Source organism: Sphingosinicella sp. CPCC 101087 (assembly GCF_004151485.1).
Taxonomy (GTDB): domain Bacteria; phylum Pseudomonadota; class Alphaproteobacteria; order Sphingomonadales; family Sphingomonadaceae; genus Allosphingosinicella.
In genome coordinates, this window is record NZ_SBFF01000007.1 from 168,446 (window position 1) to 283,788 (window position 115,343).

The 115,343-nt window shown below is 67.5% G+C and carries 98 protein-coding genes (2 of these 98 running past the window's edge); 52 read left to right on the top strand and 46 right to left on the bottom strand.

The features are described from left to right. On the top strand, window positions 1–239 hold the 3' portion of the coding sequence (gene xrtA / locus EKM57_RS12595) for an exosortase A (RefSeq protein WP_129792845.1). Its footprint begins 1,285 nt before the window's first position; the window shows 239 of its 1,524 coding nt (coding positions 1,286–1,524); its start codon lies off the left edge, out of view; its stop codon occupies window positions 237–239. A gap of 3 nt (window positions 240–242) precedes the next feature. Further along, window positions 243–2,198, top strand: a complete 1,956-nt coding sequence (locus EKM57_RS12600) for an XrtA/PEP-CTERM system amidotransferase (protein WP_129792846.1) — start codon at window positions 243–245, stop codon at window positions 2,196–2,198. On the opposite strand, the gene truA is transcribed toward EKM57_RS12600, so the two are convergent. Then, a complete protein-coding gene (gene truA / locus EKM57_RS12605) occupies window positions 2,143–2,889 on the bottom strand; it encodes a tRNA pseudouridine(38-40) synthase TruA (RefSeq protein ID WP_129792847.1) in 747 nt (248 codons plus the stop codon). The genes EKM57_RS12600 and truA overlap by 56 nt on opposite strands. Continuing rightward, window positions 2,886–3,800 carry a methionyl-tRNA formyltransferase gene (fmt, locus tag EKM57_RS12610; RefSeq protein WP_129792848.1) on the bottom strand — a complete coding sequence of 305 codons (915 nt, stop codon included), beginning with the start codon at window positions 3,798–3,800 and terminating at the stop codon, window positions 2,886–2,888. The genes truA and fmt overlap by 4 nt, the downstream gene beginning before the upstream one ends. A gap of 586 nt (window positions 3,801–4,386) precedes the next feature. Between fmt and EKM57_RS12615 the strand changes: the two genes are divergently transcribed. The 4 genes from EKM57_RS12615 (at window position 4,387) to EKM57_RS12625 (ending at window position 8,481) form a co-directional block, all read left to right on the top strand. After that, the gene (locus EKM57_RS12615; RefSeq protein ID WP_129792849.1) at window positions 4,387–6,513 is read left to right on the top strand and encodes a TonB-dependent siderophore receptor; all 2,127 of its coding nucleotides are present in this window, start codon (window positions 4,387–4,389) and stop codon (window positions 6,511–6,513) included. Between the two features lie 125 nt (window positions 6,514–6,638). Then, window positions 6,639–7,790 (top strand): PepSY domain-containing protein, encoded by a 1,152-nt coding sequence (locus EKM57_RS12620; RefSeq protein WP_129792850.1) that lies wholly within the window; start codon window positions 6,639–6,641, stop codon window positions 7,788–7,790. Beyond that, window positions 7,787–7,960 (top strand): hypothetical protein, encoded by a 174-nt coding sequence (locus EKM57_RS21915; protein ID WP_165357381.1) that lies wholly within the window; start codon window positions 7,787–7,789, stop codon window positions 7,958–7,960. Before EKM57_RS12620 ends, EKM57_RS21915 begins: the two co-directional genes overlap by 4 nt. Window positions 7,961–8,121: 161 nt before the next feature. Beyond that, entirely contained in the window at window positions 8,122–8,481 is a 360-nt protein-coding gene (locus tag EKM57_RS12625; RefSeq protein ID WP_129792851.1) for a VOC family protein, read from the top strand. Window positions 8,482–8,787: 306 nt separating this feature from the next. Here EKM57_RS12625 and EKM57_RS12630 read toward each other — a convergent pair whose 3' ends face one another. The 6 genes from EKM57_RS12630 to EKM57_RS22795 all read right to left on the bottom strand — a co-directional run bounded on the left by EKM57_RS12630 (window position 8,788) and on the right by EKM57_RS22795 (window position 15,612). Next, the gene (locus EKM57_RS12630) at window positions 8,788–10,206 is read right to left on the bottom strand and encodes an ATP-binding protein (RefSeq protein WP_243451020.1); all 1,419 of its coding nucleotides are present in this window, start codon (window positions 10,204–10,206) and stop codon (window positions 8,788–8,790) included. 360 nt (window positions 10,207–10,566) lie between these two features. After that, window positions 10,567–11,727 carry an FIST signal transduction protein gene (locus EKM57_RS12635; RefSeq protein ID WP_129792852.1) on the bottom strand — a complete coding sequence of 387 codons (1,161 nt, stop codon included), beginning with the start codon at window positions 11,725–11,727 and terminating at the stop codon, window positions 10,567–10,569. A 223-nt stretch (window positions 11,728–11,950) separates the two neighbouring features. After that, a complete protein-coding gene (locus tag EKM57_RS12640) occupies window positions 11,951–12,490 on the bottom strand; it encodes a hypothetical protein (RefSeq protein WP_129792853.1) in 540 nt (179 codons plus the stop codon). Window positions 12,491–12,603: 113 nt separating this feature from the next. Then, on the bottom strand, window positions 12,604–13,611 hold the full coding sequence (locus EKM57_RS12645) for an alpha/beta fold hydrolase (RefSeq protein ID WP_129792854.1): 1,008 nt from the start codon (window positions 13,609–13,611) through the stop codon (window positions 12,604–12,606). 299 nt (window positions 13,612–13,910) lie between these two features. Further along, complete coding sequence (locus EKM57_RS12650; protein WP_129792855.1) at window positions 13,911–14,918, bottom strand: sensor histidine kinase; 1,008 nt, start codon at window positions 14,916–14,918, stop codon at window positions 13,911–13,913. A gap of 109 nt (window positions 14,919–15,027) precedes the next feature. Then, complete coding sequence (locus EKM57_RS22795; RefSeq protein WP_371414141.1) at window positions 15,028–15,612, bottom strand: hypothetical protein; 585 nt, start codon at window positions 15,610–15,612, stop codon at window positions 15,028–15,030. On the opposite strand from EKM57_RS22795, the gene EKM57_RS22500 reads away from it, so the two are divergent. Next, entirely contained in the window at window positions 15,591–19,499 is a 3,909-nt protein-coding gene (locus EKM57_RS22500; RefSeq protein ID WP_129792856.1) for a PAS domain-containing protein, read from the top strand. The genes EKM57_RS22795 and EKM57_RS22500 overlap by 22 nt on opposite strands. 134 nt (window positions 19,500–19,633) lie before the next feature. Further along, window positions 19,634–21,094: a sensor histidine kinase gene (locus EKM57_RS12660; RefSeq protein ID WP_206185414.1), complete on the top strand. Its 1,461-nt coding sequence runs from the start codon at window positions 19,634–19,636 to the stop codon at window positions 21,092–21,094. Between the two features lie 272 nt (window positions 21,095–21,366). Here EKM57_RS12660 and EKM57_RS12665 read toward each other — a convergent pair whose 3' ends face one another. The 3 genes from EKM57_RS12665 to EKM57_RS12675 form a co-directional block, all read right to left on the bottom strand. Continuing rightward, window positions 21,367–23,355: a TonB-dependent siderophore receptor gene (locus tag EKM57_RS12665; RefSeq protein WP_129792858.1), complete on the bottom strand. Its 1,989-nt coding sequence runs from the start codon at window positions 23,353–23,355 to the stop codon at window positions 21,367–21,369. 432 nt (window positions 23,356–23,787) lie between these two features. After that, window positions 23,788–25,623, bottom strand: a complete 1,836-nt coding sequence (locus tag EKM57_RS12670) for a DUF885 family protein (protein WP_129792859.1) — start codon at window positions 25,621–25,623, stop codon at window positions 23,788–23,790. 183 nt (window positions 25,624–25,806) lie between these two features. After that, complete coding sequence (locus EKM57_RS12675; RefSeq protein WP_129792860.1) at window positions 25,807–27,144, bottom strand: PLP-dependent aminotransferase family protein; 1,338 nt, start codon at window positions 27,142–27,144, stop codon at window positions 25,807–25,809. A gap of 141 nt (window positions 27,145–27,285) precedes the next feature. Between EKM57_RS12675 and EKM57_RS12680 the strand changes: the two genes are divergently transcribed. The 7 genes from EKM57_RS12680 to EKM57_RS12710 all read left to right on the top strand — a co-directional run bounded on the left by EKM57_RS12680 (window position 27,286) and on the right by EKM57_RS12710 (window position 32,444). Continuing rightward, window positions 27,286–27,786 (top strand): DinB family protein, encoded by a 501-nt coding sequence (locus tag EKM57_RS12680; protein WP_206185415.1) that lies wholly within the window; start codon window positions 27,286–27,288, stop codon window positions 27,784–27,786. After that, entirely contained in the window at window positions 27,783–28,538 is a 756-nt protein-coding gene (locus EKM57_RS12685; protein ID WP_129792862.1) for an SDR family NAD(P)-dependent oxidoreductase, read from the top strand. The genes EKM57_RS12680 and EKM57_RS12685 overlap by 4 nt, the downstream gene beginning before the upstream one ends. A 272-nt stretch (window positions 28,539–28,810) precedes the next feature. Beyond that, on the top strand, window positions 28,811–29,107 hold the full coding sequence (locus tag EKM57_RS12690; protein ID WP_129792863.1) for an autorepressor SdpR family transcription factor: 297 nt from the start codon (window positions 28,811–28,813) through the stop codon (window positions 29,105–29,107). Next, window positions 29,104–29,496 (top strand): ammonium transporter, encoded by a 393-nt coding sequence (locus tag EKM57_RS12695; RefSeq protein WP_243451021.1) that lies wholly within the window; start codon window positions 29,104–29,106, stop codon window positions 29,494–29,496. Before EKM57_RS12690 ends, EKM57_RS12695 begins: the two co-directional genes overlap by 4 nt. A gap of 132 nt (window positions 29,497–29,628) precedes the next feature. Continuing rightward, a complete protein-coding gene (locus tag EKM57_RS12700; protein ID WP_129792864.1) occupies window positions 29,629–30,558 on the top strand; it encodes an oxygenase MpaB family protein in 930 nt (309 codons plus the stop codon). Window positions 30,559–30,598: 40 nt separating this feature from the next. Beyond that, window positions 30,599–31,453 (top strand): Clp1/GlmU family protein, encoded by an 855-nt coding sequence (locus EKM57_RS12705; protein WP_129792865.1) that lies wholly within the window; start codon window positions 30,599–30,601, stop codon window positions 31,451–31,453. 1 nt (window position 31,454) lies between these two features. Further along, window positions 31,455–32,444, top strand: a complete 990-nt coding sequence (locus EKM57_RS12710) for an MBL fold metallo-hydrolase (RefSeq protein WP_129792866.1) — start codon at window positions 31,455–31,457, stop codon at window positions 32,442–32,444. A 78-nt stretch (window positions 32,445–32,522) separates the two neighbouring features. Here the strand turns inward: EKM57_RS12710 and EKM57_RS12715 are convergent, their stop codons facing one another. Then, window positions 32,523–32,942: a DUF6491 family protein gene (locus EKM57_RS12715; protein WP_129792867.1), complete on the bottom strand. Its 420-nt coding sequence runs from the start codon at window positions 32,940–32,942 to the stop codon at window positions 32,523–32,525. Between the two features lie 110 nt (window positions 32,943–33,052). Continuing rightward, a complete protein-coding gene (locus EKM57_RS12720; RefSeq protein WP_129792868.1) occupies window positions 33,053–33,742 on the bottom strand; it encodes an outer membrane protein in 690 nt (229 codons plus the stop codon). A gap of 270 nt (window positions 33,743–34,012) precedes the next feature. On the opposite strand from EKM57_RS12720, the gene EKM57_RS12725 reads away from it, so the two are divergent. The 7 genes from EKM57_RS12725 (at window position 34,013) to def (ending at window position 43,725) form a co-directional block, all read left to right on the top strand. Continuing rightward, window positions 34,013–34,543 carry an RNA polymerase sigma factor gene (locus tag EKM57_RS12725; RefSeq protein WP_243451022.1) on the top strand — a complete coding sequence of 177 codons (531 nt, stop codon included), beginning with the start codon at window positions 34,013–34,015 and terminating at the stop codon, window positions 34,541–34,543. 36 nt (window positions 34,544–34,579) lie between these two features. Continuing rightward, a complete protein-coding gene (locus EKM57_RS12730; protein WP_243451023.1) occupies window positions 34,580–35,518 on the top strand; it encodes a FecR domain-containing protein in 939 nt (312 codons plus the stop codon). 8 nt (window positions 35,519–35,526) lie between these two features. Further along, window positions 35,527–37,896: a TonB-dependent receptor gene (locus EKM57_RS12735; protein ID WP_243451024.1), complete on the top strand. Its 2,370-nt coding sequence runs from the start codon at window positions 35,527–35,529 to the stop codon at window positions 37,894–37,896. A gap of 152 nt (window positions 37,897–38,048) precedes the next feature. Further along, entirely contained in the window at window positions 38,049–41,267 is a 3,219-nt protein-coding gene (locus tag EKM57_RS12740; RefSeq protein WP_129792869.1) for an autotransporter domain-containing protein, read from the top strand. A gap of 417 nt (window positions 41,268–41,684) precedes the next feature. Beyond that, window positions 41,685–42,170, top strand: coding sequence for an EF-hand domain-containing protein (locus EKM57_RS12745; RefSeq protein WP_129792870.1), 486 nt, complete (start codon window positions 41,685–41,687; stop codon window positions 42,168–42,170). 157 nt (window positions 42,171–42,327) lie between these two features. Further along, complete coding sequence (gene recR, locus EKM57_RS12750; RefSeq protein ID WP_129792871.1) at window positions 42,328–42,924, top strand: recombination mediator RecR; 597 nt, start codon at window positions 42,328–42,330, stop codon at window positions 42,922–42,924. Between the two features lie 258 nt (window positions 42,925–43,182). Beyond that, a complete protein-coding gene (gene def, locus EKM57_RS12755) occupies window positions 43,183–43,725 on the top strand; it encodes a peptide deformylase (protein WP_129792872.1) in 543 nt (180 codons plus the stop codon). Window positions 43,726–43,864: 139 nt separating this feature from the next. On the opposite strand, the gene EKM57_RS12760 is transcribed toward def, so the two are convergent. Then, window positions 43,865–44,314, bottom strand: a complete 450-nt coding sequence (locus EKM57_RS12760) for a hypothetical protein (protein ID WP_129792873.1) — start codon at window positions 44,312–44,314, stop codon at window positions 43,865–43,867. Window positions 44,315–44,446: 132 nt separating this feature from the next. On the opposite strand from EKM57_RS12760, the gene rmuC reads away from it, so the two are divergent. Beyond that, window positions 44,447–45,772 (top strand): DNA recombination protein RmuC, encoded by a 1,326-nt coding sequence (gene rmuC / locus EKM57_RS12765; RefSeq protein ID WP_129792874.1) that lies wholly within the window; start codon window positions 44,447–44,449, stop codon window positions 45,770–45,772. A gap of 3 nt (window positions 45,773–45,775) precedes the next feature. On the opposite strand, the gene EKM57_RS12770 is transcribed toward rmuC, so the two are convergent. The 9 genes from EKM57_RS12770 to EKM57_RS12810 form a co-directional block, all read right to left on the bottom strand. Further along, window positions 45,776–47,446, bottom strand: coding sequence for a formate--tetrahydrofolate ligase (locus tag EKM57_RS12770; RefSeq protein ID WP_129792875.1), 1,671 nt, complete (start codon window positions 47,444–47,446; stop codon window positions 45,776–45,778). A 127-nt stretch (window positions 47,447–47,573) separates the two neighbouring features. Then, a complete protein-coding gene (locus EKM57_RS22505) occupies window positions 47,574–48,257 on the bottom strand; it encodes an META domain-containing protein (protein ID WP_165357404.1) in 684 nt (227 codons plus the stop codon). A gap of 191 nt (window positions 48,258–48,448) precedes the next feature. Continuing rightward, a complete protein-coding gene (locus EKM57_RS12780; RefSeq protein WP_129792877.1) occupies window positions 48,449–49,252 on the bottom strand; it encodes an RNA methyltransferase in 804 nt (267 codons plus the stop codon). Window positions 49,253–49,396: 144 nt separating this feature from the next. After that, on the bottom strand, window positions 49,397–49,672 hold the full coding sequence (locus EKM57_RS12785) for an HPr family phosphocarrier protein (protein WP_129792965.1): 276 nt from the start codon (window positions 49,670–49,672) through the stop codon (window positions 49,397–49,399). 181 nt (window positions 49,673–49,853) lie between these two features. Then, the gene (locus EKM57_RS12790; RefSeq protein WP_129792878.1) at window positions 49,854–50,258 is read right to left on the bottom strand and encodes a PTS sugar transporter subunit IIA; all 405 of its coding nucleotides are present in this window, start codon (window positions 50,256–50,258) and stop codon (window positions 49,854–49,856) included. Next, entirely contained in the window at window positions 50,259–51,221 is a 963-nt protein-coding gene (gene rapZ / locus EKM57_RS12795; RefSeq protein ID WP_129792879.1) for an RNase adapter RapZ, read from the bottom strand. Between the two features lie 3 nt (window positions 51,222–51,224). Then, a complete protein-coding gene (locus tag EKM57_RS12800) occupies window positions 51,225–51,665 on the bottom strand; it encodes an HPr kinase/phosphorylase (protein WP_129792880.1) in 441 nt (146 codons plus the stop codon). Then, on the bottom strand, window positions 51,662–53,227 hold the full coding sequence (locus tag EKM57_RS12805) for an ATP-binding protein (protein WP_129792881.1): 1,566 nt from the start codon (window positions 53,225–53,227) through the stop codon (window positions 51,662–51,664). Before EKM57_RS12805 ends, EKM57_RS12800 begins: the two co-directional genes overlap by 4 nt. Continuing rightward, window positions 53,199–53,906 (bottom strand): response regulator transcription factor, encoded by a 708-nt coding sequence (locus EKM57_RS12810; RefSeq protein WP_129792882.1) that lies wholly within the window; start codon window positions 53,904–53,906, stop codon window positions 53,199–53,201. The genes EKM57_RS12805 and EKM57_RS12810 overlap by 29 nt, the downstream gene beginning before the upstream one ends. Before the next feature lie 153 nt (window positions 53,907–54,059). Here EKM57_RS12810 and EKM57_RS12815 point away from each other — a divergent pair, with 153 nt between their 5' ends. Together EKM57_RS12815 and EKM57_RS12820 are read left to right on the top strand one after the other, a co-directional pair. Then, on the top strand, window positions 54,060–55,703 hold the full coding sequence (locus tag EKM57_RS12815) for a phosphoenolpyruvate carboxykinase (RefSeq protein WP_129792883.1): 1,644 nt from the start codon (window positions 54,060–54,062) through the stop codon (window positions 55,701–55,703). A 77-nt stretch (window positions 55,704–55,780) separates the two neighbouring features. Continuing rightward, window positions 55,781–56,239, top strand: coding sequence for a hypothetical protein (locus EKM57_RS12820; protein WP_206185416.1), 459 nt, complete (start codon window positions 55,781–55,783; stop codon window positions 56,237–56,239). A gap of 70 nt (window positions 56,240–56,309) precedes the next feature. Here EKM57_RS12820 and EKM57_RS12825 read toward each other — a convergent pair whose 3' ends face one another. After that, the gene (locus EKM57_RS12825) at window positions 56,310–56,786 is read right to left on the bottom strand and encodes an NfeD family protein (protein WP_371414142.1); all 477 of its coding nucleotides are present in this window, start codon (window positions 56,784–56,786) and stop codon (window positions 56,310–56,312) included. Further along, on the bottom strand, window positions 56,783–57,757 hold the full coding sequence (locus EKM57_RS12830) for an SPFH domain-containing protein (protein ID WP_129792968.1): 975 nt from the start codon (window positions 57,755–57,757) through the stop codon (window positions 56,783–56,785). The genes EKM57_RS12825 and EKM57_RS12830 overlap by 4 nt, the downstream gene beginning before the upstream one ends. Before the next feature lie 76 nt (window positions 57,758–57,833). Between EKM57_RS12830 and EKM57_RS12835 the strand changes: the two genes are divergently transcribed. From EKM57_RS12835 to EKM57_RS12855, 5 genes are read left to right on the top strand one after another with little or no spacing between them, the layout of a single operon-like run. Beyond that, on the top strand, window positions 57,834–58,640 hold the full coding sequence (locus EKM57_RS12835) for a CoA ester lyase (RefSeq protein WP_129792884.1): 807 nt from the start codon (window positions 57,834–57,836) through the stop codon (window positions 58,638–58,640). Window positions 58,641–58,699: 59 nt separating this feature from the next. Then, window positions 58,700–60,208: a M28 family peptidase gene (locus tag EKM57_RS12840; protein WP_129792885.1), complete on the top strand. Its 1,509-nt coding sequence runs from the start codon at window positions 58,700–58,702 to the stop codon at window positions 60,206–60,208. A 17-nt stretch (window positions 60,209–60,225) separates the two neighbouring features. Beyond that, window positions 60,226–61,680, top strand: a complete 1,455-nt coding sequence (gene guaB, locus EKM57_RS12845) for an IMP dehydrogenase (RefSeq protein WP_129792886.1) — start codon at window positions 60,226–60,228, stop codon at window positions 61,678–61,680. 12 nt (window positions 61,681–61,692) lie between these two features. Beyond that, window positions 61,693–62,874, top strand: coding sequence for an RsmB/NOP family class I SAM-dependent RNA methyltransferase (locus EKM57_RS12850; protein WP_129792887.1), 1,182 nt, complete (start codon window positions 61,693–61,695; stop codon window positions 62,872–62,874). A gap of 26 nt (window positions 62,875–62,900) precedes the next feature. Further along, window positions 62,901–63,425 carry a tetratricopeptide repeat protein gene (locus tag EKM57_RS12855; RefSeq protein ID WP_129792888.1) on the top strand — a complete coding sequence of 175 codons (525 nt, stop codon included), beginning with the start codon at window positions 62,901–62,903 and terminating at the stop codon, window positions 63,423–63,425. An 86-nt stretch (window positions 63,426–63,511) separates the two neighbouring features. Here the strand turns inward: EKM57_RS12855 and rsmA are convergent, their stop codons facing one another. From rsmA to EKM57_RS12875, 4 genes are all read right to left on the bottom strand, one after another. Further along, complete coding sequence (gene rsmA / locus EKM57_RS12860; RefSeq protein WP_129792889.1) at window positions 63,512–64,369, bottom strand: 16S rRNA (adenine(1518)-N(6)/adenine(1519)-N(6))-dimethyltransferase RsmA; 858 nt, start codon at window positions 64,367–64,369, stop codon at window positions 63,512–63,514. Beyond that, window positions 64,366–65,370: a 4-hydroxythreonine-4-phosphate dehydrogenase PdxA gene (gene pdxA / locus EKM57_RS12865; RefSeq protein ID WP_129792890.1), complete on the bottom strand. Its 1,005-nt coding sequence runs from the start codon at window positions 65,368–65,370 to the stop codon at window positions 64,366–64,368. The genes rsmA and pdxA overlap by 4 nt, the downstream gene beginning before the upstream one ends. 1 nt (window position 65,371) lies before the next feature. Beyond that, window positions 65,372–66,667: a peptidylprolyl isomerase gene (locus tag EKM57_RS12870; protein WP_243451025.1), complete on the bottom strand. Its 1,296-nt coding sequence runs from the start codon at window positions 66,665–66,667 to the stop codon at window positions 65,372–65,374. A 165-nt stretch (window positions 66,668–66,832) separates the two neighbouring features. After that, on the bottom strand, window positions 66,833–69,043 hold the full coding sequence (locus tag EKM57_RS12875; RefSeq protein ID WP_243451026.1) for an LPS assembly protein LptD: 2,211 nt from the start codon (window positions 69,041–69,043) through the stop codon (window positions 66,833–66,835). Between the two features lie 110 nt (window positions 69,044–69,153). Here EKM57_RS12875 and EKM57_RS12880 point away from each other — a divergent pair, with 110 nt between their 5' ends. Beyond that, window positions 69,154–70,626 carry a leucyl aminopeptidase gene (locus tag EKM57_RS12880; RefSeq protein WP_129792970.1) on the top strand — a complete coding sequence of 491 codons (1,473 nt, stop codon included), beginning with the start codon at window positions 69,154–69,156 and terminating at the stop codon, window positions 70,624–70,626. A gap of 139 nt (window positions 70,627–70,765) precedes the next feature. Here EKM57_RS12880 and EKM57_RS12885 read toward each other — a convergent pair whose 3' ends face one another. Beyond that, window positions 70,766–72,001 carry an NAD(P)/FAD-dependent oxidoreductase gene (locus EKM57_RS12885; RefSeq protein ID WP_129792892.1) on the bottom strand — a complete coding sequence of 412 codons (1,236 nt, stop codon included), beginning with the start codon at window positions 71,999–72,001 and terminating at the stop codon, window positions 70,766–70,768. A 180-nt stretch (window positions 72,002–72,181) separates the two neighbouring features. Here EKM57_RS12885 and ndk point away from each other — a divergent pair, with 180 nt between their 5' ends. Beyond that, window positions 72,182–72,604, top strand: a complete 423-nt coding sequence (gene ndk, locus EKM57_RS12890) for a nucleoside-diphosphate kinase (RefSeq protein ID WP_129792893.1) — start codon at window positions 72,182–72,184, stop codon at window positions 72,602–72,604. 104 nt (window positions 72,605–72,708) lie between these two features. Here ndk and EKM57_RS12895 read toward each other — a convergent pair whose 3' ends face one another. Genes EKM57_RS12895 through purM form a run of 3 tightly spaced genes read right to left on the bottom strand, consistent with a single transcriptional unit; the run spans window position 72,709 to window position 75,056 of the window. After that, the gene (locus EKM57_RS12895; protein ID WP_129792894.1) at window positions 72,709–73,356 is read right to left on the bottom strand and encodes a hypothetical protein; all 648 of its coding nucleotides are present in this window, start codon (window positions 73,354–73,356) and stop codon (window positions 72,709–72,711) included. Further along, window positions 73,349–73,969, bottom strand: coding sequence for a phosphoribosylglycinamide formyltransferase (gene purN, locus EKM57_RS12900; RefSeq protein ID WP_129792895.1), 621 nt, complete (start codon window positions 73,967–73,969; stop codon window positions 73,349–73,351). The genes EKM57_RS12895 and purN overlap by 8 nt, the downstream gene beginning before the upstream one ends. Continuing rightward, the gene (gene purM / locus EKM57_RS12905) at window positions 73,962–75,056 is read right to left on the bottom strand and encodes a phosphoribosylformylglycinamidine cyclo-ligase (protein ID WP_129792896.1); all 1,095 of its coding nucleotides are present in this window, start codon (window positions 75,054–75,056) and stop codon (window positions 73,962–73,964) included. The genes purN and purM overlap by 8 nt, the downstream gene beginning before the upstream one ends. 115 nt (window positions 75,057–75,171) lie before the next feature. On the opposite strand from purM, the gene EKM57_RS12910 reads away from it, so the two are divergent. Genes EKM57_RS12910 through EKM57_RS12925 form a run of 4 tightly spaced genes read left to right on the top strand, consistent with a single transcriptional unit; the run spans window position 75,172 to window position 80,740 of the window. Then, window positions 75,172–76,392: a heavy-metal-associated domain-containing protein gene (locus EKM57_RS12910; RefSeq protein ID WP_243451027.1), complete on the top strand. Its 1,221-nt coding sequence runs from the start codon at window positions 75,172–75,174 to the stop codon at window positions 76,390–76,392. A gap of 58 nt (window positions 76,393–76,450) precedes the next feature. Beyond that, a complete protein-coding gene (locus EKM57_RS12915; RefSeq protein ID WP_129792971.1) occupies window positions 76,451–77,077 on the top strand; it encodes a chromosomal replication initiator DnaA in 627 nt (208 codons plus the stop codon). Window positions 77,078–77,081: 4 nt separating this feature from the next. Continuing rightward, window positions 77,082–79,265: an RNA degradosome polyphosphate kinase gene (locus tag EKM57_RS12920; RefSeq protein ID WP_129792898.1), complete on the top strand. Its 2,184-nt coding sequence runs from the start codon at window positions 77,082–77,084 to the stop codon at window positions 79,263–79,265. 14 nt (window positions 79,266–79,279) lie between these two features. Further along, window positions 79,280–80,740: a Ppx/GppA family phosphatase gene (locus EKM57_RS12925; RefSeq protein WP_129792899.1), complete on the top strand. Its 1,461-nt coding sequence runs from the start codon at window positions 79,280–79,282 to the stop codon at window positions 80,738–80,740. A 97-nt stretch (window positions 80,741–80,837) separates the two neighbouring features. Here the strand turns inward: EKM57_RS12925 and EKM57_RS12930 are convergent, their stop codons facing one another. Continuing rightward, complete coding sequence (locus EKM57_RS12930; RefSeq protein ID WP_129792900.1) at window positions 80,838–81,146, bottom strand: I78 family peptidase inhibitor; 309 nt, start codon at window positions 81,144–81,146, stop codon at window positions 80,838–80,840. Continuing rightward, on the bottom strand, window positions 81,143–82,324 hold the full coding sequence (rnd, locus tag EKM57_RS12935) for a ribonuclease D (RefSeq protein WP_129792901.1): 1,182 nt from the start codon (window positions 82,322–82,324) through the stop codon (window positions 81,143–81,145). Before rnd ends, EKM57_RS12930 begins: the two co-directional genes overlap by 4 nt. A 178-nt stretch (window positions 82,325–82,502) precedes the next feature. Between rnd and aspS the strand changes: the two genes are divergently transcribed. The 3 genes from aspS (at window position 82,503) to EKM57_RS12950 (ending at window position 85,667) form a co-directional block, all read left to right on the top strand. Beyond that, on the top strand, window positions 82,503–84,317 hold the full coding sequence (gene aspS / locus EKM57_RS12940; protein ID WP_129792902.1) for an aspartate--tRNA ligase: 1,815 nt from the start codon (window positions 82,503–82,505) through the stop codon (window positions 84,315–84,317). A gap of 21 nt (window positions 84,318–84,338) precedes the next feature. Then, window positions 84,339–85,118, top strand: a complete 780-nt coding sequence (locus EKM57_RS12945) for a polyphosphate kinase 2 family protein (protein WP_129792972.1) — start codon at window positions 84,339–84,341, stop codon at window positions 85,116–85,118. A 150-nt stretch (window positions 85,119–85,268) separates the two neighbouring features. Further along, entirely contained in the window at window positions 85,269–85,667 is a 399-nt protein-coding gene (locus EKM57_RS12950; protein ID WP_129792903.1) for a hypothetical protein, read from the top strand. On the opposite strand, the gene EKM57_RS12955 is transcribed toward EKM57_RS12950, so the two are convergent. Further along, window positions 85,664–86,383: a DUF2306 domain-containing protein gene (locus EKM57_RS12955; protein ID WP_129792904.1), complete on the bottom strand. Its 720-nt coding sequence runs from the start codon at window positions 86,381–86,383 to the stop codon at window positions 85,664–85,666. The genes EKM57_RS12950 and EKM57_RS12955 overlap by 4 nt on opposite strands. Window positions 86,384–86,444: 61 nt before the next feature. On the opposite strand from EKM57_RS12955, the gene EKM57_RS12960 reads away from it, so the two are divergent. Continuing rightward, window positions 86,445–87,002, top strand: a complete 558-nt coding sequence (locus tag EKM57_RS12960) for an AraC family transcriptional regulator (RefSeq protein WP_129792905.1) — start codon at window positions 86,445–86,447, stop codon at window positions 87,000–87,002. Here the strand turns inward: EKM57_RS12960 and greB are convergent. Continuing rightward, window positions 86,990–87,472, bottom strand: a complete 483-nt coding sequence (greB, locus tag EKM57_RS22275) for a transcription elongation factor GreB (protein ID WP_206185417.1) — start codon at window positions 87,470–87,472, stop codon at window positions 86,990–86,992. The genes EKM57_RS12960 and greB overlap by 13 nt on opposite strands. Before the next feature lie 50 nt (window positions 87,473–87,522). After that, a complete protein-coding gene (locus EKM57_RS12970; RefSeq protein ID WP_243451028.1) occupies window positions 87,523–89,424 on the bottom strand; it encodes a lytic transglycosylase domain-containing protein in 1,902 nt (633 codons plus the stop codon). Between the two features lie 217 nt (window positions 89,425–89,641). On the opposite strand from EKM57_RS12970, the gene dapA reads away from it, so the two are divergent. The 8 genes from dapA (at window position 89,642) to recA (ending at window position 98,682) form a co-directional block, all read left to right on the top strand. Continuing rightward, on the top strand, window positions 89,642–90,517 hold the full coding sequence (dapA, locus tag EKM57_RS12975) for a 4-hydroxy-tetrahydrodipicolinate synthase (RefSeq protein ID WP_129792908.1): 876 nt from the start codon (window positions 89,642–89,644) through the stop codon (window positions 90,515–90,517). Next, window positions 90,517–90,999: an SsrA-binding protein SmpB gene (gene smpB / locus EKM57_RS12980; protein WP_129792909.1), complete on the top strand. Its 483-nt coding sequence runs from the start codon at window positions 90,517–90,519 to the stop codon at window positions 90,997–90,999. Before dapA ends, smpB begins: the two co-directional genes overlap by 1 nt. A gap of 141 nt (window positions 91,000–91,140) precedes the next feature. Next, window positions 91,141–91,701 (top strand): DUF2062 domain-containing protein, encoded by a 561-nt coding sequence (locus EKM57_RS12985; protein ID WP_129792910.1) that lies wholly within the window; start codon window positions 91,141–91,143, stop codon window positions 91,699–91,701. Between the two features lie 79 nt (window positions 91,702–91,780). Then, a complete protein-coding gene (locus EKM57_RS12990; RefSeq protein WP_129792911.1) occupies window positions 91,781–93,835 on the top strand; it encodes a M13 family metallopeptidase in 2,055 nt (684 codons plus the stop codon). A 2-nt stretch (window positions 93,836–93,837) separates the two neighbouring features. After that, window positions 93,838–96,246, top strand: a complete 2,409-nt coding sequence (locus EKM57_RS12995; protein WP_129792912.1) for a response regulator — start codon at window positions 93,838–93,840, stop codon at window positions 96,244–96,246. An 81-nt stretch (window positions 96,247–96,327) separates the two neighbouring features. After that, window positions 96,328–96,687 carry a response regulator gene (locus EKM57_RS13000; protein ID WP_129792913.1) on the top strand — a complete coding sequence of 120 codons (360 nt, stop codon included), beginning with the start codon at window positions 96,328–96,330 and terminating at the stop codon, window positions 96,685–96,687. A gap of 13 nt (window positions 96,688–96,700) precedes the next feature. After that, window positions 96,701–97,522 carry an alpha/beta hydrolase gene (locus EKM57_RS13005; RefSeq protein ID WP_129792914.1) on the top strand — a complete coding sequence of 274 codons (822 nt, stop codon included), beginning with the start codon at window positions 96,701–96,703 and terminating at the stop codon, window positions 97,520–97,522. An 89-nt stretch (window positions 97,523–97,611) separates the two neighbouring features. Then, window positions 97,612–98,682: a recombinase RecA gene (gene recA / locus EKM57_RS13010; protein ID WP_129792915.1), complete on the top strand. Its 1,071-nt coding sequence runs from the start codon at window positions 97,612–97,614 to the stop codon at window positions 98,680–98,682. A gap of 103 nt (window positions 98,683–98,785) precedes the next feature. Here recA and EKM57_RS13015 read toward each other — a convergent pair whose 3' ends face one another. Beyond that, window positions 98,786–100,006: a multidrug effflux MFS transporter gene (locus EKM57_RS13015; RefSeq protein WP_243451030.1), complete on the bottom strand. Its 1,221-nt coding sequence runs from the start codon at window positions 100,004–100,006 to the stop codon at window positions 98,786–98,788. Between the two features lie 103 nt (window positions 100,007–100,109). On the opposite strand from EKM57_RS13015, the gene EKM57_RS13020 reads away from it, so the two are divergent. Continuing rightward, window positions 100,110–100,781, top strand: coding sequence for a glutathione S-transferase family protein (locus EKM57_RS13020; protein WP_129792917.1), 672 nt, complete (start codon window positions 100,110–100,112; stop codon window positions 100,779–100,781). Between the two features lie 6 nt (window positions 100,782–100,787). Here EKM57_RS13020 and EKM57_RS13025 read toward each other — a convergent pair whose 3' ends face one another. Beyond that, entirely contained in the window at window positions 100,788–101,444 is a 657-nt protein-coding gene (locus EKM57_RS13025; protein ID WP_129792918.1) for a LysE family translocator, read from the bottom strand. A gap of 113 nt (window positions 101,445–101,557) precedes the next feature. On the opposite strand from EKM57_RS13025, the gene EKM57_RS13030 reads away from it, so the two are divergent. Then, the gene (locus tag EKM57_RS13030; RefSeq protein WP_129792919.1) at window positions 101,558–102,793 is read left to right on the top strand and encodes a dicarboxylate/amino acid:cation symporter; all 1,236 of its coding nucleotides are present in this window, start codon (window positions 101,558–101,560) and stop codon (window positions 102,791–102,793) included. A gap of 113 nt (window positions 102,794–102,906) precedes the next feature. After that, window positions 102,907–104,250, top strand: a complete 1,344-nt coding sequence (locus EKM57_RS13035; RefSeq protein WP_243451031.1) for a dicarboxylate/amino acid:cation symporter — start codon at window positions 102,907–102,909, stop codon at window positions 104,248–104,250. 42 nt (window positions 104,251–104,292) lie between these two features. Here the strand turns inward: EKM57_RS13035 and EKM57_RS13040 are convergent, their stop codons facing one another. From EKM57_RS13040 to EKM57_RS13065, 6 genes are all read right to left on the bottom strand, one after another. Further along, window positions 104,293–106,317 (bottom strand): elongation factor G, encoded by a 2,025-nt coding sequence (locus tag EKM57_RS13040; RefSeq protein WP_129792920.1) that lies wholly within the window; start codon window positions 106,315–106,317, stop codon window positions 104,293–104,295. A 144-nt stretch (window positions 106,318–106,461) separates the two neighbouring features. Next, window positions 106,462–106,890, bottom strand: a complete 429-nt coding sequence (locus tag EKM57_RS13045; protein WP_129792921.1) for a YciI family protein — start codon at window positions 106,888–106,890, stop codon at window positions 106,462–106,464. Window positions 106,891–107,026: 136 nt separating this feature from the next. Further along, window positions 107,027–108,658: an alkaline phosphatase gene (locus EKM57_RS13050; protein ID WP_129792922.1), complete on the bottom strand. Its 1,632-nt coding sequence runs from the start codon at window positions 108,656–108,658 to the stop codon at window positions 107,027–107,029. Then, window positions 108,658–111,186, bottom strand: coding sequence for a TonB-dependent receptor (locus tag EKM57_RS13055; RefSeq protein WP_129792923.1), 2,529 nt, complete (start codon window positions 111,184–111,186; stop codon window positions 108,658–108,660). Before EKM57_RS13055 ends, EKM57_RS13050 begins: the two co-directional genes overlap by 1 nt. 76 nt (window positions 111,187–111,262) lie before the next feature. Then, window positions 111,263–111,661, bottom strand: a complete 399-nt coding sequence (locus EKM57_RS13060; RefSeq protein WP_206185419.1) for a cytochrome c family protein — start codon at window positions 111,659–111,661, stop codon at window positions 111,263–111,265. After that, window positions 111,658–112,662, bottom strand: coding sequence for a lyase (locus tag EKM57_RS13065; protein WP_243451032.1), 1,005 nt, complete (start codon window positions 112,660–112,662; stop codon window positions 111,658–111,660). The genes EKM57_RS13060 and EKM57_RS13065 overlap by 4 nt, the downstream gene beginning before the upstream one ends. A 153-nt stretch (window positions 112,663–112,815) precedes the next feature. On the opposite strand from EKM57_RS13065, the gene alaS reads away from it, so the two are divergent. Further along, window positions 112,816–115,343 carry the 5' portion of an alanine--tRNA ligase gene (gene alaS, locus EKM57_RS13070; protein WP_129792925.1) on the top strand. Its footprint extends 133 nt past the window's final position, so 2,528 of the gene's 2,661 nt are visible here — the first part of the coding sequence; it begins with the start codon at window positions 112,816–112,818; its stop codon lies beyond the right edge, outside the window.

Sequence of the window (115,343 nt, forward strand, 5' to 3'; positions counted from 1 at the left end):
TGGTGCGCGAGGTCGTCAGCTTCTACCGGGTCGGCGATATCCTCACTGGGAGCGGCATGGGGGTGAAGGTGGAGACGATGAAGACGCGGCTGCTGGGCGGACCGCAGCGCGCAGTCGCGGTGCTCGTCTCTGCGCGGGCACCGGCGACCGGCGTCAGCCCGCGTCCGGCGATCGACGCCTTCCTCGCCGACCTGGGACCGGTCGACCGGCTCGCCGACCGCGCCGCCGGCCTGGACTGAGCCATGTGCGGGATCGCCGGCATCTTCCATCCCGACGTGCCCAAGCCGGTCGATCCGGCGCGGGTGGAGGCGATGATCTCCGTGCTCGAGCATCGCGGACCGGACGGCGGCGGCGTGTGGACCGCGCCCGGTATCGGCCTCGGCCATCGCCGGCTCTCGATCATCGACCTGAGCGAGGCGGCGGCGCAGCCGATGCTCACCGCCGACCGGCGCGTCGCGGTCAGCTACAATGGCGAGATCTACAATTTCCGCGAGGTCCGCGCCGAGCTGGAGGGGCAGGGCCACGTCTTCGCCACCCAGAGCGACACCGAGGTGATCCTCGCCGCCTGGCGGCAATGGGGACCGCAATGCCTCGACAGCTTCAACGGCATGTTCGCCTTCGCCCTCTACGATGCCGATTCGGACAGCCTGTTCCTCGCCCGCGACCGGCTCGGCGTGAAGCCGCTACACTATAGCGTTCTGGCGGACGGGGCGCTCATCTTCGCTTCGGAGCTGAAGGGCCTGCTCGCCCATCCGGGCATGCGCAGGAGCCCGAGCCTGACCGCGGTCGAGGATTATCTCGCCTTCGGCTACGTCCCGGACGACGCTTCGATCGTCGAGGGCGTGAGCAAGCTGCCTGCGGGCCATTATCTGCTGGTCCGGCGCGGCCGCACGGTGCCGAGGCCGGCCCAATGGTGGGACATCGACTTCACGCCCGGCGACTCGCGCGGCGCGAAGGCGCTCGAGGCGGAGATGGTCGAGCGGCTGCGGGAAGCCGTGCGCTCGCGAATGGTCGCCGACGTTCCGCTCGGCGCCTTCCTCTCGGGCGGCGTCGACAGCTCGGCGGTGGTCGCCTTCATGGCGGAGATGAGCCGCAACGCGGTCGAGACCTGCTCGATCGGCTTCGACGCCGTCGACCATGACGAGACGCGCTACGCCGCCATGGTGGCCGAGGGCTTCGCGACCCATCATCGCAGCCGCATCGTCATGGCGGCCGACTTCGCCTTGCTCGACACGCTGGCCGGCGCGTTCGACGAGCCTTTCGCCGACGCTTCGGCGCTCGCCACCTACCGCGTCTGCGAGCTGGCGCGCGAGAAGGTGAAGGTCTCCCTCTCGGGCGACGGCGCCGACGAGGCGATGGCCGGTTATCGCCGCTACCGGATGTTCGCCGCCGAGGAGCGAGCCCGCCGGTTCCTTCCGGGGCCGCTGTCCAGCGTCGCCGGGGCGCTTGGCCAAGTCTATCCGAAACTGGACTGGGCGCCGCAATATCTGCGCGCCAAGACGACCCTCCAGGCGCTCGGCCGGAGCAGCGGCGAAGCCTATGCGGCCGCGGTCGGAGTCACGCCGCCGGCGCATCGCGCGGCCCTCTACAGCGCCAGCTTCGCCCGCGGCCTGCAGGGCCATCGCGCCGAGGACCGCTACGTGCGCGCCTTCGAGGGGGCGCCGGCGCGCGACTCGCTGTCACGGGCGCAATATGCCGATCTCAAGATCTGGCTGCCCGGCGACATCCTCACCAAGGTCGACCGCACCAGCATGGCGGTCGGGCTCGAGGCGCGCGAGCCCTTGCTGGACCACCGGTTCGTCGAGTTTGCGGCGCGGCTTCCGGCGCGGATGCGGCTTCGCGGCGGCAGCGGCAAATGGCTGATGAAGCGCGCGCTGCAGGGCCGGCTTCCCGACGAGATTCTCCACCGCCGCAAGATGGGCTTCGTGACTCCGGTCGCCGCCTGGTTTCGCGGTCCGCTCGCCGCCGAGGCCGCCGCCATCGCCCGCGGCTCGGCGCTGGGGGAGACGGGATGGTTCGACCCGGCGGCGATCACCCGCTTCGCCGAGGATCATCGCCGCGGCCGCGCCGACCATGGCCGGCTGCTCTGGCAGCTGCTGATGCTGGAAAAGTCGCTCCAGAATCTGTTCGGCCTCGGAAGCTTCAGTCTTCCGGATACAGAGCCTCGACAAAATAAAGCCCGTCGGGCGGCGCGTTGAAGCCCAATGCGGCGCGGTCGCGAGCCTCGAGCGCGGCCTTGAGATCCGCCGCCGTCCATTTGCCGCGTCCGACAAGTTCGAGGCAGCCGACCATCGAACGGACCTGGTGATGGAGGAAGGAGCGCGCCGCAGCTTCGATCTCGATCTCCTCGCCCATGCGACGCACGGTCAGGCGGTCGAGCGTCTTGACGGGGCTCTCCGCCTGGCAATGCGCCGACCGGAAGGTGGTGAAGTCATGGCGGCCGACCAGGAGCTGGGCCGCACGATTCATCTCGTCGGCGTGAAGCACGACCGGCACCCGCCAGGCGCGGCCGGCGTCGAGTGCGAGCGGCGCGCGCCGGTTGGCGATCCGGTAGAGATAGCGCCGGCCGATGCAGCTGAAGCGGGCGTGGAAATCCTCGCTCACCTCGCGCGCGGCGAGGATCGCAACCGGCAGCGGCCGCAGCTTGGCGTTGATTCCGTCGGCGAGCCGGAAGGGCGTGATCGGCCGGGCGATATCGACATGGGCGGTCATCGCCAGCGCATGCACCCCGGCATCGGTGCGCCCGGCCGCATGGAGGGTCACGGACTCGTGCGTGATGGCGCGGATGGCTTCCTCGATCGCCTGCTGAACCGAGGGGCCGTGTGCCTGCCGCTGCCATCCCATGAACGGCCCGCCATCATATTCGACCGTCAGCCGAAAGCGCGTCACGCAGCCGGTCCGAGGGCGGCGCCGACCGGGATGACGAAGCCGCGCAGCAGCTCGTCGGGGCGCATCGGCGCGCGTCCGGCCCGCTGCACGAGAGTCGGCACGATCGAGCCTTCGCCGCAGGCGATGGTCAGTCCATGGTCGAGCACGGTTCCCGGAGACCCGCCCAGATCGGACAGCTCGGCGGCGAGTATCCTGATCCGCTCCCCCGCATGTTCGAACCAGGCGCCCGGCGCGGGGTTGAAGGCGCGGACCTGCCGCTCGACCGCCTCGGCGCCTTGCGAGAAATCGAGCCGAGCCTCGCTCTTGTCGATCTTTGAGGCATAAGTGACTCCGTCCTCCGGCTGGGGCTCGGGCACGATCGTTCCCAGCCTTTCGAGCACCTGCACCATCAACGCCCCGCCCATGGCGGCGAGCTCGGCGGTGAGCTCGCCGGCCGTCTTTCGATCGATGACGGTCTCGCGACGCGCAAAGACGGGACCGGTATCGAGCCCACGCTCCATCGCCATGATGCACACGCCGGTCGTCTCGTCGCCGGCCAGGACGGCGCGCTGGATCGGGGCGGCGCCGCGCCAGCGCGGCAGCAGCGAGGCATGGACGTTGAGGCAGCCGTGGCGCGGCGCGGAAAGGATCGGCTCGGGCAGGATCAGCCCGTAGGCCGCCACGATCGCCGCATCGAGGCCGAGCGCCGCGAAAGCGGCCTGCTCGGCCGGGTCGCGCAAGCTTGCCGGCGTGCGCACGGCGATGCCGCCTCGCTCGGCCCGGCGATGGACGGGGGAGGGGCTGAGCGCCTTGCCGCGGCCGGCGCGACGCGGCGGCTGCGTATAGACGGCGGCGATCTCGTGGCCGGCGGCGGCGAGGGCGTCGAGCGTCGGCACCGCGAAGTCCGGCGTTCCCATGAATGCGAGGCGCATGGCGCGGCTTTAGTCGATCATGCGCGGGTGGGGGAGGGGTAGCGGCGGCAAGGCCCGTGCGCCTGCATCAACTCCGCATCTGCTCGATCATCGTCTCGAGCCCGTGCTGCAGCGGGCAGAGCCTCAGCCGCTCCCATTCGCCGGGATGGACCGCGCGGAATCGCCGGGCCAGTTCGGCTAACACGCGACCTTCTTCCGACCGAAGACATGTTTCTCCGGAGCCGGTTAGAAGCCAGCGAGGCAAAGCTGATGTTCGTTCAGGTTCCACGTCGTAATCCTGAATAACTTGACGAAATTGACACTTGCTACGCGCGCGCGAGTCTCCTCAGCGGATCGGAACGCTGGCCGGATCGAAATTCAGCAAAGCCGCATGGCGCCGCCGCATCGAAAGGACGACCGCGCACGCGCACGAAGTCACATCCGGGGGATCAGCCATTGGCCTCGCTTCCAGGAACCGGTTTCTCAGGAGTCCCCTTCACTAGAACAAAGGAAGAACTTTGTCAAGACAGAGCAACTTCTACTATTGCAAACGATTCTCAACAGCGTTAGCTTGCGAACAATTCGCAATAGCAGATGGGGTGGGTTCATGGTCCGGGTCTTGTCGTATGGCGTGAGCGTGCTCGCCTTGCTGTCTTTTCCAGGCGCAGCGCGGGCCGCCATTCAAACCGAGGGCCAAGAAGCAGCAATAGGCGCGTCTGACCGGGCCGAGGTGGAGAATAACGAGATATTCGTCACCGCCAGCGCAGTCACGGCAACCAAGACGGAGACGCCGCTGATCGAGACGCCACAGGCGATCAGCGTTGTCCCGAGCGAGCTCTTCCTCGAGCGCGGCGCCCGCAACGTCCAGGAGACCCTGCGCTACTCGGCCGGCGTCACGGCCGAGGCTTATGGGCTCGACTCCCGCGGCGACACGAGCTCGGTCCGCGGCCTCAGCCCGGTCGAATATCTCGACGGGATGCGGCGGCTATTCAACTATTCGGTGCTCCCGCGCGTCGCCGTCGAGACGCTCGACCGAGTCGAGATCCTGCGCGGCCCCGCGTCGGTCCTCTACGGCCAAGGCGCCAATGGCGGCATCGTCAACATGGTGAGCAAGCGCCCGCAACATGGCGTTCCGTCCGGCGAGGTCGCGGTCCAATATGGCAGTTTCGACCGCCTTCAGGGTCAGGTCGACCTGACCGGCAGCCTCGATGCGGCAGGCACCCTGGCCGGTCGCCTGGTGGCGGTGGTCCGCGACGCGGAGACGCAGACCGACTTCGTCAAGGACGACCGGGTCGTGCTCGCGCCGTCGCTGAGCTGGCGACCGGGACCGGACACCTCGATCGTCCTGATCGGCACCTACCAACGCGACCGCGGTGCCTCGACCCAGCAATTCCTTCCCATCGTCGCCACCATTCTCGCCGAAGAGGGCTGGCGGCTCGACACGTCGACCTTCCTCGGCGATCCCGAGCAGGACCGGCTGCGCGCGACGCAATATGTCGGGACGCTGCTGGCCGAACACCGCTTCTCCGACGCGGCGACCCTGCGCACCAGCCTGCGCTATCTCGACGGCGAGTCCTTCTTCCAGGAAATCTATCCAGACACCTATGCCAACCCGCTCGATCCGTTCATCGATGCGGACGACCGCGTGGTGAACCGTTTCATCTACGGTTCGCGGGCGGACATCCGCACCTTCACCTCGGACACGAACCTGGAGCTGCGCTTCGCGACCGGACCGTTCGAGCATCTGCTGCTCGCCGGAATCGACTATTCCGACTATCGCCAGCGCTCGCAGAGCGGCAGCGGCGTCACCACGCCGATCGACATTTACGATCCCGTCTCGACCGGAGTCACGCCGGTGCCGCTCGTCGACGACCCCAACCAGCGCAACAGCCAGCTCGGCTTCTACGTGCAGGACCAGATCCGCTATGCCGACCGCGTCAGTCTCGTCGTCGGGGCCCGGCGGGACCGGGCGCGGTCGAAGACCGAGGGGCTGGATGCGCAGATCGACGAGGCGACGACGTTCCGCGCCGGCCTGATCGGCGAGCTCGGCGGCGGCCTCGCGCCTTATGTCAGCTATTCGGAAGCGTTCCTGCCGGTCGCCGGCCTGGATTTCGGCGGGGTGGCCTTCGAGCCCCAGCGCGGGCGCCAATATGAGGCAGGCCTGAAGTGGCAGCCGCGCCGCACCGTTCTCGTCACCTTGAGCGCCTACGATATCGAGGAGACGAACCGGCCGATCAACGATCCCGAGAATCCGGTCAACGTGATCCAGACCGGACGGGTCAAGTCGCGCGGATTCGAGATCGAGGGGAGTTACATCCTGCCCGGCGATCTCACCCTCACCGCCGCCTACAGCTATAACGAGGCGACCGTCGAGGAGAGCAGCTATCCGGAAGAAATCGGCGAGCAACTGAACGATACGCCCAGGCATCTCGCCTCCGCCTGGGTTGCGAAGACCTTCGCGCTGACAGCGGAGACGAGCCTCAGGCTCGGTGGCGGCGTGCGCCATGTCGGCCCGACGCGGTCGATCGGCGTCTTCGGTGCACCGACCGTGCGCACCCCCGGCTACACCCTGGCCGATGCGCTGGTCGAGCTCGACTATCGCGAACGCTGGCGGCTGTCGGTCAGCGCGACCAACCTGTTCGACAAGGATTATTACGCACCCTGCCGTTCCTTCGGCGACTGTTTCACCGGCAACGGCCGGTCGGTGATCGCCACGCTCGGCTACCGGTTCTAGACGGCCTTCGGGCGGCCCGGAATGTCACCACGGACGGGAAACGGTCTGGATACAATGTTCTATCGCGCTCCCTTACGCAGAATCGGGATCCGTTTTTTTCGGGAGCGCTCTGGGAGGAGGCCCCGATGACACGCGGCAAGATCAAGGCATGGTATCTCGTCCACAAGTGGACGAGCCTCGTCTGCACGCTCTTCCTGCTCATCCTGTGCGTTACCGGCCTGCCGTTGATCTTCTGGGAGGAGATCGACCAGGCGACGCGCGACATGCGCGAGCCGGCGCCGGTCGCCGAAGGGGCTCGGCCGGCAAGCCTCGACGCGATCATGGCGCGGGCCATTGAGCGAAGCGGCGGCGACGTGCCCCTGTTCCTCGGCTGGGACGATCACGAGCCGGTCGTCTACGTCAATACGGGGGCGCGGCCGGATGTGCCGGTGGAGGAGATGAAGGTCTTCCTGTTCGATGCCTATTCCGGCGCCGAGCTCGGCAACCAGTCGCTCGATTCGGGCGTGATGATGTTCATCTATCGCCTCCACACCGACCTGTTCCTAGGCCTCGGCATGACCCTGTTCCTGGGCGTGATGACCCTGCTGTTCGCCGCTGCCTTGATCTCGGGGATCGTCCTGTACGGGCCGTTCATGCGCAAGCTCGACTTCGGCACGGTGCGACGGGACGGCAGCCGCCGGCTCAAATGGCTGGACATGCACAATCTGATCGGCGCGGTGACGCTCGCCTGGGCGCTGGTGGTGGGGCTCACCGGCGCGGTGAACACGCTGGCGCGGCCGCTTCAATTCGCCTGGCAGGCGCAAGCCGTTGCCGAGTTCAGCGCGCGTTATGCCGGCCAGCCGCGCCCCGGCCAGTTCGCGTCGCTCGATACGTCGGTGGCGGCGGCGCGGGCGCGGGCGCCGGACATGGCGCCGGCCTTCGTGAGCTACCCGGGCACCGGCTATAGCGGGGACCATCATTTCGGCGTGTTCATGCACGGCGACACGCCGCTGACGGAGCGGCTGGTGAAGCCGGTGCTGGTCGACGCGGCCACCGGCGAAGTGACCGCGGAGCCGGCGGTGCCCTGGTACATCACGACCCTGCTCCTGTCTCAGCCGCTCCACTTCGGCGACTATGGCGGGCTTCCGCTGAAGCTGCTCTGGGCGCTGCTCGACCTCGCCACGATCGTCGTGCTCGGCAGCGGCCTCTATCTGTGGCTGCGCCGTTCGCGCGGCTCCACCGAGGCGCGAGTCACCGAGATCATGGAGGCAGGCCTGCGCGCCCGGGCAGCGGCGTGAGCAAGGCCCGCCGCGGCCTGTGGCCTGCCTATAGAATGCCGGCCCTGCTCGCCGCGATCAGCCTGATCGGCCTGGTCAGCGCCCTGCTGGAGGACGGGCTGTTCGACGTCGTCTCCTGGGTGCTGCTCGGCGCGATCGTGGTCGCGATGCGGCCGGCGCTGAGGCGCTGACGCGGCGTCGGTTCGGGTCCGCTCTTCACCTGTCGAAGAGTGGGCCCGGAAGCTATGCCTCCAAAGCTTGATGGACAAAGTCGTCGTGCGATGACATCCAGATTTTGCCGGGAACTCGCCTGCCAAGCAGCCGCAAACAACGAGCCGGGCGGAGGAAAGCAATGAACCTGCGGAAGATCTATCCCTCATTGCTCGCCGCGGACCTTGCGGCGGCCGAAGCCTGGTACACGAAGCTGCTCGGACGTGGGCCGGATCACCGCCCGATGGACACGCTGCTACACTGGGAGCTGTTCGATCAGGGCGGGCTCATGCTTTCAAGCAGCGAAGAGATCGCCAGACAAGGCACGATGTTCCTGTATGTCGACGATCTCAAGGCCGAACGTCGCCGGCTGCAGGGCCTCGGGATCATGCTCGGGGACGACAACGAAGGCGACTATTCCACTTTGGCGCAGGTGCGCGATCCCGACGGCAACCTCATCACGCTGGCGTCGCCCCCCAGACGGCCGTTTCCGCCAGCTTGATCGCGCCGAGGGCCAGTTACGCGCGTCGGTCGCGCATCCAGCACCTCATCGAGCCTTGACGATCGTCCATGGTCCTTGGACGGCCGCTTCTGGCCGGTGCGAGAACTTCCGCTTGGGAGCGGTGCAGCAAGAAAGCAGACCTTGGCAGCGCGGGGGGCGCCTACTCCGGATGGACCCATGTCCGACGCGGGGCGACGCTTACTACCGATAGGGCGCACGGATCACCCGACTGCTGGACCTCTCTGCCGCGCCTCACCGCCGACCCTGGAAATCCGGGATATCGGCTGCTCTCGATCTCGCTCGCGGCTAGCGATCGAGAACCTGGCGCACCTTCGCCGCGAGGGCGGCGAAGGTGAACGGCTTGCTGATGAGATCCACGCCATGATCCAGCCGTCCATTGTGGACGATGGCATTTCGCGTGTAGCCGGTCGTGAAGAGCACCTTGAGATCGGGGCGAACCCGCAGGGCTTCATCCGCGAGTTGCCGTCCATTCAGCCCCGGCAGGACGACGTCGGTGAACAACAATTGCACATCCTGCCGCGTCTTCAGCAGTTCCAATGCCTGGCCGCCCTCGGGCGCTTCCAGAACCTGGTAACCGAGCTCGCGCAGAACCGAGGTTGAAAATTCGCGCAGTCCATCATGGTCCTCGACCACCAGTATGGTCTCGGACCCGACGTCCGGAGCGATCTCGGGCCGCGGCTGCGAGGCCTTGGCCAGCGGGTCGACTTCCCGGGGGAGATACAGCTTGATCGTGGTCCCCGCTCCGGGCTCGCTGTAGATCCGGACATGTCCTCCTGACTGCCTCACGAATCCGTACACCTGGCTCAGCCCCAGCCCGGTACCCTTGTCGACCCCCTTGGTCGTGAAGAACGGCTCGAAGACGCGATCCAGGGTCTGCCGGTCCATGCCGTGACCGGTGTCCGCCACCGCGAGCATCACATATTGACCGGGTGGCACCGGCTCGGTGAGGGCCCTGACATACTGCTCGTCAAGCCACACGTTCGCCGTCTCGATCGTCAGCTTCCCGCCGTTCGGCATCGCGTCACGGGCATTGATCGCGACGTTCACCAGCGCGCTTTCGAGCTCCGCGGGGTCGGCCTTGGCCAGCCACAGCCCAGGCGTGGATACCGGCTCCAGTGAGATCCTCTCGCCCAATGTTCTCTGCAGCAGATCGGTCAGGCCGGTGGCCAGCCTGTTCACGTCGACCGGCTCTGGCTTCAGAGGTTTACGGCGGGCGAAGGCGAGCAGCCTTGAGGTGAGGGTCGAGGCCCGCTCGGCACTCTGAAACGCCATGCTCTGCAGGCGGCGAAGTCGGGCCATGTTCAGCTCTTTGGCGGGATCGTCCAGTTGACGCCGGATGCTGTCGAGGCTCCCCATGATCACCGTGAGGAGGTTGTTGAAATCATGCGCCACTCCGCCGGTCAGCTGGCCAATCGCTTCCATTTTTTGAGCCTGTCGGAGCGCCTCCTCGACCTCCATCCTCTCTCGGAGTTCGTCCGCGACCCGCTGCTCCAGCGTCTCGTTCAGCCGGGAGAGCTCGCAATTCAGACGGTCCGCCTTCGAGAGTGCGGCGGACAGCTCGAGCGCCTGGGTGCCGATCTCCGCCCGCGCACGATCCAGGGCGCCAGCCAGCTTGGTGGCACGCTCGGTGGCCTCGCGAGCGGCGCGGACGAGGCCGCTGCTCGCTAGCTGCGCCGCCTCCGCCTCCAGCAGCGCCGGCAGCAAGGGGGCGTCGGCGAACCGCTCGATCGGCAGTCGAGACTCCCCGCCGATCAGCAGGAAAACGACTGGACCATATGCGAAGCACTGCGCCGGCTTGAGCGTGTCCCGATCGGGAAATGGGAGCTGCAACGTGCAAGGAGTGACGGTGACAGGGCGCTCCTTCAGGAAGGCACGCCACAATGGCCCGCCCGGTAACGTTTGCGGGAATCCGGGTGCGACCGTGAGCGCGCCGATTTCCGGATCGTGCAGAAAGACGAGGAAGGCTTCGGCGCCAAGTCCGCACGCAATGCGTGCCGCCTCCTGGGCACGTGTCTCCGGTCGCGCGAGCCGGCTGACAAGCTCATGGATGTCGCGGAGCACCGATCAGCCCGGGAACACGCACACGACCGCCGTGCAATTGTGAAATCCTTCGAACTGCCCTTCAGCCCGGGCGATCTGGCCGTGGGTGTTGCATCCCGCCAGCGCAGCGTCCCCGATCCGGCTCGTCACCGCGTCCACTTCAGCCTGAAAATGGTCGCCGCATCTCAGCCGCGTGGCGACGCAGTCGAAGAACAAGGCGGCCTTCGGCCGGTTAGGACCGATTGCAGCGATTGCCGCATCGGTCGCGCGTTCGGCGGCTTCGGCTGCCGACGCATGTGAGCTCTTCATGATGCGGACGATGCTGCCGGTGGGGATCTCCGCGGCGCAATGAACGGAGCCGTCCTCGTTGACGGCTAGGGGAACTCGAAGTCTGTAGCCGCTGCCGGTCTCGATGCCGATGATATTCTGGAGGAAGAACGGAATCGGCGTGGCGCGATCGATATGCTCGCCCTTGGCCTTTGCATGTTCCTCGAACGCTTCCACCGCCGGCAGGCCGTTCAGGCTGATGAGCTTCAGGCCAGTCGCTTCCGTGACCCGTAGGGGCTCAGATGCCGGTTCCCAGCCGTGGCTGACGCCGATGCCCAGGGGTTTGCTTGACAGGATCTCGAGAGCGACGGCGGCGTCCGAGAATACTTGCGTTCCACAAAAGACCGTAGTGCGCTCGAAACTTGCATTGTCGCCGGCGCCGCCGCCGAAAAACTGATACTCGCCTGCGGTCTCGAGCGTCAGAGCATCGGCCAGGGCGTCGGCATAGCCCGCCAGCGCGTCGGTCAGGATCAAAGCCGATCGATGGGGAAAGGCGTGGTCCGAACGGCCCGCCAGGCCACGGGCGATCTCCCTTGCCGCCGCGGCCGGGTCGTCCTTCAGGCGATGCCCCACCCGCGCGGTAAACTTCGACTCCTCATCCCGGATCGCGAGCGCCGTCGCGAGTCCCACCCCGACCGTATCGTTCGTGAATTCACCGGCTGAGGAGGCGCCCACGACCAGAGCCGACGGCACTCCATCCTGGAGCGCGCGGAGCAAAAGCGGATGATCGTAGGTCGGCGCCGCGAACAGGATGATGACGTGAGGGGGCCGTGGCAAGGCGGCATTTATCTGCGACGCGAGAGCGGCTCCTGCTGCCGCGCTGTCCGCCTGCGCCGTCGAGACTGCAACTGTGTCCATGGACTTCACCTTATGAAGCCCCCGGGCCGGGGGACTTAACCGAAGGCCGAAGGCGGTCAACCTGCGCTTGCGCGTCCTGGCGACGGACAGCGATCACGCCCGATCGCAGCCTGGAAATCAGGCGCGCGCATAGCGCCTCTCGGCGTAAACGAGAGGCCTGGGCAATTTGCCAGATGTTGCGGGAGTGCTCCTGCACGAGGCAGGAGCACTCCCGGCCGCGGCCTCAAACCGCTGAAGTCGTCCTCGACCTCGATGCGTTGTGGCCGCCATAGCGGTACAGGATGTCCTGAGCGGTTTCGGGGCTGATCCCGGCATCGCGCGCGTCGACCGATAAGAAGACGCCACCTTCGTTGATCCGCCCCTCATAATAGCCGGCGTCCTCGTCGCTGACGCCATGCTTCTTCAGTAGGCCGCCGAGGCCGCCGGCCAGGGCACCTGCTCCGGCGCCGATCGCAGCGGCCTCGGGCGCTGCCGAAGCGGCAATGGCTCCGGCTGCTGCCAGCGGCCCCACTCCCGGAATTGCAAGCGCAGCCAGGCCGAGAAGCGCCCCGGCGCCACCACCGGCAAGCGCCCCCTTAAGGAGACCTTCGCCTTTCTCCTTCGCCTCATGCGTGTTGGCATCGCCATAGTCGCCGCTGCCGCTGTCATGACGTGCGATCACTGACAGCGCGCTGTCGCGCACGCCTGCTTGCCGCAGCTCGCGAACCGCAGCTTCTGCTTCCGAGTGATCGTCGAATACGGCCGACACAATGTTCTGGTTCATCACGCTCTCCTGTTACAGGGTTTCCCGCCCGTCTGCACAACCGCAACCGGCTGTCGCCGTTCCCCCTCTCGACGCATTCCGCCAACCGCCGTAGCGTCTGCGCCGCAACGAGTTCAGCTGGACGGGCGCACCTCGCCGCGAATGGCGGCGGCGACCTCATCGGCGGCGGTGTGATGGACCATGTGGCCTGCGCCCTCGACCATGATCAGCCGGCTTTGGGGAAGAGCTGCGCTCAGCCGCTCGGACTGCTCGGCAGGCGTCACGACCTTGTCACCCCTGCCTGAGATGATCGTGACAGGCATCCGCAACTCGGGGACGCGCGGCGCCAACGATGCTGCCGCGGGGATCATGATCGCGGCATCCGCTGCGCCTGCGCGGATCTGCGACGGCCGGAGCGTCATCTCGAATGGAAAGCCGTTACTCCAGCCCGAGGAGACCGGAGCCGGCGCGAACATCTGTTTCTCCGCGCCGTTCCTCAGCGCCGCACCGAGCAGCGGCGACACCGTCAAGCGGATGGCGTCGCCCAGAAGCGGGAGCGCAGGCGGTGCCGCAAGCACTGCGTCGAGGCGGGCGGTCGGATAATAATAGCCGCCGATCAGCACCAGGGAGGTGGCGATTTCCGGGTGGTCCAGACCAAGCGCGACAGCAACCATGGCGCCGAAGCTGTGACCCACCACGATGGCCTCCGTGGCGCCGAGCGATGACAGCGCCGACGCAATCAGCCGCGCCTGGGCGTCAGGCGTCCAGACGATGCTGCGCGGACGACGGCTGTGCCCGAAGCCCGGCCGGTCGAAGGCGATCACGCGATTCGTGGCCGCGAGTCGCTCGAAGATCCCGGAGGCGATCCAGTCGTCGATCGCGGTGCCGTTGCCGTGAAGCAGCACCACGAGCGGACCGCTGCCCTCCTCGAGATAGTGAAGAGCGACGCCGTCGACATCGATGAAGCGCCCGAGCGGGGGATTGCTCTCTTCCGCACGCCGGGCTTTGTTGATGTTGAAGGCTGCGGCGCCCAGCGCCGCCGCGGCAGCTCCCGCGGCGCCCCAGGTCCAGAGCGGCGCGCCCTGGTCGGAAGAGGGGGCCTGATCTCGTCCCGTGCTGTTCCTGCTCTTCGCGGCTGTCATGATAAGCACTCATGTTGCAGGGTGCAGAGGTTCCGCCCCCGGTGAACAGCCATGAACGTGCTGCAGTGCACAAAAGTTGCCAAGCCCGCGCGGCAATTGACGTTTTAGCGAGGTGCCTGATGTAGATCGGCTTGCCGGTCACGCCGGATGTGGGGAGGGGGTGCGGGACCCGCGACCGTTCTCTGCGGTTTTTCGAGCGCTGGCGCGTTCCCCTTCGCGCCGCATGACCTGGCAAGCGAGGCGCCCCTCTCCAGCTTCGGGGGGCGCCCTCTTGTCGTGAAGCGCCCGATTGGCGGTCGCTACGCGCTCAGTCTTGCGCGATCGAGCTGAACCGTGACAACGAGGCCTTCCTCCGACCATTCATGTTCGATCGTACCGCCCAGCTGCCTGGACACGCTTCGCCGGACGAGCTTGCTGCCGAAGCCCTCGGATTCCGGAGGCCTTTCAACAGCGGGACCGCCCCGCTCCATCCAGATCAGGCTGAGCGTCTCGCCGCTCGATCGGGTCGAGACATCGAGCGTGCCTGATTCCGATGACAGCGAACCATATTTGAGCGAGTTGGTGGCGAGCTCGTGCACCACCATCGCCAGGCTCGTCGCGGCGGCCTCTCCGACGCCCATTCTTTCCACGGCCACTCGGATGCGGCCGCTGAAGGCGCCGAGGTCATCGTAAGGGGCCAGCAGAACCGACAGCAGGTCACCGAGCAACGCCGCCGATCCTTGGCCGTGAGGCAAGGGTCGCACCAGATCGTGTGCCCGTCCCAGCGCCGCCAACCTCTGTATGAGCTCGCGGGCCATGTCCTTGGTGGAGGCGGTGGTGCGAGAGGTGATCTCGGTGAGGCCCGATGCGATCGCGAGCAGGTTCTTCACGCGATGGCTCATCTCGCCTGCGAGCAGCTCGTGGCCTTCTTCCGCCTGCTTTCTTCCCGTCACGTCAAGGAAGATTCCGAACATGGTTCGGCCCACGATACCGACATCCTCGCCCTGTCCGCGAGCGGCGATCCAGCGTATCTCCTCGCCCACCATGATCCTGAAATCCGTCTCGTAAGGGCCGAGCACCGCCCGGGTGGCGGCGAAGGCGGCTCTTACGCGATCCCGGTCTGCGGGATGGATGTGCTGTGAGAGTTCCTCGAAGGTGACGGTTTCGTGCCATGGCACGCCCCAAAGCTCGAAACCGCGCTCGTCCATCGTGAATCGATCATCGTCGACGTTCCAGGCCCACAGCGCCACGCCGGCAGCCTCGACCGCGAGCCTGAGATGCTCGGCCTGCCAGGCGTGGCGGGAAGGGCGCTCGGGATCCTTCGTCATTGAACATGCGGCCTCGTGCTGGATGGAGGCACCGCGATAACAGGTCTTCGCGACCGGCCGCAATCGGAGGCCGGTCCATCAACGTGCACTCCCGGAGCGCCTCTGACGATCAGAAGCGCGGTTGGCCCTCGACGGCCACCACGTCGCCGAACCGGGCCGTGACAATGACCTCGCCTCGATCATCGGCGACGCCGATCCGGTGGTGGAGGGCGATCTTACATCGCTTCAGAATGCTGGCGGCGCTCATGGCGACAGCATATCGCTCGGCCCGAGCGCGCGCCGCCCCGGGGCCGGGAAGGTCCAGGCCCCTCTTCGTCATCGACCGACCGATCGTCGCGGAGATGGAATAAAATCGCGGCATATCGCCGTAGCGTATAACAGCGCCGAACAATGCAACGCCTTTACCTGGTTGGATGTCGGCGCCTGCGTGCAGTTCCTCGTCCTCTTGTGCCTCAGGCTTCTCCGGGTCCCGGGCGGGCGCCGCTGGCGCCCGGCGAGGAGGCGCTGCAACCGCCGTCGACGTCCTCCCTTGCGTCCCTTCCACAGCGCGGGACATCGTCGCGATCGTCCGAGTGCTGCGCGCGGCACAGCTTTGGTCTTGGCGAGCGCGGGGAGGAGGCGTTAGGAGCCAGGAGCCCGGGGGGGCGATAGAATAAGGATCAGTGTCCCTCCATGAGCGGCTTTGAGCAGACATCGACCTCCACCTCGGGTGGTGGAAGCCCGGTGGATATCTTCCTGGCCGGTGGCGGTGAGGCGGGCGCCTTGATCCGCTCCCACGACTGGTCGTCCACGCCGCTCGGCCCGCCCGAGCATTGGCCTGTGGCACTCAAGACCCTGGTGGGGGTCATGCTCGGCTCCAGCCGGCCGATGTTCGTCACCTGGGGCTCGGGACGCACGCTGCTCTATAATGATGCCTATGGCGAGATCCTCGCTTCGAAACATCCGGGTGCGATGGGCCAGGATTTCCTGGAGGTCTGGCACGAGATCCGGGACGACCTCATACCCATCGTCGATCAGGCCTATCGAGGCCAACCCGTCCAAATGGACGACATCGAGCTGTGGATGGAGCGCAAGGGCTACCGCGAGGAAGCCCATTTCGCCTTCTCCTACACGCCGGTGCGGAGCGAGAATGGCGCAATAGACGGCTTCTTCTGCGTCTGTCAGGAGATCACGCGTCAAGTGAACGCGGAGCGCGACCTGCGCGAGAGCGAAGCGCGAGCGCAGGCCGATGCTCAGCGGGTCAGGCTCGCGCTCGACGCCGGCGCGATCATCGGCACCTGGTTTTACGACATTCAAGCTGACCAGTTCACCGTGGACGAGCAGTTCGCGAATGCATTCGGCATCGATCCAGAGCTCGGCCGCAGCGGCCTCGGCCTCGACCAGATGATCGCGACTGTCCACCCTGAGGACAAGCCGGGGCTGATGGCGGCAGTCGAGGAGGCAATTGCGCGGGGAGGACCCTACGCGCACCAGTATCGCGTGCGCCGGACGGACGGACGTTATTATTGGATCGAGGCAAACGGCCGCGTCGACAAAGCGGACGACGGGACGCCCCTGAGCTTTCCCGGTGTCCTGCTGGACATAGAGGAGCGGCGGCGAACGGAGACCGCGCTACGCGCCAGCGAGGAGTTCAACCGCCGCGTGCTGGCGAGCTCCGCCGACTGCATCATGGTGCTCGATCTCGACGGCAGGATCGAGTTCATGTCGGAAGGGGGACTGGGAGTGATGGAGGTCGAGGACTTCGACTCCGTGCGCGGCGCCGTCTGGCCGGACCTCTGGCATGGTGACGAGAACGCCAAGGTCGTGGGCGCCATCGAAGACGCGAAGCGCGGCGGCACCGGGCGTTTTCAAAGCTTTGCAAGGACGATGAAGGGGAGTCCTCGATGGTGGGACGTGGCGGTGACGCCGATAAGCGATGGGGCCGGGCGCCCTGAAAAGCTTCTTGCCGTCTCCCGCGACATCACGGCGACGATGGAAGCCGAAGCCGCGCTTCGCGAGACGTCGCGGCGGCTCGACGCCATTTTGAATAACACCGGCCAGGCAGTGTTCCTGATGGATGACCGGCAGCACTGCGTCTACGCCAACGCCGCAGCCGAGAAGCTGACCGGCTACCGCTTGGACGAGATGCGAGAGCGGCCCTTGCACGATGTGCTGCATCACAAGCGGCCGGACGGGTCGCATTATCCCATCGAGGAGTGCCCCATCGACCGCGCCTTCCCTGCGCGCTCGCAGATGAGCGGCGAGGAATGGTTCGTGTCACCGAACGGATCCCTCTATCCGGTGGCATTCACGGCCAGCCCGCTGCTCGACGATGCAGGCAATGCGGTCGGCACCGTCATCGAGGCCCGCAGCATCGCCGTGGAGAAGGCGCGGGACGAAGCCTTGCAGGAGCAGGCGCGGACGCTCGAGACCCTGAACCGCACGGGTGAGGCCGTGGCCGCCGAACTCGACCTCGAGCGTGTGGTCCAAACCGTGACGGACGCCGGCGTCGAGCTGACCGGCGCGAAATTCGGCGCGTTCTTCTACAACGTGCTGAACGAAGCCGGCGAAGCCTTCATGCTCTACACCCTATCGGGTGCCGACCGCTCGGAGTTCGAACGCTTCGGCATGCCGCGGGCGACAGCGGTGTTCAAGCCGACCTTTGTCGGTGAGGGGGTCATACGTTCGGACGACATCCTCGCTGACCCACGCTACGGCAAGAACGCGCCACACCGGGGCATGCCCAAGGGGCACCTGCCTGTCCGCAGCTATCTTGCCGTTCCCGTGGCGTCGCGCTCGGGCGAGGTCATCGGCGGCCTGTTCTTCGGGCATCCGGAGCCAGGCAAGTTCGGTGACAATCACGAGAGATTGATGGTTGGGATAGCGGCCCAGGCTGCCATCGCGATCGACAATGCACGCCTCTACCAAGCGGCGCAGCGCGAGATCGACGAACGCCGCCGCGCCGAGGAACGACTTCTTGAGTTCAACGAGAACCTCGAAGAGCGGGTCGCGGAAGAAATTGCGGGGCGCACGAAGGCGGAGGAAGCGCTGATGCAGGCGCAGAAAATGGATGCCGTCGGCCAGCTGACGGGCGGCATCGCGCACGACTTCAACAACCTGCTGACGATCGTGACCGGCAACATCGACATGGCGGCCCGTGCCATGGACGCGGCCGGAAAACCCGACCCGCGGGCTCGGCGCGCGCTCGGCAACGCGCTGAAGGGCGCCGAACGAGCGGCTGCGCTCACGCAGCGCCTGCTCGCATTTTCCCGCCGCCAGCCGCTGGCGCCAAAGGCTCTCGACGCCGATCGCCTCGTCGCTGGCATGTCCGACCTCCTCAACCGGGCCTTGGGCGAGACGGTCAGCCTCGAGATCGTGACGAGCCCGGGCCTGTGGCGGGTCGAGGCCGACCCGAACCAGCTCGAGGCGGCCATTCTGAACCTCGCCGTGAACGCAAAGGACGCCATGCCCGGCGGGGGGACGGTGACGGTCGAAACGGCGAACGCGCGCCTCGACGAGGCCTATGCGGCCGAGCACGCCGAGGTGGCCCCGGGCCAATATGTCGTCATCGCGGTGACGGACACGGGCGTGGGGATGTCGAAGGAGATCGCGGCGCGCGTGTTCGAGCCGTTCTTCACGACGAAGGAAGTGGGTCGAGGCACGGGGCTTGGGCTTTCACAAGTCTATGGCTTCACCAAGCAGTCCGGCGGCCACGTGAAGATATATTCGGAGGAGGGGCGAGGCACGAGCGTCAAAATCTACCTGCCCCGACTGATCAGCGATGTGCAGGTCGAGCAGGAAGGCGCCGGCGCAGGCGTGGAGGTGAGCCGAGCTCGAGAAACAATCCTCGTGGTCGAAGATGATGACGACGTGCGGGCCTATTCGGTCGAATGTCTGCGCGAGCTCGGCTACCGCGTGCTCCAGGCACATGACGGTCCGACAGCGCTCCGGGTCCTGGAGAGGGAGGAGCAGCCGGTCGATCTCCTGTTCACCGACGTGGTGATGCCGGGAATGACGGGTCGGGAACTCGCCGACCAGGCACGCGAGAAGTTGCCGAACCTGAAGGTGCTCTACACGAGCGGCTATACCCGCAACGCTATCGTCCATGGCGGCCGTCTGGACGAAGGGGTCGAGATGATCGGAAAGCCGTTCACCTATGAGATGCTGTCGACGAAGATCGCCGACGTTCTCGACAAGGGTCGAACGGGACGCATCCTCCTCGTCGACGACGAGGCAACGCTCCGCATGTTCGCGTCGGAGGCCTTGGGTGCCGCAGGCTACGCCGTCGATGAAGCAGCGAGTGGAGCCGAAGCGTTGGCGCGTGTGCGGGCCGGCCGGGGCTGTTATGACGCCGTGGTCCTCGATGTGCAGCTTACGAATTCAGCGGGCGACACGGTCGCCTTCGAGCTGCGAGGATCCAATGCCGACCTGCCGATATTGCTCGCGAGCGAGGAGCCGGTCGATGATCTCGTCGCACGAGTCGCCGGGGACCGTTGCATGGGGGTGATCGCCAAACCCTATAACGCCGCGAAGCTTACCCGGGCGCTGGAGGCGCTGGGAGCCCGATGTCGGGTAGGCGGCGTCCAGGCGAGTAATGGCTAGACTGGGTCAAACAGCACTGTCTTCAACCCACCTTGAAGACAAGGGCTGCCCGGGCGCCATCGTGCACCCGAATATTCCGAACGGGTTACGTGAACGACCGATTGTCTTTGCGCGCATGTTCGTTCCAACGACCTTTGTTCGGCAGGGACCGCGCTGCCGGCTCGGTCACTCAGCAGGTTAGCAAGTGGCGAAAGCCCAGCTCTCTGGTGATCTCCGCGAGGATCGCCCGCAGCTCTCCCAATGGCGCGGCCGAGCCAATGTCAGCCGCGAAGGGGCCTTTCGTGAACTGCGCGAGGCGATCTCGCGGGATCATTCATTGGAGCGCGATGCTCTCGTACAGATTTCGACGTCGCTACTCCCATCCGGCCAGGTGTCGTAAGTTCCATCGTTGGACCGTGACCTTTGGCCTATGGCGACGCGGCTCGCGCTGTGGCATCATTCCGCTGGTGGCAAACCAGCTTAGACACCAGCATCACGGGATTTTTTGCCTCGCAGCGCTGATTGCGTGGATTGCCTGGGGTTGGCCTGCGCTCGAGGCACTGATGACCGGCGCGACATTCCGCGGTTCTCCTGTGCCAGTGCACTGGCTCGTCCCCTTCGCGCTCTTCGGAGCGACGGCACTCGGCACGATGGTCCTCAGCCTGCCAAGGACCGTCCACTGGACCTTGCTGGGCCTCCAGCTGGCTTCCGTCGTGACGATGACGATGATCGTCCCCTGGGCCGGCATGTCGGAATTCCTCATCATCATCGCCTGGCAGGCTGCGATGCTGACCACGCCCGCCAAGGCGCTGAGCTGGGTCGCCTTTCAGACGCTGGTGATGATGGGCGCGCTTGCGCAAACCCTGACCCTCGATCTGTGCTGGGTCATCGGCGAATCCGTCGCGCTGCAGCTGTTGCTCGTCTTCACGGCACAAGCGCTACGAAGGGAGGCGAAAGCGGCGCGCGCTCTGGCCGAGACGAACAGAGAGTTGCGCGCCGCACAGGCGATCATCGCCAACACGGCGCGCGACGCGGAGCGCCTGCGCATTTCGCGCGAGCTGCACGACGCGTGGGGCCACGAGCTCACCGCGCTGGGCTTGCAGCTCGAGATCGCAAGCCAGGTGACCGAGCCCGGCCGCGGGAACGACCATGTCGTGCAGGCGAAAGGCCTGGCTCGCGCCCTCCTCGCCAAAGTACGCGACGTCGTCGCCACTCTGCGCGACGCTGAACGCTGCGATTTGAAGGTTGCACTGGAGTCGCTTGCGCAAAGCGTCCCTATACCGGCCGTCCATGTGGACATCTCGTCCGAGGTCCGGGTCGATCCCGACCAGGCCCACGCCTTGATTCGATGCGCGCAGGAAGCCGTGACCAATGCCGTCAGGCATTCGGAAGCGGCTAACCTGTGGCTTCAGGTGACCTCGGACGGGGAAGGCGTACGACTTATCGCCCGCGACGACGGCAGCGCGCGGCCCGTCGCTTCCTCTCCTGGCTGCGGGCTCGTCGGAATGCGGGAGCGGCTGGAGCATCTCGGCGGCAGGCTGGCGGTCCGGACGGGAATCGATCTCGGCTTCACCGTCGATGCCTGGTTGCCTTCCCGTGCGTCGAAAGCCGTGTGATCCGCGCCATCCTCGTCGATGATCAGACGCTGGTCCGTCAAAGCGTGCGCCTGCTCGAACCGGTGCGCATAGAGAGGGGGTGGGAGAAGCGAGCCGTGGCGAGGAGGCGCTGGCGAGCGTTCCGAAGCGCAGGCCGGACGTTCTGGTCGACAAGGCCGGTCCCAGCCGCGTCGCTGACACGGCGCACTGCCTGCGACGGCTAGGGTGGCGGGGCGCCCTTAGCCGCCCAGCCCGCGCCGGCGTCTTCGCGTGCTGCCCGGCCGTGAGAAGGGTCAGTGCCCGCCGAAGCGCAGCCGCACGCCGGCGTTCAGGACGAAGCCTTCCGTCGGCGCCCACACGTCCACGGTCCACCGCCCGTCCGGCGCGCGCCGCGGCAGGAGGAGCGGATCGTAGCGCGTCTGGCGGACGCCGAGGATGTTCTCCGCATTGGCGAACAGGCTGACCTTGCCGAGCACGATCTCGCCAAGAATGCCGAGATGGAGATAGGGGCGGCTCTCGGAACGATAGGGGTTATCCTCCAGCGACTGGCGGCCGGTATAATAGGCCTCGATCCCGATGCGGCCCTTCCCATGCTCCTCCCACATTGCCACCGCGCCGGCCGTGTGGCGGGGCGTCAGGGGAACCGGCCTGCGGCCTTCGCCGAGCTCGGCCGGCTCGGTCGCATCGACATAGACATAGCTGCCGGTGACCGAGAAGGCGTTCCATCGATAGCGCAGCAGAAGCTCGGACCCGCGTATCCGCGTCTCACCTTCGACGTTCACCAGCCGGACGCGGTCCGCCGCGACCGGCTCCAGACGCGTGGCATTGTCGATATTGGAAGCGAAGAAGGTGACGCTCCCCTCGAGCGGCCCGCGTGCATAGCCGATGTCGAGCGACCCGGTTTCGGCCGTCTCGGCCTCGAGGCCGGTCAAGGGCTCCAGCCGGGACAGACCGGCGGCCTCGATCTCCTCGACGAAGGGCGTGGGCGCATAGAAGCCCCGTCCGACCGAGGCGCGGATCGTCCAGGGCCCGGGCCGGTAGAGCGCCGACAGGCGCGGGCTCAGCTGCGATCCATATTCGCCGTGGACATCGAGCCGCGCGCTTGCCGCCAAGGTCAAATCGGAGCGCAGATCATGCTCCACCTGCGCGAACGCGCCGGGAACGTCATGCGTGTAGTCGAAGACGGGAAAGGCCTCCGAACGGAAGCTGTCGGACTGGAATGCCATGCCTGCGACCCATGAGGTCGCATCCGAGCGTCCGGCCAGCGAGGCTTCCGCGAAAAGCGTGCCGTGGCGGTCCTCCTCGACGGCATCGCCGAACCGATGCCGATGGTCCTGCGTCATTCCGGATGCGCGCAGGTGCAAGGCCCCGAGCCTCTCGACCGGAAACTCGGCGACCAGCCCCGCGTCGAGGCGGTCGGTGTTCTGCGCCTGCGCAAAGGGCCGGCCGTCCGGAGCGGTGCGGCCGCGAAGCGTGCCTCCTTGGCGCTCTTCCGTCATGGCTCCTGCAGTGACGAACGCCGAAGCGCCGTTTCCGCCCTGCCAGAACAGGCGCGGGCGGGCCGTCCACCGCCCGTAGAAGGGGATGTCGAGCCAGCCGTCGCCGTCGAGGTCGTGACGGCTCTGCCGGTGCGCGCCGCCGGTGATCGAACCGCTCCAGCCATTGCCCAGCGGCGAGGCGAGATAGGCGGTCAGGTCCTGCCCGTCCCGGGTCGTCGCATTGGCGAGGACTTCGCCTTCGACCTCCTCCCCGGGCCGCCGCGAGACGAGGTTGATCACGCCGCCCAGCGCCGACGGCCCATAAAGGGCGGACGCGGCTCCCTTGATGACTTCGACCTGGCCGAGATCGGTGGGCGGGATCTGAAGGAGGCCGATCGACGAGGCCTGTCCGCCGTACAGCGGCAGTCCGTCGGCGAGAAGCTGCGTGTAGCGGCCCTCCATGCCCTGGACCCGGATATTCGCAGCGCCCAGAGCGGGGGAGGTGACCTGGACGCGCACGCCGCCAGTTTCGTTGACGAGCATGGCGATATTGCCCGGCCGCATCAGCAGCTTCTCCTCGATCTCCTCGCGAACGATCACCTCGACCCGGATCGGCTCGTCCTGCACCCGCCGGCGCGAGCGCGTGCCCTGGACGATGATGTCGTCCTGCTCTTCTTCTTCCGCTTCCTCCTCATGCGCCTGCGCGGTGGCGGCCGGCGCCTGCGCCAGCACCGCCGAAGCGAAGGGGAGGGAGGCCAGGAGGGAAATGGAGCCGAGCGAGGCGATGGACACGGCACTGTTCATGGGACGAATGACGCTGTTCTCTTCTCTGATCGAAGGCAAGGCGGCCGCCCTGAAGACGGCACGACGATGATTGCCCTGTCATCGGGCGGGCCGAAGCAGGGTCCGCGAACCTGCCGAAGCCCGCCACGCGAATGCCTGATGTTCTGCCGGCCGCGGGTCAATACCGAGATCGTCGGAATGGAAGCGACGAATGACCGAATCGTGCCCAGGGGGTTCGACGCGGAAGCGCCGGCGCTCGGGTTCCCGGAGCCGCGCCGAAGGCGAGCGAACATGGGAAGAGGCGGGCGCAACCCGCAGCCGGGACCAGAAAGGAGCGGCGGGCCGGCACCATCATCATGAAGGCTGCCGCAACGGTCAGGGTCGCGGCAGCGCCCCGACCGGCACGGGATTCTCCTCGCGGGCTGGAGCCGGGTTCGATGGGCAGCGAGGTCCCTAGGCCGGCGCGGCGATCCAGCGTTCCACCTGGGCTTCGAGCACGGGCAGCGGAACGGACCCCTGGCCCAGCACCATGTCGTGGAACCGCTTCTGGTCGTAGCGGGCGCCCAAGGCGGTTTTCGCGCGATCGCGGAGCGCCAGGATGTGCTGCATGCCCACCTTGTAGGACGTCGCCTGTCCGGGATTCACGAAATAGCGGCGGATCTCCGAACGGATCTTGCCGATCGGCTGTGGCGAGTTGGCGGTGTAGAATTCCAGGGCCTGAGCCTCGCTCCAGCCCTTGGCGTGGATGCCGGTGTCGACCACCAGCCGGATCGCCCGCCAGATCTCCCGGCCGAGCCGCCCGAAATCGCTGTGGGGATCCGTGTAGAACCCCATCTCCTTCGCCAGCCGCTCCACATAGAGTCCCCAGCCCTCGCCATAGGCGCCGTAGAACGTGTGGTTTCGGAACTGCGGCTGGCCGGTCATTTCCTGGGCCAGCGCAATCTGCATGTGATGGCCGGGCCAGCCTTCGTGATAGGAGGTTCCCTCGATCTCGTAGAGGGGCGTCGCCCGCGTGTCGGCCAAGTGCACATAGTAGATGCCTGGCCGCGAGCCGTCGGGAGCGCTCGACGAATAATGGGCGGCCCCGCCGGGCTCCTCGCGGAACGACTCCACGCGCCGAACGACGAGCTCTGCCCTGGGAATCCGCCCGAACTGCTCGGGAAGCCGCGCCTTCATTCCGGCAAGATAGCCTTCCGCCAGCCGCAGATATTCCGCCCGGCCGGCATCGTCGTTGCTCACGTAGAAGCGGTCGCCCTCGCGCAAGTGGACGAAGAATTCCTCCAGTGGCCCGGCAAAGCCGATGGTCGCCTTCAGCGTCTCCATCTCGCCGCGGATCCGCCGGACCTCCGAAAGGCCGAGTTCGTGGATCGCGTCCGCGGTCATGCCGGTGGTGGTCTGAAGGCGAAGCATCGCATTGTAATAATTGGCGCCATCGGGCAGCGATCCGGCACCGCGCGGCTCGGCGCTGGCCTGCTCGCGGTCCGATCCCAGCCAGGCGCCAAGCCGTTCGTATGCCGGCTTCATCGAACCGGTCATCGCTTCGGCGACGCCGGCGAGAAGCCGCCGCTCCCCCGCCTCGTCGATCTTGCCCGCACTTCGCAACGCCGCCGCCTTGGTCCTGGCGTCGGCGAACAGCGCGGAATTGGCGCCACCGTCGAACGGCGCCCCGGTGATGAGCCGCTGCGCCTCCTCCAGCGACTGATCATAAGCGAAGCGGGGCATGCGTATGCCGGCGGCCGCGGCCGCTTTCGCCCGCTCGAGATAGATGTCGATCGTCGGACCGAGGGCCGCCACGCGCTTGGCATAGGCCTCCATGTCCGCCGGCTCGTCCACCCGGTGCTGGTTGATCAGGAAATTGGGAAGACCGGTATGGGGGCCGCCCCGGTCGAAGATGTAGGCGTGCTTGCGCCATTGCGCGTAGGTCTCGGCCCGCTCGAGCTCGAGCGCCCACATCTCGTAGGAAACCCGGGCATTCTCGCTGAGCGTCGCGGGGTCGAACCGTTGCCGCATCTCCGCGACGCTGCGCCTGCGCCAGGCCAGGCGTTCTGCCGCGGCGGCGTCGCTGGGGTCGGTGAGCTGATCCTGCTTGTCCTTGCGGCCCAGTTGCGTGAGCTGCTCCGGATCCTGTTGAAGCTCGGCCTCGAACGCCGCGTCCAGGAAAGCCGTCAATTCCGCATCGGCCGTCGCGGCGCCAACCGCAGCCGCCGGGCGTCCTTGCGCCCGCGCCGTCGAGGCCGCCACCAGGCCCGCAGCCATTCCCAGCCCGAAATCGCGTCGTGAAAATCGCACAGCAGCTCTCCATTCTTCCGGCATCTTCGCCTCTTCGCGGGACGATCTTAGCGCGTCGTCCCGTCCGGATCGACTCGCTGCGCGAAAATCGATCGGCGGCCTTCAATCGGTGCCCGCACGGCGCATTCCGTGGACGAGGCAGGGCAGGGGCCTCACCGTCCGCGCCACCGACGACTCGGTTCACTATTCGACCTCATGATGCTCCATGCCCTCCCCGATCATATCGCGCAGCGTTTGCAGCGCCGATCCGAGGGCTTCAAGGCCGGGCGAGCCCAACGCCAGGCGGACGGCGCCAGGCGCGTAGCCTGGACTCACCGCAAAAGCCTCTCCCGGGGTAACCGCAATGCCCCGGCGCAGCGCCTGGGCTGCAAAGCTTTCCCCGCGCCACGGCTCGGGCAGGGGCAACCATGCGTGGAGCGCACGCGAGTCCGCGCAAAGTCTGTCAGCACCGAGGATCTCACGGGCGAGCGCCTGGCGCGCCAGAGCGTCGGCCCGTTTGCGCTCCATGACGATTTGCGCATCTCCGCTGTTCATCCAGTGGCATCCGAGCGCGACGGAGGCGCCGGCTGCCGACCAGGCACCCGCACGTAACGTGACTGACAGGGACTGGACGAGGGATCGGGGTGCGACGAGCAGGCCCACCGTCAGGCCCGGCGATACCCGCTTCGAAAGGCTGTCCACATAGATGACCTGGTCCGGGGCAAGTGCCGCCAGGGGGAGGACCTCCGGCGCAAGGAAGGTGTAGATGCCATCTTCGATGGCCATTATTCCGGTATCCGTCAGCAGACGTGCCCATTCCCGGCGGCGCAGATCGGACATCGAAACGCCGAGCGGACTGTGGAGCGTCGGTTGAAAATAGACTGCGGAAAGTCTCGTCGACTGGTGCGCTTCACGAGCGGCCTCGGCAGAGACCCCTTGCTCGTCGAGGTCCAGCGGCACGAGCGTCACGCCGAGTCGCTCGGCTATCCCTTTCACGACCGGATAGGTGATCGCCTCTATGCCCACGCGCTCGCCCGGCTTCGCCAGCGTCGACAGGGCAGCGGCGATCGCCTGCCGCCCGTTTCCCGCGAACAGGATCTTCGCCGGGTCCGGCAGCCACTTTGCCCTGGCCAGGAAGGCCGCGGCTATCTCCCGGAATTGCGGCGTACCTGCGACGCTGATCGGGCGTAGCGCGGCTTCGGAGGATGGCGAAGCCGCCCAGCGCCGCAGGCTCGAACGCAGCAGCGCTTCGCAGCCCTCCGGCCATGAAGCTACCAACTCGAGATCGATCAGTCCGACGGAAGGATCGACGAGAGGCGGATCGGTTCGGGGCGGCGCGTTGAGCACGAACGTCCCTCGACCGATCTCCCCCGCGGTCAATCCGCGCCGCTTGAGCTCCCGATAGACGCGGGCCGCGGTGGAAGGTGCGATGCCGCGCCGATAGGCGAACTCGCGCAGCGGAAGCAGCTTTTGACCGGACCGCAGAGCGCCCCCTGCGATTTCGCCAGCGATTTCGTCCGCTATGGATTTGAAGTCGGGCATAACGTCCAAATTGCACCGAGTACAATAAAGCTATTGCACCGACATGCATCGAACGCAATTGAACTTTGCATCGAAACTCGGAGGCGCCCGATGTCACCAACGTCCAGACGATCCCCAACCCCGAGATTGGCCCCTCTGAGCATGCTGCTTCGATTCAAGGCCTGGGCGAACGACATCACCTTCGCCACGGTCGCGGCCCTGCCGGAAGGGGAGGCCTTGCGCCCCCGTGCAACACGATATCGAAACATCGTTCACACGCTCAATCACGCGTTTGTCGTGGAGGAGATATTCCGCGCGCATCTCACTGGCGGTCGCCACGGCTATGCCAGCCGGAATACGGAGGTGACGCCGCCACTCCACGCGCTTCGCCGCAACGTCCAAGCCATGGACGCCTGGTATATCCATTATGCGGAATCGCTCGGCGAGGCCGAACTCGACGAGATCATCCACTTCGAATTCGTTGGCGGTGGGAATGGGGCGATGAGCCGGGAAGCAATCCTCTTCCACTTGGTGAACCACGGCACCTATCATCGAGGATTCGTCGGCGACATGCTGAATCAAAGCGGCATTACACCGAACCCCACCGATCTGACGGTCTACCTCCGGGACGTCGTCGGCGCGCGAGCGGGAGTCACGCCATGATCGTCCTGGTCACGGGCGCGACATCCGGGTTTGGCACCGCGATCGCCACGCGCTTTGCTTCGGAGGGACATCGGATCGTCGCCGTCGGACGCCGAGCCGGACGGCTTGCCGAGCTCCGTTCGACATTGGGCGGGAATCTGGTGCACATCGTCGAACTGGACGTAAGGCAGCGCGAACGCGCCATCGAGACGCTCGGGGCGCTTCCAGCGGATTTCAGCCCGATCGATGTGCTGGTAAACAATGCCGGACTGGCACTCGGCCTCGAGCCGGCGCATCGCGGGCGTCTCGACGACTGGGACGCAATGATCGACACGAACATCAGGGGGCTGACCTATGTGACCCACGCCATATTGCCGAATATGGTCGCCCGGAACCGTGGGCACGTGATCAACATGGGAAGCGTCGCGGCCCTCTACCCCTATCCGGGGGGGAACGTTTATGGAGCGACCAAGGCCTTTGTCCGGCAGTTCTCCCTCAATCTGCGCGCCGACCTGACGGGTACGAAAGTCCGCGTGACGGACATCGAGCCCGGACTCGTCGGCGGAACGGAATTCTCGGCCGTCCGGTTCGGCGGCGACGCCGAACGGGCGGCGGCACTCTATGATGGCGCGGATCCGCTCCTGCCGGACGACATCGCGGATGCAGTGCACTGGGTTGCGAGCCGACCCGCGCGAGTCAATGTCAACGCCATCGAACTGATGCCGGTGACGCAGTCCTTCGGGCCGCTGCAGGTGTCGCGCGGCGCGGCGTGACGTCGGAGGGCAGCGCAGCGCCGCACATCGCCTTTTCAGCCAAGTCTTGCGTCGAGGGATGCGGCAACGGGCGGTGAATTGCCGTACCGGGCCCCCGCCGCAATCGGGTGTCCGGACCAGCCTTCGTTCCTGCCGCCGCCGCACGGGATCCGCCTGCGCGGCCTTGCGGCAAAGCCTCTGCTTCGCCTGCTTCCTCGTTCCTGGGGCGTCGACGGCCGCTCGCGCGTGTTCCGGAATTGACATCGATTCGACGATTAGCTAATCGTCGAATCATGAGCCATGTGTTCAAGGCCATTTCGGATCCCACGCGGCGGCGCGTCTTGCAGCTCCTGCGCCACGGCCCGATGAGCGCCGGCGAGCTTTGCGAGCACTTTCACGTCTCCAAGCCCACCATGTCGGCACATTTCTCGGTGCTGAAGGAGGCCGACCTCGTGCACGTCGAGAAAGCCGGCAAGTCCGTCATCTATCACCTCAAACTGTCCGTGCTCGAAGAGGCACTGCTCGGCTTCGCGCATTCGGTCGGCTTGGGCGCAGAGGCGGAGCCGGCAAGGATGGAGACGCAGCGATGAACAAATCCGTCACCGAAATCCGCACCGGGCTGGCCTGGGCCGGCGGCATCGTGCTGCTGGCGCTGGGCGCGCGATTCGCGTTCAACCAAGGCCATATCGACCACGATGCCATGCTTCGCATCGTCATCGGCGCGAACGGGCTCATGATCGCCTATTTCGGCAACCGCGTGCCCAAGGCGGTCGCGCCCAGCGCCTGCGCCCAGCAGGTCGCGCGGTTCGCCGGCTGGTCGATGGTACTCAGCGGCCTCGTCTATTCCGGGCTCTGGATCCTTGCGCCGATTCCGGTGGCGATCACGATCGGAACCGCCGCCGTGGCGGCAGGCGCGATCGCGACGCTGGGCTATTGCCTCAGGCTGCGATTGCGGGCGCGGAACTATGACAATTCGTGAGGAAGGCCGGCCGGCATCACGGCAACATAAGCCCTGAGCGCGCGCGGTGAACGAGCGGGCGTGCCCGGATCGGCCGCGTGGCCGATGAAACCGTGATCGCCCCTTTCCGGTTGAAGCCGGCAGGAGGGTTTCATGAGCGCTTCCCGCAACGCGATCGTCCTGCCGCCGCCTCTGGGAGGCTGGGTGGACAATTTCGCGGCGGACCTATTCTCCCCGCAGGAAGGCCCGACCTTCGATTTCACGAGCCCGGCCGGCGAGCCGGCGCTCATCCCGGCGGATTCCGTTTCCTGGCGCGTGTTCAGGAACCCGGTCACCTTGTTCATCGGGGGCGTGACCGCCGTCCTGCTCGAACTGGCCGAGCCGCGCGTGCGCGACGGCGTCTGGCAGAATAGTTCCTTCCGCACCGAGCCGATGGGGCGGCTTCAGCGCACGGGGCTGGCCGCCATGGCAACCGTGTACGGCGCGCGCAGCCGTGCCGAAGCGATGATCGCGGGCGTGGGCCGCCTGCACGCGCAGGTGGCCGGCCGAACCAGCGAGGGTCAGGCCTATCGGGCCGACGATCCCGAACTGCTCGACTGGGTACAGGCGACCGCCAGCTTCGGCTTCCTTTCGGCCTATTCGGCCTATGCCCGCCGCCTGTCGGACGCCGAGCTCGACCAAGCCTATGCCGAAGGGGCGGTGCCGGCCCGGCTCTACGGCGCCGACGGCGCGCCGACCTCCCGTGCCGAGATCGAGGCGCTCTTCGATGCAATGCGCGGCCGGCTCGTTCCGTCGCCGATCGTCTTCGAGTTCCTCGACATCATGCGGACGGTGCCGGCGCTTCCCGCTCCGGCGAGGCCCGTGCAGCGGCTCCTGCTCAAGGCGGCGGTGGGGATTCTTCCCCTGTGGGTGCGCCATCGGCTGGGCCTCGGTGCGGATTGGGGCCTGAGGGGCTGGGAGCGGCGACTCGTCCGGCTGCTGGGCGGAAGCGGCGAGCGGCTGCTGATCCGCGCCTCACCGGCAGTGCAGGCTTGCCGCCGGCTCGGACTTCCCGACGATTATCTGTGGACGAGATCGCGCTGACCGGCCGACACCGGCCGGGCCGCGGCGCGTTCACATAGTCATGGACGAGCCCGGCCTGCATCTTCCGCCCCCTTGGGAATCGGCGCTGCTTCGGGGCACCGCCGCGCGCCGGCTCGTGGTGCTCGGGCCGACCGACGTGGGCAAAAGCCGCTTCATCGACGCCCTGGCGGCGCGCCGGCCGGACGCCTGGCTGGTCGATCTCGATCCAGGCCAGAAGATGATCGGTGCGCCGGGAACCGCCGCGCTCGGCAGGCACGGCGGCGCGATGCCGGAGCGGTTCGTCTTCCTCGGAAGCACCGCGGTCGGGAGCTTCCGGGCGCTCGCGGCCGCGGGCGCCGAACTCGCCGCCTCCACCGGCCCTGACCCCGTCATCGTCAATACGCCCGGCCACGTCGCCGGTGCGGGCGCGCGGCTCCAGGCGATGATCCTCGCCGCGCTGGATCCGGACCTCGTGGTGGCGATCGGGGCAGGGCGGCCGCTCGAGGCCGAGCTTGCCCGCTTGCCCGCATTGGACAGGATCGCGATCGAGCCGTCGCCCTTCGCCCGACGCAAGACGAAAGGGCTGCGCCGGGCGGTGCGGCAGGCCGGCTTCGCGGCGGCGCTGGCGGACGCCGGACAATGGTCGCTCTCCCTGGGCCGGGTGGGGTTCGAGCCGGGGGCGCCGCAGCCAACAACTGGAACCGCCCGAGCGGTGTGCGCCCTTGCCGACGAGGAAGGCGAAGCGATGGAGATTGCGATCTTGATCGCCAAGGATGCGGATCGGGGCACCTTCCTGTCGCGCCCGCCGGTTCGCCCGCCCGCGCGGATCCTGCTCGGAAAGATGTGGGCGCAGCCGTCCGAGTCCGGATGGATCCTGCAGGAACGGCTCGCGCCGTCCTGGGAGGAAGCGCCCTGAAATGCGTCCGAACCTCCATCCGCGCCTGGTCAACGGCCGTTTCGGCGATCCCGGCTTGTTCGTCGAGATGCTGCACCGGCGCGAGGCTTTGCTGTTCGACCTGGGCGACCTTTCGCCGCTTTCGACGCGCGACCTGCTGCGAGTCGGCCATGTCTTCGTGACCCACATGCACATGGATCATTTCATCGGATTCGACGCGCTGCTGCGGGTGTCTGTCGGACGCCAGAAGACGATCCGCATGGTCGGCCCGCGCGGCTTCGCCGATCGGGTGCACCACAAGCTTCTTGCCTATGAATGGGACCTGGTCGATCGCTACGAAGCCGACCTGGTGTTCGAGACGACCGAAATGCTCGCGCACAAGCGGACCCGTCGCGCGCGTTTTCGTTTCAAGCGCGCCTTCGCCCGGGAGGATCTCGATGAGGCCGAGGCGCCCGACGGGATCGTCGCCGCCGGAGACGGATTTACGGTGCATGCGAGCCTGCTCGAGCATCATGGACCATGCCTGGGCTTCGCCGTGGCCGAGCCGGAGCATGCCAATGTCTGGAAGGTGCGCCTGACCGAGCGGGGCCTGCCGACCGGACCATGGCTTCAGGCCCTGAAGCGGGCGGTCGGGCAAGGAAGAAGCGGCGACTGGCCGATCGCCCTGCCCGACGGGACCAACGTCCCGCTCGGCCGGCTTCGCGACCTCGTCACCCTGAGCGAGGGACAGAAGATTGCCTATGTCACCGACGTCGGCGACACGCCTGCGAACCGCGCCGCCATCGTCCGGCTGGCGCGAGGGGCGGATCTAATGTTCATCGAAGCGAGCTTCGCCGCGTCGGATGCCGATCGGGCGCGGGCACGCGCCCATCTCACCACCCGCGCCGCCGGGGAGATCGCCCGCACGGCCGGCGTCCGCCGGGTCGAGCCGTTTCATTTCTCGCCGCGCTACGAGGGAGAAGAGGCGCGCTTGCTGGCCGAGGTGGAGGGGGCGTTCCGGGGGGAGGCGTGAGGCGCCCGACGATTACCCCCGCGAGGTCACCGTCTCGCGATCTTCCGCCGGCTTTTCGTCGGCGACGCGCCGAAGCGCCTAGTTGCGCCGGCTTTCGCGATGGGCGCGTATCTCCTCGTCGGTGAGCTTGCGGATGCTGGAGATCTGGCACCGGTTGGGACCGATCGCGCTGGGCACGATCAGCTCGGCGTCGGAGCCCGTGCACACCCAGTTGCTGCCGCCGCGCGAGCGGATTCCGATCCGCAGCGACCAGTCGACATCGGGGCAGGGCCCGAACAGGTCGAGCCTGTAGACGTCGTTCGCGCCGACATTGACGTGGACCGTTTCGTCATCGAGCGGAGCGAAGCCATTGACCTGCTCGGCGCGGAAGCATTGCCGTCCTTCGCCTTGTGCCGAAGCGGATGCCGGGCTGCCGGCATCGGTGCAGGCCGCGAGCGTGCCCAGGCCGGCGAGCAAGGCGAAGGCGATCGGGGCCCGGCGGTGCAATATGGACTGCATGGCATCCTCCTTGACCGGCTGAACGCCCGGACGGGCAAAATGTGGCGTCCGGCGGCAACTTGCCGCCGGACGCTTGAAGTCGGGTCGCTGGCAAGCACCCAAGGCAGGCCTCAGAAGCGCAGACCGATGCCCGCGCTCACCTGGTGCCGGCTGAGCCCTACCGCCGCGCCAGGGAGGTCCTCGTCGGCGGAGAGGAAGCGGGCGGTGCCATAGTCGGTATAGACATATTCGACCTTGCCGTAGAGGGCCGACGTGAAGGCGAGCTCCACGCCGCCGCCGAGATGATAGCCGTCGCGGGTCCGCGACGCCTCGGCGAAGTCGGCATCGAGCGGATCCTCCTCCTCGACATCGCTGTCGTAGGAGAATTCGACCTTGCCGTTCGAATAGCCGCCCTTGGCGTAGACCAGGAAGGTCGGCGAGACGGCGAAACCGGCGCGGACGCCCGCGGTGAAGTTGCGGCCGGTTCCGACGCAGCCGAGATCGTCGCCGGCGATTTCGGCGCACCGATCCATATCGGACAGCTCGACGCCGCCATAGGCACCCAGCGTCATCCATTCGCCGACCGGAAAGTCGTAGCCGGCTTCGATCCCGTAATTGATCCCATTCTCGTCGTCGGAGACGGTCAGCAGCTCGTCGCCATCCTCGTCCTCGTCATCGTCGGGATTGGGGATCTGGGTGGAGGCCGAAACGCTCTCCCAGCCGATCCGGCCTTCGACTCGAAATCCGGTCAGGCTTTCCGCCTGGGCCGGGACGGCAAGGCTGGCCGTCGCGAGCAGGGCCGCGACAGAAATCACTTTCATGATGAACTCCCAAAAGAGCGGTTGCTAAATCCCCGGTTGGAGCAAGGGCAGGCGGGGGTGCCCGCCCTTGCTCCGGCTCGGTGCGGGCCCCCGATACGGGGGGTGTGAATCGGGGACCCGCTCACCCTGACGACACCGGCGCGGCAAACCCGCATTCGCCCCCCTGCTCAGACGAATCGAACGGACTGGTGGACAGTCGACAGGGGCCGCCTTATCCTCGCCGCCTCTCCTCATTCTGACGGGAAAGTGGCGGCGGTCGGCGCATTCAGCATGGCCAGGGGATCAATGACGGGCACCGGCCTGGAGGCCGTGTTTCTGAACCACCGCGCGCCGCTGCTGCGGTTCCTGCGCGCGCGGGGCGCCGGCGATTCGGCCGAGGACCTGTTGCAGGAGCTGTGGATCAAGGCAGCCGCGGGCGCCTCCGGCCCGATCGCCGAGCCGCTCGCTTATCTTTACCGCACCGCGAACAATCTGATGCTCGATCGGCGGCGCTCGGAACTGCGCAGCGCCCGGCGCGACCAGGACTGGACCGACGTCACGGGCGGCGCGGTCACCGGCGTGTCGGACGCGCCTTCCGGCGAGCGGGTGCTGATCGCCCGCGAGCGGCTAGAGGCGGCCGAGACGGCCCTGAAGGCGCTCGGCGAGCGGACCGAACATGTCTTCCGCCGCTTCCGGGTGGAAGGCGTCAGCCAGCGCGAGATCGCCGACGAGCTGGGAATCAGCCTCAGCGCCGTCGAGAAGCATCTCCAGAAGGCCTATCGGGCGCTCATCGAGGTCAGGAGGCGGCTCGATGCGGAATGAGAAAGCCGGCGGCGTCATGGCACAGAGGTGGCATTGATGCAGGGGACGAAGGAACGTATCGAGGAGGAGGCGATCGGCTGGGTCGTGCGGCTGCGCGATGCCGGGCCGGAGGAATGGGAGGCGTTCACCGCCTGGCTCGAGGCCGATCCCGTCCATGCCGCCGCTTATGAGGAAATGGCCCTGGCCGACGAGGATTGGGGAGGGCTCGGCCGCGCCGCGCCTTCGCCGGCGCCGGCACGCCTCGTGCGCGAAGCTCCGCCGCAGCGGCGCTGGGCATCGCGGCGGACGTTCCTCGGCGGGGCGATCGCCGCCGCCTTGGTCGGAATGATCGGCTATGGCGCCATCGGGCCGGGCGACTCCGCTTATGCCGTCGCGACCGGTGCCGGCGAGCGCCGCACCGTCACGCTGGCGGACGGCAGCCGCATCGATCTCAACGGCGACACGCGGCTGATGCTGGACCGCGAGCGGCCGCGTTTCGCGCGAATCGAGCAAGGCGAGGCCTTGTTCACCGTCGTCCACGACGAGGCACGACCGTTCGAGGTGGCCGCGGGCGACGACCTGCTGCGCGACATGGGCACCGTGTTCAACGTGGAGCGCGATCCCGGCCTGCTCGAGGTCGGAGTCGCGGAAGGGGCGGTCGTCTTCAATCCCGACGCGGAAGCGGTTGCGATCGACCCGGGAATGGTTCTCCGGCACCGGCCCGGACAGGCGCCCGAGCTGCTCCGCCGCGAGCCGGAAGCCGTCACCGGGTGGCGGGACGGACGGCTGATTTACGCCTCGGCAACCGTCGGCGAAGTCGCCGCCGACCTCTCCCGCAATCTCGGCGTCCCGATCGCCGCCGCCCCGGAAGTGTCACGGCGCGCCTTCACCGGCGTGATCGTGCTCGAACGGGAGCCAGCAGGCGCGATCGACCAGGCCGCCCTCGTGCTCGGAGTCGGGGCGCAGCGCTCCGGCGACGGCTGGATCCTGAAGTAAAGGAGCCGGTGAGACTCGCCACGACCTCGATCGCGGCCGCGGTTGCGCTGTCCCTGACATCGGCTGCCGAAGCCGCCGGGCGCCATCGGCTCGACCTGCCGGGCGGGCGGCTGGGCGACGCTATCGTCGCGCTCGGGCGCCAGGCGGGAGTCAGCATCGGCGTCTCCGATCCGCAGCTCGCCGCCGAGCCGGTTCCGGCCGTCCGAGGCCACCTCACCGTCGAGCAGGCGCTGCGGCGGATGCTCGACAGGAGCCGCGCCCGCTTCGTCGCGGTAGACGGCCGGACCTTTCGCATCGTCGCCCGTCCGGCGCGCATCGCCGGGCGACGGTCGGACCGCCCCGCGGCGCCTTCGGCTGGTCCGCCGCCACCGCCGCTCGTGCTCGACGAGGCGATCGTCGTCACCGGAACGCGGCGGCCGGTGCGGCTCTCATCCTATTCCGGCGGCGCCTATATCGTCGGTGGGGAGGATCCCGAGCTTCGGCAGGGCTTGCGGGGCAGCGATGCCCTTGTGTCGCGCCTGCCGGTGGTCGCGTCGACGCATCTCGGCCCCGGGCGCAACAAATTGTTCATCCGCGGGATCGCCGATTCGAGCTTCAGCGGATCGATCCAGGCGACCACCGGCCAGTATCTCGGAGAGACGCGGCTCAACTATAACGCGCCGGACCCCGACCTGCGTCTCTACGACGTCGAACGGATCGAAATCCTGCAGGGGCCGCAAGGGACGCTCTACGGCGCCGGATCGCTGGGCGGGATCATCCGCGTCATGCCCAACGCACCGCGCACCGACCGGGTGGAGGGCACGGTGTCGCTGGGCGCTTCGCTGACCCAGCATGGCGACCCGGGTGCCGACGGTGCGGCGATGCTGAACCTGCCGCTGGTCGACGACCGGATCGGTTTTCGGGCCGTCGCTTATGCGTCGACGGAGGGCGGCTATGTCGACGATGCCGGCCGCAAGCTCGAGGACGTGAATCGGGTCCGGATCCAGGGCGGCCGGGCGGCGCTTCGGCTGGAATCGGAGGGCGGATGGACGGTGGACTTCGGTACCGCCGCCCAGCGGATCAGGGGCGAGGACGGCCAGTACGCGGACCGCGATGCGCCGCCGCTGACTCGCGAGAGCGCCATCGCGCAGCCGTTCCGGAGCGACTATCTCCTCGGCGACGTCACGATCCGCAAGGATTGGGGCGAGGTCAGCTTCGTCAGCTCGCTGGGCCTGGTCAGGCAGAAGATCGAGGAAACCTACGATTCGACCGTCTTCGGAGGCGATCCGCGGGTCTTCATCCAGGAGAATGAGACCACCCTCATCGCGGCCGAGAGCCGGCTGTCGGGAACCGGCGGGCCGCTGGTCGACTGGGTCATCGGCACCAGCCTTGTGAGCAACGAGACGCAGCATCGGCGCCAGTTCGGCCCTGTCGCCGGGCCGGAGCTTCTGCCCGGCGTGACCAACGAGGTGCGCGAGGCGGCAGCGTTCGGCGAGGCGCGCGTCGCGCTAGCGCCGGGGATCACCTTCACCGGGGGCGGACGGCTCGCCCATGCGCTCGTCTCCGGCGCCTCGCTCGGGGAATTCAGGCTCGTGCTGGAGCCGCTCAGCGGCCCCAAGGCGGACCGCAGCCAGACCGTCTTCCTGCCTTCGGCCGGTTTGGCTGCCGAGATCAATCCGCGGCTGAGCCTGTTCGCGCGCTATCAGGAGAGCTTCCGCCCCGGCGGCCTGGCCGTCTCGGGCGATTTCATCCGGCGCTTCCGAAGCGACGACGTTGCGACCCTCGAAGCTGGGATACGCTACGGCCAGCCGGGCCGCGGACGGTTCGACGCCTCGGCCTCCGTCGCCTATACGCGCTGGAGCGATATCCAGGCCGACACGGTGACGATCGAGGGCTTCCCGACCACCGCCAATATCGGCGACGGGCGAATCTATTCGCTGGACATGCGGATCGGATGGCGGCCGCTGTCCGGACTCGAGCTCGAAGCCGCCGCGCTGCTGAACGACAGCCGGGTCAGCAACCCGGCGCCCAGCATCGTGATCTCGCCCAATTTTCCGCTTCCCAACGTGGCCGACTTCACCGGGCGGCTCGGCGCCGAATATCATGCCGCTTTGGCCGACCGGCTCGACCTCAGCCTGTCCGCCGCGGCACGCTATGTCGGCGAATCGGTGCTCGGCGTCGGGCCCGTGCTGGGAGAGGAGCAGGGCGAATATGTCGACGTGAGCCTCGGCGCCCGCCTCGACCGTGGCCCGCATTCGCTTTCGCTCACCGTCACCAACCTTCTCGACGAGGTCGGCAACCGCTTCGCGGTCGGATCGCCTTTCACCCTGATCGAGCAGAGGCAGATCACGCCGCTGCGGCCGCGAACCGTACGTCTGGGCTGGCAGCTCAGATTCTAAGCTGATCGAGTCCTTCCTGTCGGAAGGAGGGCCTGACCTCCCGATGCGAAAATCCTTACATCTCGCGGTGCGGGTCTCCTCCCTTCGCGCCGTCTCCCGCTCGAATGCGCCGTCTTTCCGTGCGGCATCGAAGAGCGAGGGGAACCCACCGAATGCGTCACCTGCTGGCCTGCACCTGCCTGACTCCGGCCCTGTTGGCCTTTGCCGGCACCGCTCAAGCCGAGCGCGTCATCAACTCCGACATCACGACGCCGGTGCGCACGTCCACCGCGACCAACGGCTCGCCCGACGACATCGAAGTCACCGACGACGGCTCGATCGTTCTCGGCTCCGGCACGGCGATCACCATCGACAGCAACAATGACGTCGAGAATGACGGCGAGATCGAAATCGAGGACGCAAGCGATGCGACCGGCATCCTCGCCCAGCCGGGGCGGACGGGCAACATCACCAACTCCGGCACGATCTCGATCATCGAGGACTATACGGCCGAGGACGATGACGACGACGACGACCTGGACGGGCCGTTCGCCACGGTAAGGCGCAATCACGGGATCCGGATCGCCCCGGGCGGGACGTTCACCGGAAACGTGGCCAATAGCGGGGCGATCACCGTCGAAGGCAATGACTCGGCGGCCATCGCGCTCGACAGCGCGCTCGCAGGATCGCTCAGCCACAGCGGCGCCATCACCGTCCTGGGCGACGACTCGGAAGGTATCAGAGCGGGCAATGTCAGCGGCGACGTGACCATCAACGGGACGATCGGCGTTCGGGGCAAGAATTCGGTCGCTGTCGCGCTGGGCGGCGATATTGGCGGCGCGCTGGTCTTCCAGGGCACGATCACGACCACCGGCTACCGCACCACGACCGTGCCGGCCGATACGGACGATCTCGATGCCGACGACCTGCTGCAGGGCGGGTCAGCGGTCATCATCGGCGGCGACGTCGACGGCGGCATCCATCTCGCGGCGCCGCCGCCCGACCTCGACGAGGACGAGGATGACGAGGATGACGACGGGGTCGACGACGCCGAGGAAGGCACCGCCAACATCACGGCTTATGGCAAGGCTCCGGCCATGCGGATCGGTGCCGCCGATCGTGCGGTCACGATCGGGGCAGTGGAAGGCGCCGACGGAGGCCATGGCCTGGTCATCGACGGATTGATCGCCGGCCACGGCCTCTATGAAGGCGTCGACGGCAACGGCCTGGTGATCGGCGGTCTGGGCGGCGACGTCACCATCGTCGGCGGGATGACGGTCAACGGCGTGGTGAGCGCGAGCGCGAACGACGCCAGCGCGACGGCGATCCGGATCGGCGCCGGGGCGACCGTCGCGGAGATCGAGATCAATGGCGCCGTCTCGGCGGAAGCGGGAACCGGAAGGGGCCTGACCGGCACTGCCATTCGGATCGAGGACGGCGCCAACGTGTCGACCATCCGCAACACCGGGACGATCGTGGCGGGCGCCGGCAAGGATGCGGTCGCGACCGCCATCGTCGATCGTTCGGGCGGCGTCGGCCTGGTCGAGAATAGCGGCTTGATTCGCGCCACCGGAGAGCCCGGATCGGCGATCGCAATCGACTTGCGCGCCAACGGATCGGGCGCGATAGTGCGCCAGCTCGAGGCGGAGGAGGATGCGGACGCGCCGCGGATCGCCGGCGACCTGCTGTTCGGGGCCGGCGACGACCTGCTCGACGTCGCCGACGGCACGATCGCCGGGACGACCCGGTTCGGCGCCGGCGACGACCGGCTCGTCCTTGCCGGAGACGCCGCTTATACCGGCGCCGTCGAGTTCGGTGCCGGATCGAATGCGATGACGCTGACCGGAACGTCCGCCTTTGGAGGAAGCGCCGACTTCGGCGGCGTCTCGGGAACGCTCATGATCGGCGACGATGCCCGGTTCGAAGGCTCGCTCGCCGGCAGTACGGGGCTTGCCGTTACCGTCGACGGCGGCCGCTTCGCGGTCACCGGTACCGGTCGGGTCGATCTCGCCTCGCTGGCGGTCAGCGACGGCGGAGCAATCGGCATCAGCATCGACGCGGCCGGCAATGCGAGCACGCTTTTCGACGTCGCCGGCGAGGCCAGCTTCGGCGAGGGCTCCGAGCTGCAGGTCCGGCTCAACAGCATCGGCGGATCGGAAGGTCGCTACGTCTTCCTGGAAGCCGGCTCGATCAGCGGCGCCGACAATCTCGAATTCGACGATTCGACGCTTCCGTTCCTGTTCGGCGGCACCGTCGAGGCGGAGGAGGGGGGCGAGCTCGCCGTCACCATCTCCCGCAAGACGGCGCAGCAGCTCGGGCTGAACGATTCGTCCAGCCGGGCCTATGACGCCATCTTCGCGGCGCTCGACGCCGATGCCGAGATCGGCAGCGTGTTCCTCGCCATCGAGGATGCCGAGACGGTCCAGGCGCAGTTCGCGCAGATGCTGCCCGATCATGCCGGCGGCGTGTTCGAGACGGTGACCCTCGGCTCGCGCGCCACCGCCCGCTTCCTCGCCGATCCACGCGCGCCGTTGGCGGATCTCGGCGCCGGCTGGGGCTTCTGGCTGCAGCAGGTCGGCTGGGGCACTTCCAAGGACCTCGGCGACACCGCCTCCTACGACGTGACGGGGTGGGGCGCCTCGGGAGGCGCCGAGCGCAGCGTCGGCGATATCGGAAGCTTCGGCGCTTCCGTCGCCTACCTCAACGGGCGCGACGCGGACGGCGAGAACGATAACGAGGTCCGATCCGAGCAGTTCGAACTGGCCGGCTATTGGCGCGGCCAATGGGGTGGGCTGCGCGCCCATGCACGGGCCTCCGCCGCGATGATCGACTTCAGCGGCAAGCGCTTCTTCGAAGGCGTCGGCCTGGACGGCGATACGGTGACGCGTACCACCCGCGGAAGCTGGAACGGCGAGCTTTACTCGTTGGCGGCCGGGCTTTCCTACGAGATGCGTTTCGGCCGGATGACGCTGCGGCCCGCGGCGGCGATCGACTATTACCGGTTGAGCGAGGACGGCTATACCGAGGAGGGCGGCGGCGAATCCTTCGACCTGATCGTCGAGAGCCGGACCAGCGACGAACTGGCCGCGGCTGCGACGCTGACGCTGGGTTATGATTTCGGCAGCCTTACCCGGGAGGGCACCTGGTTCCGCACCGAAATCGAGGGCGGCCGACGCCAGATCCTGGGCGGCGAGCTCGGCGCAACCACTGCCCGGTTCGGGGACGGCGACCCGTTCACGCTGCTTCCCGAAGATAGGACCGACGGCTGGACCGGAAGCCTTCGCGCGGTAGGCGGGAACGGCGCCACCCAGATCGGCGCCGAGGTGCATGCCGAAGAGCAGAACGGGCGGGCGTCGGTCGCCCTCCGGCTGTCGGTCGGAATCGGCTTCTGACGACGAGCGCTGGCCGGCGGGCCGAACTCGCCGGCCAGGCCGTGGCGCGTGGCAAGCTGGAGCGATGCTCATCGTCCATCGATCATGCCCGGGGGCGCTACGGGATATGCCGCGAAGGTCGGGAGTGGCCTTCCGACCGGGCAGGCTGATCGGTCGAAGGTCGATTTTCCGCCGCCGGCCATGGATCCCGATCACGATCCGAGGCGTTCTATCCGCGCCCTGACTCCGAAGCGCCAGGTCCAACGACCCGCTCGTGCCTTGTTCCGCCTGTCCCGGATCCGAAACGGTCCGTGGCCGCGACGTTGCGCGCGCACGACGGTGCGAGGCCGCAAGCCGGAACGCCGGAAGCTAAGACTCTGTTTCGATTGAGCCGGGCCGCGTTCCGCACCCCGGAAATTCTCGCAACGGAGTCCATTCATGTCTCGAATTGCCTTACTGACCGGCCTTGCCGTGCTGGCCGCGCCTGTCGCAGCCCAGCCGGCCGAGGATCCCGCCGCCGATCCAAGCGGCTCTCCGCAAACGACCCAGCCGCAATCGCCGCCTCCAGAGGCGACGCCGCCGAGCGAAATGCAGCCGCCGTCGAGCGATATGCAGCCGCCCGCGGGCGCCGACCCGCAAACGCCGCCTTCGTCCACGCCCAGCCCCGGCCAGGGACGGCCCGCCACGCCCGAGGAAGTGGGGTCGCTGGTCCAGGGCGAGTTCCCGACCCGGGATTCGGACGGCGACGGAAGCCTCAACCAGGCGGAATTCTCCACCTGGCTGGGCGAGCTGGTTGCGCGTTCTCCCAGCGGAAGTCCGCCGACCGAAGAGCAGATCGCCTCTGCGTTCACGCAGACCGACGCGGACGGCAACGGTTCGATCAGCCCGAGCGAAATGACCGCGCTGCTGGCACGGTCGCGCTAGAGGCGCCCGCGAGCCTGGTTCGCGCCGTCTGGCGCGAGGGGACCGGGCTCTTGCGTGCCCCGCAGCTGCGAAGCGGACGCGGAGGCGGGGCGCCAAGGGGCGGGGCAGGCGGATATCCCGCTTGCCCCGCCCCGCCTCCTCCCCATATCCGTGCGCTATGGCTTCCCAGGAAATCGAGGCGCTGACCCAAGCGCTGGCGCGGCTGCCCGGGCTGGGCCCGCGATCGGCAAGACGCGCGGTGCTGCACCTCATGAAACGGCGCGAAGCGGCGCTGAGGCCGCTGCTGCGTGCGCTCGAGCGGGTGAACGAGACGCTCTCGGTCTGCTCCGCGTGCGGGAATGTCGACACCTCCGATCCGTGCACGGTGTGCGCCGATCCACGCCGCGACGATCGCTTGCTTTGCGTCGTCGAGGAAGTCTCGGATCTCTGGGCGCTGGACCGCTCCAGGCTTTTTCCGGGCCGCTTCCACGTGCTCGGCGGGCGGCTTTCGGCGCTCGAGGGGGTCCGTCCGGAGGATCTCGGCATCGACCGGCTGATCGGCCGCGTCGCCGCCGGCGGTATCGACGAGGTGGTGCTGGCGATGAACGCAACGCTCGAGGGCCAGACCACGGCGCATTATCTGGCCGAACGGCTGGAGGCCTTTCCCGTTCGAGTCACCCAACTCGCGCACGGTCTGCCGGTCGGCGGCGAGCTCGACTATCTCGACGAAGGAACGCTCGCCCAGGCGCTTCGCGCCCGACGGCCGGTCGCCTGAAGAAGCCGCATGGGGTTCGCCGGCCGCACGGCGCATCGACGGACGGCGACCGAAGCGCGGCCTAGTCCGCCTCTCGCGCAGGGATTCACGTCGCCGACGGAGCCTTGCCCCGGTGGGCGGAGCCGATGGAGATTCGTTCCCGCCCTTGCTGGCGATCGCTATGCCGGCGTCCCTCGGCAGGTCTCCCCGCGGAATGTGCAGGGAAAGGCGGGTTCTCGATTCCTTGAAGAATTGGCGATTTGGCCTTACATCGCACCCATGGCGCTGCTTCCCATATACGAGACACCGGATCCGATTCTTCGGCAGATTTCCTCGCCCGTCGAGGAGGTTACCGACGAGCTTCGCACGCTCATCGACGACATGTTCGAGACGATGTACGCTGCGCCGGGCATCGGCCTCGCCGCCATCCAGGTGGGCGTGCCCAAGCGGCTGCTCGTCATCGACCTCCAGGAGCCAGAGGAAGAGGAAGGCGAGCCTGTCCGCAATCCCCTGGTCTTCATCAACCCGGAGATCCTCGAGACCTCCGAGACGACCAAGCCCTATAATGAAGGCTGCCTCTCGCTACCCGAGCAATATGCCGAGGTGCTCCGCCCCGACCGTGTCCGCGCCCGCTGGCTGGACAGGGACGGCAAGTCGCACGAGGCGTGGATCGACGGGCTATTGGCGGTGTGCCTGCAGCATGAGATCGATCATCTGAACGGCGTCTTGTTCATCGACCATCTCTCGCGCCTCAAGCGCGACATGATCATGAAGAAGCTTATCAAGGCCCGGCGTGAAATGGGCGGCCGCCGCGCCGCCTGACGGCGCCGTCCGGCCCAAGCTACATCGCATCGCAGATCGGCCCGGCGCGGGCCATGGCCGCTCGCTCCATCGCCTGCGACGTTCGGTACGATCCTTTTCTCGGCCTGAATCCATCCAGTCCTTTCGGACCAGGGCGCTCTCAGCCTTCGCAGCGGATCAGGCCGACGTCGGCAATGCTCTCCGAGTCGAACAGCAGGGCATTCGCCGATTCGGCGAAGCGCAGTTCCAGCACGTCGTCCCGCTCCGGGCCTTCGGCGGTGCAGCGCGACGCGATATCATAGCCGCCCGGCGCCTCGCGCACGTCGGCGAAGCGGCAGACCGACCCGGCCGGGGTCCTGAGCTCCGTCTCGGTGATGGTCCAGGCCGCATTCTCGCACAGGCCCTCCTCGGCGGCCCAACGGCCGACGAAACGGTGCGTCCCTTCCCGCTGCTGGTTGGATGATTCCGGGCCGCCGGCAATCCCCAGCCCGAGCGAAGCGTTGATGTCCGCATCCGGGAGCGGTTCAGCCACCTCGTTGGCGACCTCCACGTTGTCGACCGGCGCATCGGCCGACGGCTCCGCCCGGCACGCGGCCAGGACGAGGAGCATCGCTCCCCCAATCGCACTTGCCCTCATCATGAGCCCTATAGCGCATTTCTTGCCCCCGGTGTTCCACTGCCGGCTTGAGCCGCCGCGCCCTCTGCTCTAGGTTCGCATTTCGTTCCCGTCTCGGAAGGCGCCATGGACCCGTTCGTAAGCCTGTTGCTCGCACTCGCCACACTCGCTTTGGGCCTTCTCCTAGGCTGGATGATCGGGCGAGCCCGGGCCGGCGCGCTCGCCGAGGAGCGTGGCAAGGCGGCCGACCAGCTTCGTGCCGAGCTCGCAGCGGCTTGCCAGGCGCGTGACGAGGCGCAGCGGGACCTTTCCAGCCTGCAGGCGGATGCGCGCCACTTCGACACGCGGATGAAGGAGCTGACGGAGGCGAAGGAGGCGCTGAGCGCTCAGTTCCACGAAATCGGGGCCAAGCTGCTCGGCGAGGCGCAAAAGCAGCTGATCGAGCGCGCCGACGCCCGCTTCAACCAGGCCAGCGAGAAAAGCGAGGCTCAGTTGAAGGCCTTGCTGCAGCCCGTCGAGGCGACGCTCAAGCGCTACGAGGAAGGGTTGAGCAAGGTGGAGAAGGAGAGGGTCGGCAGCTACGAGGCGCTGCGCGAAGCGGTGACCCTGCTCCATTCGGGCCATCAGCAGGTTCGCGACGAGACCGCGAAGCTGATCAACGCGCTGCGATCGAGCCCGAAGGCACGGGGCCAATGGGGCGAGCAGAGCCTCAGGAACGTGCTCGAGCAAGCGGGCCTGTCGCCCTTCGCCGACTTCCGGTCGGAAGTATCGGTAGACACTGCCGACGGCCGTCTTCGGCCGGACGTCATCGTCAGGCTGCCCGGCGGCCGCAAGCTCATCATCGATGCCAAATGCTCCCTGAACGCCTTCCTCGACGCCAGCGAAGCGGTCGACGAGACTCTCCGCAAGGCGCATCTGCAGAAGCATGCCGCGGCCATCCGCAACCATGCGCAGCAGCTCGGCTCGAAGAATTACTGGGAGCAGTTCGGCGACGCGGCCGACTATGTCATCCTCTATATTCCGGGCGAGCATTTCCTGACCGCCGCGCTCGAGCAGGACGAACGGCTGTGGGAATGGGCCTATGAGAGAAGGGTGTTGCTGGCGACTCCGACCAACCTGGTCGCGATCGCCCGCACGGTCGCCAGCGTGTGGCGGCAGGAGCGACTCGCCGAGGAAGCGGCCGAGATCGCCCGCCTCGGCAAGGAGCTGCATTCGCGACTGGCGACGATGGGCGGCCATGTCGCACGGCTGGGCCGCAACCTCGAGCTCGCCAACGGCGCCTACAACGCTTTCGTCGGCAGCCTGGAAAGTCAGGTCATGAGTCAGGCGAAGAGGTTCGAGACTCTGGAAGTGTCGAGCGGATCGAAGGAGATCGAGCCGCTGCCGGTGGTCGAAACGGCGCCCCGTCCGCTGGCAAAGCTGTCCGGGGGCACAGCGGAAGCGGCGGAGTAGGGCCTAGGACAATCCGACGATCAGGCCGTTCTGGTCGAGGCCCATGCCTTCGGCCGAAGGCATGCTCGGCAGGCCCGGCATGGTCATCAGGTCGCCGCAGACCGCGACGACGAAGCCGGCGCCGGCGGAAAGGCGCACCTCGCGAACCGGGACGACATGGTGGGTGGGGGCGCCGAGCAGCACCGGATCGGTCGAGAAGCTGTACTGGGTCTTGGCCATGCAGACCTGCAGCTCGCCATAGCCTTCATGCTCCCACTGGTGGAGCTGGGCGCGGACGCCGGAATTGGCGATCGCCTCGTCGGCCCGGTAGATGCGTGTCGCGATGGTGTTGATCTTGTCGAACAGCTTCATGTCGGAGTCGTAGAGCGGTGCGAATTGGGCCCAGCCGGAATCGGCGAGTGCCGCCACCCGCTCGGCGAGCGCTTCGGCGCCGGCGCCGCCGTCCGCCCAATGGGTAGCAAGCACTGCCTCGACCCCATGGGCGGCGGCAATCTCCCTGACCGCCTCGACCTCCGCCGCCGTGTCGGTGGCGAAATGATTGATGGCGACCACCGCGGGGACGCCGAACTGGCGTATATTCTCGATGTGGCGGGCGAGATTGACTCCGCCGGCCCGAACCGCCGCCACATTCTCGGCGCCGAGATCGGCGCGCGTGACGCCGCCATTATATTTGAGCGCCCGCACCGTCGCCACGATCACCGCCGCGGCAGGATGGAGACCGGCCTGTCGGCACTTGATGTCGAAGAACTTCTCGGCGCCGAGGTCCGCACCGAACCCCGCCTCCGTCACGACATAGTCGGCCAGGCCGAGCGCTGCGCGAGTCGCAATCACGGAGTTGCAGCCATGGGCGATGTTGCCGAACGGACCGCCATGGATGAAAGCGGGATTGTTCTCGAGCGTCTGGACCAGATTTGGCTTGATCGCGTCGGCGAGCAGGACGGTCATCGCGCCATCGGCCTTGAGATCGCGCGCCGTCACCGGCCTCTTGTCCCGGCGATAGCCGATGACGATCCGCCCGAGCCGCTCGCGCAGGTCCGCCAGATCCTCGGCGAGGCACAATATCGCCATGATCTCCGAAGCGACGGTGATGTCGAAGCCGGACTGGCGCGGAAAGCCGTTGCCGACGCCGCCGAGCGACTGGACGATCGATCGCAGCGCCCGGTCGTTCACGTCGAGGACCCGTTTCCAGACGATCCTGCGCAGGTCGATGTCGAGCGCATTGCCCCAATGGATATGGTTGTCGATCAGAGCGGCGAGCAGGTTGTGCGCGCTGGTTATCGCGTGGAAATCACCGGTAAAGTGGAGATTGATCTCCTCCATCGGCACGACCTGGGCATAGCCGCCGCCGGCGGCGCCGCCCTTCATGCCGAAACAGGGGCCGAGCGAGGGCTCGCGCAGGCACAATATGGTCTTGCGGCCGATCCGGCTGAGCCCGTCGGCGAGGCCGACGGAGGTGGTCGTCTTGCCCTCTCCGGGCGGCGTCGGATTGATCGCGGTGACGAGGATTAGCTTGCCTTGCCGGGCGTCGCGGCGTGCGGCGAGCCAGTCCAGCGAGATCTTCGCCTTGGTCCGCCCATAGGGCTCGACCGCTTCGTCGGGGATTCCGATCCGGGCGGCGACCTCGCCGATCGGGAGCAAATGCGCGGCCCGTGAGATCTCGATGTCGGTCGGCATCCATTCCCCCCACCAATGTTCGGGCGATCGTATGTGTTGGTTACGGATGCATAACCGAAGTCGAACGCAACGGGGAAGGGCCACGGTGGGCGCCCGCCGACGGGCCCGGTTTGCGGCGGCCGCTGCCTCAGATCGATCGGCGCAGGCGGATCGTGCCGGCGGCGCCGGAGAGGACCAAAGTGTCCCCGTCCGGGTGCTGGATCGAGACGGGCCCGGAGAGCAGGCCAAGCACGCGCTGCTCATGCTGCATGGCGGGCTCCGGACAGGCCATGCGGGTCGCGGCGATCGGCCCCGGCCGCAGCGCCGCGTCCGAAATCGAATAGGCGCCGGAGAAGCGATTGCAGCCGGCCTGGCCGCTGATCCGGTCGGCGGTGAAGCTCAGATGATAGGCCTGGCCGGAGACCGGCGCGCCATCGATCGCGACGATCGACCAGCTGGTGTCGGCCAGGCTCCCCGGCGGCAGTATCTCGCCGCCGCAACCGTTGAAGGTCCTCCCGTCCAGCCGGGCAGTCACCGTGTCGGCATAACGACGGTCGCTCATGCCGTCGCTGCATTCGCGGCGAACGATGTCCAGCGTCAGGCGATCGGTCACATAGCGCCGGCCGTTCGGCGTCGGTTCCGGCGAGGGTGCAGCGACGGAGACCGGCGCGCCGTCAGGCGATTCCCAGGTCATTCGCCCTTCGGCGATGGTCACCGCCCAGAAAGGCTCGGTGCCGAGCGCCCGATAGGGACCGGCGGCGGGGGGGTCCGACGGCAGCGCGGTCGTGCAGGCGGAAAGGGTCAGGGCGACGAGTAAAGCGGCGCGTTTCATATCGAGGCCTCCATCGGAATCGGGATCGCAGCCTACACGCGTTGCAATGCAATCCATCCCGGTTTCGCGGCCCCGGAAGAGCGGACTTCGACAGGCGCTGGGCGAACCGCCCTGTGCGCTGTCCTGGGCCGCCTGCCGGGGCCGGCCGCCGGAACAAGCGATGAACGGGTGCCGGGGATGCGCGTTCCCGCTCACAGCCCGCGGCGGCGGAACTGATTTACCACTTCGTAGGCCATGACGGCCGCCGCTACCGCGGCGTTGAGGCTGTCGGCCCTGCCGAGCATCGGGATCTTCACGACGACGTCGCAGGCCGCGGCATAGTCGGCCGGCAGGCCGGCCTGCTCGTTTCCGACCAGGATGAAGGCGGGCTTGCGATACGTCGGCTGCTGATAGTCGATATCGGTCTCGAGGCTGGTGCCGACGAGTTCGCCTTCGCCGTCGCGCAACCAGCCCAGGAATTCCGCCCAGGGAGCGGCGGCGATCCGCTGCGTGAAGAGGGCGCCCATCGACGCGCGCACCGCCTCCACCGAAAAAGGATCCGCACATTCGTCGACCAGGATCAGGCCGCCGGCGCCCGCGGCGTCCCCGGTGCGCAGGATGGTCCCGATATTGCCCGGATCGCGCAGGGCCTGGGCGACGATCCAGAGCGGCGCGGCGTTGCGGTCGATCTGGCGGAGCGAAGTATCGAAGGCGCGGTAGATGCCCAGCACCGTCTGCGGATTTTCCTTGCCGGAGATCTTGTGGAGGATGTCGGCACTGGTCTCGATCGCCTCGCCGCCTTGCGCCTCCGTCTCGTCGATCAGCCGGTGGAGCAGGGGATGGGCCGCATCGCTGTAGAAGAGGAGTTGCGGCAGCACGCCCGCCTCGCGCGCCTCGGTGAGGATTCGCAGGCCCTCGGCAAGGAAGAGACCTTCGCGGCGACGGTTCTTCTTGTCGCGCAGGCCGCGGGCCTGCTTGACGAGCGGGTTGGAGAAAGCGGTGATCGCGCGGGGCATGGATCGTTTGTCCTCCGTCGCCCGGCAAAGCCAGGGCCCAAGCAAGCCGTCCGGGTGATCCCTAGGCCGTCTGAATGCCAGGTCCAGCCCATCTCGAGCCTCGCCGAAGCGCCGGCGCGAGGAATCGAAAACCGGCTTCTCCCGTCACTCTTCGTGAAACCTCGCCTCGACCAGGTCTACCAGCTTCTCCAGCGCCGTCTCGGCGCCGAAGCCGGAAGCGCTGATGGTGATCGAATCGCCCATCGCCGCGCCGAGCATCATCAGGCCCATGATGGACGTGCCGCACACCTTGGTTCCGTCCTTCTCCACCTCGATCTGGGCGTCCACCTGCGACGCCAGGGTCACGAACTTGGCGCTCGCACGGGCGTGGAGGCCGCGCTTGTTGCGCACCTCTACGGTACGGCTGATCACAGGCTCCAGGTCCACGATCGAAGGCGGTCGGAAGCGGCCTTCCGCGGCCGCGCGCGAGGCGGCAAGCCTGATAATGGCGTCACGACGGCGTCGCCCCTTCGGTCACGGTGAAACAGCACCGCTCCGTCCACTTCCTTGCCGGACAGCAAGATCCAACCGTCAAGACCATCTCCAACCGTGGACCTGAAGTCTATGCAGCCTCGCCGAGAATCTCGGAGGCGACGGAGATGTATTTGCGGCCGGCCTCGCGTGCCGCGGCCACGGCGGACTTCACGTCCATCGTCTTGCGCGCGCCCTCCAGCCGGATGAGCATCGGCAGGTTGACGCCGGCGATCACCTCGACCTTGTCGGTCTTCATCAGAGAGATGGCGAGATTGGACGGGGTTCCGCCGAACAGGTCGGTGAGGATGATGACTCCGCTGCCGTCATCGACCTTGGCGACCGCCCTGGCGATGTCGTCGCGCCGCGCCTCCATGTCGTCATCGGCGCCGATGCAGATCGGCTCGACCCGGTCCTGGGGGCCGACGACGTGCTCCATCGCGACGATGAACTCGGCCGCGAGTCGGCCATGCGTCACCAGCACCAGACCAATCATTCATTCACCTTGAAAGCCGTCGTTCGCCGTCGTTTCCGTCGAACCTGTTCCTGCAGAACGCGTCCCTGTGGATCGCTCGATGCCGTCGCGCGGCGGCGTGGCGAGGTCGCGATGATCCACCGTGGGCGAAAATCCCGCCTTGCGCAACCGTGTAGCTACCCGTTCGGCGACATGAACCGACCGATGTCTCCCCCCGGTACAGCCGAACGCGACCGACACGTAGGACTTGCCCTCGGCGCGATAGCGCGGGAGCAGGGTGAGGAGCAAATCCTCGATCCGGCCGAGCGCTTCCTCATAGACCGGATCGGCGGCGATATGCGCGGCAACCTCAGATTCGAGCCCGGTAAGGTCCCGCAGGCTCCTTTCCCAGTGAGGATTGCGCAGGAAGCGCATGTCGAACATCAGATCGGCGTTGCGCGGAATGCCCCGAGCGAATCCGAACGACATCAAGGTGAGGGTCGGCGCGTCGTCGCCGCCGAAGCGATCGCGGATCTGCTGGCGCAGCAGGTTCGAATCGCTGTCGGTGGTGTCGATGACATGATCGGCCCAGCGGCGCAGCGGAGCGGCAAGCTCGCGCTCCTCGGCAATTCCATCGGTGGCGGGCCGGTCCGGAGCAAGCGGATGGCGCCGCCGCGTCTCCGAATAGCGGCGCAGCAGCTCCGTCGTCTGGCAGTCGAGATAGAGGGTCTCGATCGGCGCGCCATCTCGTGCCAGCTTCTTCACCTGCCGCACGATGCGGTCCGCGTTGAACCCGCGGGTGCGGCTGTCCAAGCCGATGGCCAGCGGCCGCTGGCGGTCTGCGCCGGCCGGGAGCGGCGTCGCGAGCAGGTGGGTGAGCAGGCTCAGCGGCAGGTTGTCCACGACCTCCCAGCCGAGATCCTCCAGAGTCTTGAGCGCCGTCGTCTTGCCCGCACCGGACAGGCCGGTGACCAGCAGGATCCGCTTCGGATCGGCGCGCGCCATGCTTCAGTCGCCCATTCCGAGCAGCCGAAGCGCGGCTTCGACCTTGATCGGCGCCGAAGGCTCCCGCGCGTCGAGCCCGACGACCGGTATGGCGATTCCCGCCACCATCCTGGTCTCGGCGTCCTCCGGAAGCCGGACGGTGGCGAGGTCGAGATCGATGAACAAGGCGACGGGGACGTCCCGCACCGCCGGATATTCGAGAATGCCGACGCCGCGAAGCTCGATCTTGCCGGCGATCGTCGCCGGTGCCGCGGCGAGCAGACGGCCATTCTGCCGCCGGACCAGGGTATAATCGTCGCTGACCAGGGCCGCCCCCCGGTCGATCAGGCGCAAGGCGAGGTCGGACTTGCCCCGGCCCGAACGGCCCCCGATCAGTACGGCGCGGCCGTCGATGGCGACACAGGAGGCGTGGACGTTCTCGGACGAAAGCGACGGCGTGTTCATGCGGCGACTCCCGGGAAGCGGACCACGAAGCGCGCCCCCGGGCGCCCGTCGCGGCGGTCCTCGACCTCGATCCGGCCACCATGGCCCTCGACGATCGCCCTCGCAATGGCAAGGCCGAGGCCGGAATGGCGACCGAAATCCTGTTCGGGCCGCATGCTGTGAAAGCGGGTGAAGATCGCCTCGCGCGCGTCCGCCGGCACGCCCGGCCCCTCATCCTCGATCGTCACGAGGACCTGGTCGCCGACGGCCGTGGCTCGGATCTCGACCAGTCCGCCCGCCGGGGAGAAGGAGATGGCGTTGTCGACCAGATTGTCGAACAGGCGCGCCAGCCGCGATTCGTCTCCCGGAACGACGGCGGAGCCGACTCGCGGCCGCGCAAAGGCGATCTCCACGCCCTGCTTGCCGCGCCCCTCCCAGCTCGGCAGCATCGATTCGATAAGCCGGCCGAGATCGACCGGCTCGAACCGCGCCCGGGACAGCTCGGCGTCCAGCCGCGACGCCTCGGCGATGTCGACCACGAGCCGGTCGAGCCGGGCGACGTCGTCCCGGACCACGTCGAGAAGCTGGCGGCGGAGGGCCGGGTCCTCGACCCGCTCGAGCGTGTCGACTGCCGAGCGAAGGGAAGCCAGCGGGTTCTTGAGCTCGTGGGTCACGTCGGCGGCAAAGGCTTCCGTCGAATCGATCCGCTGACGCAGGCTCTGGGTCATGTCGTGCAGCGCCCGTGCGAGCAGGCCGATCTCGTCACGCCGGGCCGGCAGGACGGGAACATCGACCTCGCGCGCCCGGCCAAGGCGGACGCGGTGAGCGGCGATGGCCAGCGCGCGAAGCGGCGCCGCTATAGTGCGGGCGAGAAAGCGCGACAGCAGGACCGAGAGAAGAACGGTGCCGGCGAGGATCAGGGCGAGAGAGAAGCGCTCCGCCCGTACGACCCGCCTGATGTCGCGGGCGTTGACGGTGAGCAGCAGAACGCTCTTCCCGCGCTCGATCGCGGCCGCAGCGCTGATATAAGCGGTCCCCTCCGGCGCCCTGCGCACCTGCGTGACCGGCGTTCCGGAAGCAAGCGCCGCCTCTGCCTCCGGCCACGCGCCGAGGCTATCGCGTGCGGGCGGGACGAAGGGCTCCGGCGGGCTGGCACCGACGATCGCATCGAATCCGTTGTCGAGCGCCCGCGCCACCCCCCGATACCAGGCCTCGGTCGCCGGATCGCGCAGCTCGTAGGTCGGCGCCGCGCCGGCCCAGCTGTCGGCCACCTTGGTCCCGGACCGGTCGTAGACCCGAAGCCGAACCCCCAGATCGCGGCCGAGCCGCACCAGGGCGGGCTGGCGGCCCTCGGCGGGTACGGCGGGAAGGACGTGGGCGATCATCACCGTTTCGGACTTCGTCTGCTCGATCCGAGCCTCGGTGAGACGGCTGCGGAAGCCGTCCAGATAGAAGAGGCTGCCGGCAAGGATGATGATCGCGAAGATGTTGACCGCCAGGATCCGCTGGCGGAGCGACAGGCGGCGCGACCAGCGCAGTCCCAGCTCGCTGTCGTCACTCCTCGGCAAAACGGTATCCGACACCGTAGAGTGTCTCGATGGCCTTGAACTCGCCGTCCACCTCGCGGAACTTGCGGCGCATCCGCTTGATGTGGCTGTCGATCGTGCGATCGTCGACATAGATGTCGTCCTGATAGGCGACGTCCATCAGCTGGTTGCGCGATTTCACCACTCCCGGCCGTTGCGCCAGCGCCTCCAGGATCATGAACTCCGTCACGGTCAGCGTCACGTCGCGGCCGTTCCAGCTCACCCGATGGCGCGCGGGATCCATGCGAAGCCGGCCGCGGACGATCTCGACGGCCGCCGCTTCGTCGGATTCCTCTGCCGGCTTGGCGCGCATCTCGGTGCGGCGAAGCACGGCCCTGATGCGGGCGATGAGCAGCCGCTGGGAGAAGGGCTTGGTGATATAGTCGTCGGCGCCCATGGCGAGCCCGAGCGCCTCGTCCAGCTCCTCGTCCTTGGAAGTGAGGAAGATGACTGGAAAGTCGCTCTTCTCCCGCAGCCGGCGAAGCAGCTCCATGCCGTCCATGCGGGGCATCTTGATGTCGAGGATAGCGAGGTCGGGGGGATTGTCGGCAAGCGCCTTCAAGGCCGCCTCGCCGTCGGAATAGAGACGGGTGATGAAGCCCTCGGACTGCAGCGCGACGGACAGGGAGGTGAGGATGTTGCGGTCGTCGTCGACGAGCGCGATCGTTACCGACATGCTATCCTGATCTCCTCTGGCGCCGAGGTTTAGCCAAGCGCGCGGCGGGGGGCTACCCTTTGACGCGGCACGACGCCTCCGATATGGCGCGAGGCATTCGACTGGCGTCCGCTTCTTGCAGGCGTGCAACCCATTCTGCCTAGGGGAAATCAGGTGGCCAGCAGGGTCCCGACATTCACATTATCGCATCAGGGCATCGACACGCCCGCCACGCTTCACTGGAACCTCGAAACCGCGCCTCTGGTCGAGAAATCGGTCTGCCGCGGCGAGGGCATGCTCGCCAAGGACGGCCCTCTGGTCGTCGCTACCGGCAAGCATACCGGCCGCTCGGCCAAGGACAAGTTCATCGTCCGCGATGCCACCACCGAGGACACGATCTGGTGGGACAACAACAAGGCGATGAGCCCGGAGCATTTCGCGGCGCTGAAGGCGGACTTCCTGGCCGCCCTTGGCGAACGCGACACGCTCTTCGTGCAGGATCTGTACGGCGGCTCGCAGCCCGAGCACCGGGTGCGCGTGCGGGTGATCAACGAGTTGGCCTGGCACAATCTGTTCATCCGTACCATGCTGGTTCGTCCGCCGGGCGAGGAGCTGGCCGGCTTCGAACCCGAATTCACCATCATCGACCTGCCGACCTTCACCGCGGATCCCGAGCGCCACGGCGCCCGGTCCGGGACGGTGATCGCGGTCAACATGACCGAGCGGCTGATCCTGATCGGCGGCACCGCTTATGCCGGCGAGATGAAGAAATCGGTCTTCAGCATCCTCAACTATCTGCTGCCGAGCGACGGTGTGATGCCGATGCATTGCTCGGCCAATATCGGCCCCAGCGGCGACACGGCGATCTTCTTCGGGCTTTCTGGCACCGGCAAAACGACCCTGTCGGCCGACGCCAGCCGGACGCTGATCGGCGATGACGAGCATGGCTGGTCGGACACTGCCGTCTTCAACTTCGAGGGCGGCTGCTACGCGAAGATGATCCGCCTCTCGGCCGAGGCCGAGCCGGAGATCTATGCGACCACCAAGCGCTTCGGAACGGTGCTCGAGAACGTCGTGATCGATCCCGAGACCCGCGCGCTCGACCTCGACGACGCAACGCTCGCCGAGAATACCCGCGGTGCCTATCCGATCGACTTCATTCCCAATGCGTCGACCGAGAATATGGGACCGGTACCGCGCAACGTGATCTTCCTGACCGCCGACGCTTTCGGCGTGCTGCCGCCGATCGCCAGGCTGACTCCTGACCAGGCGATGTACCATTTCCTGTCGGGCTACACGGCCAAGGTCGCGGGAACCGAGATCGGCGTGACCGAACCCGAGGCGACCTTCTCGACCTGCTTCGGCGCTCCCTTCATGCCGCGCCACCCGTCCGTCTACGGCAACCTCCTGAAGGAGCGGATCGCCCGCGGCGGCGTCGACTGCTGGCTGGTCAACACCGGCTGGACGGGCGGCAAATATGGCGTGGGAAGCCGGATGCCGATCAAGGCCACGCGGGCTCTGCTCAACGCCGCGCTCGACGGCAGCCTCAAGAATGTCGAGTTCCGGCGCGATCCGTGGTTCGGTTTCGAGGTGCCGGTGAGCGTTCCGGGAGTCGAGCAGCGCATCCTCAACCCGCGCGACACCTGGGCGGACAAGGCCGATTATGACGCGACTGCCGCACGGCTGGTGAAGCTGTTCAACGACAATTTCGCGCGCTTCGCGGAGCATGTCGACCAGAGCGTGCGCGACGCCGCGCCCAAGGGCGACGCCACGCTTTCCACCGATCAAGCGCAGGAGGCCACCGTCCCGGCCGCCTGAGCCCAACCACAGCGACCTTCATCAGGGAGCGTGCCGGCGAGGGCCGGCGCGCTCCCTTTTCTTTGGGGAGAAAGAGAATGCGTGATCACGAACCTCGGCTTTTCGCTGATGATGCGGCCGTGCGAAGGGTGGGGGAGGGGCTGCTTGCCCGCAGTCTGCCCAAGGCCGAATGGACGCATGAGGCCCATCTCGCCGCCTGCGCCTGGCTCGTGCTCGAGCGGGCCGACCTGGATCCCGAGGGCGACCTGCCCGACCTGATCCGGCGCTACAATGAAAGCGTCGGCGGCGTGAACGATTCGACCCAGGGCTATCACGAAACGATCACCCAGGTGTCCATCCGCGGCGTGCGATGCAGCCTGGCGCATTCGTCGGGCGCGCTGGTCGAGCGGGTCAACGCCCTGCTGACGTCGCCGGAGGGACGGCGGGACTGGCCGCTGCGATTCTATAGTCGAGAGCGTCTCTTCTCGGTGGAGGCGCGGCTGGGCTGGATGGAGCCCGACCTGGCACTGCTTCCGGACGTCCCTCAGGCCACCTAGAACATGAGTTTACCGACGCGCATGCTGGGCAGCGACCTGGCTCAGGTCCCGGACCGGTACGAACGCGGCTTCACGCCCCGGCGGCAGGCGGCCGCGCCTCGATCGCGGGGATCGGCTCGACCCTGAGGCAGGCGCCGTCGGCGCCGACCACTTTCATGCGCGCGCCAGCCGGGGCATCGGGCCCGCGCGCCGCCCACACCCCGTCGCCTACCTTCACGCGGCCCTCGCCATTCTCGATGGCGGTGACGACGGTGACGGCCTGACCGACGAGGCGGGCGGTCCGGTCATTGAGCAAAGGATCGCTGCTCGGCACCGGATTGCGCTCATAATGGCGGCGGCCGCCGAAGACGGCGGCCATTGCAAGCAGGCCGAACAAGGCCAGCTGGAAGGGTAAAGGAAGCGGCAGAAGGGCGACCAATATGCCGGTCGCCGCCGCCGCCGCCGCCATCCAGACGAGGAAGACGCCCGGAACGAAGAGTTCGAGTATGCCCAGGAGTGCCGCTGCGATCAGCCACCACCAATGCGCGTCGAGCCCGCCTGGGATCACGAACGCCCACCTTCGAACGGGCCCGGTCGCCGCGTCGGGGCAGCGACGATCCCCTCTTCCTCCGTCTCCTTCCCGAGCGCGGCGCGCGCGAGCTCGCCGATCCCGCCAAGCGTTCCGATCAGCTGCGTCGCCTCGACCGGGAACAGGATCGTCTTGGCATTGGGCGAGCGGGCGAACTCGCTCACCGCCTCGACATATTTCTGCGCAATGAAATAGTTGATCGCCTGGGCGTTACCGCCGGCAATCGCCTGAGAGACCATCTGGGTCGCCTTGGCCTCCGCCTCCGCTTCGCGCTCGCGGGCCTCGGAATCGCGGAAGGCGGCTTCGCGCCGGCCTTCGGCCTCGAGGATCTGCGACTGCTTCTGGCCCTCGGCGCGCAGGATCTCCGAGGCCCGGCTCCCCTCCGCCTCGAGGATGACGGCGCGCTTCTCGCGCTCCGCCTTCATCTGCCGGCCCATCGCATTGACGATGTCGGCCGGCGGCCGGATGTCCTTGATCTCGACCCGGGTGATCTTGACCCCCCAGGATTCCGTCGCCTGATCGACCACCGACAGCAAGCGTGCATTGATCTCGTCGCGCTTGGAAAGCGTTTCGTCGAGGTCCATCGATCCCATCACGGTGCGCAAGTTGGTCGTGGTGAGCTGCATGATGGAGAGATAGAGATCCGAAACCTCATAGGCCGCCTTGGCCGCATCCAGCACCTGGAAGAAGACCACGCCATCGGTCGAGACCATGGCATTGTCCTTGGTGATGATCTCCTGGCCCGGGATATCGAGCACCTGCTCCATCATGTTCACCTTGCGGCCGACCCGATAGAAGAGCGCCGGGTAGAAGTTCAGGCCGGGCCGGGCGACAGTGGTGAAGCGACCGAAATATTCTATCGTATATTGATAGCCCTGGCGGACGATCTTCACACTCGCGAACAGGTAGAGCAGGACAAAGGCGATTAGGATGGCTATCCCGAGACCCATGGCGATTCCTTCCTCCGCTTGAAGCAATATCATGTAGACAAAGCCGAATTCATCCAAGCAGAATCGGACACGGGACATGTCGACCGATCTTCGCCTTTGCCGCTCCCTTCTGTTCCTGCCGGCCTCCAATCCGCGCGCCATTGCCAAGGCACGCGAGCTGCAGGCCGACATGATCATCCTCGACCTGGAGGATGCGGTGAAGGATGCGGACAAGGCGATGGCGCGCGAGGCGGCGGCCGCGGCGACCAAAGAGGGCTTTGGCGGGCGGCCGACGGCGATCCGGGTCAATCCGGTCGGCTCGCGCTATTATGGCGAGGATGTCGTTGCGGTGCGCCATTCGTCCGCCGATTATGTGGTGCTGCCCAAGACGGAATCGACCAAGCAGGCGTCGGACACGGCCTGGCTCATGGGCAAGCCGGTGCTGACGATGATCGAAAGCCCCCGCGGCGTGATCGAGGCCGCGGCCATCGCCCCTGCCTCGCGCGGCCTCATCGCGGGCACCAACGACCTTTCGGCCTCGATGGGCGTTCCGCCCGACGCCGGCCGCGGCGGGCTTGCTTATGCCCTGCAACGGATCGTGCTTGCCGCCCGGGCCGCGGGCGTCCCCGTCTTCGACGGAGTCCATAACGCGCTCGAAGCGACCGACGCGCTCGCCGCCGAGTGCGAGGAAGGGCGGCTGTACGGCTTCGACGGCAAATCGGTGATCCACCCCAACCAGATCCAGACGGTCAATCGCGTCTTCGCCCCGTCCGAGGCGGAACTCGAACGGGCGCAAAAGCTCGTCGCGGCGGCGACCGGAGGCGCCGAACGCCATGACGGGCGGATGATCGAAACGCTCCATGTCGACCAGGCGCGGGCGCTGATCGCGAAGGCGCGCGCCTAGCGCCCCGCCGCCGCCTGCGAATCGCTTGCCAGCGCAGGGCTGGCTCCTTAAGCAGCCCCATGTTTCGCAGGCTCGTCCGCGGCGCCGCGCCGCTCCTCCTTCTCCTCACGACCGGCGCCCAGGCCCAGAGCGATGCGCCGATCGGCCCGGCCGACCTTCGCCAGCACATCGACAGGCTCGCCAGCGACCGCTTCCAGGGCCGGGCGCCGGGCACCGAGGGCGAGACCTTGACGATCGACTATATCGCCGAGCAGTTCCGCGCCCGCGGGCTCGAACCGGCCGGCGAGGATGGCAGCTGGTTCCAGCCGATCGGGCTGGTCGAGCGCACGACCGAACGCCATCAGGTAAGCTGGTCGGCGGACGGGCGGGCGCTGCCGTTCGATCAGACGCTCATCGCTTTGCAGGGCCGGGAAGCCGAGGTGCGGCTCGACGATGCGCCGGTCGTCTTTGCTGGCCATGGCGTCCGGCTGCCCGAGCGCGGCATCGACCAACTCGCCGGGGTCGACCTCCAGGGGGCGGTCGTGTTCGTGCTCCTCGATGCCCCGGACGTGCCGGGCTTTCCGCCGCTCGCCGAGCGGGTGCGCATGGTCGCCGAAGCGGGCGCCGCCGCGGTAATCGCGGTGACCGGCCCGGACATCCAGTGGAGCTTCATCACCAGCAACTATCAGCGGCCGACCACGAAGCTGGCGAGCCAGGCCGTACCGCCGGTGGTAGGCGCCATGCCGGCGACCGCCGTGCAGCAGCTCGTCGACGCGGCGGGCGCGAGCTTCGAGCGCCTTCTGAACGAGCAGCCCGGCTCTTCCTTTCGCGCCGTCGCCCTGCCGATCCGCGCAGACCTGGAGGTGCGCACCGCGGTGACGCCTTATACGACGCGCAACGTCGTCGGCCGGATCCGCGGAAGCGCGAACAGCGGGGAGAATCTCCTCTATCTGGGCCATTGGGACCATTTCGGCCTCTGCCGGCCCGAAGGGGAGGCCGACCGAATCTGCAACGGCGCCGTCGACAATGCGAGCGGAATCGCCGCGATGATCGAGATAGCCGGCCGCCTCGCCGCGCAGCCGCGGACGCCACGGGACATATTGTTCCTGGCCACGACCGCGGAGGAGATGGGCCTGCTCGGCGCCGAATATTTCGCCACCCATCCGACCGTTCCGCTCTCGTCGATCGTCGCCGCCATCAATCTCGACACGATCGCCATCCACCCGGCCGGCGAGCCTGTCGCGGTGATCGGCCGTGGAAACCGGGCGCTGGACGCGGCGGTGGACGAGACGGTGGCGGCGGTGGGGCGGAGGCTCGATACCGACGACGAAGCGGCGAGCTTCGTCCAACGTCAGGACGGCTGGGCGCTGATGCGCGCCGGCGTGCCCGCCATCATGGTCGGCGGCTCCTTCTCCAACATGGCGCTGCTCAACGCCTTCCTTTCGGGCGACTATCACGGCCCCGAGGACGAAGCGGGCCCCGAGCTCGTGCTCGACGGCGCCGCAGAGGATTCCAACCTGCTCGTCGCGCTCGGGCGGCGGCTGGCCGATCCGGCGATTTATCGCCCCGAGGCAAGCGAGCAGGAATGATGGCAGGAAAGGACAAGATGGACATCCCCCTCGGTCTGACGTTCGACGACGTGCTGCTTCAGCCGGCCGAATCGGCCGTGCTGCCGAGCCAGGCCGACACGCGCAGCCGGATCACCCGCGAGATCACGCTCAACATCCCGATCCTCTCCTCGGCCATGGACACGGTGACCGAGGCGGACATGGCGATCGTCATGGCCCAGCTCGGCGGCATCGGCGTGCTTCATCGGAACATGGACGTCGAGGAGCAGGCGGCGGCCGTCCGCGCCGTGAAGCGATTCGAAAGCGGCATGGTGGTCAATCCGATCACCATGGCCCCCGACCAGACGCTCGCCGACGCGCTGGAGCTGATGGCCCGCCACCGCATCTCCGGCATTCCCGTGACCGAGAAGGACGGCCGGCTGGTGGGAATCCTCACCCATCGCGACGTCCGCTTCGCCGAGAATCCGCGCCAGCCCGTTGCCGAGCTGATGACCCGGGACAATCTCGTCACCGTCGGGCCGGGGGTCACCCAGGAAGAAGCGAAACGCCACCTTCACCAGCGCCGGATCGAGAAATTGCTCGTCGTCGACGAGAACCGCCGCTGCATCGGCCTGATCACGGTCAAGGATATAGAGAAAGCGGTAACCTATCCGGACGCGACCAAGGACGCCGCCGGCCGATTGCGGGTCGCTGCCGCGACCACGGTCGGCGACAAGGGCTATGAGCGCAGCCAGGCGCTGATCGACGCCGAATGCGACCTGATCGTCATCGACACGGCCCATGGCCATAATCGCGAAGTGTCCGCGGCGGTCGAGCGCATCAAGCGCGCCTCCAACGCCGTCCAGGTCGTCGCAGGCAACGTCGCGACGGGGGAAGCCACGAAGGCGCTGATCGGGGCCGGGGCCGACGCCATCAAGGTCGGGATCGGGCCGGGCTCGATCTGCACCACGCGGGTCGTCGCCGGCGTCGGCGTGCCTCAACTCACCGCGATCATGGATGCCGCCGAGGAAGCGGCGAAGAGCGACACGCCGGTGATCGGCGACGGCGGCATCCGCACGAGCGGCGACGTCGCCAAGGCGTTGGCCGGCGGCGCCGCGGCCGTGATGATCGGATCGCTTCTCGCAGGGACCGAGGAAGCACCCGGCGACACCTTCCTCTATCAGGGCCGCGCCTACAAATCCTATCGCGGCATGGGATCGCTGGGCGCGATGGCGCGGGGATCGGCCGACCGCTATTTCCAGCAGGACATCAAGGACCAGCTCAAGCTCGTTCCCGAAGGCATCGAAGGCCAGGTCGCCTATAAGGGCCATGCGCGGGACGTGATCCATCAGCTGGTCGGCGGCGTGAAGGCGGCGATGGGCTATACCGGCGCGGCGACGATCGCCGAGCTGCGCAATGCGCGGTTCGTGCGGATCACCAATGCGGGGCTGAGCGAGAGCCATGTGCACGACGTCACCATCACGCGCGAGGCGCCCAACTATCCGCATCGTTAGTCACAGGCGGCGATGACCCCGGCCGCCCGAACCCAGGCGGCGATCGAGCTGCTCGACGAGATCATCGTCGCGGCGCGCGAGAGCGGGGCGGCGGCGGACACGATCGTCGCCCGATATTTCAGGACCCGCCGCTATGCCGGAGCCAAGGACCGGCGGGCGGTGCGCGATCTCGTCTTCCGCGCGGTCCGGCGGGCCGGCGAGCGGCCGGCGAGCGGCCGAGCCGCGATGATCGGCCTTGCACGCGAGGATCCGGCGCTGCTCGCCGGGTTCGACGGCTCCGCCCATGGTGCGGCCCCCATTCAGGAGGACGAGTCGGGAGCCGAGGCCGGCATCGCTCCCGCCTGGCTGGTTTCGCGCTTCGATCCGCTCGTCACGGCGGACGAGCTGCCGGCGCTGCTCGAACGGGCGCCGCTCGACCTGCGTGCGAACCGACTCAGGGGCACGCGCGAAGCAGCGCTCGACGCTGTGGAAGGTGCGGTGGCGACGCCGCATTCCCCAATCGGCCTGCGCCTCGCCGAAGCGACAAAGGTCGAGGATTCGCAGGCGTGGCACTCTGGCCTGGTCGAGGTGCAGGACGAAGGAAGCCAGCTCATCTGCCTCGCTTGCGGAGCCGCGCCGGGCATGCTCGTCATCGACCTGTGCGCCGGCGCCGGCGGCAAAACGCTGGCGCTCGCCGGGGAAATGGCGGACCAGGGCCGCATCCTGGCCTGTGACACCGATCGCGGCCGGCTCTCGCGCATTGCCCCGCGGCTCGGCCGCGCCGGCGTGTCGGCGGTCGAGACGCGCCTGCTCGACCCCGGGCGCGAGGCGGCCGCGCTCGAGGATCTGGCCGGTGCGGCCGACATCGTCCTGGTCGATGCGCCCTGTTCCGGAACCGGCACCTGGCGACGCAACCCAGAAACGCGCTGGCGGGTTACACCCGAGCGGCTGGACCGGCTGACGAAGCTGCAGGCGCACCTGCTCGACCTCGGCGGTGCGCTGCTCAAGCCCGGCGGCCTCCTCGTCTATGCAGTCTGTTCGCTGCTGAGCGAGGAGGGAAGGGACCAGGCCGAAGCGATGTCCGCCCGTTCATCGCTGGTTCCGGAGCCGGTCCTTATGGCCGCGGGACGTGTCGCCGGTCCGGGGCGGCTGCTCGGCCCGGCGCACGACGGCACGGACGGCTTTTTCGTCGCAAGGTGGCACCGCCCGTGTTAGATCCATCGAGTGGAATGGAGAATTTGATGCGCTTTACGCCAATTGCCCTTTCGGTCGCGCTCGTTGCCGCGACCATGGCCAGCACCGGGTTCGGGCAGCGGCCGGACGACCAGATCGATCCGCGCTCGGCCGCCCTCGTCCAGCAGGCGCAGCAGCTCAGCGCATCGGGTCGGCATGACGAGGCGATCAACCTGCTCGAATCCGCTCTCGCCGTGGACCCGCGCAACCGGTCCGCTTACATCTGGCTCGGCAAGGTCGCCCAGGCGCAGCGCCTGCCGGGCAAGGCGATCCGCATGTACGGCCTCGCGCTGAAGATCGAGCCGAACGACGTCGCCGCGCTCGAAGGCCAGGGCGAAGCCTATGTCCAGCGCGGCGCCGTGGATCGGGCCCGGGCCAATCTCGCTCGGGTGCGTACCTTGTGCAGCCAACCCTGCCCGCAGGCGCAGCAGCTCGCCGCCGTGATCGAACGCGGTCCGCCCGCCGAGGTGTTGGCGTCGCAACGCCCCGACCAGGGCGCTCCGACCGAGACCCCGGAGCCGCGGCGGAACTAGAAGCCGTCATTGCCGAGGTTACCGGCGAACCCCCGAGTCCAGAAGGGTCCTGTTCTCCGGCCCGGCGCTCGTCGGATTATAACGATTCAACGGGGCGGTTGCGGCTCGCTTCGTCCGAGCTCCCGAGCGATCGCGACAAATTCCTCGATGCTCAGCGTCTCGGCCCGTCGCGACGGATCGATGTCGAGCCGGTCGAGCGCCTCGAGCGCGCCATGGAGAGACTGGAGCGATCGGCGCAGCATCTTGCGGCGCTGGCCGAATGCCGCCGCCGTCAGCCGCTCCAGGTCCGCGGCCCTGACGCCTTCGGGCCGAGGCCCGGGCACGATGTGGACGATCGCGGACATGACCTTGGGCGGCGGGACGAAGGCCGAGCGGTGGACCTTCATCGCGAGCTTCGGCTCGGCGCGCCACTGGGCGAGGACGGCGAGCCGCCCGTAAGCGGACGTGTCGGGGCGGGCGACGATCCGTTCGGCCACCTCGCGCTGGAACATCAGGGTGAGCGATCGCCACCAAGGCGGCCAGGCTTCGCCGCCCAGCCAGCGGACCAGCAAGGCCGTCCCGACATTGTAGGGGAGGTTGGCGACGATATGTGCAGGCCCGACCGCCTCGGCCTCATCGACGGCCAAGGCGTCTCCCTCGATGACCTGCAGCCGGCCCGCCGCCGCCGCCCCGAGCTCGGCCAGCGGAGCCAGGCAGCGCCGGTCGCGCTCCACCGCGACCACTTCGGCGCCTTGCCGCAATAGCGCGCGGGTCAGGCCACCGGGTCCGGGGCCGACCTCGTAGACACGCTCGCCGTCGAGAGCGCCGGGAATGGCGGCGATCCGATCGAGCAATTGCTCGTCGAGGATGAAATTCTGGCCGAGCGCCCTGGAGGCGGCGAGGCCGTGACGCGCTATGACCTCGCGAAGCGGCGGGAGGTCCTCCACCCCTGTCGGGCCGGTCATTTCTCCGGGCTGTGCGCCGCCGCGAGCCGCCGCGCGCATTCCCCCGCCGTGCGGATCGCGGCGATCATCGCGCCCGGATCGGCCATGCCGCGGCCGGCAATGTCGAAGGCGGTGCCGTGGTCCGGCGACGTTCGGACGATCGGCAGGCCGAGCGTCACGTTGATCCCCTCGTCGAAATGGAGCGCCTTCAGCGGGATCAGCGCCTGGTCGTGATACATGCAAAGCGCCGCGTCATATTCGCGCCGGCGGCGCTCGTGGAACATCGTGTCCGCGGGATGGGGGCCGCTGACCTCGTAGCCTTCGGCGCGCAGCCGCTCGATCGCCGGGGCAATCACTTCGATCTCCTCGCGGCCGAGCGCGCCCTGTTCGCCGGCATGCGGGTTCAGCCCGGCCACGGCGATCCGCGGCTGCTCGATTCCGAACTGACGCTGCAGCCCCTTGATCGCCGCGCGACCCTTGCAGAAGATGAGATCGGCGCTCAGCGCCTCCGGCACCTCCTTCAGCGCGATGTGGGTGGTGACCGGGATCACCCGCAGCGTCGGCCCGGCCAGCATCATCGCGGTAAGGTCCCGCGCGACCCCGCATCGTTCGGCGACAAACTCGGTCTGGCCCGGATGACCGAAGCCGACCGCATAGAGCCGCGCCTTGGAAACCGGCCCGGTGACCAGCGCGGATGCGGCGCCGGAGCGGGCGAGGCCGACGGCAAGCTCCAGCGCATCCAGCGAGTTGCGGGCGCCGACCAGGTCCAGTCCTCCGGGCGGCGTGGTCACGTCGGCGACCCGTATGACGGGGAGGGCGCTGCCGAAGGCGGCGCAGGCCTCCGCCGGCTCGTCGATGATCTCGATCGGGCCCTTCCAGACGGCTCGCAGGGCGGCGACGTCGCCGACCGCGAAGAAGGGCGGCAGCCTTTCGGCCGACCTCCGCTCCCAGCTCTTGGCGATGACTTCGGCGCCGATCCCGGCCGGATCGCCAAGCGATACAGCGAGCGGCGCCGCCCCCATGTCAGCGATAATCGATTACCGCGTCGCGACGAAGGTCGCGCAGGTAGCGCTGGGCGCGGCGGTTCGCCCGTTCTTCCCTCAACCGATCTTCGATCTGCTCGGGATTGGGCGCGCTCGCCTGCTCGGGATCGTCGCGGCCGCACAGCACCAGCACATTGACCCGCTCGGCCGATCCGAACGGCGAGGTCGCCTGGCCGACGTTCAGCGTGAGCAGCATCTGCTGAAGCTGCGGCGGAAGCTCGCGGACCTGGACCTGATCGTTGGAGATCAGTTCGGCTCCGAGCGAGGATGCCACTTCAGGTGCGCGGCCGCAGCCGCCCATCGACTGCGTGCTCTCGGCAAGCTGCTGGGCGCGGGCCTGCGCCTGCGCCTCGGTGGTGCCGGCAGGCAAGGCCAGCGAAAGCTGCATCAGGCTCAGCACCGCGTCGCGCGGATCGGCGACGAGGATCTGGCGCGAATCGGCCAAGGCGACGATCGAGAAGCCGCCCGGCACGGCGATCGGATCGGTGACGGCGCCGGGTGGAAGCTGCGTCACCACCGCGGAAAGCTCCGGCGGCAGTTGCTCGGCACGAACCCAGCCGAGATCGCCACCCACGGCAGCGGTCGAGGCCTCGGAGAATTGGCGGGCGTAAGCGGGGAAAGAAGCGCCGTTGCGTATCTGCTCGACGATGCGCGTCGCATTGGCGCGGGCCTCGGCCTGCGTCTCCGGCGTCGCCGACAGGAAGATCTCGGCGACGCGGTATTCGGACGTGCCGCGGGATTCGTTGAGGCGCTCGACGATCGCCTGGACCTCGTCCTCGCCGACCGTCACGAACGGCTCGACCAGGCGGCCGCGCAGGCGCTGCCAGGCGATCTCGCCGCGGATCTGGCGCTTCATCGATCGCTCGGACGAGCCGATCGACCGGAGGAAGGCGGCGAAGCTCTCGGCATTCTGGTTGAAGCTCTGGGCGAAGCGGGCGAAATACTGATTCACCTCGCTCTCGTCGACGGTGATGTCTTCCTGTGCCGCTGCCTGAATCTGCAGCGTCTCGTCGATCAGGTTGCGGAGCACCTGCTGACGCACCCGCTGTATTTCCTCCGGCGGCAAGGTCACCCGGTTCGACGCCAGGATCAAAGCCAGCCGATGATCGATGTCGGTCTCGGTGATGACGTCGCCGTTGACGATCGCGGTCGCGGTGCGGACGTTGGGATTTTGCGGACCGACGAACTGAACGTCGCCGGGAATGTTCAGGGGCTGGCCCGCGCCCGCGGGCTCGTCCTGCGCACCCGCCGTGGTCGACAGCAGGGAAGCGGACAACAGGACAGCGGCCCTAGGAAACCTACCGAGCTTCATCATTCCTCCAATAAAGGCAGGCACTTGTCCTGCACAAACCTTGCTGAACCGAAGCTTAGCGAGCTTTCCCCGACGAGAGATAGTGGTTTCGCAGCGAGGTCGCCCCTTCGCAACCCCCTCGCAAGATCCTCATATCCCCAGATTCTTCAGCGCCACCCGGATCAGGAACGTGTTGCCACGCCGCGCGTCTCCAGTCGTCTCATAGTCGCGCCGCCAGGTGACGCCAAGCTCGATGCAGTCGTCGTCATAAAGGATGCCGAGACGGTGACGCACCGGATCGTACCCGTCGGCGAGCGAAAGCTGATCTTCCCGCCGCCCGGTCAGGTCTATCACGGTGGAGCCGAAGATCGACCAGTAGCGGGCGAAGCCGACGCGGCCGCCGAGCCTGATCTCCTCCCGATCGCGCAGATCCTCAATGGCCGGATCGATGTTGCGGTCGAGCCTCAGGTAGCCGACCGTGGCATAGGTCTGGCGGCCGCCGACCGTGGCGTCGATCTCGTTGCGCCGGATGGCGAAGCTGTTCTTGTCCACCCGGAACCGATGGACGAGGTTGAGCCGCCGCCCGATCCTCACCGTGGTGCGGCCGACGAAATCGGAGAAGCGGCCCGAAAGTCCGGTGCCGGGCGGGAGGATCGTCTCGCGCGTGCTCAACCGGTAGCTCTGGCCGATGTTGGTCCGGACGGAGAGGCCGCGCAGGTCGACGGCCCAGTCGGCCCCGTAAGTGATCCGAACGCCGTCTTCCCAGCGATCATAGCCGGGGAAGCGGTTCAGGGCGAACAGGTTCGAATCCTCGAGGTCGACCGAGCGGGCATCCTCGTTGGGAATATCCATATTGTTGGTCGGCGGCGATGCGACGACCTGGACCCGCGGTGTGACCCGCTGCGTCCCGCCGAGGAAATTGCCGACCAGCGGCCAGCGCAGATCGGCCGCGACGGCGGCGATCAGTCGGCCGTTCCAGCCTTCCTCGCCGCGATAGATGTCGGTCTGGGTGAGGTGGGTCTGATTGGCGTGGTACATGTCGCCACGGCCGAAGGCGGTGAGCACCAGCTCCTGGCCGAAGGGCGTAATCCCCCGCCGCTCCCAGCGGGCGCTGGCGAAGGCGCGCTGCGTGTCCTGTCCTTCGGTGCGCAGGATCGAGAGGCTGTTGGTCTGGACCTCGACCTGGCCGCCCAGCCAGGGATCGTCCAGGCGCCACCGAGCGTCGATCGCCGGCAAGGCGATGGGCTGCATCCCGTCGACGTCGGTGATCCGCAGCCCCTGAAATGCCCAGCCGGCGATGGAAACATAGCTGTCGGAGCCGATCCGCTCGGCTTCGACCACCGAGCGCAGGCGGTCATCGCGCGAAATGTCGTAGCGGCTGAGGAAGGTGCGATCGGTGACATAGCGGCCCGCCGCCGTCACACTCCATTCCGGGCTCAGCTGGAAGCGGCCATTGCCCTCGATATAGCCCCTTATTCCCTTGTCGGCTCCGGGATCCGGCTGCGCCGGATCGAGCGGCAGGCGGGAGCCGTGGGTGATGAAGCCGCGCAGCTGGAAGGCGCCGGTCGAGGTGAGATGGCGATACTCCGCCTCCAGCATCGGCAGGACGTCGGTATAGACGTGCGGCGTGATCGTGGTGTCGCGGTTCGGCGCCAGCCGGATGTAATAAGGGGCGCTGACCTCGAAGCCGTTGCGGCGGCTGAAACGGATGTCGGGGACCAGCAGGCCGCTGCCGCCCCCCTGGCTGCCGTCCGGATGCGACAGGCCGGGCAAGGCGATGATCGGCCTTCCGAACAGGTTGAGGCTGGCGCCTTCATAGGTGATCCGGTGGCGGACCGGATCGTGGACGACGCGCACCGCGTTGATCTGCCAGGTCGGCTCGCGCGGACAGCCGTCCGCGTCGACCACGGCGCAGGGCGTGTAGGCGGCATTCTCCAGCGTCGTGAAGCCTTCCTCGCGCTGCGCCCGGACCGCCGCCAGCCGTCCGCCATCCTCGAGCACGAGCAGCAGATTCTCGATCATGCCGTCGCGAAGATTGTCCTCGAGAAGGACGTTGTCGCCATAAGCGACGTCGCCGGCCGGACTGGTCACGCGGACGCCGCCTTGCGCGCGCACCTCCCCGCTCGCCCGGTCCCAGGTGACGGAGTCGGCGCGAAGGCGATAGCCCTCGCGGTTCATGCGCACCTCGCCGGAGACGGTGACGACGTCGCTATTGTGATCGTAAGTGAGCTGGTCGGCGCTGAACGCGATCGTGTCCGACGCCTCGGCCGCCGGAGCGTCGGGGACCTGCGCCGAGGCCGCATAGGAAGCGGTCAGCAACAGAGGCAGCGCGGTGCGGCAGATCGTTTGAAAAGTCTTCACCAGGGTGCCTTGAGGCCTGACGCGGGCGCCAGCCTATTGCACCGGAGGCCGCCGGCTGCAATGGCGGCAGTTTCCGCATACAGCTTTCGCGCGAGGAGATCCGCGTCGTGATCAAGGTCAGTTTCGCCGCCAAGCGTCCAAAAGGCGCCTATGCGCTCGCCGTGCCCGTCCGCAGCGACGACATGCTGCACGACCGGCTGGCGGGCCTGGACGACAGCGCGCGCACGCTGGCTGCCCGGTCCGCGGAGGCGCAGCGGTTCGAGCGCGAAATCGGTGCGATTGCCGAGACGTTCATCGAGGAAGGCGATATCGCCCGCCGGCTCCTCCTGGTCGGCTATGGCGGCCGCCAGGAGAGCGCGGCAACCCACGAGCGGGTTGGGGGCGCCCTGACCGCCAAGCTGCTGACCTCGGGCGAGACGAAACTGGTGATCGATGCGGCCGGGCTCGACGCCCGATCGGCGGCGCGACTGGCGTTCGGCGCGGCGGCGCGCAGCTGGCGGCACGACGTCTATCGGACCCGGCTCGGGCGCAAGCAGAGGCCGACGCTCGAGGAAGTGATCATCGTCGGCGCAGACAAGGGCGTCGAGGCGGAATGGAAGCGCGAGGCGGCGGTGCTGAAAGGCCTCGACCTCACCCGCCAGCTGGTCAGCGACCCCCCCAACATCATCTATCCCGAAACCTTCGTGGACAAGGTGCGCGAGGCCATGGACGGCCTCGGCGTCGAGATCCAGGTGCTCGACGAGAAAGCGATGCGCAAGCTCGGCATGGGTGCGCTGCTCGGCGTTGCCCAGGGTTCGGCGCGGCCGCCGCGGCTGCTGGCGATGCGCTGGAAGGGCGCGCCTTCGTCGAAGAGGAATGTCGCGTTCATCGGCAAGGGCATCACCTTCGATACCGGCGGCATCTCGATCAAGCCGGCCCAAGGCATGGAAGCGATGAAGTGGGACATGGGCGGGGCCGGAGCGGTGGCCGGCGCGATTCTGGCGCTGGCGGCGCGCAAGGCCAAGGCCAATGTGGTGGGCGTATGCGTGCTCGCCGAGAACATGCCCGATGGCAATGCCCAGCGGCCGGGCGACATCGTCACCTCCATGTCGGGCCAGACGATCGAGGTGATCAACACCGACGCCGAAGGGCGGCTTGTGCTCGCCGACGCGATGACCTGGACGCAGCGGGAGCACAAGCCGGAGGTGATGATCGACCTGGCCACGCTGACCGGAGCGATGATCGTCAGCCTCGGCCACGAATATGGCGGCCTGTTCGCCAATGACGACGGCCTGGCCGAGCGGCTCGCGGAGGCGGGTCGGGAGAGCGGAGACAAATTGTGGCGGATGCCGATGGGCGATGCCTATGACAAGATCATGGATTCGCCCATTGCCGACATGAAGAATGCCGGCGCCCGCGAGGCGGGATCGATCACTGCCGCCTGCTTCCTCGGCCGCTTCGTCGAAGAAGGCGTGAAATGGGCGCATCTCGACATTGCCGGAATGGTCTGGGCCGACAAGCCGAGCCACCTCTACGACAAAGGCGCGACCGGCTACGGCGTCGCCCTGCTCGACCGCTACGTTGCGGACAATCACGAAGGGTAGGGGCCCGACCCCTTCCGAACAATCGGCCGGGCGGCCGGGGGGCCGCGATCTGGGCACCTTGTCGCTCGATCGAGGCGGCGCGGGACTATGGCCGTCCGCGATTCTGCATCCAAGCTCCCACCGGTAGCTCGAGCCGCCGTCAGGCGCAGGCAAGTGCCACAAGCGCCTGCTCGGCAGCCCTAACGCCGGTGAGACAGGCGCCGTGCGCCGTCGAGAAGACGTGGCGCGAACAGGCTTCGCCGGCGAAGAACAAGCGGTTCTCGACCGGGGCCGCGAGCTGCCGGCGCGCGGCGGAATGGCCAGGAAGCGCATGGCTGTACGACCCGCCGAAATGGCCCGCCGCGCCCCAGGCTGAGCCGACAAGCGGGCGCAATCTCGCGCGGAAGCCGCTTCCGAACAATGCCGCAAGCTCCTCCATCGCAAACTCGGCCGCTCCCGCTTCGCCCTCGGCCTCGAGGGCGCGCGCGTGGGGCCCGCCGAAAAAAGCTTCGATCACCGGCCGGCCGAACGGCCTGAGATAGTAGCTTCCCGTCTCGGCGCGATGAGGATTGCCGATCAGATGGCGGTCGGGCTCGATCTCCCCCGCGCCGTCGAGAGCCAGGAACATCTTGTTCGCCAGGCCGAGGGGCAACCGCTCCGCGGCTTCGGTCTTGGCGTCGAGCGGCGGATCGAAGCGCAGGCGTTCGGCGGCGAGCACGGCCGTCCCCACGGTGACGATCGCGGCGCGCGCCGAGAGCGTGCCCTGCGGAGTATGGAGCGCGAGCCGGGCACCCGCGCGATCCACACGCTCGACGGAGCAATCGAGCGCGATCGGCAGGCCGGATGCGGCAGAAGAGATCAGGGTGCCATAGCCGGCCGGAATGCGCCAGTTGGTGCCGCTGTCCGCCGCGTCATAGGCCTGCTCGTCGCGTACGGAGATCGAGGAGAGCGATGCCCCGCTGATGTAGAAGCTGCGCGTCTCCAGATAGGCATTCCAGGGCGAGGCGGGTTCAAGCGCGTCGGCGGCGCAGTCGCTCACCGGAGGCGCCTCGCGTCGCCGCCGCTCGAATGCCTCCGATGCCGCGGCCGCCGCCGACTGCTCCTCGGGCGGGAAGCCCAGGTCCGCATATTGGCGACCCCAGTCCGGCGGCCTCCGGTCCACGGCGAAGCCGAGGCGCTCGGCGAGCTGCAGCCAGGGATTGCGATCCGCCGAATGCAGCCAACCGCAACCGAGATCGAGCGGCAGACCGGCCCGCTCCAGGGTCCAAGCCCGCCCGCCTATCCGGTCGCCCGCCTCGACGATGAGGAAGGAGAGAGGCTCGCGCGCCAGCCGGCGGCCGGCTGCGATTCCGGCCGCGCCGGCACCTATGATGATGACATCCAACTCTGCCGCCATGCGTGCCTCCGCGGGGCAGATGCCCGGCAATGCCGATGGTTCCATCCGCCCAGATCCAATATGCGACGGGGTCGGCGAGCCGATACCGCGATCGATCGCTCAATCCTGGCGCTTGCTCCGGCGCTGCGCCGCGCCTAGAGAGCCGCCGCAATCTCATCCAGACACGGAGCTTTATCGGCCATGGCGACCGAGCGGACCTTTTCGATCATCAAGCCCGACGCGACGCGGCGCAACCTGACCGGCGCGATCACCAAGATGCTGGAGGATTCCGGCCTGCGCGTCGTCGCCTCGAGGCGCATCCACATGACCAGGGAGCAGGCAGAGGGCTTCTACGCCGTTCACAAGGAACGCCCCTTCTTCAACGACCTCGTCAGGTTCATGACCTCCGGCCCGGTCGTCGTTCAGGTCCTTGAAGGCGAGAATGCGGTCGCGCGCAACCGCGAGGTGATGGGCGCGACCAATCCCGAAAATGCCGACGAGGGTACGATCCGCAAGACCTATGCGGAGTCGATCGAGGCGAACAGCGTCCACGGCTCCGACAGCCTGGAAAATGCGAAGATCGAGATCGACTTCTTCTTCAAGCCGGAAGAGATTGTCGGCTGATCGCTCCCGGCGCCTGCCGGGATCGGATCATTTCCGCTTACGAGAAGCGAGCCGTTCCGGCTTCACCGGACGGCTCGCTTTTGTTCATGGACTTGCGACCCGGTCTATGACCCCGACCGGCTCCGCCAGAGCGCGTCCAGCCGAGCCTGTGCCTCGCCGGGAGGCACGGCACCGACCCGAGCAAGACCGCGCAGCTTGACTTCGTCGCCGCCGAGCAGGCCGCCTTCCTCGATCCGATAGCCGAGATCATAGAGGGCGACGTCGGTGTGTCGCTCGCCGCCGACGAAGAAGCCGGTTTCGATTGCGACCGGCAAGCGTGCATCGCCCCGCCGGTCGGCCTCGTCCCGGCGCAGCCGCACCAATGCCCGTCCGAACCAGCCCGCCTCGATACGCGGCTCGCTCACCGTCTCGACCGCATCCGCCTGCAGCGGCGTGGGGAAGAGAATGCGCTGATCCTGGATCGTCTGGGCGGGGTCCGCGGGCGCGAGGGCGAGCTTGCGTCCTTCGCGGTCCGGCGTGCCACGCAGCAACAGGGTCTGCGCCGCTGCCGAGGCCTGGCGGCGCGCCGCCGCCTTGTCCGCTTCCTCCGCGGTTCGCTGCTGATAATTGTTCCACAAGGTCAGGCCGGAAATGGTCACCGCGGCGAGGCCGAGCAGCTCCGCGAGCGTCAGCCAGCGCCGGCGGGTCTTCGCGGCCTCCGCTTTCTCCGCCGTGCTCGAAGGCGGGGGCGAGGGCGGAATTTCGTCAGTCATCGGACCCGCCTTCCCGACCCTCGCCGATGGCGCCGCGAAGCTCGTGCGCATAGCGTTCGAGCGCGGCCGGGTAGAGCTCGTGCTCCGCCTCGAGCACCCGCGCGGCGAGGCTGTCGGCATCGTCGCGCGGCAGGATCCGCACCCTCGTCTGGGCGATGACGGGTCCGGAATCCAGGTCCGCCGTCACGACATGGACCGAGCAGCCGGCATATTCGTCTCCCGCGAGCAGCGCGCGCCGATGCGTGTCGAGACCCTTGTGCAGCGGCAGCAGGGAGGGGTGGATGTTCAGGATTCGGCCCTCCCACCGTTCCACGAATTCGGGCGACAGCAGGCGCATATAGCCGGCCAGCGCGATCAGCTCGACATCATGCTCGCGGAGCACCGTGTCGAGCTTCTGATCGAATAGGCGCCGCTCCATGCCCTTGTGGCTCAAGGACCAGGTCCTGAGACCCAGCCGCTTCGCGAGCACCACCCCGCGCGCCTCGGGCACGTTGGAGGCGACCAGAACGATCTCGTAGGGCCGGTCCGGATCGCGCCGCTTATGCTCGGCAAGCGCGAGCAGGTTGGAGCCGCGGCCGGAGATCAGGACCGCGACTCGGACCTTGTCAGCCATGGAAGGTGGCGCTCCAGGCGTCCCGGGCGAACCAGGTGCCGCGGCCGCCGGAGACGGTGCAGCCGCGCTCGCCCTCCTCCAGCCGGCCGATCTCGAAGACCGTTTCCCCCGCTCCGGCAAGAGCGTCGGCGACCTCGGCGGCACGGCCCGGCGGAACGATCGCCACCATGCCGACGCCGCAGTTGAACGTACGCGCCATCTCCGCCGGCTCGATGTTGCCCTCGGCGTGGAGGAACGCCATCAGTCGCGGCTGCGGCCAGGCGTCGGCGGAAACATGCGCGTGAAGCCCCTCGGGCAGCACCCTCGGAACATTCTCGAGCAGCCCGCCGCCGGTGATGTGGGCGAGGGCCGAAATGCCGCCGGCGCGGATTTGCGGGAGAAGCGCGCGAACATAGATGCGTGTCGGTTCCATGAGCGCGTCGATCAGGAGCCGGTCCTGGTCGAACAAAGCGGGGCGGTCGAGCTTCCAGCCCCGATCCCCCGCAAGACGGCGGACAAGCGAATAGCCGTTGGAATGGACCCCGGACGAGGCGAGGCCGAGGATGAGATCGCCGGCCGCGACCTTGTCGCCGGTCAGCGCCTGGCCACGCTCAACGGCGCCGACGCAGAAACCGGCAAGATCATAGTCGCCGGGCGCGTACATGCCCGGCATTTCCGCCGTCTCGCCGCCGATCAGCGCGCAGCCGGCGATACGGCAGCCCTGGGCGATCGAGGCGATCACCCGCTCGGCTACCTGGCCTTCGAGTTTTCCGGTCGCGAAATAGTCGAGGAAGAAGAGCGGCTCGGCGCCCTGCACGACGAGATCGTTCGCGCACATCGCGACGAGGTCGATTCCGACGCCCTCGTGCCGGTCATGGTCGATCGCGAGCTTGAGCTTGGTTCCGACCCCGTCATTGGCGGCGACGAGCAGGGGATCGCTGTAGCCGGCCGCCTTGAGATCGAAGAATCCGCCGAAGCCGCCCAGCGACGCGTCGGCGCCGGGGCGGGCCGTCGCCCGGGCGAGCGGGGCGATCGCCTTGACCAGGGCATTGCCGGCGGCGATGTCCACACCGGCCTTGGCATAGGTATAGGATTCAGGGTCGCTCATCGGCGCGGGCTTAGATGGGAATCGCCGAAAGTGGAAACCGGTTTTGGAGGCCCCGCTGGCGTGATTGCCTGAGAACAAGCTTGGATTTCCACCCTCGACTCGCCAAAAGGCGGCCGTGAAGCGTTTCCGCCGTCTCTCCCTCGCCGCGATTCCCGCTGCCATTCTCGCGCTCGTCGCGGGCGCCGGCCTCGTCTACGCCCAGCTCGAAGGGGAGGATCGCGGCATCCCCCCGATCGACAGCACGAGCAATTTCGAGGTCCTCGGAATCCAGGTCGACGTCAGCGCCGACAATGCCGAAGAGGCACGAGTCGAAGGCTGGCGGCGAGCCCAGGCGGAAGGCTGGCGCATGCTTTGGTCGCGCACGACCGGCCGGCCGCCGGCGCAGGCGCCGAGGCTCGCCGATTCGGTGCTGAACTCGATCGTTTCCGGAATCGTCATCGAACAGGAACAGATCGGCCCGCAGCGCTATGTCGCGCGTCTGGGCGTGCTGTTCGACCGGGCGCGCACGGGCCAGATGCTCGGCGTGCAGGGGCTGGTGCGCCGCTCGGCGCCGATGCTGGTCATCCCGGTGATGACGACGGGTTCGACGCCCTACAGCTTCGAGTTCCAGAACGAATGGCAGCGGGCCTGGGCCCAGTTCCGCACCGCCGCGAGCCCGATCGACTATGTGCGGACGTCCGGAGCAGGCATCGATCCCTTGCTGCTCAACCGTGCCCAGGCGGGGCGCCGCGGGCGCGGCTGGTGGCGGATGCTCCTCGACCAATATGGCGCCGCCGACATACTCGTCGCCGAAGTGGACCTGCGCCGCCTTTATCCGGGCGGCCCGGCACTCGGCCTGTTCACCGCCCGGTTCGGACCCGACGCCGAGATACTCGGCCGATTCAGCCTGCGCGTCCCCGCCTCCGGAGACATCGGCCGGATGATGGAAGAGGGCGTGCGGCGGATTGACGCGATCTATACCCGTGCGCTCGAGGCTGGCGTGCTGCTGCCCGATCCGAGTCTGGTGATCATCGAGCCCGAGGTGCAGGAGGCGGTCGAGGAGGCGGTTCTCGAAATCGAGCTGCCCGAACCGGTCACCCAGGTTCCGGTCGGGCCGATCGCGACCTTCAATCTCCAGGTCGACACGCCCGACCCGGACTCGGTGCAGCGCGCGGAGCTTGCGATCAGTCGGGTGGGCGGCGTGACCTCGGCAATCACCACCAGCCTGGCGCTCGGCGGAACCTCGGTGATGCGCGTGACCTATTCCGGGGACGCCGCCGCTTTCCAGGCTGCCCTGCAATCGCAGGGATGGCAGGTGCAGGCGATCAACGGCAATACATTGAGAATATCGCGCTAATCGGTGAATCGGTCTTGATTCGCAGGGGCCGAGGCGGTCAGGATCCAGGGGAGTGTCGATGGGGGCGAACCAGATCGCGTTGCCGCTGGACTGGCCGGTCGCCGACCGGGAGGAAGATTTCCTTCTGTCGGAAAGCAACCGCGCGGTCTTCGAGCATTTGCGCCGCTGGGCGCTTTGGCCGGTCATGGCGACCCTGCTCACCGGACCGCGCAAGTCGGGCCGCAGCCTGCTCGGCCGCATTTTCGTCCGCAAGACCGGCGGGCGACTGTTCGACAATGCCGAGAGTCATGACGAAGAGACCCTGTTCCACGCCTGGAACGAAGCCCAGGCCCGGCGCAAGCCGCTGCTCGTCATTGCCGACTCGCCGCCGCCCCGCTGGCAGGTAACGTTGCCCGACCTCAGATCCCGGTTGGCAGCGACGCCGCAGGTCGAGATCGGCCCGCCCGACGACCTCCTGCTCGGTCAACTGATCGTCAAGCTGCTCGGCGACCGCGGCATCGCGGCGCCGCCGGACCTGCCCGATTATCTGGTGCCGCGGATCGAACGGACCTATCTGGCCGTTCTCGAGGTGGTGGACGTTCTCGATCATGTCATGCTTTCCCACCATAGGCGGATGACCGTTCCGCTGGCGCGCAAGGCGCTGGACGAGGCGGGGCTGATCGGACGGATGAAGGGTCGAGCTTGAAGCGATGGAGCAGGGTGCCGCCAGAACCGCCGCAGAGGCGACTCCCGAGGAGGAGGGCGACCCGTCGCCCCTGGCCCAAGCACTCTATTTCAACCGCGAATTGTCCTGGCTCGCCTTCAACCGGCGCGTGCTGGAGGAGGCGTGCAACAAATCCCACCCCTTGCTGGAGCGGCTGCGTTTCCTGTCCATCTCCGGCAACAATCTCGACGAATTCTTCATGGTCCGCGTCGCCGGCCTAAAGGCACAGCAGCTTCTCGGCCTGGAGGAAAGGTCGGCCGACGGCCTCGCCCCGGGCCAGCAGCTCGCGGCGATCGCGGCCGAGGCGGATGCGCTGACGGCAAGCCAGCAGGAGGTGTGGAGCGCCCTGCGCGGACTACTTCGCGAGGCCGGCGTCACCGTCATCGGCAATGACGAGATAAGCGAGGATGACGGCGCCTGGCTGAAGCAGCATTTCGACCATCACATCTTCCCGGTGCTGACGCCCCAGGCGATCGATCCGGCTCACCCCTTTCCGTTCATCCCCAACCGGGGCTTCTCGCTGATTTTCGACCTGAAGCGGATTGCCGACGGCGAGCCGCTCCGCGAGCTGCTGATGGTGCCCTCGACGCTGCCGCGATTCATCCGGATTCCCGGCCCCGCGGCGCGCTATGTCGCGATCGAGACGGTGATCCGGCGCCAGATCGCCAGCCTGTTTCCGGGCTACGAGCTGCGCGGCGGGGGCGCTTTCCGGATCATCCGCGACAGCGACATCGAGATCGAGGAGGAAGCGGAGGATTTGGTCCGCTACTTCCGCTCGGCCATCAAGCGGCGGCGACGCGGCCGCGTCATCCGGCTGAAGCTCGAAGCCGACATGCCCGACGAACTGGTCGCCCTCGTCCGCGAAGGCCTCGACGCCAGCGAAGCCCTGGTTTTCGAATCGACCGGCTTCCTCGGCATCGCCGACCTGGAGCTGCTGGTCGAGGAGGACCGCCCGGACCTCAAGTTCGTTCCGTTCTCGCCGCGTTTCCCGGAGCGCATCCGCGAATATGGCGGCGACTGCTTCGCGGCGATCCGCGCCAAGGACATCGTCGTCCACCATCCTTATGAGAGCTTCGAGGTCGTGCTCGCCTTCCTCCGCCAGGCTGCGGCCGACCCGGAAGTCGTGGCCATCAAGCAGACGCTCTACCGCGCCGGCAAGCAATCGGCGGTGATCCGCGCGCTGATCGACGCCGCCGAGGCCGGCAAGTCGGTCACCGCGGTGATCGAGCTGAAGGCCCGTTTCGACGAAGAGCAAAATCTGATGTGGGCGGCGGCGCTCGAGCGGGCCGGCGTCCAGGTCGTCTACGGCTTCATCGAGTGGAAGACCCACGCCAAGATGTCGATGGTCGTCCGGCGCGAGGACAGCGGATACCGCACCTATTGTCATCTCGGGACCGGCAATTACCATCCGGTGACCGCGCGGATCTACACCGACGTCAGCTTCTTCACCGCGGATCCGCGGGTCGGCCACGACGTGTCGCACATGTTCAACTACATTACCGGCTACATCGAGCCGCGCGGGCTGCAGGTCATCACCATGTCACCGTCGCAGATGCGCGACCGCTTGTGCACGCTGATCGAGCGCGAGATGGACAATGTCCGGCAGGGGCGGCCGGGCGGAATCTGGGCGAAGATGAATTCGCTGGTGGATCCGGCGATCATCGACCAGCTCTATGCCGCAAGCGCCGCGGGGGTGGAGATCGACCTGGTCATTCGCGGCATCTGCTGCCTGCGTCCCGGCGTTCCCGGCCTGTCCGAGAACATAAGAGTGAAGTCGATCGTCGGCCGCTTCCTCGAGCACAGCCGTATCTGGTGCTTCGGCAATGGCGAGGAGCTGCCGAACCCGGAGGCCGAAGTCTATATCAGCTCGGCAGACTGGATGCCGCGCAATTTCGACCGTCGGGTCGAAATCGCCGTTCCGATCGAGAACGCAACCGCCAAGGCCCAGCTGCTCGACCAGGTGATGGTCGCCAACATGATCGACAACGAGCAGAGCTGGCGCCTCGATTCCGATGGCCGCTATCACAGGCTCCACCCGGGACCCGACGAGAAGGCGTTCAACCTCCATCACTATTTCATGACCAACCCGTCGCTGTCGGGTCGCGGCGCGGCCCTGCGGTCGAGCGGCGCCTTTCCCAAGAAGCTGCGGCTCCCGCGCGCTCATCATTAGGCATCATCGATATCATGTTCGCCTCGAAGCCGGTCGCCATCATCGACATCGGATCCAATTCCGTGCGCCTGGTCGTCTATTCCGGCGCCAAGCGCATCCCGTCGGTCATCTTCAACGAGAAGGTGATGGCCGGCCTCGGCCGGGAGATGGGCGAGACACGAGCGCTCGGCGAACCCGCCCAGCTCAAGGCCCTGCACGCGCTGGAGCGCTTCCGCCGCCTGATCCGGCAGATGGGCGTCGTCCGCACTCGCGTCGTCGCCACCGCGGCGGTGCGCGAGGCGTCGAACGGAGCGGAGTTCCTCGACCGGGTCCGCGCCATCGGCTTCGAGCCGCGCGTGCTGACGGGCGAGGAGGAAGCGAAGGCCGCCGGGCTCGGCGTCGTATCCGCCATTCCAGAAGCTGACGGCATCGTCGGAGACCTGGGCGGAGGCAGCCTCGAACTCGCCGAGGTGACGAAGCGAAAAGTGACCCGCCGCGTATCGCTCCCGCTCGGCGTGCTTCGGCTCGGTGAGGCGATACGCGAGGACCGGCTCGCCCGAAAGGTCGCGAAGGCCGTGGCCGGAGCCGGGTTCGACGGGGCCGGCGAGGGGAGACCCTTCTACATGGTCGGCGGGAGCTGGCGCGCGCTGGCCCGAATCGACATGGCACTGATCGGCCATCCGCTGCCGATCACCCACGAACATGCGATGGCGGCAACCCGCCCGCGCGAGCTTCGCGAGGTGCTGCCGGGGCTCGGCAGGGAGGCCCTTCGCGGCATCCCCTCGGTTTCGTCGAGCCGCATACCGACGCTTCCGGTCGCCAGTCAGCTGCTCGAAGCCCTGGTCGATGCGCTGCGTCCGTCGGCGCTGATCGTCTCCAGCTTCGGGATCCGCGAGGGGCTGCTCTACGACGAGCTCGGACCGAAGGCGAAGAAGCTGGATCCGCTGATTGAGGCGGCGCGCGAGGTGGGCAGCGGGCTCGGGCGCTTCGCCCAGCATGGCGCCTTGCTCGACGCCTGGATCGCGCCGGTGTTCGACGACGGGCCGAAGGCGGCTCGGCTTCGACTCGCCGCCTGCCACCTTTCGGACATCGCCTGGGCCGCCCATCCCGATTTCCGCGCCGAACGGGGAGTCGACATGGCGCTGCACGGCAACTGGGTGGCGATCGACGCTCCGGGCCGGGTGATGATCGCCCAGGCGCTCTTCTCCAGCTTCGGCGGCGGGCGCGACCTGCCCTATCCGGAGGTAGCGGCCTTGTGCACGCCGGAGCAGCTGCGTCGAGCCTCGCTGTGGGGCTATGCGATGCGGCTCGGGCAGCGCCTCAGCGGCGGCGTTGCCGTCGGCCTCGAGCGGAGCAGCCTCTCGCTCGTCGGCGATGTCCTGCGCCTCGGGCTCCACTCGGCGGACGCCGCCTTGCTCGGCGAGCCGGTCGAGCGCCGGCTGAGAAATCTCGCTGCGGAGTTCGGCCTGAGGCACGAGGTGCGGGTCGGCGCCTGAGGAACCGGAAGCGAAATCGGCTTCGAGTTGACACCCTCGCAGGCCGCGTCGCCGAAACGCCGAACGTCCGGGCAACCGCCCGAACGCAATCAAGCTGTCAGCCGCAGTCGAACGCCTCGACCCGGTTCTGAGAGTCGAGACGGACGTTCAGGCGGTCCTGGCGGAAATCCATCGTCACCGCATCGCCCGGGCGGATCCAGCGCAAGGTGCGCGCGCCGCTGCGGCGCAGCGCCTCGGCACCGAGCTCGCTCGTCGCCGGCTGCCCCGCCAGATCCTGGAGCCCTTCCGCCGAGCAGGTGAAGCCGGAGTCGCCGCCGCCGGCCGGCGGCTCGCCGGGCGTGCCGCCCGGCGGCACGGTGGTGCAGGCGACGGTGATCGGGAGCAAGGCTGCGGCAAACCACTTCATGGGATCGTCTCCGGCTCGGTTCGGGTCATGACCAGCTTTCCCCCCCGGATCGCGAAGGCGAGGCGCCCCTCGACGAGATCGAGGGCGTCGCGCCCGAACTCCTCGAAGCGCCAGCCCTCCAATATGCCCAGTCCCTCACGCCGACCCGCCGCGAGCTGCTCGAGCTCGTCCGCGCGTGCTACCAGCCGGGGCGCGACATTGCTCTCGCGAGCGCGGACCTTGAGGAGCAGCTTCAGGAGGTCGGCGACGAGTGCGCCCTCTCGGCCGAGTCCGGGGCCGCGCTCGTCGCGGGCCGGCATCTCCGAGGCGGGGAGGGGGTCGGCATTATTGAGCGCCTCCATCATGCGGGCGCCGATATCGTTGGACTTCCAGGCGGCGGACAGACCGCGGACCTGGCCGAGCCCTTCCTGGCTCGTCGGCGGATGGACGGCGACGTCGGCCATCGTCTCGTCCTTCATGATCCGGCCGCGAGGCAGGTTCTTCGAGCGCGCCTCGAGCTCGCGCCACGCCGCCAGGGCCTTCAGCCGCCCGAGCACCTCGGCCTTGCGGCTCTGGATCTTCACCTTCTTCCAGGCCTGGGCCGGATCGTTGACGTAATTGGCGGGATCCGAAATCCGTTCCATCTCCTGGTCCAGCCATGCGCCGCGGCCGGTGCGCCGAAGCCGTTCGAGCATCTTGGGGAACAGCTCGGCCAGATGGGTGACGTCGCCGATCGCATAATCGATCTGGCGGCGGTCGAGTGGCCGGCGCGCCCAGTCCGTAAAGCGCGCGCCCTTGTCGAGCGTGCGGCCGAGCAGGGACTCCACCAAGTTGGAGTAGCCGACCTGCTCACCGAGACCCAAAGCCATTGCCGCGATCTGGGTATCGAAGAGCGGATGGGGTGTCCCGCCGGTCAGGTTGAAGATGATCTCGATATCCTGGCCGCCGGCATGGACGACCTTCAGCACATGCTCGTTGTTCACCAGCAGGTTGAGCAGGGGCGTGAGATCGATGTTCTCGGCCTTGGGATCGATCGCCGCCGCTTCCTCGCCATTGGCGATCTGGAACAGGCACAGGTCCGGCCAATAGGTGTTCTCGCGCATGAACTCGGTGTCCACGGCGACGAACGGCGAGCGGGAAAGACGCTCGCACAAGGCTTCGAGGGAATCGGAATCGGTGATCAGCGGGTGGATAAGCATTGGCGGCCCTCATAGAGCCAATTCGCGCGCTCTGAAAACGTTGCTGACGGAAAAATCATGCCGGTCCGCCTCGGCACGGCTGGGCAGGACGCTCCCTGATCGCTTGACAAAGCCGAGCCAGTGAAGCGAAGCGCTCGCGCACCTTCAGCCAACAGACCAGAACCGAAAGCGATCCACGATGCATGCCTATCGCACCCACAGCTGCGGAGAGCTTCGCGAAAGCCATGTCGGCGAGGACGTGAAGCTTTCGGGCTGGGTCCACCGCAAGCGCGACCACGGCAACCTGCTCTTCGTGGACCTTCGCGATCATTACGGGATCACCCAGATCGTCACCGACGTCGCCGACGCCGCCTTCAAGGTGCTGGAGAGCGTCCGGGTCGAATCGGTGATCACCGTGACGGGCAAGGTGGTGCGGCGCGACGCCGAGGTGGTGAACCCGAACCTGCCCACCGGCCGGATCGAGATCCACGCCGAGACGGTGGAAGTTCAGTCGTCCGCGCAGGAGCTTCCGCTGCCGGTGTTCGGCGACCAGGAATATCCGGAGGAGATCCGGCTTCGCTACCGCTATCTCGACCTCAGGCGCGAGCGGCTGCACAACAACATCCTGTTGCGCAGCAGGGTGATCAGCTCGATCCGCCGCCGGATGATCGACCAGGGATTCACCGAATTCCAGACCCCGATCCTCACCGCCTCGAGCCCCGAGGGCGCGCGCGACTATCTCGTTCCGAGCCGGGTCCATCCCGGCAAGTTCTACGCGCTCCCCCAGGCGCCACAGATGTTCAAGCAGCTGATCATGGTCGCGGGCTTCGACCGCTATTTCCAGATCGCGCCCTGCTTCCGCGACGAGGACGCCCGCGCCGACCGCTCGCCCGGCGAGTTCTACCAGCTCGACTTCGAGATGAGCTTCGTGACGCAGGAGGACGTCTTCGCGGCGATCGAGCCGGTGCTCGCGGGCGTGTTCGAGGAGTTTGCCGACGGGAAGACGGTCACCCCGGCGCCTTTCCCGCGAATTCCCTTCGCCGAGGCGATGCTGAAATACGGAACCGACAAGCCCGACCTCAGGAACCCGCTGGTGATCAGCGACGTCACCGAGCATTTCCGCGGTGGCGGGTTCGGCCTGTTCGCCAGGATCGTCGAAGGCGGCGGTGTGGTGCGCGCGATACCGGCACCGGGCGCCGGTTCGCTCGCCCGCAGCTTCTTCGACGGCATGAACGACTGGGCGCGAGGCGAAGGCCATGCCGGCCTCGGCTACATCAACATCAAGAATGGCGAACCGGGCGGACCGATCGCCAAGAATCTCGGCGAGGAGTCGACGGCGAAACTCATCGCCGCGCTCGGCCTCGGGTCCGATGACGGAGTCTTCTTCGCCGCCGGCAAGGCCGACCAAGCGGCCAAGCTCGCCGGGGCGGCACGGACGCGGATCGGCGAATCGCTCCAGCTGATCGAAGAGAAAGCGTTCCGCTTCTGCTGGATCGTCGACTTTCCGATGTACGAATATGACGAGGAGCGAAAGCAGATCGACTTCAGCCACAACCCCTTCTCGATGCCGCAGGGCGGCATGGAGGCGCTGGAGACGCAGGACCCGCTCGACATTCTCGCCTATCAGTATGACATCGTCTGCAACGGCGTGGAGCTGTCCTCCGGCGCTATCCGGAACCACCGGCCGGACATCATGTACAAGGCGTTCGAGATCGCCGGCTATAGCCGCGAGGATGTCGACACCAATTTCTCCGGCATGATCAACGCGTTCAAATATGGCGCGCCGCCGCACGGCGGGTCTGCGCCGGGCATCGACCGGATCGTCATGCTGCTCGCCGACGAACCCAATCTGCGCGAGGTGGTGCTGTTCCCGATGAACCAGCGCGCCGAGGATCTGATGATGGGCGCTCCGGGCGAGGTGACGATGAAGCAGCTTCGCGAGCTGCACATCCGGATCGTGCCCCCATCCGGGACATCCGACAAGGATCCGGCGAGGGTCGTGGCGCTCGAATAGGCCACCTGCTAGATCGTGCGGATGGCGATCGACCTGCAGGATTACGAAACCGGCGCCAGCTTCGATGGCGACTACAAGGCCGAGCTCGACTCGCTGCAGGAGCGCCTGGCGCGCCTGTTCGTCGCCAATCTCGTCCACAGGCGCAGGACGATCGTCGTCGTCGAGGGATGGGACGCCAGCGGCAAGGGCGGCGCGATCCAGCGTCTGACCGCCGAGTGCGACCCGCGCGCCTATCGGGTCTGGCCGATCGCCGCGCCGACGGACGAGGAGAAGGCTCGCCATTATCTGTGGCGCTTCTGGCAGCGGCTGCCGAAGGCCGGCCAGGTCGCGATCTTCGACCGGAGCTGGTACGGCCGCGTGCTGGTGGAACGGGTCGAGGGCTTCGCCAGCGAGCCGGAATGGCGGCGCGCCTATGACGAGATCAACGAATATGAGTCACAGCTCGTCGCCGACGGCACCTTGCTCGTGAAGCTCTTCTTCCACACTACCCAAGCGACGCAGGATGCCCGCCTGCTGGCGCGCCTCGACCATCCTTGGAAGCGTTGGAAGGTGACCGAGGAGGATCTGCGCAACCGCGCCCGCCGGGACGACTATCTTGCGGCGATGAAGGACATGTTCGACCTCACCGACACGCGCTGGGCCCCATGGCGCGTGATCGACGGCAACAACAAGAAGTCGGCGCGGATCGCGGCCCTGACCGCGGTGGCTGAAGCGATGGCGAAGGCGCTGCCCGCCAAGCCGCCGGCCGCATGTCCCGAATTGGAACAGGCGGCGCGAAAGAGTCTCGCCGCGCAGGATTGATCGGGTGGAAAGTGGTAGACGCGGCTTCGACGAGAGCATCGTCCGTCCGTTTCTGAACGGATCATGCTCCGGATTCGGTTGAGTTGCCGCATTTTCGAGTCGTCAGGCAATCCGCCCGACCGGAAATGCTCTAGATCGAGGAGGCTGGCGATGCGACGGCACGCTCTCAAGACCCTGACGGCATTGTCGATCATCGGAGCGGCCGGCTGTGCTACCGACCCTTACGGCTATGGCGGCCCCGGCTATGATCCCCTTGGCGGCTATGCCTATGCCGGCAGCGAGTGGAGCGGCGAGCGGCGCCCTTGGCAGGGGGACCTGCACGGTCCAGGCGTACCGTTGCTCGATCCTTGGCTGAAGGAAACGGCGGAGGGGCGCGCGGTCGTCACCCTTGGCTTCAATGACGCCGTCGAGGGCTTCGTCAGCGAGGACGTCGCCCATCGCGCCAACATCTGGTTCCGTCGCTATGCCGATGAGGATGGCGACATGCGGGTCACCGACCCGGAGATTCGCACCGCCCTCGTCGCCGCGGCCGGGGCATATCTGCGTTAGGCGCTCGCCTCCGCTGGATCCTCGCTGACGCGTGGCCGCGCCGGACCGCCGGCGGCGAATCGGGCATAGGCCTTCGACAGGCGCACCCGAAGCAGCCAGAAGATCATGGCGCCGAGCACGGCGAGAGAAGGCGCGTGCCACCAGGCAGACCCCTGCCACGCTTCCGGAAACTCGTCCTGCTGCCCCTGGAAGAAAGAGGTCGTTGCGATCAGCAGGGCCGTGCACATGCGCCACAAATGGCGCGCTAGCCGCTGCGCACCGGACAGCCGCCCGCGGCGGATGAAGCGGATGTCGGAGGCGGCCGCCATCACCGCCACCGAGGCAAAGACGAAATGAACCTGCCAGGGGAGGTGGTCGATCACCCCGGTCGGCTCACGCATGCCCAAGAGGCCGAGGGTCACCAGCCCGGCGATACAGATCAGGACCATTCCGAGCGCGGCACGCTCCAGTCCGCCGGGCCGGCCGTCGCGCTGGCGAGCGGCCGCCCAGGAGGTGACGACCAGATAGAGTGTCAGGATACCGATGAGCGCCGTGCCGCGCGCGGGCTTCAATCCCGCAATCACCGCTCCCGTCGTCGTCAGCACAAGCATCCCGAGGAAGAATGCGGTGCCGACATAGGCATGCCATCCGGATCCCTTGCGAACAGCCAGCGCCGCGGCGCCGGAGATCAAGGCGACGCTGCCGCCGACGATGTGGAGGAACATGAGCGCGTTCATTCGGACCTTCCTTGCCCCGGAGAAGCTCTGTGCGTATTAGTTGAATAGGACAGCCCGGCCCATGATCGAGGGGACCAAAGAGATGATCGCCGGTTGCATCGAACGGATTCGGTCCCAAGCCTGTGGGACCTGCGAAGGGCGGTGGCGCTGCACCGCCGTTAGGCAGGAGAGCCCGACGCAGCGGGAAATCGCCGGCCGGCCGGGAAGGGCAGGGTCCGGCCGCGGACGTGCAGCGCTCTCCTTTTTCCTGCGCGAGCTTGCCAGGGCGATCGACGGACAGACGGCTTCCAGGAAGGAAGCGTTCCGGCGCCGGGTGGAGCGCCTTCTGGAGCCGCAGCTCGGCTCCGCGCCGATACGGATCGACACCGTAGCGCACCAACTGGGCTGCAGCCGGCAGACGCTCTACCGCCGGCTGAAGGCCGAAGGAGTCACCTTCGCCGAGATCCTCGACGCGCTCAGGCGCCGTCAGGCGATCGAAATGGTTCGGGACCAGGGGCTGTCAGTCAAGGAAACCGCCTATCGGCTCGGCTTTTCCGACCCCGCCGCCTTTTCGCGCGCCTTCAAGCGCTGGACCGGGACGAGCCCGCGGCGAGCCAGGCCCGAGCTTCAATCGGGATAGCGGATTGCTATCACCTCATATTCGCGCTCGCCGGAGGGAAGGGCGACCCGCCGGAGGTCGCCGATCGCAGCGCCGCGTATCGCTCGGGCCATGGGAGAATACCAGCTGATGGCGCCGACACCCGCATCGGCCTCGTCCTCGCCGACCAGCGTCACCACCCGCTCGTGGTCCTCTTCGTCGGCCAGGGTAACCGTGGCGCCGAACCAGACGCGGCTCCTGTCGGGCTGATGCGCCGGATCCGTGACCTTGGCGTTGGCCATCCGCCGCGAAAGGAAATTGATCCTCCGATCGACTTCGCGCAGCCGGCGGCGGCCATATTGGTAATCGGCATTTTCGGATCGGTCGCCATTGGCAGCCGCCCAGGCGATCGTCTCGAGCAGCTTTGGCCGCTCGATTCCGAACAATGCCTCATATTCCTCGCGCAACCGCCGGTATCCGGCGGGGGTGATATAGTTCGGTCGATCGGCCACGGCGGCCTTCCTAGTGCTTTTTCGAGTCAGCCGCCCAGGCCTGACCTGCCTCAGTTGGGCTGGGATTCGCCGAGATAGTAAGAAAGCCGGTTCTGCGAAGGGCTTCGCGCCCGGTCGGGATTGAGAAGATCGTAGACGACCGCATTCTCGAGCACGCGCTGGACGTAATTGCGTGTCTCGAAGAACGGGATCTCCTCGATCCAGTCGATCATCGCCACGCCCGACGTGCGAGGATCGCCATTGGCGTTGATCCAACGCCGCACATTGCCCGCGCCGGCATTGTAGCTCGCCACCGCCAGCGGATAATTGCCGCCCCATTGGTCGAGCAGCCGCGCGAAATAGGTCGATCCGAGCAGCACGTTATATTGGGGATCGGTCAGCCGCGACGGTTCGTAGGAAACGCCGAGCCGCCCCGCCACTTCACGCGCCGTGGCCGGCATAAGCTGCATCAGGCCGCGCGCGCCGGCACTGCTCACCGCCTGCCGGTCGAACAGGCTCTCCTGTCGCGTGATTGCATGGACCATCGTCCAGTGCCGCTGCTGGGCCGGCGGAACGTTCACCTCAGGGAAGCCCCATCTCTTATATTCGAACGAGCCGTCGGTGCGGGCCCGGCGGGCGACGAGCACGCCGAGGTCGGGCCGGCCGATGCGTTGTCCGAGCTGGACCGCGAGCAGCCGCTCATTGTCGCTGCGCACCTGCTCCGCCAGTGCCCGGACGAACTGGGTCTGGTCCCGCCAATTGCCGGTCTGCCCAAGATAGGTGACCGCAGCGACGATCGGCCTCGACTGGAAGGCTGCGAGGTCGGCGGCGCTGAAGGTGAGTACGGGCGGCGCCGATGGCGCCGGCAGCGTCTGGCCGAGCCGCTCGGCCGCGAGCTGGCCGTAATATTGGTCGTAATGGCGGGCCGCTTCCTGAAGGAAGGCCCGCGACCGCTCGGCCTGCCCAGCGCGTTGCGCCGCGCGCGCCGCCCAATAGAGGCCCTTGGTCTGGGTCGGTGGCGACTGGGCCGCCCGGGCATAGCGCTCGAACATGCCGACCGCGTCGGCCGGCCGGTTCATCCGAAGCAACGCCGTGGTGCCGGCGAGCCAGGTCAGGTTGGTATATTCGTCGCGCTCGTCGAAGCTCTTCTGACTGACGTCCGTGCCGGGAGGATAGAGTCCATCGACCTGACTGGCGATCCCATAGGCAAGCGTCCATTGGCGGTCGTTCGCGGCGCCGCGCGCCATCGTGACCAGCGTCTCCATATGCTTGGCCGGATTGGCCGGATAGGCGGTCAGCCGGTGCGGCTGTGCCAGCAGCTGCCGCGCCGCGAGCGGATCGGTGTTGCGCAGCCAGTTGGCGCGGTCGATCAGCAGGCCGGGATCGCCGGCCCCGGCGCTGCCGAGCGCCGCCAGGCGCGAGGCGGCGTCGGGAGCGCGGCCCTGAAGGGCCAGCCGCGCCTCGTACACCGGCCGCCGTGCCGGCGTACTCCACATCAGGCTGCGCCGGGCGCTGGCGACGTCGCCATTGGCAAGTAGCACCTCCATCCGCGCGTCATGATCCTGCGGGGTCAGAGCCGCACCGAACGCGCCGAGCAGGCGCTGCTCGTCGGTCGCCGAAAGCGGCCCCGCCTTCCAGGCGGTGCGCGCCGTCTCCCGCGCCTCGTCCACCCGTCCGGCGGCAAGCAAGGCCAAAGCATGGCGGGCGTGACCCGCGGGCGTGAGGGGAGGGAAGGTCGCGAAGAAGCGCACTACCTCGCCGGGGGAGGCGGCCCCGGGCTCGGCCCGCCGCTCGGCGGTGCGGCGCATCGCGCTTTCGCCCGGCCAGCCGGGGTGCGAGAGCAGAAAGGAGGCGTAAGCGGAAAACGGAAGATTGTCGCTCTGCCGCAAGCTGTTCCATCGGGCGATGCTCGTCGCGACCGACGTCGACGGAGCCGGAGCCGCCTGGATCGCCGCGGCTACCGGGGGCGGCACGGCCCTGCGAATCGCCGGCGGCGGATCATTCAACCGGATTGGTCCGACAGACGCTGCTGCGACGGCCGCTACGGACCCGCCCAGCAACAACAATAGCCCCGCTCTCTTGTGCATGCTGGACAGAATGACACCCCCCTCCTTATCAGATCCTGAACATCTCCCGGAATGTCCTCGAATTGTCCTATGCATGCCGGGTTGCGAGGTGAAGGAGGTGCTGATGTTCAAAGGGTCAATCCCGGCTCTGGTGACCCCGTTTCGCGACGAGTCGTTCGACGAGGAGGCTTTCAGGTCCCACGTCGAGTGGCAGATAAGCCAAGGGAGTCATGGACTTGTCCCGTGCGGAACGACCGGCGAGGCGGCGACCCTGACATTCGAGGAGCATTGGCGAGTGGTCGAGGTCTGCGTCGACCAGGCGGCCGGGCGCGTGCCGGTCATTGCCGGCTGCGGATCCAACTGCACGCGCTCGGCGCGGGAGAACATGAAAGCGGCGGAGGCGCGCGGCGCGGACGGCGCGCTGTGCGTGGTGCCTTATTACAACCGCCCGAGCCAGGAGGGCCTCTACGCGCATTTCGCGGCGCTGGCGGAATCGAGCGACCTGCCGATCGTCATCTACAACGTGCCGTCGCGGACCGTCGCCGACATCTCGGTCGAAATGCTCGGCCGATTGGCCCGCCTGCCGACCATCGCAGGGGTGAAGGACGCGACCGGCAATCTCGGGCGCGTGTCGGCGCAGCGAATCGCTTGCGGCGAGGATTTCGCCCAGCTTTCGGGCAATGACGACATGGCGCTCGGCTTCATGGCGATGGGCGGGGTGGGCTGTATCTCGGTCACCGCGAACGTCGCACCCAAGCTGTGCGCCGAGTTCCAGAACGCCTGCCTCGCGGGAGATTGGGCCGCAGCCCTTCGGCTCCAAGACCTTCTCTATCCGCTCCACGCAGCCTTGTTCACCGATGCTTCACCCGGGCCGGTTAAATACGCCCTGAACCGCGTGCGCCCCGATATGCCCTCCCAGCTTCGCCTGCCGATGACCCTGCCCTCCGAGGCGAGCTGCCGCGCCGTGGATGCGGCGCTCGCTCATGCCGGCCTTGCCTGATGGTTCGTCCGCGTCATGCCGAATTCGACAAGAAGAAGGTGGTCGCCGAGAACCGGCGGGCCCGGTTCGACTATGCGATAGAGGACAAGTTCGAAGCCGGAATCGCCCTGACCGGCACCGAGGTGAAATCGCTGCGCTTCGGCGAAGGCTCGATCGCCGAGAGCTATGCCGAAGTGAAGAATGGCGAAGTCTGGCTGATCAACTCCAACGTTCCCGAGTTCAGCCACGGCAACCGCTTCAACCATGAGCCGAAGCGGCCCCGCAAGCTGCTGCTCAAATCGCGAGAGATCGAAAAAATGTTCGGGGCGGTGGCCCGGCAGGGGATGACGCTGGTCCCGCTCTCCATATATTTCAACTCGCGGGGACGAGCGAAGGTCGAGCTCGCGCTGGCGCGCGGGCGCAAGGCCCACGACAAGCGCGAGCACGAGAAGGAAAAGGACTGGAAGCGGGAGCAAGGCCGCCTCCTCCGGCAGCACGGGTGATGAGAGCATGACTTCCCAAGGCGGGAGCATTAGACGGCCAGGCTCCTACTCCTCTCAAGAGCAGGCGCGCAGCATCACGCGCTTCGCGGCCCCGTTCCGGGAACAGGGCGCCCTGCTCAATCCGAAGGCAGTCATGCTTTAATGGTCGAGCGCATCACCAACTGGATGGCGAAGAACGCCCCTAAGCGGGAGGAGCTGGCGAAGAGCCGCTGGCTCAAGCCGTTCGGCTCGCGCGTCCTGCACAGCGAATTCTGGCGCTTCACGCGCCGGTCGGTTCCGCGCGGTGTGGCCGTGGGGCTTTTCGTCGGAGTCTTCCTGCTCGTCCCCGGAGTCCAGATCGTCGGCTCCGCCTTGCTCGCCATACCGATCCGGGCGAACATCCCGGTCGCGGCGGCGATGACCTTCCTGACCAATCCGGCGACGACTCCGTTCCTGCTCATGGCCTCGATCTGGGTCGGCAACCGCCTCGGCTTTCACGCCGACCTTGCTTCCTTCCAGGCGCTCTACGCCCGCGGCGCGAGCGCGGGCGACTGGTTCTCCTGGCTGTTCTCGGACGCGGCGCCGGCACTGGTCTCCGGCCTGTTCCTGATCGCGCTGCTCGCCGGCCTGGTCGGCTATCTGCTCTCGATGTTCGTCTGGCGCTGGTGGACCGCCCGCAAGTGGCGACGCCGCGCGCAGCGCCGGCAAGTGACCGCCGATTGACGCCGTAGCTTCGATTGAAGCCGCATCGCCGCTGGGCCATAGACACCACCATTCATCCTCTCACCTCTCCGGGAAAGCCATGCGCAAGCTCCTGATTCTCCTCACCGCTTCAACCGCCTTCACGGCCTTTGCCGCCGCCCCGTCGGGTGGCGTCCAGACAGCGGCCGGAACGGTCGCCCCGGCCGATGCGGCGCGGCCGCAGATCGGCACGTTCGGATTCGACGTCCCCGGCATGGACCGCAGCGTCGGTCCGGGCGACAATTTCTACCGCTTCGCCAACGGCACCTGGGAGGAGAGGACGGAGATTCCGGCGGACCGAAGCAATTACGGCATGTTTACGTTGCTGGACGACCTGTCACGGACCCGAACGCGGGCGATCCTCGAGGAAGCGGCGCTCGCGCCCGGGTCGCGGATCGGCGACTTCTACACCAGCTTCATGGACGAGGCCGCCATCGAGTCGGCCGGGATCACGCCGCTGCGCCCGATGATGGCCAAGATCGAGGCGGTCGGCGACCGCGGCGCCTGGGCGGCGCAGCTGGGCGAGCTGTTCCGCCGCGGCGTCACCGGTCCGTTCGCCGGCTACGTCAGCAGCGACGACCGCATCCCGACAGAAATGATCGTCCGGCTCACCCAGTCAGGGCTCGGGCTTCCCGACCGCGACTATTATCTGCGCGACGAAGCGGCACTGACCGAGAAGAGGACCGCCTACCAGACCTATCTGGCGCGGCTTCTGACGCTGGCCGGCGAGGAAAATGCCGAAGCCCGTGCCGCCGCCGTGCTGGCGTTCGAGCGCGGGATTGCCGAGGTCCACTGGACCCGGGTGGAGAATCGCGACGACGAACGGACCTACAACAAATGGGCGCGGGCCGACTTCGATCGGCAGGCACCGGGCTTCGCCTGGACTCGCTTCTTCGAGTCGGCGGGAATCGCCGACCAGCCGAACCTCCTCGTGTCGCAGCCGAGCGCCTTCGCCGGGAGCGCCAAGCTGATCGGCGAGACGCCTCAGGCGGTTCTCAACGATTATCTGCTGCTCCGCCTGATCGACGATGCCGCGCCTTACCTCTCGCGCGACTATGTCGACGCGCATTTCGCCTTCCACGGCACCGCCCTCAACGGCACGCCTCAGAATGAGGAAAGGTGGAAGCGCGGCGTCACCCTCGTCACGGAGATGATCCCGGACGAGGTCAGCCGGATCTATGTCGAGCGTCACTTCCCCCCTGAGGCGAAGGCGGCGGCGGACGAGCTCGTGCGCAACATCATCGCCGCGATGGATCGGCGCCTAGATGGGCTCGCGTGGATGGCGCCGGAGACGCGCGCGCGAGCACGCGCCAAGCTCGCCGCCTTCACCCCCAAGATCGGATATCCCGACCGGTGGCGCGATTATTCCGGCGTCGCCGTCACACGCGACAAACTGGTCCAGAATATCTTCAACGCGACCGAGTTCGAATATCGGCGCAACCTCGCCAAGCTCGGCAGGCCGGTGGACCGAGGCGAGTGGTTCATGACTCCGATGACGGTCAATGCCTATGCGAACCCCACCTGGAACGAAATCGTCTTCCCGGCCGCGATCCTGCAACCGCCCTTCTTCGATCCGAACGCCGATCCGGCGGTCAATTATGGCGGCATCGGCGCCGTCATCGGCCACGAGATCAGCCACCATTTCGACGATCAGGGAAGCCGCTATGACCAGACCGGCGCATTGCGTGAATGGTGGACGCCGCAGGACCGGCAGCGCTTCGAGGCGCTGACCGGGCAGCTCGTGGCGCAATATGACCAATATGAGCCTTTGCCGGGTCACCGCGTGCAGGGCCGGCTGACGTTGGGCGAGAATATCGCCGACCTTGCCGGCCTGACGGTGGCCTACGACGCCTACCGCCTTTCGCTCGGCGGCGGGGAGGCGCCGGTGCTCGAGGGGTTCACCGCCGATCAGCGCTTCTATCTCGGATGGGCACAGATCTGGCGCCGCAAATATCGGGAGGAGAATCTTCTTCAACGCTTGTTGACCGATCCTCATTCGCCGTCCGAACAGCGTGCCGCGGTGGTCCGTAACCTCGATCCCTGGTACGCCGCCTTCCAGCCCGAGGCGGGAGACGCGCTCTATCTGTCGCCGGAGCAACGGGTGCGCATCTGGTAACCATGGCAACGGCCGCACATCCCATCGCCAGCTCGGCCGCGTCGCGCGGAAAGCGCGATCGCGGCGGACTGGCGCTGGCGGCGGCGGCACTGGCCTCGGCCGGATTACTGCTCTGGGCCCTGGGCGACCCGGTCTTCGTCGGCGCCTTCCTTGCCGGACTGGTGGCCACCGCCGGCTTGCTCTTCTTCCTTCGCCGGCCTGCTGCCGCGGTTCCACAGGCGGACGCGGCGGCCACGGGGCAGGGCGATGTCGGCCTGCTGCGTGCCGCGCTCGACAGCGCCGGTCCGGATGCCGCTCTCGCGCTCACGGACGCCGAGGGCGTTCCGGTCTGCACCAATGCGATCTGGAACCTCTGGTTCGGCGGCGGCGCATCCCCGCTCGACTTCGGCGACGGGCGGCTCCGCGACGCGCTCCGCCTGGCCCGACGCGACGGAAAGGCGACGCTCGACGGCCTGATTGTAGAGGGTCGCTCGCTGCGCGGGGAAGTTCGCAGCTCCGGCGATCGGCTGGTATGGCGGTTCACCGGCGCCGAAGGGCCCGAGCTCGCCGCCGAGGCAGTGCGCCTGCTGGCCGGCGAGGCCGGACGCCGGATCGGCGATGCCGGCCTGATGCTGGTCCTCGCCGACTCGGACGGGCGGATCCGCGCCGCGAACCCCGCCTTCGCGATCCGCGCGGCCGGCGATGAAGGCGGGCCGGTCGACGGCACCGACCTGGTGGATTATCTCGCCGCGTCGGAGAGCGGCCAGTTTCATTTCGCCGCGGAAGGTCGGAGCGGTCCGCCGCTGCGCATCCTCCAGATACCGACGGGGGACCGCCCCGATTCACCGTCCTTCTTCCTCCTGCTCGACGACGTGCCCGGCGCCCGGCTCGGGGACGACGAGAACGGGCATATTCACGCCTTGCTGGACAGCCTGCCGCTCGGACTCGCTCTGGCCGACACGGACGGCCGGTTCGCCTTCCTCAACAAGGCGTTCCGCAAGGCGGCCGGCCTGTCGCCGAACGAGCGCCCGGCCTGGCCCGGCGACCTCGTCGTGGACGAGGACAAAGCGGCCGTGTCGGACGCGGTTCGCCGCTTTGCCCGCGGCCGCGCGCTTTCCGGCGACCTGGCGGTTCGGCTGACCTCGAACCCGGACGAACCGGTGGCGATGACGGTCGCCGGAGCACGCGGGCTCGGCAACGCCGCCGTCCTGCTGTCGCTCAAGGACAATAGCGAGGAGGCCCGACTGAAGCGCGAGATCGCCCAGGCCACCAAGATGCAGGCCGTCGGTCAGCTCGCCGGCGGCGTCGCCCACGACTTCAACAACATCCTCACCGCGATCCTCGGCACCTGCGACCTGATGATGATGCGCCATACGCCGGGCGACAGCGATTATGACGACATCCAGCAGATCCGCTCCAACTCCAATCGGGCCGCCAACCTCACCCGGCAGCTGCTCGCATTCTCGCGGCAGCAGACGCTCCGGCCGCAAGTGCTTCAGCTTCCCGACGTGGTGGCGGAGGTGTCGCATCTGCTGACGCGGCTGCTCGGCGAGCGGATCACGCTCCAGGTCAAGCACGGCCGCGGGCTGGGCCCGGTCCGCGCCGATCCGGGGCAGCTCGAGCAGGTGATCGTCAACCTCGCCGTTAATGCCCGCGACGCGATGCTCGCCAAGGACGCGGACGGCGGCGGCACGCTGACCCTGCAGACCTTCGCCATCTCGGCCGAGGACGTGCGGCGGATGGGGACCGACATCCTGCCGATCGGCGACTATACCGCGCTCAAGGTGACCGATACCGGCATCGGGATCCCGCCCCATATCATCGGCAAGATCTTCGAGCCCTTCTTCACGACCAAGGAGGTGGGAAAGGGAACGGGCCTCGGCCTTTCCACCGTCTACGGAATCGTCAAGCAGTCCGGCGGCTTCATCTTTGCCGAATCGCAGCCGCAGAAGGGCACGAGCTTCTCCATCTATCTTCCGGTCCACCGTGCCCAGCCGGGCGAAACGCCGGTGAAGGCGCCGGCGAAGCAGAAGCCGAACGAGCTGTGGGGCAGCGGCACCATCCTTGTCGTCGAGGACGAGGCGATGGTCCGAACCGTCGCCGAGCGGGCGCTGGTGCGGCACGGCTACAATGTCCTCGTCGCGGAGAATGGCGAGGCTGCGCTGGAAATATTGGGGCGCGAGGAGAAGATCGACCTGATGATCTCGGACGTCGTGATGCCGACCATGGACGGCCCGACCACGGCGCGCGAGGCCCGCAAGCGCGATCCGGACCTGCCGATCCTCTTCATATCGGGCTATGCCGAGGAGCAGTTGAGGAAGTCCATCGACGTTCCGAACGTCTCCTTCCTCGCCAAGCCTTTCTCGGTGCAGCAGCTCGCCGAGACGGTGCGCGAGGTTCTCGATCGGGAGCAGGCGCGGAACGGGGCCTGAACGGCGCCGATTCGACCGCAGCCGCGGCGCGCGTTGCGAAATATCCCTTTTCCTTTGCGGAACAATTGCTAAGGCGGGAATATGCAGGGGAACAGGTCCATCCTTATCGTCGAAGACGAGCCGCTCATCGCGATGATGCTCGAAGACTTCCTCGATTCTCTCGGTCACCAGGTGGTCGGCACCTGCGATTCGGTCGAAGAAGCGATCGAAAAGGTCGAGCAAGGCGGCTTCGACGTCGCCATCATCGACATCCAGCTGAAGGACGGCAAGCATGCCTGGCCGGTCGCGGACCGGCTCGCCGAGGCAGGGACTCCGTTCATCCTCGCCACCGGCGGCCATGTCGAGCCGCCCCCGCAGCGCCATGCCGCCGCGCCGGTTCTTTCCAAGCCCTACACGATCGACGCGATCGAGCCCGCTCTGGCCAAGGCCTTCGGCCTCTAGGCACGCGGCGCCGGTGAGGAGGACAAGGCTGCTCCTCGCTCTCCTCCTCATCCTCCTGGCCGGTTACGGCGCGATCGTCGGCCTGGCCTTCGTCAACCAGGAGCGGCTGCTCTTTCCGGCCTTCCTCGTCGTCCCTGCGCAGGCGCCGCCCCCGGGCGCGCAACGGCTCACGGTCGAGACCCCGGACGGGATTCGTCTCGAAGGGCTTCATATTCCGCCCGAAGGCGGGGGGTCCGGCCCGACGCTCGTCCTCGCCTTTGCCGGCAACGCGTCCAACGCCCAAGGCGTGGCCGAACTGCTCCACGAAATCTATCCGGACCGGGACATCGTGACCTTCTTCTACCGCGGCTATGCTCCCAGTGGTGGCGTGGCCGGCGCCGAAACGCTGATGGAAGATGCGCCCCTGATCCACGATTTCGTCGCCGCGCGCTTGCGGCCGCGTCGGATCGTCGCGGTGGGCATCAGCCTGGGCAGCGGCGTCGCGTCCAGCCTGGCCGCGCGCCGCCCGCTGGCCGGCCTGGTCCTCGTCACCCCCTTCGACTCGCTCGCCGCGACCGCCCGCCAGCTTCATCCCTGGCTTCCGGTCTCGCTTCTCCTGCGCCACGACATGCGCTCCGCCGAGGCCTTGAAGGACAGGCGCCTCCCGGTGGCGATCATCGCTTCGGGCCGCGACCGCCTGGTCCGGCCGGAGCGAACCGAGGCGCTCCGCCGGGCGGTGCCCAACCTCGTTCACGACGTGACCATTCCCGAGGCCCGACACGACGACATCTTCCTGCATCCCGGCTTCGTGCCGGCGATGCGGGAGGCGATGGAAAAGATCGAGGCGGCCGCCTGAGTTCCCCTCTTGTTCTCACGGAACAGATCATGTACATCGTCATCACGCGTTGAACCGGACGCGCCGACGCAATAACGGGAGCACAGGCCATGGTGGCGTCACTCAAAGTCGTTTCCGACAGGAACCCTCTCGATATGGATAAGCAGAAAGCTCTCGACGCGGCGCTCGCGCAGATCGACCGCGCGTTCGGGAAGGGGAGCGCAATGCGCCTCGGGTCGCGCGAGGCGATCGAGATCGAGACAATCTCGACGGGATCGCTCGGGCTCGACATCGCGCTCGGCATCGGCGGCCTGCCGCGCGGCCGGGTCGTCGAAATCTACGGGCCGGAAAGCTCGGGCAAGACCACGCTCGCGCTCCACGCGGTTGCCGAAGCGCAGAAGGCCGGGGGCGTCGCCGCATTCGTCGACGCCGAGCATGCGCTCGACCCGATCTATGCCCGCAAGCTGGGCGTCGACATCGAAAACCTGATCGTCTCCCAGCCCGATACAGGCGAGCAGGCGCTCGAGATCACGGACACCTTGGTCCGCTCCAACGCGGTCGACGTGCTGGTGGTCGATTCGGTCGCCGCTCTGGTGCCGCGAGCGGAGATCGAGGGCGAGATGGGCGACAGCCATGTCGGCCTGCAGGCACGGCTGATGAGCCAGTCGCTTCGCAAGCTGACCGGCTCCATCTCCAAGTCCAAATGCCTGGTCATCTTCATCAACCAGCTGCGGATGAAGATCGGCGTGATGTACGGCAATCCGGAGACGACCACCGGCGGCAATGCGCTGAAATTCTACGCATCGGTCCGGCTCGACATTCGTCGCACCGGGCAGATCAAGGATCGCGACGAAATCGTCGGCAACTCGACCCGCGTGAAGGTGGTCAAGAACAAGCTCGCGCCGCCGTTCAAGCAGGTCGAGTTCGACATCATGTACGGCCAGGGCGTTTCCAAGCTGGGCGAGGTGCTCGACCTCGGCGTCAAGGCCGGGCTGATCGAGAAATCGGGCGCCTGGTTCAGCTATGACTCGATCCGAATCGGCCAAGGCCGCGAGAATGCCAAGACCTTCCTCAAGGAGAATCCGGAGATCGCCGAGCGCCTCGAGCGGGCGATCCGCGGCAAGACCGAGGAGGTCAGCGAGGCGCTGATGGCCGGACCGTCCGAAGAGGACGACATCTAGGACATCGAATGCGAGCCCGCTCGTGACGGGCTCGCAACCGCAGGCTGCCGACGTTTACGGTGCGAAGCGCCCGCCGCCCATCAAGGCGGCGGGCGTTCGCTTCTCAGTCGTGCGCGAACAGGCGGCCGCGTTCAGTGACGAGCACGATGCCGAGGGACAGGATCCCGAATGCCGCGAAACCGCCGACCAGGGGAATGACGGTCCCGTCGAAGCTCTGGCCGATCGCCGTGCCCAGCAGTGCCCCGCAGATCGTCCCGATCGTTCCCTGGACCGAGGAAGCCGTGCCGGCGACATGGCCGAGCGGCTGCATGGCGAGCGCCCCGAAGCTCGCCGAAGCGAAGCCGAAGCAGGCCATCACCAGACCCTGCATGACGATGAAGGTGACAAGCGATTCATTCTGTCCGGCCATTGCCAGATGGGCGAGCGAGAAGACGGTGAACAGGACGAGACCGAGATGCGCGATCCGCCGCGTGCCGACCCGCTCGACCAGCCGAGACGTCAGATAGGACGTGGCGGCCATCGGCCCGGCCACGCCGACGAAGGTCGCCGCGATCAAATCGGGCCGCTGGAACACGTCGAACACGATCTGCTGGATCGAGACGATGTAGCCGGTGAGCGCGCCCATCATCAGGGTGAAGCCGAGCGTGTAGCCGAGCGACTGCCGGTTGGTCAGCGTCTCGATCATGCCTTCCCGGATCACCCGCGCGGAGATGGGCCGACGATATTCGGGATGCAGGGTCTCGGGCAGCCGGACCAGCGACCAGGCCAGAACGACCATGCCGAAGCCGGCCAGCCCGTAGAAGATCCAGGGCCACGGCGCGACCAGCAGGGTGAGCTGCCCGAATACCGGCGCAAGCACGGGCATCAGCATGAAGACCAGGAAGACCAGGCTCATGAGCCTCGCCATCGCCGCACCTTCGAACCGGTCGCGGACGATTGAAACGACCAGCACTCGAGTCGCCGCCGCGGCGGCACCCTGCGCAAGCCTTGCCGCCAGCAGAAGGGTGAAGCTGGAAGCGACCGCGCAGGCCAACGCGAAGACGATGTAGAGGACGAGGCTCGACATCAGCACCGGCTTGCGCCCGTAGCGGTCCGAAAGGGGCCCGTAGAGCAACTGCGTGGCGCCGAAACCGAGGAAATAGAAGGAGACGACCAGCTGTCGGTCATTTTCCGAGGCGACGCCGAGCGCCTCGCCGATCGCCGGCAGGGCCGGGATCATCGCGTCGATCGCCAAGGCGTTGATCGACATCAAGGCGGCCAGCAGAACGACGAACTCGCCGAAGCCGGGACGCGAGGCGTCGGGAGGGGAGGGTGCGTACTTCACCTGGGATCCGTTGGGCATTGCGGCACCCGAAGCGGGCAGCCGAGCCGGTTCCCTATTGGCTGCCGTCCCCTTATGAAAGCCGCGAACCGCACGAGAGCCTGCCATGATCGTCGTCCATCACCTCGAAAACTCCCGATCCCAGCGAATTCTCTGGCTACTGGAGGAGCTCGGCATGGATTACGAGGTCCGGCGCTACGATCGGGACCCACAGACGATGCGGGCACCGCGAGAGCTCGCCAGCGTCCATCCGCTCGGCAAGGCGCCGGTCATCGAAGACACGGGATCGGCCTCCGGTGCGGCTGCGGGGTCGGGCCCAGGCGCAACCGGCGGACGGGTAATCGCCGAGACCGGTGCCATCGTCGAATATCTGATCGACGCGGCCGAAGGCCGGCTGGGGCCGCCGGCCAATCGCGAAGCGGTGCTGCGCTACCGCCAGTTCCTTCATTATGCGGAGGGCTCGCTCATGCCGCCTTTGTTCGGGCTGCTGGTGACCACCCGTCTCGGCCTGCTCGGCCGCCCGGCGCGCGGCCAGATCCTGGCGATGATCGGCCAGCATCTCGACTGGCTCGAGAGCGAGCTCGGGGATCGTGCCTGGTTCGCCGGAGACGAGTTCAGTGCCGCCGACATCATGATGAGCTTTCCGCTCGAAATCTCGCGCAGCCGCGCAGGACTCGGCGACGATCGCCCCAATCTGATCGACTGGCTCGAGCGTATCCATGCCCGGCCCGCCTTCGCTGCCGCGCTGCAGAAAGGCGGACCTTACGCCTATGCGTGAGCCGGGCTAGCGCCGCTCGCTCAGGACCAGCTGCACGGCGAGTGCGGCCATCGCCGTCGCCGCGATCCAGCGCGCGGCGCGGCCAACCCAGCTCACGTGGCGAAGACGCGCCGCCGCACCCGCCGTCGCCACCGCGACGCCGACGTTCACCAGCGTCCCGACGAGGTCGAACCACAGACCCAGGAACAGGATCTGCAAAGCCGGCGCCGACGCTGCGGGATCGACGAACTGGGGAAGGAAGGCGAGGAAGAAGAGGGCAACCTTGGGATTGAGGATATTGACCAACATCGCCGCCCGGAACAGCCGCCAACCGGTGCCGCCCGCCGGCCTCGCCTCTCCTGGCGGGGCGCTCCGCGCGCGAAGCATCGAGAAAGCGAGCCAGAGGAGGTAGGAAGCGCCGGCCCATTTGATGACGTCGAAGGCCGCCGGCGACGAAGCGAGGATGGCGGAGAGGCCAAGGACGGCCGCGAGGAGGTGGACGAGGGCGCCCGCGCCGATTCCCAGGGCGGCGATGATCCCGTCCCGCCGCCCGCCACGGGCCGCGCTCGCGATGACGAAGGTCATGTCTGCGCCCGGAACGATATTGAGCGCCAGCCCGGCCACGACGAAGCCGAGAAAAAGCGGCCATTCCGGGAGCAAGGCGATCCCGCCAATCTCGATCATGCGGCCTCCGGTCAGGGCGCCAGCGTTCGCCCCTTTGCGCTGAAGGACCCTTCGTCTAGTGAGCGGGCGGTGACAAGCCGGACGACCGGCGCAGCGGCGAAGGGGGCAAGTGGATGAGGACCTGGTTTGCGATACCGCTTTGGCAGCGGGTGATCGGGGCTCTGATCCTCGGCGTTGCCGTCGGTCTCATCTGGGGACCGGGGGCGGAGAGCATCAAGTGGATCGGCGACTTCTTCATCCGGGCAATCCGGATGTTGGTCGTGCCGCTGATCTTCTTCTCGCTCGTGGCGGGAATCGCCGCGATCGGCGACATCAGGAAGCTCGGCGCCGTGGGCGGCAGGGCGCTGGTGCTTTTTGTCGGCACGGGTGTCGCCTCGGTGGCGCTCGGGCTCACGCTCGGCACCCTCATTGCACCCGGAGCCGGTCTCGCGCTGACGCTTCCCGAAGGGGTAGCGATACCGGAGCCTGCGACGACGTCGGTCACCGATATGATCCTGGCGATGATACCGGCGAATCCCGTCGAGACGATGGCGCGCGGCGATGTGCTTCCGCTGATCGTCTTCGCCTTGCTGTTCGGAATCGGAATCCTGATGGCGGGCGAAGAGGGGAGCCTCGTGGCGCGCGGAATGGATGCGGCCGCGATCGTCATGCAGCGGATGACGGTGCTGGTCATGGAGCTCACCCCGTTCGGCGTGTTCGCGCTCATGGCCTGGGTTGCCGGGACCTTCGGGATCGATGCCTTGCTCCCGCTCGCCACCCTCGTCGGGCTCAACTATCTCGGCTGCCTGCTGATCATCTTCGGCATCTATTCGGCCATCATCCACTTCATCGGCAAGGTGCGGGTGATAGACTTCTTTCGCGGCATGATCGACGCGATGGCCGTCGCCTATTCGACCGCCTCGTCCAACGCGACCCTGCCCGTGACCCTGCGCTGCGCCCAGCGCAATCTCGGCGTCAGCCGCAGCGTCTCGAGCTTCGTCATCTCGCTCGGCGCGACGATCAACATGAACGGTACCGCCATGTATCTGGGTCTCGCCACGCTGTTCGGGGCGCAGATCTTCGGGGTGAGCCTCGATTTCGGCGACTACGTGATGATCGCCATCACCGCCACGCTCGGAGCCATCGGGGCGGCAGGCATTCCGGGGGCGGGCCTCATCATGATGGGGCTCGTCTTCTCGACCGTCGGAGTACCGCTGGAAACGATCGCCTTCGTCGCCGGCGTGGACCGCATCATGGACATGATGCGTACCACCACCAACATCACCGGGGACGCCGCCGTCGCCGTGGCCGTGGCACGAATGACCGGGGATCTCGACGTCGGCGAGTTCGAGTCCGCGGACGACGTGTAGGCCCGGCCTCCTCCGGTACCGGGAGGCGTCGCTTTTGATCGGACGCAGACTCGGCGATTGACTTTTGCCGCCTGGACCATGCCGATGCGCCACGGGCTGAAGAGGACGTTGACATGGGCTGGTCGAAGGCAGGCGGAATCCCGCTTCAGGTGAAGATGTTGATCGGTTTCCTGGTGGGCCTCCTGGCCGGCCTTGCCGTCAACATGACCCAACCGGACGCAGCATGGGTGGGGGCCGTCACGACCTACGTGACCGGACCTATCGGGCAGATCTTCCTTCGCCTGCTGTTCATGCTCGTCATCCCGCTGCTCTTCTCCGCCCTCGTCGTCGGCATCTCGGAGATGGGAGAGGTCCGGTCGCTGCGCAGGATCGGCCTTCGTACCCTCGCTTATACCGTGATCGTTTCCTCGATCGCGGTGGCGATCAGCCTTGTCCTCGTGAACCTTCTTCAGCCGGGCGCCGGCGTCGACCGGGCGCTGGCCGAGACGCTGCTGGCCGAATCCGCCGGCCGTGCCGGAGAAATCGTCCGGACCGGAACCCAGCAGCCGTCCGGCATCGATGCCTTCATCAGCATCATTCCCAACAACCTCGTCGAGGCGCTGGGCAGCAACAGCGCCATCCTCTCGGTGATGTTCTTCGCTCTGTTCTTCGGGATCGGGCTGCTGCTCACCGACACGCCAGGCGCCCGAACGCTCCTGAGGGGCTTCGAAGGCCTGTTCGACGTATCGATGCGCCTCATCCTCATCGTCATCCGATTGGCGCCGATCGCGGTCGCCTGCTTCATGTTCAATCTTGCCGCCCTGTTCGGCTGGGACCTGCTCATCCGGCTCTCGGCGTTCGTCGGAGTGGTCCTGCTCGCCCTCGGCCTTCAGATGTTCCTCGTCTTTCCGGCGATCCTCGCGACCGTCGGCCGGAAGAGCCCGCTCGCCTTCTTCCGGGAGACGCAGGAAGCGGCCGTGATGGCCTTCTCCACCGCCTCGTCCAACGCCACGCTCCCGACCGCGCTTCGGGTTGCCGACGAGCAGCTCGGGCTGCCGCGCCGCGTCTCCCGCTTCGTCCTCACGATCGGCGCCACGGCGAACCAGAACGGCACCGCAATGTTCGAAGGAATCACGGTGCTGTTCCTGGCCCAGTTCTTCGGCATCGACCTCACGATCGGACAGCAGATCATGGTGATGCTGGTCTGCATCCTGGGGGGGATCGGCACGGCCGGCGTGCCGGCAGGCTCCCTTCCCGTCGTCGCCCTCATCCTCGCGATGGTCGGCGTCCAGCCGGAAGCGATCGCGCTGGTCCTCGGTGTGGACCGTTTCCTCGACATGTGCCGCACGACGCTGAACGTGGTGGGAGACCTCGTCGCCGCCCAGGTCATTTCGGCGGGCGAGCCGGCCGATCCGGCCCCTGCGCCGCCGATGGGCGGCGAGAATGGCAGTTCTGTCGCGGAGGCGCATCCGTCCTGAGGCCAAGCCTGACCCTCGTTCCAGCCGGGCGCGACAGCGGGCTCAGGCCGGCTCGAGTTCCCTTTGCACCACTTTCTCGGCCAGCGTGCCGTTCAATTCGGCGAGATGATCGAACTCGGCGGTGTAGGTGGCGAGGCCCTGGCTCAGCGACCGCAGCTCGGCGTCGAAGCCCTGCATCTCCGCTTCGGGGACCAGTGCCTCGATCTGATCCCAGCGCGACCAGCCTTCACGCGGCCCCATTCCGAGCATCTGACCGCGGCGGCTGGCGATCGCCGATGTCACCCGCGATGTCGCTGTGCCGGGCGCGAGGACCGTCACCTTCATAACCGGTTCGAGCAGATGCGGCGCCGCTGCGGCGAGCGCTTCGGCCATGCCGATTCGGCCGGCGGTGCGAAAGGCGATCTCCGAACTGTCGACGCTATGATAGGAGCCGTCGACCAGGGTCACCGCCACGTCCACCACCGGAAAGCCGAGCGGACCTTTGGCCATCGCGTCGCGCGCCCCGGCCTCGACCGCGGGGATCCACTGCTTCGGCACGACGCCACCGGTTATGCGCTCCTCGAACCTGAAACCCTGGCCGCGAGGCAACGGCTTCACCTCGAGCACGACGTCGCCGAACTGCCCATGCCCGCCCGACTGCTTCTTGTGGCGGCCGCGCTGCGTGACCGCCTTGCGGATCGATTCCTTGTAGCCGACGGCAGGCGGCCGCGAATCCACCGCCACGCCGTAGCGCCGCTTCAGCCGTTCGAGCGTCACCTTGAGATGCTCGTCATTGACCCCCTTGAGGCGGGTCTCGTGGAGCGCTTCGTCCTGCTCCCATTCCAGCGCCCGATCCTCCTCGGTCAGCTTGTGCAGGGCCGTGGACAGGCGGACGTCGTCCTTTCGGTCGCGCGTGGCGATAGCCAGCGCGTAATTCCGTGTCGGCAGCGGGATCTGCGGCGTCGGCGGCACCTTGCCGGCGGCCAGCGATCCGCCGGCGCCGACGCCTTCGAGCTTGGCGATCGCGACGACATCGCCTTCCCGCGCCTCGGAAAGCTTCGTCGTCTTCTCGCCCTGGACGGCGAAGAGGGTCCCGACCCGCACCGTCGCGCCGTCCGGGCCCTTCAGCTCCGCCCCTTCCTTCAGCTTGTCCCCGAATATTCGCGCGAAGGTGAGCCGGCCCATCGTGCCGCTGTTCGAGACCTTGAACACGAAGGCGCAGCCATCCTCGGCGCCGAGCCGTGCCGCCGCCGCCGCCGGTTCGGGCACCTCGTGCCGCAGGGCCTTCAGGAGCCGCCGCACGCCGAAGCCGTTCTGCGCCGAGCCGAACAGGACCGGGACGATCTGGGCCTGGCCGGTTTCCTTGGCGAGATCCGCGAATACCGCCTGCCGATCCGGTATCTCGTCCATCAGCAATTGCTCGAGCAGGACGTCGTCATGGTCGGCCAGCTGTTCGAGCATGTGGGCGCGCTCCAGCGCCTCACGATCGGCGAGCTCGGGCGGTATATCCTTCTGCTCGGAAGGCTGGCCGGGCCGGTAATAATAAGCGCGCTCGAGAGCGATATCGACGAAGCCGGCAATCTTCTCGCCATTCCTTATCGGTATCCAGCGCGCGATCAGCGGGGACGCGCTCATCGGCTGCAGCGATTCGAGCAGGTTCTGGATCGAGCCGCGCGCCTGGTCGATCTTGTTGACGAAGATCATGTGCGGAATGCCGAGCGCCTCGAGCTGCCGGAGCGACGGCTCGGCGAGAAGGGCGCGATCGGGGTCGGGGTCCACCACGACCAGAGCGAGATCCGCAGCCGCCATGCCGAGCGCGCCGTCGGCGGCGAAGCCCACCGACCCCGGCGCATCGATCAGCGCGTAGCGATCGTCGAGATAATCGAGGTGCATCAGGTTCAACTCGGTGGAGCCGCCTCGGGCGCGCGCCTCGGGCGAGGCATCGCCCACGCTCGTGCCGTCGGCGACGGATCCCTGGCGGCTCACCGTGCCGGAGGCAAAAAGAAGGGCCTCGGCGAGGCTGGTCTTACCCGCCCCGCCAGGCCCGACGAGCGCGATGGTTCTGGTGCCTGCAGCTCTTCCGGGCATGAGCGTCTCCTTCGTCCGCTGCGGCGGATCCGCGAAGAAGACGCGGCGCCGCGTCTTGGGAAAGGACCAGCCTTCACCCTTCTCCCCGGAAGTTCAAGGGGGAAGGGGAGGGTGGAAGTGGATTCGCGACGGTTTGCGGGCCCTTCAGCTCCCGCTCGCCCGCCGCGGCAGCGGCTCCGGCGACTGGAAGCGGGGCCGCCAATGCTCGACCTCGGCGACGAAGATCCCGCTCGTCACGGCGGGATCGACGCTCACCATGGCTCGAGCGGCCTCCAGGTCAGCGGCGCGCAGGACCGCCATGCCGCCGTCGCTGCCGACGAAGCCGCCACCGGCGAAGAGGCTTCCGGCGTCGAGCAGGCCGCGCATGTATCTGCCGTGCGGCAGCAAGCCCTGTTCGTTCATCGGACGCCCTGTCTGCCAGGCCGGGCCGGGCCGGTAGATCACGACGAACAGTTCCGACGCCGTTGCGGCCGTCGCCTCAGGTGCGACTTCCGCAGGCTCCGAGGCTGCGGAAGCCGAACTGGCGAAGAGACAGGCGGCGAGCAGAAAGAGCGAAGACGGAATCCGGCGCATGTGGCGACTCCCAGCAGGCAGGCGAACGCTCAGAATAGCCGGCGAAAGCAGCCAGGGCTATCGACGCGCCGCCGAACGGCGCGGAATAACCGGGCCAACGTCGCTTCTGCGCGCCCGTCCGTGGACCGTGCCGTGCCTATCCGACGCGTTCCAGGCGGTTCGTCCCGTTGACGACTTTCAGCGCATGTCCCGATGTCGCCGTCGAACGCTCCCGGATCGTGCCCAGGAACTGCCACTCTCCGATCGCCTGACCAGGCGTCAGCTCGAGCGTCAGATAGCCGCGTCGGCTGACTTCGGCCCATCGAAGCTGCGGGTTGCCGCCGATCAGCGCGCGAGCGAGATCCTCGGGCGACGCCTGAGGAACGTAGGTCTCGTAGCCTGGGGAGGTGACGCTCTGCACCGCCATGTCCACTCCAGCGGGAACGCCCTCGCGCTCGAGCTGGAAGGCCCAGGCATTGTGGCTGTCGCCGGACAGCACGATCAAATTCGCCTCCGCCTCCTGTGCGGAGCGCAGCAAACGGTCGCGGGCGGCCGGATAGCCGTCCCACATGTCGAGGTTGAACGGCAGGCCCGCCTGCGCGGCCGCGAGCCCTGCCGCCGTGCGCCGGCGCACTTCCTCGCTCGCCCCATTGGCGACGAATGCGGCGACTTCCGGCGGAAGGGAGAGCGATCCCATCACCACCTGCTGGGCGATGACCTGCCATCTGGCGCCACGCCTCGTCGAGCCCTTCAGGCCCTGGGCGAGCCACGCCTCCTGCTCCGCGCCCAGCAAGGTTCGCCGCGCGTCGCGCCATGGCCCGTCTCGAAACTCGACGAGCGCGGCCGGGAGATCCTCGCGGCCGGCGAGCGCTGCGCCGAGATCGAGCGGCCTGGTCCGACCCGTCAGCCGCGTCTCGAGCCGGAACAGAGTGGCCAGGTCGCCGATCTCATAGCTTTCCCAATCCCGGTCCGAGACCGGAAGCCATTCGCGGCAGGCGCGCATCGCCGCCATCTTGCGGGCCTGCCAGTCGCCCTCGGTCTCCGGCTGGTGATTTTCCGCCCCGCCCGTCCAGCTGTCGTTGGCGTTCTCATGATCGTCCCACATCATGACCATCGGGAACATCTGGTGCAGGCGCTGCAGGTCCGTGTCGGCGCGATAGGCCGCGTAGCGCATCCGGTAGTCGGCAAGGGCGACGATCTCGCCCGCCGGTTCGATCACCCGCCCGTCCAGCGCCTGGGGCAGGGACGGGTAAGTGCCCCTCTGATATTCGTAGAGATAGTCGCCGAGATGGACGATCAGGTCGAGGTCGTCGCGGCCGGCGGCATGGGCATAAGCGTTGAACCAGCCGAAGGGCAGGTTGGAGCAGGAGAAGACGCCCATCTTGAACCGGTCGACCGACCCTTGCGGGAGCGTGCGCGTCCGGCCGACCGGCGAGAACCGGCCTTGGGCGTCGACGAAGCGGTAGAAATAGGTCCTGCCAGGGTCGAGCCCTTCGGCGACCGGCTTCACGCACCAATCTCGCTCCGGATCGGCGGTTACCGTTCCGCCCGCCGACACCGTGGCGAAGTCTCGGGTGGGAGAGACTTCGTAGGCAAGCCGGGCGCTGGCGGCCGGAGCGGGCACGTAGCGCGTCCACAACATGACCTGGTCCGGGCGCGGCTCGCCGCTCGCGACATTGTGGGTGAAGCCGCTACCCTGGAGCAGGACGGCGCCTCCGGGCATGGCGAGCGCGCCGATCCCGAGCGTGCCCGCCTTGAGCAGAAGGCGGCGATCCAAGTTAACCGGCATCAGAACCGCACCGAGGCCTGGACGCCGTAGAGGCGCGGTTTGCCGGCGATGAAGGTGGGAAATCCGATCGCATCGCCGGTATTTCCAGCGTCGCGCACATATTCCTCGTCGAGCAGGTTGTTGACGAACGCCTCGATGCGGAAGCGTTCGTTCAACGTGTATCCCAGGCGGGCGTTAACGAGGAAATAGCCTTCCTGCGTCTCGTCCTGGACGAGGTCCGGAACCAGGGCATTGGGCGGCGCCTGCAAGTCCGGCCGATCGTTGTCGTCGTCGAAATAGACTCGCGACTGGTAAGTCAGGCTGGGGGTGAAATCGATCCGACCCGGCCCGAGGTCGGCGGCGATCATGGCGCCGAGCGACAGGCTGTGGTCGGGCGACAGGCGGAAGCGGTTGCCTTCGCGTACCCCGGTCTGCAAGCGACTGTGGTTCCAGGCGTAGGTCGCGAAGATCTCGGCATTCGCACTCGCCCGGTATCGCGCCTGCGCTTCGACGCCGTAGGATTCGGCCTCGCCGGCGTTGGTGGTGACGAACAAGGTGCCCTGTTGCACCGTCGTCTGGAAATTGTCGTAGCGATAGTAAAAGAGCGCTCCGTCGAGATAGAGTCGCCGCCCCAGCGTCTCGGTGCGCGCGCCAACCTCGAAGCTGTCTACCGTCTCCGCATCGACAATGTCGAAGCGGGCTTGGCCGAACGGCGCACCCGGCGGCAAGGCGGAAAGCAGCTCCGGCCGCCGCCCGCGGGTATAAGTGGCGTAGATGGAGCTGTCCGGACCAGGCTCGAAACGGGCGTAGAGACGCCAGCTGAAGCCGTTGTCTTCCAGATCGGCGGAAAGGATGTCGCCATTGTTCGCAGTCGGCTGTGCCCCGAGCCCGAACAGCGGCACGGGGAAAGCCGGCGAGAGGGGTATGTCCGCCGCGCCCGGCGCCGCCAGGGCGGTCAGCAATTGCGTCCGCACAGGCTCGGGCTGCGACAGCGCGCCGATGAAGCCGCCGAGGATCGAGCGCCCGTTCAGCACCGCGGCGCTGATCGCCGAGCTCTTGTCATCGTGGGTGTAGCGAAGGCCGGCGCCGACCTCGAATCGGGGCGACAGGCGCAAGGTCAGGTCGGCGAACAGGTCGATCGCTTCGGTCTCGGCGAAATTGGTCGAGCTTTCGAGATGCCCGGCCTTGAGATTGGCGGCGATGCCCTGAGCGACCGGGCCAGCCAGCGCAACGCCCGACGCGGCGGCTACACCTTGCAGCAAGGCCGCCGTGAAGGCGGTGTTCGCGAATAGCGGAAGCGGCGCCGGGTCCGTCGCGGGGCGGCCGGGAATCGGACCGTTCAGCGTCCCGGTCAACCGCGCGAGCAGCACGCGCTCGTCGAACAAGGCGGGCGTCCGCTGGAACCCTTCCTCGCGGAAATAAGAGGCACCGATGAAGCCGGTGAGCATGCCCCCATCGTCCCAGACCAGGCGCAGCTCCTGGCTGGTCTGCTCCCCATGCGCCTCCTCGGCCGCGGTCAGCACCGGCAGCGAGATCCCGTCCGCGTCGAATATCTCGAGCGAGTCGAACTCGCGATAAGCGCTGATCGAGGTCAAGGTGAGCGCGTCCGTCAGCTCGGCGTTGACGATACCGGTGACGCCCCACACCTCCCGGTCGAGGCCGAGCGGCCGGCCGCCCTCAAAGCCCGCGCCGGGGGCCAGCGCCGCACCGGTCCATGGTTCGCGCGTGCCGATCACCGCCCCGGTGGCAGGATCGGTCGGGCTGAACGTCGTCGACTTGAACGACGTGCCATCGGGCCCATCCTGCTGATAGTTGCCGATCACGTCTACCGTGATGCGGGAGGTCGGTTCGAACCGCAGCGCCCCCCGCACGGCAGCGGTATCGCTCGAATTGAAGTCGCGGCCGCCGAGCAGATTGTCGACATAGCCGTCGCGATTCCTGAGACGGCCGGCGACCCGGACGGCCGCGCCCTCACCCAAGGGCAGATTCACCATGCCTTCCAGAAGGTAATGGTCGTAATTGCCGTAGCCGCCGCGCAGGAGCCCCTCGAACCGGTCGGGATCGGCCTTGTTCTGAATGAGATTGACCGCGCCGATCAGGGCGCCGCGGCCGTAGAGAGTAGATTGCGGCCCGCGCGCAACCTCCACGCGTTCCATGTCGAAAAGCTCGACATAGGAGCCGCGCGACTTGGAGATGGAGACGCCGTCCTGATAGACCGAGACGCGCGGCTCGCCGAAAGCGGTGCCGGTATCGGAGGTGATCCCCCGCATCACGAAGCCGGGATTGTTCGGCGACTGATTCTGCACGTCGAAGCCGGGAACGAAGCGTCCCAGCTCCTCCAGCTCGTTGAGGCCGAGCGCCTCCAGGAACTGGCCGTCATAGGCCGTGATCGCGATCGGGACCTCGACCAGGCTCTGCTCCCTCAGCTGGGCGGTGACGACGATCTGCTGGTCGTCGCCGCCATCGGTGGAGGTTTCCTGGGCCAGCGCGGGCGTCGCGGCGAGAAGTGCAAGCGCGCTGCAGGCGGTAGGGAAAGTCGGTCGTGTCATCAAAAGCCCCCTGAACTGTCGGGGCTGCCATTCCAAAGCTCGGTGACGCGTTGATGACGGCCTGCCGGGCCGCGCCTCAGGGAGAGCCGGCGGACCGGCGCAGCCACTCGATCAGCGCGCGCCGCTCAGTCGGATCCTCGATACCGAGGAGGCCCATTTCGGTGCCGGGGGCGACCGATTCCGGGTCGGTGATGAAACGGTCGAGCAGTTGCGGAGTCCAGCGGCGGCGCCGTTCAGCGAGGCGGCGCAGGGCCGGCGAATAGTCGAAGCCGGGATCGCCGGCGATCGGCCGGCCGATAATGCCGTGCAGGGTTGGACCGGCAGGCGTGCTGCCGCCCGCCTCGACGGCATGGCAGGAAAAGCATTGCTGCCGATAGACGTGCTCGCCCTGCGCGGTGCTGGGGGCGGGGTAGCGGGCGCCGCAGGCGGCCACCGCCGCGGCGACGGCGGCCGCCAGACCGAAATGAAGCCTCACGAGCCCTCGGTCGTCCGCACCACCATGATCCGATCGAGCCCGGATTCGGGAAGATAGACCCAGCCGGGCGCGCCGAGGATCTGCCGCACGTTCGAATTCTCGCCGCTGCCCGGATAGCGGGTCCATTGTTCGGTGGCGGGATCGAAGGAGAGGACGGCATTGGCGCCGAAATCGCTGATCCACACCTTGTCGCGCTCGTCGACATAGACGGCATAGACACGCGGACGCTCGCCCTCGGGGCGCCAGCTCTTCCACTCGCCCGTCGCCGGATCGTAGCGGGTGAGCTGTCCGCCATTCCATTCCGAAATCCACAGATTGCCCCGGCTGTCCGACCAGACCCGCCGCGCACCCTGGTCGGGCGTCGGCGGCTCTATGATCGTCGCCTCGCCGGTTTCGCGGTTCAGGCGGGCGAGGTGGCTGCCGGCCAGCGACACATAATAGATTTCGCCCGAGGGAGTCGCGGCGATTCCATAGGGACCGCGCCCTTCTGGATCGCGCCACACCCGCATCTCCTCGGTACGTGGGTCGAACCGGCCGTAGATTCCGGCTTGCCCGGTGAACCAGACCCGGCCCTCGCGATCGAAGGCCGGGGTGTTGAGGTTCGAATCGGCGAATTCCGCCGGCAGGGGCCAGGCCTTCACCTCGTCGGTGCGCGGGTCGTAGCGGACGATGGCATTCAAGCCGCCGTCGGTGATCCAGGCGGCGCCGTCAGGCCCCTGGATGACGCCATGGGGCGCCGATCCCTCGCCGAGCGGGACCTCGCGCACGGCACCGCTGTCGGGATCGAGGATGCCGAGGGTGCCGCGTCGCTGGCCGGTATACCAGACCTTCCCGTCGGGGGCCGGTGCGACGTCGTGCGGACGGCTGCCCTCCGGCACGGGAAACACCCGCACGTTCGCGGGAAGGGACGCCTGGATTGCGGCAGGTCCGGAAGGCGGCTGGGCCGCACTCTGGCCGGCGGCGTTCGACTGGGCCGCCTGGCCGAAGGCGGGGGCGGCCATCAAGGCTGCAGACAGGACGAATGCTACGGGCAATGGCCTCATAGTTTGATACTCCCGATCATGGCGTGAGGCGTCTTGTAGCGCCTGGAGATGGCAATCGGAAGGCAAGTATCCCGGGTTGCTGCCTCCGCAGCCGTCGCTTACATCGCCCCCATGACATCGACCAACGATATCCGGCGCGGGTTCCTCGACTTTTTCGGGCGCGAGGGGCATCAGATCGTGCCCTCGGCCCCGCTCGTGCCGCAGAACGATCCCACCCTGATGTTCGTCAATGCCGGAATGGTGCCGTTCAAGAACGTCTTCACCGGCCAGGAAACACGCCCTTATTCGACGGCGGTTTCGTCGCAGAAGTGCGTCCGCGCCGGCGGCAAGCATAACGACCTCGACAATGTCGGCTACACCGCGCGTCACCACACCTTCTTCGAGATGCTCGGCAACTTCTCGTTCGGCGACTATTTCAAGGAGCGCGCGATCCTGCTCGCCTGGGAGCTGATCACGAAGGAATGGGGGATCAGCCCCGATCGCCTGACCGCGACCGTCTACCATACGGACGACGACGCCTTCGAGCTGTGGCGCAGGATTTCGGGCCTGCCGGAAAGCCGGATCATCCGCATCGCCACCAAGGACAATTTCTGGGCGATGGGCGACAATGGCCCGTGCGGGCCCTGTTCCGAAATCTTCTACGATCATGGCGAGCACATCCCCGGAGGCCCGCCCGGGTCGCCCGACGAAGATGGCGATCGCTTCACCGAGATCTGGAATCTCGTCTTCATGCAATACGAGCAGGCGGACAATGTCGTCGTCCGGGACCTGCCGCGCCCATCGATCGACACCGGCATGGGGCTGGAGCGGATCGCGGCGGTCATGCAGGGGGTTCACGACAATTACGACACGGACACGTTCAAGGCGTTGATCGCCGCGTCGGCGGAGCTGACCCGGACCGATGCCGGCGGCGAGCGCAAGGCGAGCCATCGGGTGATCGCCGACCATCTGCGCGCCTCCGGCTTCCTGATCGCCGACGGCGTCCTCCCGGCGAACGAGGGCCGCGGTTATGTGCTGCGCCGGATCATGCGCCGCGCGATGCGCCATGCCCATATCATCGGCGCCTCCGAGCCCCTGATGCACCGGCTGGTGCCGTCGCTGGTCGCAGAGATGGGAGCAGCCTATCCCGAACTGGTTCGTGCCCAGCCCCTGATCGAGGAGACGCTGAAGCTCGAGGAGACGCGCTTCCGCCAGACCCTAGACAAGGGCCTGAGGCTGCTCGACGAGGCAACGGCGGGAATGAAGGCCGGAGACACGCTCTCCGGCGACGTCGCTTTCCGGCTCTACGACACGTTCGGCTTTCCCTATGATCTCACGGAGGACGCGTTGCGTGCCTCCGGGCTCGCCGTCGACCGGGCGGGCTTCGATGCCGCCATGGCCGAGCAAAAGGCTGCGGCCCGGGCCGCCTGGAAAGGCTCCGGCGCCAAAGCGTCGGAGGACGTCTGGTTCGACATCGCCGAGGAGCATGGCGCGACCGACTTTACCGGCTATTCGGGTCATGAGGGCGAGGGCGTCGTCGTCTCCCTTGTGAAGGACGGAGTTCGCGTCGACAAAGCGGCTGCGGGCGACGAGGTCGTCGTCCTGACCAACCAGACGCCCTTCTACGGCGAGAGCGGCGGCCAGACCGGCGACACCGGGACCATCACCGGCGAGAAGGGGCTTGAGGCCGACGTCACGGACACGTCGAAGCCGCTCGGGCGGCTGCACGCGCACCATGCCGTGATCCGGTCGGGCGAGGTCGCGGTAGGCGACGCCGTCCACCTGTCGGTGGATACCGAGCGGCGCGCCAAGGTCCGCGCCAATCACAGCGCCACCCATTTGCTCCATGCGGCGCTGCGCCGGCGGCTCGGCACGCACGTCACGCAGAAAGGCAGCCTGGTCGCGCCGGACTATTTCCGGTTCGACTTCTCTCATCCCAAGGCGTTGACCCGCGGGGATATCGAAGCGGTCGAAGAAGAAGTGAACCGTCATATCCGCGAGAACGAGCCGGTCGGGACCCGGCTGATGACTCCCGACGAGGCGGTCGCGGCCGGCGCGCTCGCCTTGTTCGGCGAAAAATATGGCGAGGAGGTACGCGTCCTCTCCATGGGCCGCGGCGACGACAATGCCTATTCCGTCGAGCTGTGCGGCGGCACGCATGTGAGCGCTTTGGGCGACATCCAACTGTTCAAGATCATCGGCGAGAGCGCCGTCGCCGCCGGCGTGCGGCGCATCGAGGCCCTGACCGGTGAAGCGGCGCGCCGCTGGCTCACCGAGCGCGAGGAGCGGCTCAAGGAGACCGCGGCCGCGCTCAAGGCGTCGCCGGACGAGGTTCCGGCACGCGTCGCAATCCTGATCGAGGAGCGCCGCCGGCTCGAGCGGGAGCTCGCGGAGGCGAGGAAGGCGCTGGCGCTCGGCGGCGGCGGCAAGACCGATATGGCCGGACCGGAGCAGGTAGGGGGTCATGGCTTCATCGGCCAGGTGCTGGAAGGCATGGACCCGAAGGGCCTGCGCGGCCTCGTCGACGAAGCCAAGAAGCGCGTCGGCTCCGGCGTCGTCGCCATGGTAGCGGTGAATGACGGGCGCGCCAGCATTGCCGTCGGCGTGACCGACGACCTCACCGCGACGCGCAATGCCGTCGACCTCGTCCGTAAGGCGGT

What these genes read in the sequence shown, in the direction of transcription:
- EKM57_RS12600 (WP_129792846.1), top strand. Translation starts at nt 243, where the DNA reads ATGTGCGGGATCGCCGGCATCTTCCATCCCGACGTGCCCAAGCCGGTC.
- fmt (WP_129792848.1), bottom strand. Translation starts at nt 3,800, where the DNA reads ATGCGCCTCGCATTCATGGGAACGCCGGACTTCGCGGTGCCGACGCTC.
- EKM57_RS12615 (WP_129792849.1), top strand. Translation starts at nt 4,387, where the DNA reads ATGGTCCGGGTCTTGTCGTATGGCGTGAGCGTGCTCGCCTTGCTGTCT.
- EKM57_RS12620 (WP_129792850.1), top strand. Translation starts at nt 6,639, where the DNA reads ATGACACGCGGCAAGATCAAGGCATGGTATCTCGTCCACAAGTGGACG.
- EKM57_RS12625 (WP_129792851.1), top strand. Translation starts at nt 8,122, where the DNA reads ATGAACCTGCGGAAGATCTATCCCTCATTGCTCGCCGCGGACCTTGCG.
- EKM57_RS12635 (WP_129792852.1), bottom strand. Translation starts at nt 11,727, where the DNA reads ATGGACACAGTTGCAGTCTCGACGGCGCAGGCGGACAGCGCGGCAGCA.
- EKM57_RS12640 (WP_129792853.1), bottom strand. Translation starts at nt 12,490, where the DNA reads ATGAACCAGAACATTGTGTCGGCCGTATTCGACGATCACTCGGAAGCA.
- EKM57_RS12645 (WP_129792854.1), bottom strand. Translation starts at nt 13,611, where the DNA reads ATGACAGCCGCGAAGAGCAGGAACAGCACGGGACGAGATCAGGCCCCC.
- EKM57_RS12650 (WP_129792855.1), bottom strand. Translation starts at nt 14,918, where the DNA reads ATGACGAAGGATCCCGAGCGCCCTTCCCGCCACGCCTGGCAGGCCGAG.
- EKM57_RS22500 (WP_129792856.1), top strand. Translation starts at nt 15,591, where the DNA reads ATGAGCGGCTTTGAGCAGACATCGACCTCCACCTCGGGTGGTGGAAGC.
- EKM57_RS22795 (WP_371414141.1), bottom strand. Translation starts at nt 15,612, where the DNA reads ATGTCTGCTCAAAGCCGCTCATGGAGGGACACTGATCCTTATTCTATC.
- EKM57_RS12665 (WP_129792858.1), bottom strand. Translation starts at nt 23,355, where the DNA reads ATGAACAGTGCCGTGTCCATCGCCTCGCTCGGCTCCATTTCCCTCCTG.
- EKM57_RS12675 (WP_129792860.1), bottom strand. Translation starts at nt 27,144, where the DNA reads ATGCCCGACTTCAAATCCATAGCGGACGAAATCGCTGGCGAAATCGCA.
- EKM57_RS12680 (WP_206185415.1), top strand. Translation starts at nt 27,286, where the DNA reads ATGCTGCTTCGATTCAAGGCCTGGGCGAACGACATCACCTTCGCCACG.
- EKM57_RS12685 (WP_129792862.1), top strand. Translation starts at nt 27,783, where the DNA reads ATGATCGTCCTGGTCACGGGCGCGACATCCGGGTTTGGCACCGCGATC.
- EKM57_RS12690 (WP_129792863.1), top strand. Translation starts at nt 28,811, where the DNA reads ATGAGCCATGTGTTCAAGGCCATTTCGGATCCCACGCGGCGGCGCGTC.
- EKM57_RS12695 (WP_243451021.1), top strand. Translation starts at nt 29,104, where the DNA reads ATGAACAAATCCGTCACCGAAATCCGCACCGGGCTGGCCTGGGCCGGC.
- EKM57_RS12700 (WP_129792864.1), top strand. Translation starts at nt 29,629, where the DNA reads ATGAGCGCTTCCCGCAACGCGATCGTCCTGCCGCCGCCTCTGGGAGGC.
- EKM57_RS12705 (WP_129792865.1), top strand. Translation starts at nt 30,599, where the DNA reads ATGGACGAGCCCGGCCTGCATCTTCCGCCCCCTTGGGAATCGGCGCTG.
- EKM57_RS12710 (WP_129792866.1), top strand. Translation starts at nt 31,455, where the DNA reads ATGCGTCCGAACCTCCATCCGCGCCTGGTCAACGGCCGTTTCGGCGAT.
- EKM57_RS12715 (WP_129792867.1), bottom strand. Translation starts at nt 32,942, where the DNA reads ATGCAGTCCATATTGCACCGCCGGGCCCCGATCGCCTTCGCCTTGCTC.
- EKM57_RS12720 (WP_129792868.1), bottom strand. Translation starts at nt 33,742, where the DNA reads ATGAAAGTGATTTCTGTCGCGGCCCTGCTCGCGACGGCCAGCCTTGCC.
- EKM57_RS12725 (WP_243451022.1), top strand. Translation starts at nt 34,013, where the DNA reads ATGGCCAGGGGATCAATGACGGGCACCGGCCTGGAGGCCGTGTTTCTG.
- EKM57_RS12730 (WP_243451023.1), top strand. Translation starts at nt 34,580, where the DNA reads ATGCAGGGGACGAAGGAACGTATCGAGGAGGAGGCGATCGGCTGGGTC.
- EKM57_RS12740 (WP_129792869.1), top strand. Translation starts at nt 38,049, where the DNA reads ATGCGTCACCTGCTGGCCTGCACCTGCCTGACTCCGGCCCTGTTGGCC.
- EKM57_RS12745 (WP_129792870.1), top strand. Translation starts at nt 41,685, where the DNA reads ATGTCTCGAATTGCCTTACTGACCGGCCTTGCCGTGCTGGCCGCGCCT.
- recR (WP_129792871.1), top strand. Translation starts at nt 42,328, where the DNA reads ATGGCTTCCCAGGAAATCGAGGCGCTGACCCAAGCGCTGGCGCGGCTG.
- def (WP_129792872.1), top strand. Translation starts at nt 43,183, where the DNA reads ATGGCGCTGCTTCCCATATACGAGACACCGGATCCGATTCTTCGGCAG.
- EKM57_RS12760 (WP_129792873.1), bottom strand. Translation starts at nt 44,314, where the DNA reads ATGCTCCTCGTCCTGGCCGCGTGCCGGGCGGAGCCGTCGGCCGATGCG.
- rmuC (WP_129792874.1), top strand. Translation starts at nt 44,447, where the DNA reads ATGGACCCGTTCGTAAGCCTGTTGCTCGCACTCGCCACACTCGCTTTG.
- EKM57_RS12770 (WP_129792875.1), bottom strand. Translation starts at nt 47,446, where the DNA reads ATGCCGACCGACATCGAGATCTCACGGGCCGCGCATTTGCTCCCGATC.
- EKM57_RS22505 (WP_165357404.1), bottom strand. Translation starts at nt 48,257, where the DNA reads ATGAAACGCGCCGCTTTACTCGTCGCCCTGACCCTTTCCGCCTGCACG.
- EKM57_RS12780 (WP_129792877.1), bottom strand. Translation starts at nt 49,252, where the DNA reads ATGCCCCGCGCGATCACCGCTTTCTCCAACCCGCTCGTCAAGCAGGCC.
- EKM57_RS12790 (WP_129792878.1), bottom strand. Translation starts at nt 50,258, where the DNA reads ATGATTGGTCTGGTGCTGGTGACGCATGGCCGACTCGCGGCCGAGTTC.
- rapZ (WP_129792879.1), bottom strand. Translation starts at nt 51,221, where the DNA reads ATGGCGCGCGCCGATCCGAAGCGGATCCTGCTGGTCACCGGCCTGTCC.
- EKM57_RS12800 (WP_129792880.1), bottom strand. Translation starts at nt 51,665, where the DNA reads ATGAACACGCCGTCGCTTTCGTCCGAGAACGTCCACGCCTCCTGTGTC.
- EKM57_RS12810 (WP_129792882.1), bottom strand. Translation starts at nt 53,906, where the DNA reads ATGTCGGTAACGATCGCGCTCGTCGACGACGACCGCAACATCCTCACC.
- EKM57_RS12820 (WP_206185416.1), top strand. Translation starts at nt 55,781, where the DNA reads ATGCGTGATCACGAACCTCGGCTTTTCGCTGATGATGCGGCCGTGCGA.
- EKM57_RS12830 (WP_129792968.1), bottom strand. Translation starts at nt 57,757, where the DNA reads ATGGGTCTCGGGATAGCCATCCTAATCGCCTTTGTCCTGCTCTACCTG.
- EKM57_RS12835 (WP_129792884.1), top strand. Translation starts at nt 57,834, where the DNA reads ATGTCGACCGATCTTCGCCTTTGCCGCTCCCTTCTGTTCCTGCCGGCC.
- EKM57_RS12840 (WP_129792885.1), top strand. Translation starts at nt 58,700, where the DNA reads ATGTTTCGCAGGCTCGTCCGCGGCGCCGCGCCGCTCCTCCTTCTCCTC.
- guaB (WP_129792886.1), top strand. Translation starts at nt 60,226, where the DNA reads ATGGACATCCCCCTCGGTCTGACGTTCGACGACGTGCTGCTTCAGCCG.
- EKM57_RS12850 (WP_129792887.1), top strand. Translation starts at nt 61,693, where the DNA reads ATGACCCCGGCCGCCCGAACCCAGGCGGCGATCGAGCTGCTCGACGAG.
- EKM57_RS12855 (WP_129792888.1), top strand. Translation starts at nt 62,901, where the DNA reads ATGCGCTTTACGCCAATTGCCCTTTCGGTCGCGCTCGTTGCCGCGACC.
- rsmA (WP_129792889.1), bottom strand. Translation starts at nt 64,369, where the DNA reads ATGACCGGCCCGACAGGGGTGGAGGACCTCCCGCCGCTTCGCGAGGTC.
- pdxA (WP_129792890.1), bottom strand. Translation starts at nt 65,370, where the DNA reads ATGGGGGCGGCGCCGCTCGCTGTATCGCTTGGCGATCCGGCCGGGATC.
- EKM57_RS12885 (WP_129792892.1), bottom strand. Translation starts at nt 72,001, where the DNA reads ATGGCGGCAGAGTTGGATGTCATCATCATAGGTGCCGGCGCGGCCGGA.
- ndk (WP_129792893.1), top strand. Translation starts at nt 72,182, where the DNA reads ATGGCGACCGAGCGGACCTTTTCGATCATCAAGCCCGACGCGACGCGG.
- EKM57_RS12895 (WP_129792894.1), bottom strand. Translation starts at nt 73,356, where the DNA reads ATGACTGACGAAATTCCGCCCTCGCCCCCGCCTTCGAGCACGGCGGAG.
- purN (WP_129792895.1), bottom strand. Translation starts at nt 73,969, where the DNA reads ATGGCTGACAAGGTCCGAGTCGCGGTCCTGATCTCCGGCCGCGGCTCC.
- purM (WP_129792896.1), bottom strand. Translation starts at nt 75,056, where the DNA reads ATGAGCGACCCTGAATCCTATACCTATGCCAAGGCCGGTGTGGACATC.
- EKM57_RS12915 (WP_129792971.1), top strand. Translation starts at nt 76,451, where the DNA reads ATGGGGGCGAACCAGATCGCGTTGCCGCTGGACTGGCCGGTCGCCGAC.
- EKM57_RS12920 (WP_129792898.1), top strand. Translation starts at nt 77,082, where the DNA reads ATGGAGCAGGGTGCCGCCAGAACCGCCGCAGAGGCGACTCCCGAGGAG.
- EKM57_RS12925 (WP_129792899.1), top strand. Translation starts at nt 79,280, where the DNA reads ATGTTCGCCTCGAAGCCGGTCGCCATCATCGACATCGGATCCAATTCC.
- EKM57_RS12930 (WP_129792900.1), bottom strand. Translation starts at nt 81,146, where the DNA reads ATGAAGTGGTTTGCCGCAGCCTTGCTCCCGATCACCGTCGCCTGCACC.
- rnd (WP_129792901.1), bottom strand. Translation starts at nt 82,324, where the DNA reads ATGCTTATCCACCCGCTGATCACCGATTCCGATTCCCTCGAAGCCTTG.
- aspS (WP_129792902.1), top strand. Translation starts at nt 82,503, where the DNA reads ATGCATGCCTATCGCACCCACAGCTGCGGAGAGCTTCGCGAAAGCCAT.
- EKM57_RS12945 (WP_129792972.1), top strand. Translation starts at nt 84,339, where the DNA reads ATGGCGATCGACCTGCAGGATTACGAAACCGGCGCCAGCTTCGATGGC.
- EKM57_RS12950 (WP_129792903.1), top strand. Translation starts at nt 85,269, where the DNA reads ATGCGACGGCACGCTCTCAAGACCCTGACGGCATTGTCGATCATCGGA.
- EKM57_RS12955 (WP_129792904.1), bottom strand. Translation starts at nt 86,383, where the DNA reads ATGAACGCGCTCATGTTCCTCCACATCGTCGGCGGCAGCGTCGCCTTG.
- EKM57_RS12960 (WP_129792905.1), top strand. Translation starts at nt 86,445, where the DNA reads ATGATCGAGGGGACCAAAGAGATGATCGCCGGTTGCATCGAACGGATT.
- dapA (WP_129792908.1), top strand. Translation starts at nt 89,642, where the DNA reads ATGTTCAAAGGGTCAATCCCGGCTCTGGTGACCCCGTTTCGCGACGAG.
- smpB (WP_129792909.1), top strand. Translation starts at nt 90,517, where the DNA reads ATGGTTCGTCCGCGTCATGCCGAATTCGACAAGAAGAAGGTGGTCGCC.
- EKM57_RS12985 (WP_129792910.1), top strand. Translation starts at nt 91,141, where the DNA reads ATGGTCGAGCGCATCACCAACTGGATGGCGAAGAACGCCCCTAAGCGG.
- EKM57_RS12990 (WP_129792911.1), top strand. Translation starts at nt 91,781, where the DNA reads ATGCGCAAGCTCCTGATTCTCCTCACCGCTTCAACCGCCTTCACGGCC.
- EKM57_RS12995 (WP_129792912.1), top strand. Translation starts at nt 93,838, where the DNA reads ATGGCAACGGCCGCACATCCCATCGCCAGCTCGGCCGCGTCGCGCGGA.
- EKM57_RS13000 (WP_129792913.1), top strand. Translation starts at nt 96,328, where the DNA reads ATGCAGGGGAACAGGTCCATCCTTATCGTCGAAGACGAGCCGCTCATC.
- recA (WP_129792915.1), top strand. Translation starts at nt 97,612, where the DNA reads ATGGTGGCGTCACTCAAAGTCGTTTCCGACAGGAACCCTCTCGATATG.
- EKM57_RS13020 (WP_129792917.1), top strand. Translation starts at nt 100,110, where the DNA reads ATGATCGTCGTCCATCACCTCGAAAACTCCCGATCCCAGCGAATTCTC.
- EKM57_RS13025 (WP_129792918.1), bottom strand. Translation starts at nt 101,444, where the DNA reads ATGATCGAGATTGGCGGGATCGCCTTGCTCCCGGAATGGCCGCTTTTT.
- EKM57_RS13030 (WP_129792919.1), top strand. Translation starts at nt 101,558, where the DNA reads ATGAGGACCTGGTTTGCGATACCGCTTTGGCAGCGGGTGATCGGGGCT.
- EKM57_RS13035 (WP_243451031.1), top strand. Translation starts at nt 102,907, where the DNA reads ATGGGCTGGTCGAAGGCAGGCGGAATCCCGCTTCAGGTGAAGATGTTG.
- EKM57_RS13040 (WP_129792920.1), bottom strand. Translation starts at nt 106,317, where the DNA reads ATGCCCGGAAGAGCTGCAGGCACCAGAACCATCGCGCTCGTCGGGCCT.
- EKM57_RS13045 (WP_129792921.1), bottom strand. Translation starts at nt 106,890, where the DNA reads ATGCGCCGGATTCCGTCTTCGCTCTTTCTGCTCGCCGCCTGTCTCTTC.
- EKM57_RS13050 (WP_129792922.1), bottom strand. Translation starts at nt 108,658, where the DNA reads ATGCCGGTTAACTTGGATCGCCGCCTTCTGCTCAAGGCGGGCACGCTC.
- EKM57_RS13055 (WP_129792923.1), bottom strand. Translation starts at nt 111,186, where the DNA reads ATGACACGACCGACTTTCCCTACCGCCTGCAGCGCGCTTGCACTTCTC.
- EKM57_RS13065 (WP_243451032.1), bottom strand. Translation starts at nt 112,662, where the DNA reads ATGGCCGCCCCCGCCTTCGGCCAGGCGGCCCAGTCGAACGCCGCCGGC.